This is a genomic window from Dokdonella koreensis DS-123 (assembly GCF_001632775.1).
GTDB lineage: Bacteria > Pseudomonadota > Gammaproteobacteria > Xanthomonadales > Rhodanobacteraceae > Dokdonella > Dokdonella koreensis.
In genome coordinates this window covers 288,358-403,700 of sequence record NZ_CP015249.1, presented here as the reverse complement: position 1 = coordinate 403,700, position 115,343 = coordinate 288,358, and the positions used below count along the sequence as shown (strand labels likewise).

Genomic DNA, 115,343 nt, shown 5'->3' with positions numbered 1-115,343 from the left:
GAAATGCGCGGTATCCGCGGCGACGTGCTCGCGCAGCCGCTCGGTCAGCCCGACCGTGAAGCCGAACTTGACCAGGTCGGCGCGCAGCTCGACCAGGCGGTCGGCCTCGGCATACGGCAGCGCCTTCCAGCGCAGCGCGTGGATCGCGGTGAACGCGGTCGCGTTGACGACGACGACGATGGCGACCAGCACGGCCACCATCAGCGCGAACCAGGGCGAGCGGAACGCGCGGCGCAGCGGCTGCAGGAAGGGGGATGGCATGGTCGGTATCCGGATCGGGACGTGAACGCTCCGCGGGCAGCAGGGAACGTGCCAGTCGGCGCGGGCTTCTACCGCATTGTATTGAAAGGCCTTTCCGGGTCCGCCCGCCGCAGTCCCAGCCGATTCGTCCAGATCCGGACAGCCCCGGCCCCGATTTCGTACACCGGACCGGATGCGGCGGCGTTGATCGCCCCCTGGGATAGCCCCGAAACCGGTCGTGGGCTCGTCCGGCGTCACCGCGCGCGGCCCATGTCCGAAATCCCTCCGCATTCGCGTATCCCCCTGTCAGAACCTCGACCCCGGGAGATGCCCACGCATGTCTTCTCCAGCCATGACCCTCGACCCCGGCCCGCACGGGCTTGCCGCGCCGCGCCGGAACCTGTTCTTCCCGACGATGGCGGTGCTGATGCTGGCGGCCGTCGTGGCCGGCTTCTGGGGCACGCTGTTCCGGCCGGCCGAACCGCTGCGACCCTACCTGGTCGTGCACGGCGCGATCGCCGTCGCCTGGTTCGCGCTGTTCACGGTGCAGACGCTGCTGGCGGCCGCGGGGCGCACGGACCTGCACCGCCGCCTCGGCGTGGCCGGCGTGTGCCTCGCCATCGCCGTGGTCGCCAGTTCGCTGTACACGATGGCGCAGCTGCCGGCGAACTGGCGCCTGCAGGGCATAGATGTCGAGGCGCGGCGCGGCCTGGTCGGGCTGGTGCTATGGGGCGACTTCGGCGCGCTGGTCGCGTTCGGCGTGCTGCTGTGCCGCGCCGTGCTCAGGCGCCGCCGGCTGGACGCGCACAAGCGGCTGATGCTGCTGGCGATGTTCTCGATCATGTCACCGGCGCTGATCCGGCTCGCGGCCCTGCCGCCGTTCGCCGGCTTCGACGGCGTCGTGCTGACCATGCTCGGCCTGCTGGCGCTCGGCCTGACCCTGGTCGCCTATGACCTCGCCACCCTGCGCCGTCTGCACCGCGAAACGCTGTGGGGCGTGCCGTTCTTCCTCGTGGTCCACCTCGCACCGGCCTTCGCCCTACCCGGCACCTCGCTCGACCGCTGGGTGATGGGCGTGATCGGGTAGCCGCCCGCGCGGCCGGCCCGGGCGCGCCCAGGGTGCCTCTGCCGTACTGGCCGCAGCGGTCGTATCGGCGCAGTACGTGCCGGAAGCGGGCCTGTCGCAGGCTCGGGCGATGCGCCGCGCGGCCCGGCCTTCTTGCCCGGCCGTGGACCGCATCGGCACGTCAAGGTGCTTCCACCTCGTAGCCGCGCGCGACGAGCTTGGCCAGCAGGCCGTCGGGCTTGAGCAGGTCGCCGATCGAGAGCGTCGCGAAGCTGGTCTCGTGGTCGCGCAGCGCGGCCTCGGCGGCGGCGAGCCAGGCCGCCTCGACGCGTTCGGGCAGGTCGTCGATGCCGCGCTCGCGCGCGAAACTGGTTTCGGCGATCGCCGCGAAGCAGGTACGCACCGGGCTGTCGTGCGGCAGCGTGCGCAAGGCGTCGACGTCGCCGACCGCCCAGGCGTTGGCGCGCGCGGTCATCGTCGCCAGGTCCGCCTCCAGCCGGTCGAGCACCTGGCGCAGGCACTCGACGTCGTCCAGTTCCTCGGCCTTGAACGCCTTGATCGCCGCGCGCGGCTCCTCGATCTTCACCTTGACGTGGGTGTCGACCTTGGTGATGCCGTGCTGCTTGATCGCCTTGGAAACGACCTTGCCGATCTGCCCCGACTCGGTCAGCCGCTGCTTGTCGAGCGCCTTGCGGTACAGCTCGCCGGCGGCGAACAGCGGGCGCCACTTCTCGACCTTGCGGCTGCGGCCGATGTACTTGGCCTTGAGGTCCTGCCAGCGCGCGTAGAGATCGGGCGGCAGCACCTGGTCGAGCGTCTTGTCGTCGGTGTTGTTGCGGACCTTGACCAGCGAGGGCAGCAGCGCGAGCCGGCCGAAGAAGCCGACGTCGGCGTCGAAGTCGACGCCCGGCGAAGCCAGCGCCACCTCGGACCCGGCGATCGTCGCCTCCACGTCGGCCGACAGCCAGGTCATGTCGCGCGGCAGCGGCGAAAGCGTGCCGAGGATCCACAGCACGTGGCTGCCGCGCGAGACGCGCCACAACCCGGGACCGGGCTGCGCACCGGTGACGACGATCGTCTCCAGGCTGGCGATGTCCGGCTCGGCCGCCGGTGGCGGCGCCACCGGTGTGGCCTCCGCTACCGCCACCGGCGCGGCGTCGGCCTGGGCAAGGGCCGGGCGCGACGGCAGACCCGAGGCGATGAGCACGGCGAGGACGACGATCAAGCGCATGCGGCGGATTCCTGGACGAGGATCGGGCGAAGGTATGCGCCGGCAGTCTCCCAGGTCCAGATGTCGGCCGTTGGCGGACCGCCTGAAGCGCGCGCCGGGAAAGCGCGCGTTCAGGTTCAAGGCACGTGGCGCCCTTCGCCGCGGGGCGGCGGGCGCCTCACTCGTCGCGCAGCGCCACCAGCGGGTCGACGCGCAGCGCGCGCCGCGTCGGCAGCACCGCGGCCAGCACCAGCACCAGCGCGAGCACGGCGACCACGGCCGCGTAGACGCGCGGATCGGTCTGCGCGCCGGGCATCATCACGCCGCCGAGCAGCTGCGCGAACCCGAGCGCCGCCGGCACGCCGATCAGCAGGCCGACCGCGACCTGGCCGCCGCCGCGCCGCAGCGTCATCGCCACGATCGTGCCGGCGCGCGCGCCGAGGGCACGGCGTACGCCGATCTCGCGCGTGCGCCGCGTCGTCTCGAACGCCAGCACCGCATAGACGCCGGCCGCGGTCAGCAGCAGCGCGAACAGCGCGAACGCGCCGAACAGGTTGGCCAGGATGTCCGGTCCCCACATCAGGGCCGCGCGCCAGGCGTCCATCGGGCGCAGCCAGTAGACCGGCAGGTTCGCGTCGACCGCGGTCACCGCCGTGCGCACCGCCTCGCCGAGCGCCTGCGCGTCGCCGTCGGCGCGCAGCGCGAAGCTGACGATGTTGCTCGGCGCCTGGGTCAGCGGCCGGAACACGTTGCCGTCGCTGCGATTGCCGGAGGAGGTCTCGCTGGTCTCGATGTAATCGGCCTGCACGCTGTCGGCGACCACGCCGACCACCTCGAGCCACGGCGACGCAGGGTCGCCCGGATTCATGCGCAAGCGCTCGCCGATCGCACTGCGGCCGGGCCAGGCGCGCTCGGCCAGGCGGGCGCTGACGACCGCGACGCCCGGCGAGGCGGCCGTGTCGCGCGCGTCGAACAGGCGGCCTTCGCGCAGCGCGATGCCGAAGGTCTCGAAGTAGCCGGTGGTCACGCCGGCCGCGAAGGCCTGCGGACGCTGGTTGTCCTCGGCGTAGGCGTCGCCGACGCGCTCGTAGCGGTCGCGGCCGTAGCCCATCAGCGGCAGCGTGGTGCCGAAACCGACCACGGTCACGCCGGGCAGCGCAGCCAGCCGCGGCTGCAACGCCTCGACCAGGCGCAGGCGCGCGGCCTCGTCGGGATAGTCCGCGTCGAACATCGCGATGCGTCCGGTCAGCACGCCGTCGGTCCGGATGCCCAGCGGCGTGCGCTGCGCTTCGAGCGCGCTGCGGATCGCCACGCCGGCGCAGACCAGCAGGATCACGCACAGCGCGACCTCGCCGACGACCAGCCAGCGGCCGGCACGGCCGCCGCCGATCGCGCCGGCACCGCCCTGGCGCAGGCAGGTCTGCACGTCGACGCGGCCGGCGCGCAGCGCCGGCGCCAGGCCGGCGAGCACGGTCGCGACCAGGGCGATGCCGGCGGTGAACACCAGGTCGCGCGGATCGACCTCGAAGGTGACCCAGTACGGCAGCTGCGAGCCGCTCGGCGAGGCGACCATCGCGTCGCTCATGAACCAGCTGGCGAAGTCGGCGCCGGCATAGCCGAGCGCGGTCGCGAGCAGCGCGATCACGAAGGTCTCGGCCAGCACCTGCACGATCAGGCGGCCGCGGCCGGCGCCCAGCGCGGCGCGCAGCGCCAGCTCGCGCGTGCGCGCGGCGAAGCGCGCGACCACCAGGCTGGCGACGTTGGCGCAGGCGATCAGCAGCACCAGCAGCACGGCGATGAACATCGTCTGCGTGGCGTCGAGGATCTGGCTCGGGATGAACTGCTCGGAGAAGCGGCGCACTTTCGCGCGGTCGCCGCGCAGCGGCTCGCCGCGCTCGGCGGTCAGCGCGGTCACGGCGCCGTCGAGGTCGGCCTGCGCCTGCGCGACGGAGACGCCGTCGGCGAGGCGACCGAAGGTCTGCAGGCGCGCGTACGATGCAGCGGCGGCGGTGCGGTCGGTGCCGATCGGCATCCAGATCCGCTCGGCCGACGGGAACGCGAAGCCCGGCGGCATCACCCCGATGATCCGCGTCGGCGTGCCGTTGACGCGCAAGCTGCGGCCGAGCACGCCGGGATCGCGGTCGTACTGCAGCTCCCAGACGCGATCGGAGATCAGCGCGACCGGCTCGGCACCGGCCGCGGCGTCCGCGGCGGCGAAATCGCGGCCGAGCGCCGGCCGCACGCCGAGCGTGGCCAGCGCGTCGGCACTGAGCCAGGCGCCGGACAGGCGCTCGGGCGGACCGTTCAGGCCGCCGATGTTGGCGGTGCCGACCCAATACGCCTCGAGCGAGGCCAGCGTCCGCTGCCGCTCGCGCAGGTCCAGCCAGTCCAGTGTCGGCAGCGCCAGGTTGCGCTGGGTGGCGCGGCTGTCGGTGTAGACGAAGCCGACCAGGCGATCGGCCTGCGCGAACGGCAGCGGCTTGATCGCCAACGCGTTGAGGCTGCCGAACATGAAGATCGACAGGCCGATGCCGGCCGCCAGCATCAGCACCGCGACGACGGCGTACACGGGGCTGCGCAGCAAGGTGCGCAGGGCGAATCGGATGTCACGGATCATGGCTGTCTTCCCCTTGGAGCCTGTCATGGACGTTGAGGTGAGCTGCGTTGTGCCGCCACGCAGTCCCGGTAAGGCGCCCGTCGCCGCCTTGGGTGGCGTGCAAGGCAAGGTGGGCAACGCGGTCGGACCAGCGCGACGGCACAACCCTTCGGGCAAGCCCCGGGCGCGGCGCCCGGCGGCGTTGCAGCCCTGGGCCAGACGGCCGGTCTACCGGGCGAGCCGCGCCTTGCCGGATCACCGCGCCAGGGGCCTTCGCACTCCGCTCAACGTCCATAGCACGCTCTCGCTCTAGTCGTGACGCAAGGCCACCATCGGATCGACGCGCAGGGCACGCCGGGCCGGCACCGCGACCGCCAGCGCCGCGGCCAGGCCCAGCACCAGCAGCACCGCCAGCACGACCAGCACGCCCCCGCCCTCGATGCTGTCGAGCGCGCCGGCCAGCACCCGCGCGAACGGAATGCCCAGGGCGAGGCCGAGCGCCAGGCCGATGCCCAGCTGCGTGCCGGTCAGCGTGGCGAGGTCGCGCAGCACGCTGCCTGCCGAGGCGCCGAGCGCGCGGCGCACGCCGATCTCGCGCGTGCGCTGGGCCACCGCGAAGGCCATGACGCCGTAGAGGCCGGCGCCGGCGAGGATCAGCGCGATCGCGCCGAACGCGCCGAACACCTGGGCCAGCAGGCGCTCGGTAAAGGTCTTCTCGCGGATCGTCTGCGCGTAGGTACGCACCCAGTAGGCCGGCGTGTCGGCGTCCACTGCGCGGATCAGGTCCGACAGCCGCGGCGCGAACGCGGCGGGATCGCCGTGCACGCGCACCGCCAGGCTGACGAAGCGCGCCGGCTGCTGGCGCAGCGGCACCAGCAGCGCCGGATGCACCGGCGTGCCGGGCTGGCTCATCGTCAGGCCCTCGACGACACCGATCACGGTCAGCAGCGGACTCGACGGCTCGCGCGGGTTCAGCCGGAACCGCTGGCCGAGCACCGGGCCACCCGCTGCCATGCGGTCGGCGAAGCGCGCATCGACCACCGCCACCGGGACGCCGTCGGCCGCGTCGCGCGTGTCGAAGAAACGCCCTTCGCGCAACCGCAGCCCGTAGGCCGCAAGGTAGCGATCGTCCGCTGCCGCGTACAGCGTGCGCGGCAGCGGTCCGTCGCCGGCCGTCTCGCGCTCGGGCAGGACCTCGCGCAGCTGGGTGCCGAGGGCCGGCAGGTTGGTGCCGGCGGTGGCGTCGATCACCGCCGGGTCGGCGCGCAGCCGCTCGACGATGCGCTCGATCACGCGCGTCTGCTCGGCGCCGGTCGGATGCGCGTCGGCGAACAGGCCCACGCGCGCGGTCAGGATGTTGGACGGATCGATGCCGAGTTCGGTGCGGTCGAGCGCCGCGATGCCGTAGGCCAGCGTGCCGACCGCGATCAGCAGCGCGCACGACAGCGCCACCTCGCCGATCACCAGCACCCGGCTGATCCGCGCGAAGCGTCCGCCGGCGATGCCGCGGGCGCCGTCGCGCAGGTCGCCGGCCAGCGCGGCCTCGCGCGCACGCAACGCCGGCAGCAAGCCGGCCGCCAGCGCCGTCAGCACCGCCACCGCGGCCGTCATGCCGATCACCTGCGGGTCGAACGTGAAATGGATCCACAGCGGCGGACCGTCCTCCGAGGCGGCGAACATGCGCTCGGTCCAGGCCGCCCCTAGGTGCGCCAGCGGAATCGCGATCGCCACCGCGGCCAGTGTCAGCAGCAGGCTCTGCGCGATCAGGTGCAGCATCAGGCGCCGGGAACTCGCGCCCAGCGCGACGCGGACGGCCAGCTCCTGGCGGCGGCCCAGCGTGCGCGTCAGCAGCAAGTTGGCGGCATTGGCGCAGGCGACCAGCAACACCAGCAGCACCGACGCCAGCATGATGCCGATCACCGTGCGGGTACCGGGGTTGACCGCCAGCCAGGCCAGCGGCTGCGCCGCGGCCGCCAGGTGCCGGAAGTGCGCCGGCTGCGCGCGCGCGGCATCGGCGAACCAGGCCGCGATCGCGGCGTCGAGCGCGGCCATCGACGCATCGGCCGTGCGGCGTACCACCACCCGGTATTCCTGATCGGTACCGGTGCCGGCACCGGCGAAGCGCGCCGGCACCCAGACCGTCTCGCGATCGGGGTAGCTGAAATCCTGCGGCATCACGCCGATCACCGTCGCCGGCAGCGTGTTGAGGCGCACCTGGCGGCCGACGATGCCCGGGTCGGCCCCGTAGCGTGCGACCCATACCGCGTGGGAGAGCATCACCACCGCCGCGCCGTCCTGCTCGTCGGTCAGGGCGAAGTCGCGGCCCAGCGCCGGTGCGACGCCGAGTACCTGGAACAGGTTGCCGGACACGAACGCGCCGGCGAACCGCTCGGGCCGCTCCAGGTCGCTCAGGTTCACGGTCGCCTGCATGAAACCGGCGACCTCGGCGGTTCCGGCCAGCTGCCGCCGCAGGTCCAGCAGGTCCTGGCTGCGCAGCGGCTCGAGCGATCCGCCGCTGTCGTTGCCGTCGTGCAGCCCGACGTGATGCAGCCGGTCGGCATGCGGGAACGGCAGCGGGCGCAGCACCAGGCTGCCGATCGCGATCAGCATGTAGATCACGCAGGCCAGGCCCGCCGCGAGGACGCCGACGGCCAGCGCCGAGAATCCCGGACGCAGCACGATGGCGCGCCAGGCCTGCTTCAGTTCCAGCACCAGCGTCCGCATGACCTGTCCTCGGTGGGGCTCGTCGGCCGGCCGGCCGCTACGGCAGGTGCTACGCAAATCCCGCGCCAACCGGCCGGACCCGCCGTGACGCGCTTCGCCGGGCCGGCCCCGTCCAGAAACGGACAAGACTGTCCGCTTGCACGGCACCGGCCGGACAGGCCGTCCCCGGTGATCGGCCGCCACGCCGGCGGATCCGCCTGCCGCGGTCGTCGACGGCAGGCCGACCCGCAGCCGGGCCGCCAGGCAACGCATTCACGGATCGGTCCGCGCCCGCAGCAGCGTCGCGTCGGCCAGGAACCGCATGAAGCACGCCGGGATCGCCGGCGCCGTTGGCGACGCACGGGCTGCACGTGCGGCAGGCACTGTCGGCCTGACGCTTCCGGTCTCCCGTCCGAACCGGCCGGACGCCGCTGACGACGTCCGGCGCGGATGCTCAATCGTGCCGCAACGCTTCCACCGGATCGGTATGCGCCGCGCGGCGCGCCGGCAGCCAGGCGGCCAGCGCGACGACGATCGCGAGCACGAGCGCCGCGCCGGCCAGCACGGTCGGATCGTGCGCGGTCAGCCCGTACAGGTTCGCGGCGGCGAGGCGGCCGCCGGCCAGTGCCGCGGCGAGGCCGAGCAGCCCACCGGCCACCGCCATGCGGCCGACCTGGCCCGCGACCAGGCCGCGCAGCCGCGCCGGCGTCGCGCCGAGCGCCAGGCGCAGGCCGATCTCGCGGCGGCGCTCGGCGACCAGGTAGGACAGCACGCCGTACAGCCCGCCCGCGGCGAGCAGGGTCGCCAGCAGCGCCAGCGCCGTCGCGAGCAGGCTGATGGTGCGGTCGGCAGCGACGTTGACGCGGGCCTGCTCGCGCAGCGTCGACAGGCTGCGCAGCGGCAGGTTGGCGTCGATCGCCGCCACCGCCGCGGCGATCGATGCCTGCTGCTCGGCCGGATCGAGCGTGGTGCGCACGTAGAAGCTCATCGAGCCGCTGGCCTCGCTCTGCGCGTCGGGCAGGTAGATCTGCGGCGGCGGCGGCGCCTTGACCTTGGCATAGGCGGCATCGGCGACCAGGCCGACGATCTCCAGGCGCTGGCCGTTCAGCCGCAGCGTGCGGCCGACCGTCGCCGCCGGATCCAGGCCGAACGCCTCGGCGAAGCGGCGGTTGACGATGGCCACGGGCGGCGCCTCGGCGCTGTCGGCCGGTGCAAAGCCGCGGCCGGCGAGCTGGGCGATGCCGAGCGTGTCGAAGTAGCCCGGGCCGACCTGGTTGTAGGTCGAGAAGCCGCCGCCGTCCTGCCCCTCGACGGCCGCGCCGCCGCCGCTGTAGCCGTTCGCGAGCAGGCGGTTCTGCGCACGCGCGACGCCGGTCACGCCCGGCAGCGCCGCCAGCGCGGCGTCGATGCGGTCGTACAGCGCGGCGTTGCGCGCGCGGTCGTAGCCGTTGAGTTCGGGCTCGACGGTGAAGGCGACCAGGGCATCGAGATTCATGCCCAGGTCGGCACGTGCGATGTTCGCCAAGCTCTGCACGAACAGGCCGGCCAGCACCAGCAGCGCCATCGAGAAGCCGATCTGCACGGTGACCAGCACCGCGCGCAGGCGGCCGGTGCCACGCCGGCCGACGCCGCCGGCATGGCCGGCCAGCGCACGGGCCGGTGCCGCCGTGGCGAGACGGCGCGCCGGGATCAGCGCAAAACCCAGCAGCGCGACCAGGGCGATCGCCAGCGCGGCGCCGGCGGTAGCGAAGTCGATGCCCGTCCCGGTCAGCGTCGCCGAGCGGTCCGCCAGCAGCAGCCGGCCGAGCAGATGCCGGCCGGCGAAGCCGATCGGCAGCGCCGCGGCGGCGCCGGCCAGCGCGATCACCAGCGGCTCGGCCAGCGCCTCGCCGAGCAGCTGGCGCCGGCTCGCGCCGAGCGCCGAGCGCACGCCCATCTCGCCGGTGCGGCCGCTGCCGCGCGCGAGCTGCAGGTTGGCCAGGTTCACGCAGGCGATCAGCAGCACCAGCAACGCCGCACCCTGCGCGAGCATCAGCGAGGCCCGCGAGCGATCGGGCTGCAGGCTCTGGCCGCGCGCGCCGGGCGCCAGCGCAAGATGACGCGCCACCGCCGTGCCGGTCAGCGCCGACACCGGCTCGTACGCTTCGATCGCGGCACGGTACGCGCCGTCGAGCTTCAGCGCGGCCTGCGCGGCGGTCATGCCCGGCGCCAGCCGCGCGAACACGTGCACCCAGTGGAGCTCGCGGTGCGCGTGGTCGGGAATCGAGACCGCGCCATCGGGCCCGCGCAGCGAGATCGGCAGGTAGACCTGGGGCGCGAGGCCGACCGTCGTGCCGTCGAAACCCGGTGGCGCGATGCCGACGATCTGCAGCACCTGGCCGTTGGCGACCAGGCTGCGGCCGATCACGTCCGGATCGGCACCGAGGCGATCGCGCCAGTAGGCGTGGCCGAGCACGGCCGCCTGCGCCTGGCCGTCGACCGCGTCGTCGCTGGCGCCGAGCAGGCGCCCGAGCGCGGGCGTGAGGCCGAGCACGTCGAAGTAGCGCCCCGACACCAGCAGCGCCTGCACGCGCTCGGTGTGGCCGGCGTAGGCGAGGTTGACCGGTTGCGGCCGGTGCGCGGCCAGCGTGGCGACGCCGTCCTGGGCACGCTCCAGGTCGCGGAACATCGGGTAGTTGAACAGCGCGGTCTCGTTACCGGCCAGGGTCGAGCTGACACGGATGTCGGTCTGCCCCGGCACGGTCAGGTTGACCAGGCGATCGGGCTCGGCGACCGCCAGCGGGGTCAGCAGCAGGCGCTCGACCAGCGAGAACACCGCCAGGTTCGCACCGATGCCGAGCGCCAGCGTCGCGATTGCGACGAACGCGAACAGCGGGCGCGCGGCCAGGCCGCGCACGGCGTGGCGCAGGCGATCCGGAACGAGGTGGAGCGGAACGGGAAGGCGCATGGGGCGGACTCCGGAAGGGACGAGGGTACGATCGCGGCGCAACCGGCACCGCGGCCGCTCATTCGGTACGCAACGCTTCCATCGGCGGCACGCGCGCGGCGCGCCAGGCCGGCAGGCCGACCGCGGTCAACGCGGCAATCACCATCGCCGCGATGCCGGCGGCGAGCACCGCCGGTGATACCGTCCCGGCAACGCCGACCGCCGAGAGATCGAGCAGGCGCAGCCCGCCGATCGCCAGCGCCAGGCCCGCGGCGACGCCGACGGCGCTCAGGCCCAGGCCGTCGCGCAGCACCTCGGCCGCCATGTCGCGTGGCCGCGCACCGATCGCCAGGCGCAGGCCGAACTCGCCGATCCGGCGGCGTTGGCGCAGCGCGGCCACCGCGTAGGTGCCGAGCACGGCCAGCAGCAGCGCGGCCGCGGCGAACGCGCCGACCGTGCGCGCGAAGAAGCGCGCGGGCGCCAGTTCCTCCTCGATCGGCACGGCCAGCGCGTAGTGGCGCGTGATCGCCTGGCGCGGGTCGAGCGCGGCGAGCGCCGCGGCCATCGCCGCCTCGGTGCCGGCTGCGCCGCCGCGCGTGAGAAACGCCATCGCCGGTCCCGGCTGCTGCGCGAACGGCACCAGGATCTCCGGCGCCGGCGCGCTGCGCAGGCCGTCGTTGCGGATGTCCTCGACGACGCCGACCACGCGCACGTCCACACGCGCACCGCGGATCGGCACACCGACCACCTGGCCGACCGCGGACGCCTCGCCGAACAGGCGCCGCGCCGCGGCGCGGCTGACCAGTGCGACCGGCTCGGTGCCGCGGCGGTCGCCGACGTCGAAATCGCGCCCGGCCACCAGCGGGATGTCGAGCAGGGCGCGGTAGCCGGGCGACACGCGGCGCAGGCCGGCCTGCACCGGCGCGTTGTCGGGCCGTGCGGCGACGGTGAGGTCGACGCTGGCGCTGCCGATACCCGAACGCGGCGGCGCGCTGGTCAGCGCCGCCGCCTCGACGCCCGGCAGCGCCGCCAGGCGTTCGAGCAGGCGCTCGGTGAACGGCACGAAGGCCTCGCTGCCGACGCGGAAGAACTGCATCACCGTCACCCCACGCGCGGCGAAGCCGGGATCGACCCGCTGCAAGCGCCACAGGCCGGCCGCCAGTGTCAGCGCGGCGACCAGGCTGGCGGTCGACAGTGCCATCGCCAGCACCGGCAGCGCGCGGCGCCGGCCGCCGCCACCGAGGACGCCCTTGGTGCCGCCGCGCATCGCCTCGGCCGGCGCGGCGGCGATGCGCAGCGCACCGGCCAGCGCCGCCAGCAGCGGCACCGACACGCCGAGCAGGACCGCGAACGCCGCCACGCCACGATCGATGACGATGCCGTCCACGCGCGGCACGCTTTCGGCAGCGAGGTCGCGCAGCACGTGCAGGCCGAGTGCCGCCAGACCCAGACCCAGCACGACGCCAGCGCCCGCCAGCAGCGCGAGCTCGACCAGCAACGCGCGGCCGAGCGACGCGCGCGAGGCACCCAGCGCCTGGCGCACCGCCTGTTCGCGCCGGCGGGCGGCCTGGCGGGCGTCGAGCAGGATCGCGACGTTGAGCGCGGCGATCAGCAGCACCAGCACCGCCAGCGCGAACGCGCCCCACAGCGCGCCGCGCGCATCGCCGACCAGTTCGTCGAGGAACGGCCGCGCGGCGGCCTGCCAGGCCTCGCCGGGATTACCGCCGCGCACCAGCGGATCGGCCATGCGCGCGGTCAGCGCGGCCTCGGCCTGTGCGAGCGAGACGCCCGGCGCGAGCCGGCCGACCACGAGCAGCATGCGCAGCGCGCGTTGCGGCGAGTCTGCCGGCAGCTGGGCGGTGGCCAGCGGCCGCCACAGACCGGTCTCGCCGGCGAAGGTCGCCAGCGCCGGCGGCATTACGCCGACCACTTCCAGCGGTGCCTCGTCGACCAGGTCCAGGCTGCGGCCGAGCACGTTCGGATCGCCGCCGAAGCCGTGTTGCCACTCGGCGTAGGAGAGCACCGCCACGGGACGATTCTCGCGGACGTCCTCGGCAGTCAGGCGCCGCCCCAGCAGCGGCTCGACGCCGAGTGCGGCGAAGTAGCCGTCGCTGACCATGTGCGTGGTGATCTCGCGCGCGTGCTCGCCGTCGAACAGCGTCACACCGCTCCACCAGTAGTAGCCGAGTGCGGCCAGGCCCGGCGTGCCGTCGGCGGCGCGCTCGGCCTCGGCCACGGTCAGCTGGGCGCCGGTGACGTGCTGCGCCGGCTGGCGCGCGCTGACGGTGATCAGGCGATCGCCGTCGGGGAACGGCAGGCCGCGCAGCAGCACACCGTCGAGCGTGGAGTACATCGCCACGCTGAGGCCGATGCCGAGCGCGAGCATCGCCAGCGACGTCAGCGTGAAACCCGGTGCCGCCGCCAGTTGGCGCAGCGCCTGACGTATCGATTCCATCCACCGCATCGTTCTCTCCCCGGGCTCGCGGCCCATTCGTCTAGCCGTCGCGCAGCGCTTCCATCGGCGGTACGCGCGCGGCACGCCGCATCGGTATCGCGCAGGCCGCCAGCGCGACTGTGACCAGCACCGCCGCCACCGTACCGAGCACGCGCGGGTCGGCCGCACCGACGCCGTAGAGCTGCGCGGCGATCAGCCGGCCGATCGCCAGCGCACCCACAAGGCCCAGCGCCAGGCCCGGCACGATCATGCGCAGGCCATCGCCCAGCACCAGCCGGTGGATGTCGGCGCGGCGCGCCCCCACCGCCTGACGCAGGCCGATCTCGCGCCGGCGCTGGCCGACGGTGTAGGCGATCACGCCGTACAGGCCGATCGCCGCCAGCAGCAGCGCCACACCGGCGAACACGCTCATCAGCGTCATGTTGAAGCGCCGCATCGCCAGCGTCGCGCCGGTCACCTGGTCCATCGTGCGGATGCTGTGCACCGGCACGTCCGGCGCCACCTCGCGCAGCGCGCGGCGCAGCGGCTCGGCGAAGGCAAGCGCATCGCCGTCCACCTTGATGGCGACGGCGAGATCGCCCACCGCCGCCTTGCTGATCGGGAAATAGACCTCGGTATTGGGCGGGGCGTCCAGGCCGGCCTGGTGCACGTCGGCCACCACGCCGACGATGCGCTTGGGCTGGTCGCCGAAGATCACCAGGCTCTCGTTGAGCGGATCGGCGCCGGCGAGGTAGCGCGTGGCGAAGGCGCGATTGACCAGCACCTCGGTCGGCAGCAGCGCCCGCGTGCCGTCGCTGGCGTCGAACGCACGGCCGGCCTCGACCGGGATGCCGAACGTGGTGAAGTAGTCGGAGCTGACGAAGCGGTACTCGGCCAGCGCCTGGTCGTCGAGCGTGCGGCCGGGGACCGAGAAGCGGCTGTTCCAGCCCCAGTCGCCGGAGGCCGGCAGGCGGTTGGCGATCGCGACCGACGCGACACCCGGCAGCTCGCGCAGGCGTGCCTCGATCGCGTCGAGGCGCGCCTTGAGCTGGCCGATCGCACGGGCCGCCCATTCGTCGTTGTCGTCGCCCGGCTGGCGCACCGGCAGCGTGATCGAGATCGACGCGGTCAGTACCTGCGGCGAACCGATGCCCGAATCGACCGCTTCGAGCTGGCGCAGGCTGTCGATCAGCAGGCCGGCACCGGCCAGCACGGCCATCGCCAGTGCGATCTCCGCGGACACCAGGATCCTGCGCCCGCGCAGTTGCGCGCGCGTGCCGGTCTGGCCGCGCGTCGCGCCCGCCAGTGCCTGCAGCGGGTCGGCGGCCGCGGCGCGCCAGGCCGGCGCCAGGCCGAACAGCAGCAGCGTGGCCAGCGCCACGGCGGCGATGCCGCCGATCACCCGCAGGTCGATCGCCGGCGTGTTGTACGGCGGCAGCAGGTCCGGGGCCAGCGCGGTCAGTGCCGCGATCGCCGGACCGGCCAGCAGCAGGCCGGCGGCGGCACCGATGGCGCCGATCACCAGCGATTCGGCCAGCACCTGCCTGACCAGGCGGCTGCGATCGGCGCCCAGCGCACTGCGCAGCGCCAGCTCCTGCGCGCGTGCCTGGCCGCGCGCCAGCATCAGGTTGGCCAGGTTGGCGCAGGCCACCAGCAGCACCAGCGCCGCGGCGACCAGCAGCATGCCGAGCGGCTGGCGCACGCCGCCGCTGACGAAGGCCTTCAATTCGGTGACGCCGGCGCTCAGGTTGGCGTGGTGGTCCGGATACGTCCTGGCCTGCCAGTCGGTGATGGGCGCCATGATCTCGCGCGCCTGCGCTGCCGAGACGCCCGGGCGCAGACGCGCCACCGTGCGCAGGAAGTTCATGCCGCGATGGAACGTGGTGTCGCCGGGAAGGAAGGTCGGGATCCAGACCTGCGCATCGGACGGATAGCGGAACGCCGCGCTGGTCACGCCGATCACGCGGAACGATTCGCCGTTGAGTTCGACATCGCGGCCGATCACTGCCGGGTCGGCGCCGAACTGGTTGCGCCAGAGCACGTCGCTGAGCACGACCACCCGCTCGCTGCGGTTCTCCTCCTCGTCGCCGAAGGCGCGCCCGAGCGCCAGCGGCTGCCCGAACACGTCCCAGAAGCCGGGCGTGACCCGGTAGACGTTCAGGCGCTGCGCCTCGCCGTCGTGCGTGAGGTTGCGGGTGTCGTCGCTGAAGGCGCCGATCGCGTCGAACGCCGCGCCGCTGCGGTCGCGCCATTCCTGGAACGCCTGCAGCGAGATCGTGCTGCGCTGCGCCGGCGGCTGTTCGCGGGTGACGCGCACGAGGCGCTCGGCATCGGCGAACGGCAGCGGCTTGAGCAGCACCGCGTCGTAGACCGTGAAGATCGCGCCGAGCGCACCGATGCCCAGCGTCAGCGTCAGCACCGCGGTCGCGAAGAAGCCCGGCCTGGCGCACAAGGTGCGCCAGGCCTGACGCAGGTCGCCCGGCAGGTTCATGGCGTCGGCCTCGACGGCAGGGGAAGGAGATCGGATCGGTCATTCATCGCGCAGGGCCTCCAGCGGCGAGACGCGCGCGGCGCGCAGCGACGGCACCGCGCAGGCGGCCAGGCCCACCACCGCGAGCAGCGCGAGCGTCGCCACCAGCACGAATGGATCGGCACCGCCGACGCCGTAGAGCTGCGCCGACAGCACGCGCCCGAGCGCGAGCGCGCCGGCGAGACCGAGCACCAGGCCCGGCACGATCATGCGCAGGCCGGCGCCGAGCGTGAGCCGGTGGATGTCGAGCGCGGTCGCACCGAGCGACTGGCGCACGCCGATCTCGCGGCGGCGCTGGCCGACCGTGTAGGCGATCACGCCGTACAGGCCGATCGAGGCGAGCAGCACGGCGACCGCCGCGAACGCGCTCATCAGGCTCATGTTGAAGCGGCGCAGGCGGGTCGTCTCGCGCGTCACCTCGTCCATCGTGCGCACCGCGAACAGCGGCGCCTCCGGTGCGACCTCGCGCAAGGCGCTGCGCAGCGCCGGGGCCAGCGCCAGCACGTCGCCGCTGCCCTTGATCGCAACGGTGATGTCGCCGACCGGCACGGTCGACGCCGGGAAGTAGATCTCCGCGTCGGCGACCTGGTCGGGTCCGCCCTGGCGCACGTCGGCGACGACGCCGACGATGGTCTTCCCGCTGCCGTCGAAGGTCGACACGGTCAGGCCCAGCGCATCGCCGCCGCCGAGGTAGCGGTCGACGAAGGTCTGGTTGACGATCGCCTCGATCGGGAACGCTGCCCGCGTGCCGTCGGCCGCGTCGAACACGCGGCCGGCACGCAGCGGAATGCCGAACGTCGAGAAGTAATCGGTGCTGACGAAGCGGAACTGGACCAGGCGGTTCTCCGGCAGCTCGCGGCCGGCGATGTCGAAGCCGCCGTTCCAGCCGATCTCGCCGGAAACCGGCAGCACATTGGTCAGCGCCACCGACTCCACGCCCGGCAGCGCGCGCAGCCGCGCGTCGATCGCGGTCAGGCGCGTGGATACCGCCGCCTTGGCCTTCGGGTACCAGGTCGCGAAATCCTCGCCGGGCTGCATCGACGGCACCGACAGCGACAGGCCGGCACCGAGGATCTGCGCGGCGTCGGCGATGCCGGTGTCGACCGCGTCGAGCCGGCGCAGCGAGTCGATCAGCAGGCCGGCGCCGGCCAGCAGGGTCGTCGCCAGCGCGATCTCGGCCGCGACCAGGGCGCCGCGCGCGCGCGTCTGCCGGCGCGTGCCGGTCTGGCTGCGCGTGGCGCCGGCCAGCGCCTGCAGCGGATCGGCCGCGGCCGAGCGCCAGGCCGGCACGAGGCCGAACAGCAGCAGGGTCGACAGCGCGATCACCGCGGTGACCACGACCACGCGCAGGTCGACCGCCGGCGTGTGGTAGGCCGGCACGATACCGGGCGCCAGCGCCAGCAGCGCACGCACCGCCGGCGGCGCCACCAGCAAGGCGGCCGCGGCACCGGCCGCGGCGATCAGCAGCGACTCGACCAGCACCTGGCTGAGCAGGCGGCCGCGCCCGGCGCCCAGCGCGCTGCGCAGGGCCAGTTCCTGCGCACGCGCCTGGCCGCGCGCCAGCATCAGGCTGGCCAGGTTCGCGCAGGCGATCAGCAGCACCAGGCCCGCCGCCACCAGCAGGACCGCCAGCGGCGTGCGCAGCCGCGAGCCGATCAGTTCACGCAGCGGCATGATCTGGGCGCGCAGGCCGGCGCTCGGCTCGGGGAAGGTCTCGGCCTGCCAGGACGTGATGCCGTCCATGACGTCGCGCGCCTGGTCGAGGCTGACACCGTCGGCCAGCCGTGCCACCGGCGCGTACGAATTGCTGCCGCGCTCGGCCTGGTCGGCCGGCAGGAACGCCGGCAGCCACAGCTGTGCGTCGGCCGGATAGCGGAAGCCGGGCTTGGCGACGCCGATCACGCGCCAGCGCTCGCCGTTGAGGTCCACGTCGCGGCCGATCACGTCGGGCGAGGCACCGAAGCGGTCGCGCCAGACCGCATCACCGAGCACGACGACGCGTTCGTTGGCGTTCTCCTCAGCCGTGCCGAACGCGCGGCCGAGCGCGATCGGCTGGCCGAACACGTCCCAGTAGCCGGGTGTGATGCGGTAGCCCGACAACCGCTCGGCATCCCCGCCGCCGGTCAGGTTGAGCGTCTGCGGCACGTAGGCGCCGAACGCCGCGAACGCCGACGAGCTGCGCTCGACCCATTCCCTCAGGATCGGCGGCGAGACCGGGCTGTAGGCCACCGGCGGCTGCGACCGCATGACGCGCACGATGCGGTCGGCGTCGGAGAACGGCAGCGGCTTGAGCAGCACGGCGTCATAGACCGTGAAGATCGCGGTCACCGCGCCGATGCCGAGCATCAGCGTCAGCACCGCCGCGGCGAAGAATGTCGGCTGCGCCCGCAGGGCGCGCCAGGCGATGCGCAGGTCGTCGATCAGGTTCATCGGGACGGGCTCCTCGAATGCATGGAATGAAATCGCGGCGTGCTCATGCCAGCGCCTCGCGCGGCAACACGCGGCAGGCGCGCCGCGCCGGCACCAGGCCGGCCAGCAGCAGTACCGCGAGCAGGCCGATGCCCACCGCGGCCAGGGTCAGCGGATCGGTCGCCGGCACGCCGTAGATCAGGCTGGCCACCACGCGCGAACCGGCCACTGCCGCGGCGATGCCGAGTGCGATGCCGAGCGCGGCGACCAGCAGCCCGCCGCGCAGCACCAGCCGCAGGATGCCGCCGCTCGATGCGCCCAGCGCCTGGCGCAGCGCGAACTCGGGCCGCCGCTGCGCGACCGCGAAGGCCATCAGGCCGTACAGGCCGGTACCGGCGAGCAGCAGCGCCACCACGCCGAAGCTGCCGAGCAGGACCAGGTTGAACCGCCGCTGCGCCATCGCCTGCACGCGCAGCTCGGCCAGCGGCTGCAGGCTGTGCGGCAGGTCCGGCGCGAGCCGGTCCACCGTCGCGCGCAGCGTCGGCAGCACCGCGGCCAGCGGCAGCGTCGTGCGCACGATCAGGCTGAACTCGCTCGCCGCCGCCGGGCGCTGCGCGACGTTGACGTAGACCGCGCCCATCGGCGCGCGCTCCAGGCGCCGCTCGTGGACGTCGCCGACCACGCCGACGATGGTGACCGGCGTCATGTCGCCGTCCATGTTGCCGACCTGGATGCGCTGGCCGATCGGATCGCGGCCGGGCCAGGTCTCCTTCGCGACCGTGGCACTGATCACCGCGACGTGCGCGCCGTCGGCACGGTCGCGCGCGTCGAACGCGCGGCCGGCGAGCACCGGGATGCCGGCCGCCTCGAAGTAGCCGGCACTCGCGACGCGGAATTCGCCATAGCCCAGCTGCGGCGGGACCGGCTGCGTGAAGCTGGTCATCGTGCCGTCCCAGAACGCGCCGTTGGCGCCGCCGCCGGTCAGCGGCAGCGTGTTGACGCCGCCGACCGTGGCGACGCCGGGCAGCTCGGCCAGCGCCTCGCCGAGCGAGGCGTAGCGCTGCGCCATGGCGCTCAGCTCGGCCGGGTCGCCGGTGGTCGGGTACGACAGGCGCACCGAGACCGCACCCTCCGGCGCGAAGCCCGGATCGACCGCCAGCAGCACGAGGAAGCTGCGCCCGAGCAGGCCGGCGCCGACCAGCAGCACCGTGGTCAGCGCGGTCTGCGCAACCAGCAGCGAAGTACGCGCACGCAGGTGGCCGCGACCGCCGGTGGTGCCGCGCCCGGCCTCGCGCAGCGCCGTCAGCGGCGCGCGCTCGCCGCCGACCAGCTGTGCGGCGGTCAGCAGGGCGGCGATCACCAGCGCACCGATCGCCGCGGCCGCCACGGTCGACGGCGCAATGCCGATCTCGGCCGCGCGCGGCAGCGTACGGCCGGCCAGGTGCACCAGCACGTCGATCGCCACCGCTGCCAGCACGAGTCCGGCGACAGCGGCCGCCGCGGCGACCAGGAAGGCTTCCAGGAAATGCTGGCGCGCGATGCGCCAGCGGCTGGCACCGAGCGCGCGCCGCACGGCGAACTCGCGCGCTCGCGAGGCACCGAGCGCCAGCAGCAGGTTGACCGCGTTGCTGATCGCGATCAGCAGCAGGAACAGCGTGCCGCCGGCGAGCACCAGCAGCGCGCTGCGCACCGGCGCGGCGATCGCCTCGCCGAGCGGCGTCAGCGAGAACGCGCGCAGGTTGACCTCGTCGCCGAACTGGCCGTGCAGGCGCGTCGCCAGTGCATTGGCGCTCAGCCGCGCCTCGGCCAGCGTGTCCGACGCGGCCAGCAGGCCGAGCGCACGCCAGTTGTGCGCCGTGCGCGAGTTGCCGAAGTCGCCCTTCGTCACCGGCAGCCACAGGCTGGCACCCTCCGGGAACGCGAACGCCTCGGGCATCACGCCGACCACCGTGTAGCGCGTGCCGTCCACCTCGACCACGCTGCCGAGGACGTCCTCGCGCGCGCCCAGGCGGCCGCGCCAGAACGCCTCGCTGACCACGGCCACCGGCTCGCGCTCGTCGGCGCCGAAGCTGCGGCCGCTGAGCGGCGTGGTGCCGAAGATCGCAAAGAAGCCGCCACCGGCGAACGCCGCGTTCGCGCGGACGGTCTCGCGGCCGGTCGCGACCGCGGCCGGGCCGGACTGGTAGAACGAGGTCGCCGCCAGCGACGGCACGCTCGCCACCAGGTCGTCGTAATTGGGCTTGGCCAGGTTCATCGGATGGCCGTCCTCGGCCAGTTCCGCGAGTTCGACGATGCGCTCGGCGTTCGGGTACGGCAGCGCGCGCAGCAGCACCGCATCGACGACCGCGAGGATCGCCAGCGCGGCACCGAGGCCGCAGGCGAGCGTCGCGGCTGCGAAGGCCATCGTGCCCGGGTGCGCACGCAGGCCGTGCAGCGCGTGGCGGAAGTCGTCGATCAGGGTCACGGCAGGTCTCCGGTGGAAAGGGCGTCGCCCATCAGATGCAGGTGGGCGGCACAACGTTGTGTGCGATCGGCGGCGGCGCGCGCAGCGCGGCGAAGGCTCGCGGCCTGTCGGGAAACGGCCGGCGCACGCGATCCCCGGACGGGTCGCTCGCCGGGCGACGGCGCACGCGGGCGATCCGCGGCGCCGATGGCGCGGCACGGCCGTGCACGTCGGCAATGGGCGGCAAAGCCGTTCTTCGGCAGCCGGCTAGTCATGGCGCAGCGCCTCCATCGGCGCGACGCGCGAGGCGCGCCAGGCCGGCACGCTGGCGGCGGCCAGCACCACCAGCGTCATCAACACGGTCGCGGCCAGGTAGACGCGCGGATCGCTGGCGCTCAGCCCGAACAGCAGCGACTCGGCCGCACGGCCCGCGCCGAGCGCGACGAGCAGGCCGATCGCACCGCCGAGCAGGCCCATGCGCCCGACCTGGGCCAGCACCATCGCACGCAGCCGCGCGGGCGCGGCGCCCAGTGCCTGGCGCAGGCCCAGTTCACGGGTGCGCTGGGCGATCGTGTAGGCGAGCAGGCCGTACAGGCCGGTCGCGGCGAGCAGGGTCGCCAGCAGCGCGAAGGCCGCCGAGAGATGACCGAGCAGGCGGTCCTCGGCGATGCTCTCCACGCGCTGCGCCTGCAGCGTCTGCAGACCGTCGACCGGCAGGTTCGGATCGACCCGCGCCACGGCCTGCTCGACCGGGCGCATCAGGGCTTCCGGCGCCAGCGACGTGCGCACATAGAAATGGGTCTCGCGCGCCACCGGGCGTTGCGCGATCGGCATGAACAGTTGCGGCGTGGCCTCGTCCTTGACGCCCGCGTACGCGGCCGTCTCGACCAGGCCGACGATGGCGACGTCCGGCACGCCGCCGCCGAGCGCGACGCGCTTGCCGACCGGCGCGTCGCCGAGCCCGAACCGCTCGGCGAAGCGCCGGTTGACGACCGCCACCTTGGCGGCAGCCGCGTCGTCGCCGGCCGTGAAGTCACGGCCGGCCAGCAAGGGAATGCCGAGTGTCGCGAAGAAGCCCGGCGAGACTTCGTTGCGCAGCACCTGGGTATCGGTGCCGGGTGCCGCCTGGAAACCTTCGACACTGACGTTGCCGCCGAGATTGTCATCGGACAGCAGACGCACCCGCGACTGGCTGGCCGAGGTCACGCCCGGCACACCCGCGAGGGTTTCCTCGATGCGTGCCAGCACCTGGCGCGAGCGTTCGGCGTCGTAGCCGTTGCGGGGTGGGGCGACCGTCAGCACCAGCACGCCCTCGGTGCGCAGGCCGAGGTCGACGTCGGCGAGATTCGACAGGCTCTGGCTGAACAGGCCGGCCAGTACCAGCAGCGCCATCGACAAGGCGATCTGCGCGACCGCGAGATGACCGCGAAGGCGCGTGGAAGCCCGTCCGGCGCCGGCCGGGCCGTGGCCGCGGATCGCCGCGATCGGCGCGGTCCGCGCGAGTTCCAGCGCCGGGAACAGGCCGAACAGCACGGTGGTGGCGGCGGCGGCGGCGAACGCGAAAACGACCGCCGCCGGTGCCAGCCCGGCCGCCTCGATCACGCCGATCTGTTCGGCGAACAGCCTCGCCAGCAACCCGAGCACCGCCAGCGCGACCGGCAGCGCGGCCAGTGCACCGGCCAGCGCGATCAGCGCGGCCTCGGCCAGCAGCTGGCACAACAGGCGGCCGCGGCTCGCCCCGATCGCCGCGCGCACGGCCATCTCGGCACCGCGCGCCGCGCCGCGCGCCAGCATCAGGTTGGCCAGGTTGACGCAGGCGATCAGCAGCACCAGTGCCGTCACGCCGAACAGCAGGCCGAGACCGAGCCGGGCCTGCTCCGGCACCAGGCTCTGGCCACGTGCACCGGGCTGCAGCGTCAGCCGCGACGCGCGGAAGCGCTCGAGTTCGGCGCCGCTCATCGACTGCAGCGGCGCTTCGACCTCTTCGACCAGCGCGTGGAACGGACCGTTGATGCGCTCCTGCGCCTGCTCGATCGAAAGCCCCGGCGCCATCCGCGCGAACAGATAGACCCAGTAGGCCTTGCGGCTCTCGTGCTCGGGCAGCGTGTTCGGCTCGCGCGACCAGCTCAGGGTGATCGGTACGAACACGTCCGGCCGGGTGCCGAGCGTGGTGCCGTCAAAGCCCGCCGAGGCCACGCCGACGATCGTCAGCGGTACGCCGTTGACGCGCAGGGTCTTGCCGAGCACGTCGGATTTGCCGCCGAGCCGGTTCTGCCAGTAGCCGTAGCCGAGCACGACCGACTCGGCGACGCCGGGCACCGCGTCGTCGCGCTCGTCGAGCAGACGGCCCAGGACCGGTTGCACGCCGAGCACGCCGAAGTAGCTGCCCGAGACCAGCAGGCCGCCGGCACTGGCGGTTTCACCGTCGAGCGCGAGATTGACGCCGATCTGACGATGCGCGGCGATCCGGCCGAAGCCTTCCTGACGCCGCTCCAGGTCGCGGAAGGTCGGATAGCTGAAGACCGCGTCGCCGGAACCGGCGTTGTTGCTGCTGGTCCAGCCGGAGCGCTCGCGCGCCCAGGACAGATTGACCAGCTGCTCGGGTGCCGGCACGCGCAACGGTTCGAGCAGCCACTGATGGGCCAGCGAGAAGATCGCCGTGTTGGCGCCGATGCCGAGTGCCAGCGTGGCGGTGGCGACCAGGGCGAACAGCGGCCGGCTCAGCAGGCTGCGCAGCGCCTGGCGCAGATCGTCGAACAGGGTCATGACAGGTCCTTGTGGGCGATCGCCCCGGCGGTTCGGTGCATGCGCACCGCAAGCATTTCGGTCAGGGCGCTGGGCTCAGTCACGGCGCAGCGCCTCCATCGGCGCGACGCGCGCGGCGCGCCGTGCCGGAATCAGGCAGGCGGCCAGCGCCACCAGCCCCAGCACCGCAACGACCGCGGCGAGGACGCCCGGATCGGCGCTGCCGACGCCGTAGAGCTGGGCCGCCAGCAGCCGCCCCAGCGCCAGGGCGCCGAGCACGCCGGCGACCACGCCCGGGACGATCATGCGCAGGCCCGTGCCCAGCACCAGGCGATGGATGTCGAGCGCGCGTGCGCCGACCGCCTGGCGCAGGCCGATCTCGCGGCGGCGCTGGCCGACCGATCCGGCGATCACGCCGTAGATGCCGATCGCCGCCAGCAGCAGCGCGACCGCGCTGAACGCGACCATCAGGCGCAGGTTGAACGCGCGCAGCGCCAGGCCCGCGGCGCCCATCTCGGCCAGCGTGCGCACGGCGAACACCGGCATCGCCGGATCGACCTCGGCCAGCGCGCGGCGCAGCGCCTGGGCCTGCGCCATCGGGTCTCCGCTCACCTTGAGCGCGAGCGAGAACTGGGTCTGGATCGCCTGCGCGTGGTGCATGTACACCTCCGGCACCGGCGCGTGCTCGTAGCCCATCGTGCGCGAATCGGCCACCACGCCGACGATGGTCTTGGGCCCGCCGAGGAAGGTGAGCTGGCGGCCGATCGGGTCGCCCTCGGGGAGGAAGCGCCGCGCGAACGCCTGGTTGACCATGACCGTGGCCGGGAACTCGCCCGGCCGCGCGTCGCTGCGGTCCAGGTTGCGGCCGGCGACCAGGCCGATGCGGAGCGTGCGCAGGAAACCGGGGTTGACGAAACGCCAGTTGGCGCCGGCCTCCGCCGACGGCCCGTCCCGGCCGACCACCTGCATGGCCGAGCTGACGTTGTCCATGCCCGACAGCGGCAGCGCGTCGCTCAATGCCACCGCCTCGACGCCGGGCATCGCCGCGACGCGGTCGATCACCGCGTCCAGGCGCGTGGCGAGCAGCGCGGAATGGCGCTTGTAGTTCTCGGTGAAGTCGCCGGCGAACGGATCGTGCGCGGTCGGCAGCACGAAGGTGGCGGTCAGCACGCCGTCGGCGACGACGCCGGTATCGGCGCGGCCGACCTGGCGCAGGCTTTCGATCAGCAGGCCTGCGCCGGCCAGCAGCACCAGCGCCAACGCGATCTCGCCGGCCACCAGCAGGCCGCGCAGGCGACTGCGCTCGCGTCCGCCGCTGCCGTCGCGGCCTTCCTCGTTGAGGGCGCCCACCGGCGCCACGCCGGCCGCGCGCAGTGCCGGCAGCAGCGAGAACGCCAGCATCGTCGTCACGGCCACCGCGACACTGGCCGCGACCACGCCGGCATCGACACCGATGGCGCTGTGGCTCGGCATCAGCTCCGGCGCGCCGGCCAGCAGCAGCGGCACCGCCGCCGCGGCGCCCAGCAGGCCGAGCACGCTGCCGGCTACGGCGATCAGCACCGTCTCGGCCAGCACCAGCCGCAGCAGGCGCGCCTTGCCGGCGCCGAGCGCCGCGCGCACCGCCAGCTCGCGGCGGCGGACGGCACCGCGGGCCAGCAGCAGGTTGGCCAGGTTCACGCAGGCAATCAGCAGCACCAGCGCCGCCGCCCCCAGCAGGACCAGCAGCGGCTGGCGCACGTCGCTGACCAGCACGCTCGACAAGGCGGTCAGCCGCGCGTCGAGGCCGTCGTAGCGCCCCACGTCGGCCGCGCGCAGGCGCGCGCCGACCACCTCCATCGCCGCACGTGCCTGCGCCAGCGTCACGCCCGGCGCCAGTCGCGCGATCACCGACAGGTAGCTGCTGTCGGCGTCGGCCGCCGAGGCCACCAGGTGCGTCGGCACGTAGACGTCCACCGTGCCGGGATACCGGAACGCCGAGGCGGTCACGCCGACCACGCGATGCGCCACGCCGTTGAGCAGGACCTCGCTGCCGACGATGTCGGCACGGCCGCCGAAGCGCTTCTGCCAGAAGCCGTGGCCGAGCACCACCACCGCCTCGCCGCTGGCCTCCTCGGCCTCGCCGAAGTAGCGGCCCACCTGCGGCGCCAGCGCCATCACGCGCCAGAAGTCCGGTGTCACCCGGTAGGCGACCAGCCGCTCGGCCGGTGCGTCACCGGCGCGAAAGTTGGCCGTCGCACCGGCGAACGCGCCGAACGCGGCGAAGGCCTCGTGCGTGCCGCTGCGCCAGGCGTCCAGCAGCGGCTGCGACACCGGCCCGCCGAAGGTCGGCTTCTCGCGGTTCTCGCGATGGATGCGCACGATCCGGTCCGCATCCGGGTACGGCAGCGGCTTGAGCAGGGTACCGCTGACCACGCTGTAGACGGCGCCGACACTGCCGATGCCGATACCGAGCGTCAGCACCGCGATCAGCACGAAGCCCGGCGTCGCGCGCAGGCTGCGCAGCGCCTGGCGAAGATCACGCATCACCGCGTCGAGCATCGCCCCACCCGCTCGAGCCCGCGCCGGGAACGATCGCCGTTCATCGCAATGCCGCGACCGGATCGGTGGCGGCCGCCCGCAGCGCGGGAATCAGCGCCGCCAGCACCGCCACGCCGAGCACGACCGCCGCGTTCAGCACGAAGGTCATCGGATCGAACGCGCTCACGCCGAACAGCAGGCTCTGCAGCACGCGCGCGCCGGCGAGCGCGGCGACCAGGCCGATGCCGGCACCGAGCACGGCGATGCGCAGGCCCTCGCCGACGATCAGGCCGACCACGCCGCGGCGGCGGCTGCCGACCGCCAGGCGCACCGCGATCTCGCGCGTGCGCTGGCCGATCGAATAGGCGATCACGCCGTAGACACCCAGGCCCGCCAGCAGCAGCGCCAGCGACGAGAAGCCGCCGAGCATCGAGCTGGTCAGGCGGCGCGGTGCCGCGGCATGGCCGACGACCGCTTCGAGCGTCGTGTAGTCGCCGCTGGCGAGCGTCGGATCGAACTCGCGCAGTGCCGCGCGCACGGCCGGCACCAGCGCGTCGGTCGCACCGCTGCTGCGCACCAGCAGCTCGACCGAGCCGTAGTCGGCGTTCTGGCGCAGGTCGAAGTACATCTCCGGCGTCGGCGCCTCCTCGATCGCGCGCGGCACGTCGCCGACGACGCCGATCACGGTGCCGTGGGCCTGGCCGTCCGGTGCGCCCATCAGGCGCTGGCCGAGCGGATCGCGGTCCGGCCAGAGCTGGCGCGCCATCGTCTCGCTGACGATGACCGCCTTCGGGGCGTCCGCGCCGTCGCGTGCGTCGAAGTAGCGGCCGGCGCGCAGCGGCACGCCGAGCGTCTCCAGGTAGCGGCGGTCGACCAGGCGCGGCGAGGCGATCGGATACGCGCCGCGCGCGTAGGTGACGCCCTCGGCCGCGGCGCCCCAGCTGCGGTTGCGGCCGAGCGGCAAGGTATCGGACAGGCCGGCCGCGGCGACGCCCGGCACGGCCAGCACGCGCTCGACCATGCGCTCGTAGTAGGCCACGCGTTCGGCGTCGTTCTCGAAGCTGCGCACCGCGTCGACGCGCCAGGCCACCGCCTGCTGCGGCCGGAAGCCGAGCTCGACGTTCATCACCGCGACGAAGCTGCGGATCAGCAGGCTGGCGCCGGTCAGCAGCAGGCAGGCCAGCGCGACCTGGGCGACGACCAGGCCGCGCCGCGTGCGCGCGGCGGCCGGCCCCATGTCGCCGGCACCGCCGCCGGCGCGCAGCGCCGTCTGCGTCTCGCCGCGCCACAACGCGAGCGCCGGCCAGAGGCCGCACAGCGCGCCGGCGAAGCAGGCCGCCGCGAACGCGAACGCGAGCGCCGGCAGATCGACGCGCGCGGTGTCCAGCAAGGGGATCGAGAACGTGCGCAGCCCGGACAGCGCATTCGTGACGAACGCCGCGACAACGACGCCGAGCAGTCCGCCGCCCAGTGCGAGCAGCAGGCTCTCGGTCAGCGCCTGGGCGATCAGGTGCAGCCGCCGCGCGCCGAGCGCGACGCGCACCGCGGTCTCCTTGCGACGTGCCTGGGCACGCGTCAGCAGCAGGTTCGACAGGTTCGCGCAGGCGATCAGCAACAGGCAGACCACCGCGCCGAACAGGATCAGGAACGCGGCGCGGAACGGACCGCGCACGTAGGCTTCCAGGCTCTTCACGTCCGCATCGAGGCGGCCGCGGTCGGGATGCTCGGCGCTGAGCCGTGCGTTGATCGTGTCCAGCTCGGTCTGCGCCGAGCTGGGCGTCGCGCCGGGGGCCAGGCGGCCGACCGCGAACAGCGTATTGCCCCAGCTCTGGGTTTCCTCGGTCAGCGGAAACGGCGTCAGCAGGTCGATGTCGCTGCCCGGCGCGAACACCGAGCCGAAGTCGAAGCTGGCCGGCAGCACGCCGATCACCGTGGTCGGCTTGCCGTTGATGCTGAGCGTGCGGCCGACCACGCCCGGGTCGGCGTCGTAGTGGCGGCGCCAGTAGCGGTCGCTCATCAGTGCGGTGGGCGTGTCCCAGGTGGCCTCGGCCTGGACGAAGTTGCGGCCCAGCTGCGGGCGCACGCCGAGGACGTCGAGGAAGTTCTGCGTGACCGGCACCGCACGCACGCGCTGCGGGCCGTCCGCTGCGGTCAGCGTGTACTGCTGGTAGTCGAAGAACGCGAAATAGCCGCCGACCGCCTCGAACGCCCGGCTTTCCCGCTGCCAGGCCAGCAGCGTCTCGACCTGCAGCGTCCGCGCCGACAAGCCCTTGTCGGCGCCGGCACCTTCGACGAAGGCCAGGCGATCGGGCGCCTGTACCGGCAGCGGCTTCAACAGCACCGCGTTGAGGATGCCGAACATCGCCGCGCAGGCGCCGATGCCGAGCGCGAGCGTGAGTACCGCCACCACGGTGAAGCCGGGCGTACGGGCCAGTTGGCGGATCGCGAAGCGCACCGTATTCATGACGATGGCGCCGCGATCAGGCCGCGCCGCCGCCGGTCGCGGCGGCAGCGGCCGCCGCGCGGGCCGGCCGCATCAGGCGCTGGTCTTCCTCGTGGCGCAGCCGGTGCATGGTCGCCTCGTCGACCACGCGGCCGTCGAACATGAAGATCTTGCGATCGGCAAAGTCGGCATAGCGCGGATCGTGCGTGACCATGCAGATCGTGGAGCCGGCCTTGTGCAGCTCGTCGAGCAGCTCCATGACCGCCTCGCCGTTCTTGGAATCGAGGTTACCGGTCGGCTCGTCGGCCAGCAGGATCGACGGCTGGCCCACCAGCGCACGCGCCACGGCGACACGCTGCTGCTGGCCGCCGGAAAGCTGCGCCGGGTAGTGCTTGACACGATGGGCCATGCCGACCCGCTCCAGCGCCGCGATCGCGCGCTCGCGGCGCTCGGCCTTGGACACGCCGTCGCGGTAGGTCAGCGGCAGCTCGACGTTCTCGAACACCGACAGGTCGCCGATCAGGTTGAACGCCTGGAACACGAAGCCGATCTCCTTGTTGCGGATCTGCGCGCGCTCGCTGGCGCCGATGTCGGCCACCTGGCGGTTGTTGAGCGTGTAGGTGCCTTCGCTCGGCGTGTCGAGCAGGCCCAGGATCGCCAGCAGGGTCGACTTGCCGCAGCCGGACGGGCCGGAAATCGACACGTACTCGCCGCGTCCGATGTCGAAGTGCACGCCCGACAGCGCATGCGTCTCGACTTCGTCGGTGAAGAAGACCTTCTTGATGCCTTCCAGGCGGATCAGCGGATCGTTGGTCATGGCTTGGCTCACGGGTTGTTGGCCGGCGCGAATCGCGGCGGGACTGCGGTGAAGGGAAGCGGATCGGGTTTCGCTTGAGGCAGAGGTTTCACTTGAGGCGGATACGGTCGTGCTGGTCGTAGGCGCTGGTGTCGGACAGTACGACACGGTCGCCCACCTCCAGCCCCTGCTGGACCTCGATCAGGTTGACCGAGGCCTTGCCCAGGCGCACCGGCACGCGGGCGGCGATGCCGCTGGCCGGATCGACGCGGAACAGGCGCACTTCCGAATCGGGCTGGCCGTAGGCCGGCCGGCCGACGTAGAGCACGTCGGGCAGCCGTTCGATCTCGATGGTGCCGTCCACCGACAGGTCCGGACGCGCGCCGGGCGGCAGGTCGCCGGTCAGCTCCACGTCCACCTGCACCGTGCCGTTCTGCACGGCCGGGTCCACGCGCAGTACCTTGCCCGGCACGATGCCGTTGCGGGTGTCCACGCGCACCGGCTGGTTCAGCACGATGTCCTTGGCCTGCGTCTCGGCGATGCGCAGCTCCGCCATCAGCTCGCCCGGCCGCGCCACGCGCGCCAGGTTGGCGCCGGCGGCGACCTGCTGGCCCTCCTCCACCGGCACCTGCTGCAGCACGCCGGCGATGCCGGCGCGCACCTGCAGTGCGTCGGCCTGGCGCTGGCGCAGGTCGCGCGTGGCGGCCAGCTGGTCCAGGCGGGCCTGGTCGGCGGCGATCTGCGCGCGCATGTTCTGGCTGAACTGCTCGATGCGCTCGTGCTCGATGCCCAGGCGCGTCTTGAGCTGCCCGGCCGACAGCGCACTGCGCTTGGACTGGATGCCGGGGATGATGCCCTTGCCGGTCAGCGTGGCCTCGGCCTCGGCCAGCAGGCGCGCCGATTCGTACTCGGCCTCCACCTGGGCCAGGCTCGCCTTCTGGTCGAGCAGGGTCGACTGCAGCGTCGCGCGGCGCACGGCCAGGTCCGCCTCGGCCGCGGTAACCGCCGACTTGGCGGCCAGCAGCTGGTCGTCCACCTCGGGGTTGTTGAGTTCGAGGATGACCGTGTCCGGCTCTACCGCCGCGCCCGGCTTGACCACGATGCGCTCCACGCGCGCCGAGGTCTCCGCGGCGATCCAGCGGATCTCCTTGGGTACCAGGGTGCCGGGGCCGCGCACTTCGCGCAGCAGCTCGCCGCGCTTGACGGTATCGACCAGGACGCTGGAGCGCTCGACCGAGGCGACGGCGGGACCGAGGCTGGCGATGCCGACACCGGCAGCGGTGACGAGCGCGGCGACGATGCCACCGATCAGCAACTGACGGCGGCGCTTCTTGAGTTTGAGTTCGGGGCGTGCGATGTCCATGCCCTCGCTACAGCAGGAGCCATGCCAGCCCTGAAAAACCGTCCAACTATTTGATTCTGCAAGGCACGTCCGGCCAGCGGACGCTCCGGGCCCGGACCGGTGTCCGTCAGCGGACGGTCGCAGGCCGAAACCGTTCAGTCCGCCGCCGCTCAGGCCAGCCAGGTCGCCAGGGCCGTCGCGGCCAGGCAGCCGGCGACGACGGCCAGCGGCGGCAGCCGGGCGAACGTCAGCAGCGCGAAACCGGCCAGCGCGATCGCCGCATCGACCGGCCCCGCGACCCCGGTGGTCCAGACCGGGTCGTACAGCGCGGCGGCGAGCAGCCCGACCACCGCCGCGTTGACGCCGGCCATCGCCGGCCCGGCATGGCGGCCCCGCACCAGGCGCGACCAAGCCGGCAGCACGGCCAGCAGCAGCGCGAAGCCCGGCAGGAAGATGCCGGCCAGGGCCGCCGCCGCGCCCGCCGCCGGCGCATCCGGCAGCGCCGCCGCGCCAAGAAACGCCGCCAGCGTGAACATCGGCCCCGGCACCGCCTGCGCCGCGCCGTAGCCGGCCAGGAACACCGGCGGCTCGATCCAGCCCGGATCGACCGTCGCCTGCTGCAGCAGCGGCAGCACCACGTGCCCGCCGCCGAACACCAGCGCGCCGGCCCGGTAGAACGCGGCGAAGAGGCCACCGATCGAGGCCGACGGCGACGCCGGCAGCAGCAGCGCCGCCGCCAGGCCGAGCAGGCAGGCGGCGAACAGCACGGCGCCGGTCCGCAGTCCGTAGCGGACCGGAAACGCCACCGCGGCCGGCGCCCGGACCTGCCGGCACAGCGCCAGGCCCAGCACCGCGCTGCCGCCGATGACCACGAGTTGCATCGACGGCACCGGCAGCCACAGCACCAGCGCGGCGGCCAGCGCCGCGATGGCGAGCCGCGGCGCATCCGGCGTGAGCTGGCGCGCCATGCCGAGCGTGCCGCTGGCGACCACGGCCACCGCGACCAGCTTGAGGCCGTGCACCAGCACCGCGCCGGCCGCTCCCAAGCGCGGCGCCAGCAGCGCCAGGACGAACATCAGCAGCGCCGAAGGCAGCGTGAAGCCGGCGAACGCCGCCACGGCGCCCTTCCAACCGGCGCGCAGCAGGCCGATCGCCAGCCCCAGCTGGCTGCTGGCCGGCCCCGGCAGGAACTGGCAGACCGCCAGCAGCTGCGCGAACGTGGCCTCGTCGAGCCAGCCGCGACGGCGGACGAAGGCCTCGCGGAAATAGCCGATGTGCGCGATCGGCCCGCCGAACGCGGTCAGGCCCAGCAGCAGGAACGCGACGAAGACCGCGCCGGCTTCGCCGGTCGGTGCGGTCCGCCGAGGCGGCGTGTGGATAGCCGGTTCCATACGATCGCCTGGGCGGGCCGTCCGCGCGCGGGGCCCGATCGTAGCAGCCGGATACGGCGGTGTAGCGGAGGCGCACCGGCTGGCCATGTCCGCCCGCCGCCGGATTTGCCGTATCCCCGGACAGGCACGCGCTTCGGCAACCCCGCCGCGTCGCCCGCCGCCCCGCTCGAGGTACCCGCCATGAACCGGTTCCCGCTGTCCGCCGCCCCTGTCCGCCCCGTTTCGCTGCCGGGGCGCATCGCGCTGCTGCTGGCCTTGCTGTTCGCCGCCGGACCCGCCACCGCCACGCTGCTCGCCGGCAGCGACACGCTGCTGGGCCACGCCTACACCATCTATGTCGAGCCCGCCCATCCCGGCTGGCGCTTCGCCTGCCAGACCCCCTGCCCGATTCCGCTGGCGACCCTGCAGGCCGCCGCCAACGGCTTCGTCGCGGCCAAGGCCCAACTGCGGGATCTCGCCGGCATCGAAACGCTGCAAGAGCTGCGCCCGGTCGACATCTTCTTCGAGAGCAACGCGGTGTGCCCGGTCCAGCCGGGTGCCGCCGGCTATGCCTCCACCTACCGGCCCTACGGCGACGCCGTGGGCCAGCCGATGCGCGCCTACGCCTGCCTGTTCCTCTGGGACAAGCAGCAGGCCGGCGAGATCGACTACTTCACGCCCGAAGCCGCCGGCCTGCCCAGCTCGCAGACGCTGATCGTCCATGAATACGCGCACAGCCTGTTCTTCCTGCGCCACCGCTATTCGTACGAGGACTTCGTGCGCTACTGGTCCTACGTCATCAGCGGCGAGGTGCCGCTGCCGCAGGGCGCCTGCAGCGAGTCGCTGGTGACCTACATGGCACCGATGATCCCGGCGCTGTGCCGGCAGTTCGGTGCCGGCGACGCCGATTTCCGCTTCGCGATGGAACGGATCGACACGCTCTACCAGCAGGGCCTGGGCTACCACGGCCGGGCGACCAGCGTGGCGCAGCTGCGCGAGGCCTTCGACACGCGCTTCGGCGCCGACACCCGATCGGTGTTCATGGACCTCGGCTACCGGCCGCAGGCCGTCGGCGGCAGCCATACGCCGCTGAGCACCGGCACCACGCCGCCGATGTACCTCTACGACATGCGGCTACCCGACGATGCGTTCTTCCTGATCGGTACGGGCTATGTCTACGCACCGCTCAAGCTCGAGCAGCCCACCTGCCTGCCGTCCGCCCCGTTCATCGAGTTCAGGCTGGCGTTCGACCTGGTGCAACCCGCCCATCGCGAGGACGCCCGCCTGCCGGCGCCGGTCTTCGGCGGTGCGCTGACGCTGTACTACTCGTTCGCCGGTCACCTGCCACCGCACGGCGTCAATCCCGCCAACTACCGTTTCTACCGCGCCACCGCCGGCTGCGGCCAGGCCGGCATCGGCTGGCAGGAGCACCCGGCCACGATCAACCTGGCCAACCAGTCCGTCACCGCCACGCTGATCCAGGGTGGAACCTATGCGCTGATGCAGCCGGACCGGATCCTGCGCAGCGGGTTCGAGTGAGCCGCAGGTCGCGTCGAGCGTCGCTTCCTCGATCCGACCAAACCCGGTGCGATGCACTTCATGGGTGGACTGGATAGCGCTTCTCAGAAGCGCCGCCAAAGCTCCTCCGATCGACGTTCCGTGTCCAAAAGAAACCGGCCTGTGCGCCGCAGCGGGCGAAACGGGGATGCGCCGCGTGCCATCACCGCGCGTGACGATGCATCGCGCCGCAGTGCTTTCCCGTCCGCCGTTTGTCGGTTAAGGTCGGTCCACGCTGCAGGGAAGCCCACAGGGGGTCACCCCGGCGTCATCGTCAAGGCATCGGATCGGCTCTCCGTTGAGACGTTCGGGCCGGCGCGCAACGCGCCGTGCCTCATCGCCGAGAGGAATCGGTCCGGCCTGCAAAGGAGTGTTGCATGTCCGTGCCGGACCGAGTGTTGCGTGGACTTCGTCCCTCCGGGGGACTGATCGTTGCGGTTTGGGGTCTGCTGGCACTGGCCGTGCCGGTCTTGGGCGTGGCGGCGCCGCCGGTCGGGCCGCCCGGCGCGGACGCGCCGTCAGCGGCGGTCTCCGAACGGGAATGCACCGGCGACGATGACGACGAGGAGACCTGCGTGCGTGGCGGCGCGTACGCGTCTCCGTTCCAGGAGTACGCCGACCGCCTGCGCAGCGCGCAGGAAGTCTCGCCGCTGACCTCGGAGTTGTTGGGCGACAGCGTCAACCTGCACGACGGCCAGACCAGCTTCACCAACGTGGACATCGACGTGCCCGGCAACGGCCTGCCGGTGCAACTGCGGCGGCGCTTGAGCATCACGCGCCTGGGCGTGGGCGAACAGATCTTCGGCGGCTTCGGCAACTGGGATGTCGATGTGCCCTACATCGTGGCCACGCTGCCGGCGTCCGACGGCTGGTCGGGCCGCTGCAGTACCCCCTTCAAGCCGGTCGTCACGGGGGATATCCGGCTGGAGGACTTCTGGTCGGGCGTGTCGGTGCACGTGCCCGGCGGCATCGACAGCGAGCTGTACTACCTGCCGGGCAGCGGTTCGACGCTCCATCCGACCGACGGGACGACCTACCGCTGGACCACCAGCGACCACAGCGTCTTCCATTGCAGTGTCGGGACCAGCGGCGAGACGTTCCACATGATCACGCCGGAGGGCACGAAGTACACCTTCGACACCCTGGTCAGTCGGACCATAACCACGCTCCGGATCCCGTGGATCACGACGTACGGGTTCACCAACCAGACCCGCCAGCGGCGCTACCTGCTGGCCTCGAAGGTGGAGGACCGCTACGGCAACCGGGTGGAATACAGCTACAACGGCAGCGGCTATCCGACCCTTATCCGCTCCTATCCGGTCGGAGAAACGACGATCCCCGATCGCCAGATCGCGCTGACCTACACCGACAACCGCGTCACCAGCGCCACGGCGCACGGCCGCACGTGGACCTACGAGTACACGTCCGGCTTGCGGTACGTCTACCTGCCGACCGACGTGGACATTCCCACCGGCCTGCGGCCGCGCTGGAGTTACGAGTACGTCGGCGACCGGGTGATCCAGCCTCAGATCTGGGACGGCAGCACCACCAATTGCACGGGTCCGCCGAATGACACCGGTTACTACGAGGTGAAGATCGACCATCCGGGCGGTGCCCATGGGGACTTTGTATTCGACTACCACCGGCTGGCGCGGACGGGGGTCGATGTGGGCTTGGGCTGCCTCAACCCCGGCGGGCCCGTTCCCAGGTTCAAGCTGCTGATTCCGTACTTCGCGGACAACTTTGCGCTGCAGACCAAGACGCTCAGCGGCGCCGGGTTATTGCCGCTGACCTGGCAGTATTTCTATGACGCGGGCACCCCGACCGTGGGCTGGCCGGGCATGTGCAACAGCACCACGGCGCCCTGCAGTGCACAGCCCGCCGAGCGCTGGGTGCAGGTGACCGAACCGGACGCGACGAAGAAGCGGTACCGCTTCGGGATCAAGTACAAGGAGAACTTCGGCCGGTTGCTGGGGACCGAGACCCATGCGGCCGGCACCACCGGTACCTTGCTCGCCAGCACGGACACGGTTTACTACACCGGGACGGCCAGCCCGTTTCCGAACCGCTACGGCTTTCCCAGCGGCACCAACGAGGACATCCAGCAGTTGATCCGGCCGGTGACGTCGCGCTCGGAGACGCGCCAGGGGGTGACGTTCACGGCGTCCACGCCGGTGGGCCAGTTCGACCGCTTCGCGCGGCCGCTGCAGGTGACCCGCGCAAGCGGCCTGGGCTACACGCGGACGGAAACGATCACCTACGTTGACAAGACGAGCACGGCCGGTGGCGCGGCCAACGTGTGGATCCTGGGCCGCATCGGCACGAAGACGATCAGCGGGTTCGGGGCGGCTGCCGAGTCGTACACCTACCATGCCGCGACGCTGGACCGGAATACCGAGACGCGCTTCGGCACGCCGCAGCGCACGCTGGGCTGGCACGCGGACGGCATGCTGCACTGGGTGCAGGACGGCGCCAGCCAGCAGACGACGCTGACGAACTATTACCGCGGCGTGCCGCGCACGATCACCTACGCCGACGGAACCTATCAGGAAGCCACCCTCAACGCCTTCGGGCAGATCACCTCCGTCAGGAATGAGGCCGGCTACACGACCAGCTACAGCTACACCAACGACGGGCGTCTGTCGGGCATCAGCTATCCAGCCGGCGACACGGTGGCCTGGACGCCGACCACGGTCGCCTTCGTGCCGACCACCGACAGCAGCCTGGGCGTGAGCGGCACGCACTGGCGGCAGACGGTCACGACCGGCACCGGTCGCAAGACGGTCGATCTGGACGCGCTGTGGCGACCGGTGACGACATTGGAAGAAGACACCAGCAATGGCCTGACCCGGCGCTACGTGGCGCGCGGCTTCGACCATGCCGGGCGGGAGACCTTCGCGTCCTACCCGAGCGCGGGCCTGAGCACGACGGGCACCTGGACGACCTACGACGCGCTGGGGCGGCCGACGCTGATCCAGGCCAACAGCGAGCTGGGGAATCTCAATACCCAGATTGCGTACCTGTCCGGCTTCGAGAAGCAGGTGACCAACCCGCGCAATTTCGTCACGACGACGCGGTACCAGGTGTTCGACCAGCCCAGCGAAGAGGCGCCGTACCAGATCGACGATGTCTTCGGCACCACGACGATTCACCGCAACGTGCTGGGCGCACCGACCTCGATGGTTCGCACCGGCAGCTACACCTACCCGGGCACCAGCACCCCGATCGGCCTGAGCCGCACGACCAGCTACGTCTATGACACGGCCCAGCGGCTGTGCAAGACGGTGGAGCCCGAGTCGGGCGCAACGATCGTGGCCTATGACCTGGCCGACAATGTCCAGTGGCTGGCGACCGGCCAGACGCTGACCGGGACGACGACGTGCAACAACACCAGTCCCGGTACGTTGCCGGGGGTGGCGAACCTGACCTACGACGCCCGCAACCGGCTCAAGGACACGCTCTACAGCGGCGCGTCGACGCCGAACATCTTCCGCACCTACACGCCCGACGGCCTGCTGAACACCGTGGTCTCGGACGGCTCGACGCGCGCCTACACCTATACCCGGCGGCGGCTGCCGCTCACCGAGACGCTGACGCTGACGGGCCTGGCGGCCGGCAGCTGGACGATCACGCACGGCTGGCACGCCCGCGGCCAGGCGGCGAGCCTGACCTACCCGGACGGTCTGAGGGTGGAGTACGCGCCGAACGGGCTGGGCCAGCCGACCCAGGCGGTGGGCATGCCCGGCAGCATCAATTACGCCACCAACGCCACCTACCACCCGAACGGGGAGATCGCCGGCTTCACCTACGGCAACGGGGTGACGTACAGCATGACGCCCAACGCACGCGGCCTGCCGCAGGCCGTCAGCCACGGCACCTACGTGCAGGACAGCTATGCCTGGGACCCGAACGGCAACGTGGCCTCGATCACCGACACGCGCACCTCGGTGATCCAGCCGCGCACGCGCAGCATGACCTACGACGCGCGTGACAGGGTAGAGACGACGACCTACGCCTACAACGGCCGCACGTTCACTTACGGCTACGACCTGCTGGACAACCTGCGCACGACTCGCGAGACGCCGGGCGGCCGCAACCACCGGCACGAGTACGCGGCCGACGGCCGCCTGACCCGGCTCGTCGACCCGGCGGCGCCCTCGACCGCCGTCATCGGCTATACCTACGACGCCCGCGGCAACGCGACCAGCCGCACCAGTGCGACCGGCTTCGTGCCGAACACCACGGCGATCGTCGTGGACGATGCCAACCGGATACGGTCGGCGACGGTCGGTGCCGACACCGAGACCTACACCTACGATGGCCTGGGCCGGCGCACGCGCTCCACGACGAGCTTTGGCACGTTGATGCACTTCTACAGCCAGGACGGCACATTGCTGCTGTGGGAGAACCCAGCGAGTGTGGCCAAGAGCCAGCAGTACAACATCTACCTGGGCACCAAGCGGATCGCGAGACGGCACTCGACCGGCCCGGTGTACGTGCATACCGACCACCTCGGCAGCCTGCTGGCGGAGACCAGCGTGACGCCGGTGACGCTGGTGAGCAGCAGTCCGCACTGGGAGCCGTACGGTGCCCCGGCGGGCGGTGCGTTCTGGGGCGGGCTGCAGTTCGCGGGTCACTACCAGGACGGGACAACCCGGCTGACCTATATGCAGCAGCGCTACTATGACCCCTACGCGGGGCGGTTCCTGGCGGTCGATCCGGTCGCGACCAGCCCGGGAAGCTTCAATCGGTATTGGTACGCAAACAACAATCCGTACAAGTACGTTGATCCAGATGGGCGATGGACGTGCTCCGCCAGTGGAAAACAGTGCGAGAATTTTGAGGCGGGCTTAGGTGCGGTTAAACAAGCATCTGAAAGCTCTAGGCTAAGTAACATTGAGAGAAAAACATTGGCAGCCGTTGTCTCTGCGTTTGGTGAAAAAGGTGATGATAGTGTCCGTATAAGCTTCGAGGATACCGCGGGCAGAGATGGGGGGAGCGCTCAATATTTGACGGATGGTGAGTCGGGAAAAGCGTATACACAAATAAGAATAAGCAAGAATAACATTAGTGGCGGCGGAGATTACGCGGTGAGGCTGGGTGGTGCTATCGCTCACGAGGGCCAGCATGCGGCAGATAATATTGGACGAGGAAGGTCAATTAATTCCAGAGCGGAGCGCATGCAGACGGAGATAAATTCCTATATAAGCGAAGCGTTATTTAATAAAGGAATAAATTATATAGGAAGTGGCCGACTCTGGACGCCTATTCATGGCATTAAAGAGCGAGGAATTCTGGACGCTGCTAATGACTCTGTAAACAGTTCATGCGCGCCAGTTCCTCAGTCTGCGTCATGCAATTAGCAGTACGAGAGGGTTAGTAGATGATTTACTTGATTAGCCATACGTTCCGCCTCTTTCTCATTGCAGCTATGGCAATGATGAGCCTCTTTGCTTCGTCTAATGCAAAAGCGGAGTCGCTTGATGGTGCAAAAGTTATCGATCCTGCCAGTTTTGAGTTCGATGTAATTTATTTTAGAGGTGGGGCGCCAAAGCCGAGAGTTGGGCTGATGGACTCCGTGACCAACGAAGATTATGTTCGCGACTCACTGAAAGGTGTTGCTGATTTTCTAAATAGTCATAAGGATTTGAGAGTCGGGGTGGTTGGATTTTCCGACAAAGAAGAATGTTCCGGAATTGAATGCAATGAGATTTCTGAGCGCCGCGCACTGCTCGTTTACAAATGGCTAAAATCAAATGGTGTGAACGAGGATCAGTTATATGCGCACATGGGGCGCGGGATTGGAGATCCTGTCGATCTAAGCCATACGGAACTACAGAGGCAAAGCAATCGCAGGGCGGAAATTCGTGTCGTTGACGTAAAAATACCGGGAAGAACTGGTCGGTGGTATGAATAATTTGCACGAAGAACCCAACTAGCCATTTTTGTAGTGTTCATCCTCTCCGGCCTCGCACCCCGGGAGGGATACGTCGCCTTCTCGTTTGGTGAGGGCATGCCCCCTCCGGGCTACCTATAGTTTGCTTAGCGCGGGCTCAGTTGGATTCGTGTTCGTAGTTTCTAGTCTTGGAACTTAAGAATTCGTTCAAATCGATGCTTCGCGGTTCGGCATAAATTGATGGTGCTAGAGTTCATGTTCAAGTTCGTCGTGTTCGCAATGATGGTTACTGCGATGGGATCAGCGTTTGCCGCCAGCCCTCAGCGAGTCGCCTTCACATCCATCGGCAAGGCTCGCGTTGGTATGAGTGAGCAGGCACTTGTTCGCGCGCTTGGCGCTCCGCTGACGCATGTCGCTCCGGAAGCAGAAGAGGAAGGCTGCTACTACGCGGCGGGTCGCGGCCTCCCCGAGGGCGTGATCCTAATGATGCTCAATGAGAGTTTGGCACGCATTGATGTATATGAGATTGGCGTGACTACTATTTCTGGCGCAGGTGTCGGAACGTCCGAGTCTGAGCTAAAGCGCCTATACGGCAGCAAACTCGTCCAAGAATCGCACGCGTATACTGGTCCCGAAGGACACTACTTGACCCTTCGGTCGCCCGACGGCCGCTACGGCATCCGCTTTGAAACCGATGGACGATTGGTCACAAAGTTCTATGCAGGGACGGAAGAGTCCATTCGCTACATAGAAGGTTGCCTATGAGGGTTGAATTAACACTCCAAGTGCAATTCTTTGGAATACAATAAATTAGTTAAAATAGGTGCGGAATAGTTGGCGGGTAACGGAAGCATGCTCACCATGCGCCCGCGGTTCGCCCGGAGCGGCCTTGCCTCAGTTAAGTGTGGTCGAGCAGATTTCAGTCAGGAATGATGCAAGGTCCTCGCTCGCCTCTGGAATGTTCGCGGCAAGGGCTGTGCGGATGAGTTCGTCGAGAGCCATCGCAGTCGGTTCCAGATCGGTCGTCGCAAGGTGGCCGTAAATGTCCACCGTTGTTCTGATGCTGCGATGCCCGAGCATGCGCGACACGACAACCAAGGGTGCGCGCCCGGAGCATGTGCGTTGCGATCGTGTGACGCACCACGTGAGGCGTAACGTCCGTCACGCCCGTATCTGCGGCGGCCTGCGCCAGTTGCTGACGCGTGGTACTGGTGCTGATTCCCAGCACGCGTGTCGGCGGCTGTGCCGGCTGCCGTCCAGCACGTTTTGGCTCAGGCGGTCGGTCTCGATACGCGCGCAGGAAACTGACCATCTCGGCCATGATCGGCGCCACGGCACGGTGTTTCTTGCGCGCCGCGAGCGGACTCAGGCTGCGCAGATCGATGATCCAATTGTGTCGACGGCGACCTACACCTACAACGGCAGTACGTTCACTTACGACTACGACCTGCAAAACAACCTGCGCACGACCCACAAGACACCCGACGGGCGCAACCACCGGCACGAGTACGCGGCCGACGGCCGCCCGACGCGGATCATCGATCCGGCCGCGCCCTCGACCGCCGTCATCGGCTACACCTACGACGCCCTCGGCAGTGCAACTAGCCGCACCAGCGCGACCGGCTTCCTGCCTAACACGACGGCGATCGTCGTGGACGAGGCCCACCGGGTGCGATCGGCGGTGGTCGGTGCCGATACCGAGAGCTTCACCTACAACGGTCTCGGCCAGCGCACGCGCACCACGACGAGCTCTGGCACGTCGATGCACTTCTACAGCCAGGCCGGCCGGTTGCTGCTGTGGAAGAACCCGGCGAGCGTGGCTGACAACCGTCAGCGCACTGTCTAACTAGACATCACCGGTCCTGCGGCGCTCGAGCGCTGCAACGCAACTCTTCTCAAACCGAGAAGCCGTCCGATGCCCCTCAGAACTCCAGATCCAGCGCCGCGCAGAGGTAGTCGATCATCGGCGCGATGCGGCGGAAGGTATCGACCAGGGTCGGCAGCAGTTCGTCCGAGCAGGCCACCGCCTGCGTGAAGCCGGTGCCGGCGGCGAAGTTCTTGCGCTTGAGGTCCTCGATCAGCTCGTGCGCCGGGTCGTAGCCGCGCGGCGGCCGCGTCAGGTTCTCGCCCCAGAACGTGAAGCGCTCGGCGAACGCGCGCGAGCGCGTGGCCTTCTTCCAGGCGGCGGGATTGTCGGCCAGGAACTCGCGGATCTTCTTGAGCGTCGGCGGCTCCGGATGCCAGATGCCGCCGCCGGCGAAGCAATCGCTCGGCTGGATGTGCAGGTAGAACGACGGCGCGGGCACCTGGCGCGCGCGCTCGTGCGCCAGGCGCGCGCCGGACCAGGTCTTGTACGGCGTCTTGTCGTTGGCGAAGCGCGTGTCGCGGTGGATGCGGAACAGCGACCCGCCCTGCTTGCGCGGATCGGCAACGAAGTGCGGGCTGATCCTGGCCAGCGGCGCCTGCAGGTCACCGACCAGCCGCAGGAACGGCTCGCGCACGTCGGCTTCGTAGCGCGCCTTGTGCTCGGCGAACCAGGCGCGATCGTTGTGGGCGGCCAGGTCGCGGAAGAAGCGGAACGTGGCGGGCGAGAAGTAACGGGACATGGCGCGGTGCGACGGTTGGAGGCGGCTGCGCATCATACCCGCCGGTACCCACTACGACGCCGGACATGACCCCGCATCCCGCCACCTTGCTGAGCCTCCTGATTGCCGCGGCCGATCCGGTCTCGTGTCCGCCGCTGCCCGAGCTCGGCACCCTGGTCTGCCGCGAAGGCGTCGCCGGCATCATCTACGGCCGTGATACCGAGGAGGTTCGGCGCCTGGCCGAGGACGAGCAGGCCGCGGCTGCCGCCTATCGGACGCACTTCGGCCGGCCCCCGCCGCGCGGCGCCCTGGTGTCGGCCGGTTCGGCAACGCCGGTCGGTGAGGCGGTTCGCGGACGCCTGCGGGCGGCGGGCCTTACCTGGGTCCTGCCCTGGATCGACGCCGCCGACCGGCAGCGCGCGCTGGAACCGAAGATCCGTGCCCAGGTCGAGCGGCAGCTGGCCGGCGCGCCGGCGGCGGCGATCGACGCGGCGGTGGCACGGGCGCTCGCCGCCGCGGGCAGTGCGGGTCCCGACGGCGACACCACGCTGCGCTCGGCGGTGCGGCACGAGCTGGGCCACCTGTGGCTGATCGAGGATCACTGGCCGCGGCGACCCGACGCAGCGGCGCCGACCACCGCGCACTACGGCGGTCCGGCGCCGGACTGGCTCGACGAGACCGCCGCCGTATTGATGGAGGACGCGGCGATGGCCGACGGGCGACGCACGCGCTTCGCGCAGATCCGCCGGGGCGAGGCGTCCGACGAGACGCCGATTCCGCTCGCACGCTTCGTGACCATGGACCATCCGCTGGCCGCGCGTGTGCGCGCCGAGCGGCCGGCCGGCACGGGCTCGACGGTGACCGTGGTCTCCGGCGAAGCGGCCCGGCGCCTTGCCGGTGGCGCCAGCGCGTTCTATGCGCAGGCGCGCGTGTTCGCCGACTTCCTGATCGCCGCCAGCGGCCGGCCCGACGTGTTCGCCGCGATCGCCGCCGCCACGGCCGGCGGCGAGGATCTCGGCGCGTGGCTGGCCCGCGAAGGCGACCACTACGGCCTGCCTTCGACGCTCGACGCCCTCGACCGCGCCTGGCAGGCCTGGCTCGACACGCCCGCGGCCGCACCGCCACGCAGTTGACAGCCGCGGCCACCGCCGCGCATATGTCGCCGCATGGCAGAGTCCCTCTACCGATTCGGCGCGTTCCACCTCGACATGGCCACGCGCGTGCTGTGGCACGGCACGACGCCGGTCGCGCTGCCGCCCAAGGCGCTGGACTGCATCGGCTACCTGGTCGAGCAGCGCCAGCGCGCGGTCGGCCGTGACGAGCTGATCGCGGCGGTCTGGGGCAAGGCCGATCTCAGCGACAACGCGCTGGCCCAGGCCATCCTGCAGGCGCGCCGGGCGCTGCGCGACGGCACCACCGGCGAGGCGATCCGCACCGTGCCGCGCTTCGGCTACCACTGGTCGCTGCCGGTCAGCGTGGAGTCCGCCGCCATGCCGGCGGCGGACACTGCGCCCCCACCGGCCGCCGCATCGCCGGCCGATGCCATACCGACCCTTCCGGTGACGGCCGCGCCGCCTGCCGGGCCCCGTCGCCGCGCCGGCCTCCGGCTCGGCCTGGCCGCCGCCGCGGCCGTGCTGCTGGCGATCCTCGGCTGGACGCTGGGCCGCGTCGCCCCGCCGCCGCCCGCGCCACCGCCGGCCGTCGCCGGCCCAGCCAGCGACGTGCTGGTACTGCCGGCGCGGGTACAGGCCGGCAGCGAGCACGGCTGGATGCGCCTGGGCGTCATGGACCTGGTGGCCGGCCGCCTGCGTGCGGCCGGGCAGGCGGTGGTGCCCAGCGACAACGTGGTGGCGCTGGCACAGCGGCTGGACGGCGACCCGGCCGAGCCCGCCGCGCTGGCCGAACTGCTGCGCCTGACCGGCGCCGCCCGCGCCGTGTCCGTGGCCGCCGAGACCGGCGCCAACGGCTGGGTGGTGGCCCTGGTCACCGCCGACGGCCGGCAACCGCCGGTGTCCGCCGTCGGCCAGGCGCCCGACGTGCTCGACGCCGCACGCCAGGCCGCCGACCAGTTCGCGCGCGCCAGCGGCTTCCAGCCGCCGCCGACCGCGGCGGACGATGCCGAGAAGGCCTTCGCCGCCTTGATCCAGCAGGTGGAGGCCGAGCTGCTGGCCGGCCGCCTGGATGCCGCGCGCCAGCGCCTGGCCACCGCCAGCGCCGACCAGCGCCAGCGGCCCGAGGTCCGCCACCAGATGGCGCAGATCGACTTCCTGCAAGGCCGCCTGGACGCTGCCCAGGCCGCCTGGGACACCCTGCTCGGCGACGTGCCGGCCACCGACACGCCGGTGCTGCGCGCGAAGATCCACAACGGCCTCAGCAACCTCGCCTACGTGCGCGGCGACAACCTGGCCGTGATCGCACAGGCACAGGCCGCCGTGCGGGCGCTGGATGGTGCCAATGCGCCATTCGAGCTGGGCCGCGCGCTGATCGGCCTGGCCAGCGGCCATGGCGGCCTGCGCCGCTACGACGAGGCACTGGCCGACTACGCCCAGGCGCGCGTCGCCTTCACCGCCGCCGGCGACCGCCTGGCCCTGGCCCGCGTGGATGCCTACCAGGGCTTGCTCGACATCAGCCGCGGCCGGCCCGCCGACGCCCTGCCCGTGCTGGCCGGCGCGGCCGAGCGCCTGCAGGCCTTCCATGCGCTGATCGAGGAGCTGCACACCCGCGTCGGCCTGGTCTATGCCCACCTGGCCCTGCTGCAACCGGCGCAGGCACTGGCCCAGAACGCGCGGCTGGCCGAGCTGGGCGAACGCGTCGGCGACCCGCGCCGCCGTCACTACGCCGACCTGGCCCGCGCCCGCGGCCTGGCCGCCACCGGCCACCTGGCCGAGGCGCAGGCGATCGTCGACGCACTCGAAGCCACCGCCGCCGCCGAGCCGGCCCTGCTGCTGGAGCAGACGCGCAGCTGGCTGCCGCTGGTCGCCGGCCAGCTCGCCCTGGTCCGCGACGATGCCGCCGACGCCGTGATCCAGGCCCGCGGCGCCCTGGCCGTGACCGACGAGGACGACCCCATCGAACGCGCCGCCGCCTTCCTGCTGAACTGGCGCGCGCTGCGCCAGGCCGGCCTCGATGCCGAAGCCGCCCAGGTGGCGCAGGCCGCCGCCACCTGGGGACGGCAGCGCGACCACGCCGCCGCCCGCATCCGCCTGGCGCTGATCGAGGCCGACGGCGCCGTGGCCGCCGGCGACGACGCAACCGCCGAGGCCGCCTTCGAGCGCGCGCTGGCCACCGCCGACGCCTACCGCGTACCGGCCGACCTGCTGCTGGCGGCCAATGCCTATGCCCGCCACCTGATCGCGCGCGGCGACCACGCCCGCGCCAGCATCGTCGCCGGCCGTGTCGCCGCCTGGGCCCCCACCGATTTCGATGCCGCCCTGCTGCAGGTGGCGCTGTACCGCGCGATCGGCCAGCCCGGCGCCTGGCTGGCCGCGCTCGAATCCACCCGCACCCTGGCCGGCGAACGCCGCATCCCGCCGGCCCTGCTCGCTCCCCCGCCGGCCACCGACACGCCGGTGCCCGAGCCGCCCGCCGTCGCGCGCGGCGACGGCCTGCAGATGGAAGCGGCCGCTGCGCGTCGTCACCTGGCGACCGCTGGCCGCTGATCGCGCTGCAGCGCAGCACGCACACGCCGTTCCGTAGCCACACACCGTCCCCGCACCGTTGCCGACCGCCCACCACCGGCGAATCATCGCGTCCAAACGGTTTGCTCACGCAACCGGCATGCCCGCGGCCGTCTGGACGTCCATAGTCGGCGGCGATCCGCGGCTTTGGCGTCGCGGCACCGCGACGATCGAGGAGATCCGAAGATGACACTGATGAAGCGTTGGGCCGCAACCGGCCTTGCAGGCGCCTGCGCCTGGCTGGCCGCCACGGGCAGCGTGGGTGCCCAGGGCGCCTTCGTGGCGACCGACCCGATGATCACCCCGCGCGCCCATCAAGGCTCGGTGGTGCTGCCCGACGGCCGCGTGTTCCAGTACGGCGGCATCTCCTCCCCCGGCGACATCCTGGCCAGCACCGAGATCTACGACCCCGCCACCGGCACGTTCACCGCCGGCGCCGACGCCAACGACGGCCGCATGCGCCCGACCACCATCAGCCTCGCCGACGGACGCGTGCTGGTCACCGGCGGCCGCGGCGGCACCGACGGCGGGACCATCTTCGACACCGTCGAGATCTACGATCCGGTCACCGGCACGTTCTCCGACGGCGGCACCGTGCTGACGCCGCGCTATGTCGGCATCGTGGCCCGGCTGGACGACGGCAAGATCCTGATGACCGGCGGCTTCAACTTCACCGACGGCACACTGGGCAACTCCGAGATCTACGACCCCGCCACCCAGACCTCCGTCGCCACCGGCAGCCTGGTCCATCCGCGCGACACCTACGGCCATGCGCTGAAGCTGCCGGACGGCCGCGTGATGATCGTCGGCGGCTACAACGACGACGGCCCGCTGGCCACCGTCGAGATCTACGACCCGGCCACCGGCCTGTTCTCGCTGACCGGCGACCTGCCCGACGCCCGCGGCGACCACTGCGCCGTGCTGCTGGCCGACGGCCGCGTGCTGGTGTTCGGCGGTTTCGGCAGCGACTGGAACTACGCCACGCAAGCCCATGTGTGGGACTCGGCCACCGGTACGTTCCATGCCGCCGGCACACTCAACCGCCCGCGCGCCAACGCCATGGGCACCCTGCTCGCCGACGGCCGCGTGCTGGTCACCGGCGGCAGCATCACCGGCGGCGAGCTGCTTTACGAGGCCACCTCCGAGATCTGGGATCCGGCCACCGAGACCTTCACCGAAGCTGGCCAGATGATGGTCGCCCGCTCCGGCGGCCGCGCCGAACGGCTGGCCGACGGCCGTGTCCTGTTCATGGGCGGCTGGTTCGGCGACGGCCAGGAACCCACCGGCGAGGCCGAGCTGTTCGTACCGGCCAGTGAGACGATCTTTGCGGATGGGTTCGAGGACTAGCGTCCGGCGCAAGCCAACGCGGAACCGGAACGGCTGGAGGAAACTCCAGCCGTTTTTGTTTGGCGAGCTTCGCTTCCGCGAAAGAACCCGCTGCATACACGCGGGTGAACGCTGGTATTCCCACGCCTTCGGCACGGTTCTAGACTGCGCTCGATACGGCCGGATGGCCGGTCGATAGAGCGAGCCGTGACAAGACGCATGCGTTGGGTGGTGGCAGGCCTGCTGGTCGCCACAAGCATCGGTACGGCCCGGGGTGATAGCTGGTCGTCGCCAACGGCCAAAACCACCGCATCCGCGGACAGCACCTGGCGCCTCACGGTCCAGCCTCGCGAGCCTGTCGCCCAACTCAAGGAAGCGAGTGCGCCGGCCGTGAGCGGTCAAACCGCCACGCCGCGCAGTGCCATCGGACGTATGGAACACCTGGAAAACGGGCAGTGGCAGACCGTGTGGAGCGCACCACTGACCAATCCCGAGGCCCCCGTGGACGTCCTCGTTTCCAATGACGGTCACGTGGCAACGCTCGACAACTGGGGCAACTACGGCTGGGGCGACAACGTCGTCACGCTCTACGGTACGCAAGGCCAGCTGGTGCGTGCGTTCGGGCTGTCCGATTTTCTGCCCGTGGCGTATGTCCACGCCCTGCCACGCAGCGTCGGCTCCATCAGATGGCGAGGTGAAGCCTGGATCGACGAACGCGACATGCACCTCGTCGTCGCGGTTCTGGTACCTACCGCCGACAGGAACTCTCCGGGAATCAATGGCGCCCCTGACTACGTCGATGTTCGCTTCGACCTGGTGACGGGCCGGCAACTCCCGCCCACCGGCCCCGTCTGGGCCGAAGCCTTGTTACGCGCCGAGGCCATACACCAGGCCCTTGAGAAGGAAGAAGCCATCGAGCTTGCGGCCTTCGTCGCGCCACTGGAAGCCCCTGTAGGTAACGACCACATGGCTTGGCTTCGCTATCTGGCGAGGGCCTATGTCCGTCTGGAATCGGATGGGTGGAGCACCACGATCGCCATCGAGCTGCCTGACAGCAGCGACTTCGAGGCTACCGTGGACGAGCTTCGCGGCGCACTGGAACGGTCAGCCCAAGACGCTTCAGCGCTGTCGATCGTGATCGGCTCTCCTTCGCAGGATGTTCTCCTGGACGTGCTCTCGCGCGAAGCAGGGCGGCTGCCGCTTGCCGCCCTGGACGGCCGGTCGGTCCACGTCGCCACGACACGCAGGAACGAGGCCGCCGTCCGCACGGCACTTGCCCATACCGGCGCCCGCCTGACCATCATCGACGTCGACACGCCGATCCCGCAGCAGCCCGAACGCATTGAACGAGCACGCAAAGACTCGGAGAAGATCAAGGAAGGCCGGGGGCTGGTCGAAGCCGTGATGCCGGGCAAAGCGGCGGGATACGAATAGGGCCGAGGTTCGCAGCCGCTTCTCACCACCCACCCGGACAACTGCCACCCGATCGTGAGATTGGATGGCCTCGAATGAGGCGCTGCAAGCCCAATACGACTTCCGAGTATGGCAATGTCGGCTTCCGACCGCGGATTCATATGATCGATGCAACACACAGATAGCTGCGTAGGCAGCAGGGGTGTTGCAGATGAAGCGCAGGAAGAGGATCTATTACACCGACACCCAGAAGGCGATGATGTGGGATCGCTGGCAGCAGGGCGAGCCCCTGCACCAGATCGCGTCCCTGTTTGACCGGCACCACAGCTCAGTGCGGAACATCCTGGCCGAGCATGGCGGCATTCGTCCTCCGACAAGGCGAAGGTCCCCGAGGGTGCTGAGCCTGGCCGAGCGCGAGGAGATCTCCCGCGGCCTGGCGGCGGGACGATCGATCCGCATGATCGCCGCGTTGCTCGGGCGTGCGCCATCCACGATCAGCCGCGAGATCGGTCGCAACGAAGGCTCTGAAGGCTATCGAGCCAGCCAGGCCGACCGGGCCGCTTGGGACCGGGCACGACGCCCCAAGCCCTGTAAGCTGTTGCTGCATCGAGCCTTGGCTGCTCTCGTGGCAGGGAAGATCCAGCGGCAGTGGTCACCCGAGCAGGTGGCAGGCTGGCTCAAGCGTACCTATCCAGATGATGCGAGCCGTCAGGTGTCCCACGAGACCATCTATCGCACGCTCTACATCCAATCGCGCGGGGCTCTGAAACAGAAGTTGTTCGCCCATCTGAGGCGCACGCGGGCGATGCGTCGCTCGCGACACCATACCCAGAAGACAGAGAGCCACGGCCGGATTACCGACACCGTCTCAATCAGCGAACGGCCGGCCAATGCCGAAGATCGGGCCGTGCCGGGACACTGGGAAGGCGACCTGCTGTTCGGCGACCGGAACAGTCAGATCGCCACGCTGGTGGAGCGACAGACACGCTATCTGATGCTGGTGAAAGTGGCAGGCAAGGACACCGAGACCGTGGTCAATGCACTGATCAAGAACGCACGTCGCCTGCCAAAGCAGCTGTACCGATCACTGACCTGGGATCGGGGCAAGGAGATGGCGGCGCACCGTCGCTTCACCATGGCCACGGACATCCAAGTCTATTTCTGCGACCCGCACCATCCTTGGCAACGCGGCACCAACGAGAACACCAACGGCCTACTACGGCAGTACTTCCCCAAAGGGATCAATCTGACCGACGTCTCGCAGGCGAAGCTGGATGCCGTGGCACGCCAGCTCAACGAACGGCCACGCAAGACTCTTGACTACGAAACGCCAGCAGAGCGGTATCGGCAAACCGTTGCGTTGATCGGTTGAATCCAAGACCCAAAGCGGACATCCGCGGGGGCTCTGCCCCTGCTGGGTCCGGTTATATATCGGCTTGTTAGCCGGGCCGAGCCGCTCTAAGATCGAGCCATATCAAGGGGATGGCCCACCATGCGGCGCGCTGTGGATAAGTCGTATAACCGGACCCAGGGATCCGGCTATTAGGTAGTTAGGGCTCACATGAGCGATCACGTGCGTAGGTGGGAAGAGCTTCTCAATCCAGACATCACTCGCGAGCGGCTTATCTCCGCATCGCTGTACATTGCCGCCTACGAGATACTCAAGCAATCCATCTGCGACCGAATTCATGACTTCTACTGCTTCGGATTTGGAGTGGCAGGCGACCTCATCGATCCGAAGTATCAGTCCGAGGTCTTAGCCCGTAATCGTAGCCGTCTCTATGCCTCGCTGAGCTGGCTGCAAGAGAGCGCCGTTCTTGACGCTTCGGACATCGAAGCCTTCGAACAAGTCAAAACAGCTCGGAATGCACTGGCTCACAACCTTCAGGGGCTTGTGCTGGGCGAGCTACCACCGAGCCACGTGGCTCTCTTTCCTGAGCTGGTAAGGCTGATCCGAAAGATTGAGACATGGTGGGTGGTCAATGTAGAAATACCCACCAATCCGGACTATGACGGCCAAGAGATTCTGGAAGAGCACGTAGTGCCAGGCCCTGTAATCATGCTACAGATCATGCAAGAGGTGGCGTCTGGTAATTCGGAATACCTTGCTCGGTATCAAGGGGCGTTGGGTGAGCCCTAACAATTCATTCAAGCCGAACCCGCTTCGTGGATCGGCTTAATTCCGGCGTTAGCGAGCAAGGAGAAATCATCGTGAATCAGGAAGATCGGAAGTCCGAGTGTGAAGGCGTGGATGGTGAAGATCGCTTCTGTCCGGAATGCCGAACACAGTTAGGCCCTGAAGATTGCGAGGAGCGAAGGCCACCTCGCGGCATGCCATCCTGCCTCTGGCTCTGCACTTGCCCCAACTGCGGGCATCAGTGCTGCTGCGAGAGGGAAGCACCTACACCCCTTCCGGCACCACCTTCCGGACCTCGTGGCCCACGGCCGCGTTGACCTGCGCGGTGTGCGCTAACAATTCATTCAAGCCGACGCCGCTTCGCGGCGCGGCTTAACTCCGGCGTTAGCCATCAGGGGCGGGTCTTGGCGCAGGCTGATAAAGAGTTGAGCAGATGATCGAATCGACCTACTGGCGTCAGGAGTTGCGGGGAGAAATAGTCTGGCTAAAGAAGCATCGTATGTACCGTAGATGGTCAGAGAAGCAACTTGTGCTGTACGAGCGCCGGCTAATGCTGGTTGCGTTCCAAGTGCGCTCGCTGCTTGAAAGACCGAAAGTGAACGATCGCGCTCGGAATGTTCGAATGCCGGTGATCCGGTACAAGAAGATCGGGAACAGGCCTTTCACTTTCGTAGGTTCTGGGTTCCCCGAAGACCGATTCGACATGTCTAATCCGGAGTCGTCGGAGCTTGGCGTCCTCGATGTTTGCAACCAGCTTATCCACTACTATTGGATGCAAACTTGGTCTGAGGGCACTACGTTCAAGGGCATGCTCGTCTTCTCGGATTTCATGCGTCACAAGTGGGCATACGAGTTCGCCATCCAAGACCTGATAGCGCTCTTCAGTGTCTTCGCCGATGACTCTTCGGCGGTGCGTGAGCTGAGGTTCCAGTGGAACGAGAAGAAACATGATTACGTGGCGGCCTATGCTCGTTGAGCAGATGGCTAACAATTAATTCAAGCCGACGCCCCTTCGCGGCGCGGCTTAGCGTCACAGGGGAGGTTAAATGCCGAGGACACAAGGTGCCGGCAACATTCAGCCATTCGATTCAAGAACCGAGGTCGCAACAACCTCGGCACAAGATGTTCGCCATCTAGCGCGCCAATCCGACCTCTCGCCACTTCTTCAGTTCGAAGCCCTTCTGCGGAACCAGCAGAATTTCCTTCGCTGGATCGATACCAGGCATACCGAACTGACTACAGCAAAGAGGCAAATTGACCCGAATGGACGAGGACCTAAGGACAGTGTCTACCGGAAGTATCGGTGGTACACGGAGCAACAGTCCCTCCTAGAGGCAATCAACGGATTCGAAGTGTTCTATAAAAGCTCGGCGATCGCCTTGGCAAGGTCACTTCGGAGATATGTGGCGCCGCAGAAGGTGAAGGGTAGCGTTGACGCGAAAGTTTTGTGGCTTGCGCAAGGCTCGACATCGTTTGTGTCTCTGATCTTCGAACACCAGCTGTTTCACAGCTTGGACGCAGTCGATGACGCAACCAGCATGATGATAGGAGCCAAGCGCTACACTCCTAGCAATCTTAACGGCCCACTTGCTGGCCGAGTGCGTGCCATACAATGCGTATTTCAGATGCGTCACACGCTTTCCCATAATCAGGGTCGCGTCACTCAAAGTGACAGCGCAAAGTTCGCGGCGCTAGGCTTCACTGCTGAGCACGGAGAAGTTCTAGACCCAGGCAAAGATCATCTTGGTGAGGTGGTGCGTGATCTCCTAAAGCTCGAGGCGCAAGAGTTCACTGCATGGCTACTAGCTAAGACAGCAGCTTTTCTCTCCTCTCCGGGGCAGCGCCATCCGTTAACACAAAAGGCGAAGGATCGGATAGAAAAGCTTCTTGGCACACATCCAGATCTAGATGCGTTGGCGTGGCAGTGACGCATAACAACTCATTCAAGCCGACGCCGCTTCTCAGCGCAGCTTAACTCAAGCGTGATGCCCTATGGACCCAGTGTCAGCTGCCACAGCATTCGCAACCATTGTCAGCCTCTTGGCCGACTTCGTAGCTCATCGTGGCGCGAATGAATCAAAGTCATTCGACTCCTTCATGAGCTGGCTGTCCGAGCAGCGTCACGATGAGATTAGATCACTTCTTGAGCTCAACACGACCACTACAATCGGCATAAAAGCGTTGCTCGGAGAGAGTCAGGCTGAGATTCTTGAGCGCCTCCGATCTTTAGACAAGTCGATGGCCAGCTTTGCTGCCGGATTCGACTCATATCGGGCAATTGCCGAGGCCGCACATCCAGCATCTACTCTTTCAGCTCAGGCGATCTCCTTGCTCGAGCAGTTCTACGATTCTGGCGCGAGTAAGGTACTGGAAAGTCACAGCCTTGCTGGGACGTCACTCTATGCGGTGGATGGTCCAGGAAACGTAGCCCTTCGAGTGGACGATCCGCGCTTCTTGGAAGATGACCTCACCACATTGGTGGATCTGGGTTTGCTCGACCTCAGCTACAACAGCAAGGGAGGGCGCTTGTTCTCGTTGAAGCGGGCTGCCGCGCGGTTTGTGGAGAGCAGGCGTCGGGCATAAGAATTCTTTCAAGCCGACGCCGCTTCGGGGCGCGGCTTGACTCAGGCGTTGCAGCCTGACCGCTTCTGGCCGAAACCAGCCCTTCATAGCGGTTCGCCACAACCAGCTCAGAACTTCGCCACAAAGAAACAAACGGGATTGACAACCCCTCCCATCACGCGCAAAGTCGTTCCCGGAGTCTAGAACCTCCTTCACACAGCGGCACCCACCTCCGACAATCCGGTGGGTTTTTTGTGCCCTCAGAATCTTGAGCGCACGTCTCGGTGCATTTCCTGCGCCGGGAGGGCGGCCAATACAACACCCCGCAAGGGGAAATACGCCCACCGTCTGTGTGCGGTTCTAGCCTCCCGGCACTCCGGCGCGCGTGCGCCGGCGTGTTGCGTGTTCCGCCGGATGCGGAAATCTCCGCTGTCCTCGCGGATTCCTTCACACACCAAGGAACGAGGTGAACGCCATGAAGCACATGACCATCGCACCGCCGATCGGCGGCATCGTGCGGTTTTCCAAGAACGTCACGGCCAACCAGAAGCCGATGTGGCTGGGCAACTGGCCGCGGGAGATCTACCGCGAAGCGCCGCCGCGCACGGACCTGACGCCGGACATCCAGAGCGAGGACGGCATCTTGATGAAGGGCTACTCCCCGCTGTTCTGCCATCCGCCGGCGATGTCGGTGGCGGAGATGGAAGCGTGGGAGAAGGACCTGGTCGATCCGCGCAGCGAGCAGTCGCGCCGGCGGCGCTGGGCGATGGCGGCCTTGCTGGAATCGGAGGATGCACTGCGCGCGGCGGTGCAGTACCCGGACGGCAAGAAGATGCTGGAGGACTGGATGGACGTGGCCAGCGAACACCAACTGGTCATGGTGGAGGCGTGCGGCCTGGCCTATCGCGCGCACCAGCGCTTGCAGGCGCTGTACGACGAGGTGTTCCTGGCACCGGTGTTCAAGCGCAAGTACAAGCCGGAGCCGAAGTTCGACGCCAACAACCGGCCGATCCCGGAGCCGGAACCGGAAAAGAAGCCGCGGCGGCGCAAGGCGAAGGTGTAAGGCGCCCACCCAAGGACCGGGGGCGCACCGCTGCGGTGCGCCCTTGCCCGACGCCGGCAAAGGTCGGCCCGGAGGACGCCCCGGCGTCCCAAGGAGAATCCCGTGAACGATGAGGACGAATCGGCACCGGCGAGCCACTATCGCCTGCCGGAGGAGGCCTACGTGGCGCTGCGTGCCGTGCGCGATCAGTTGCTGGAGCGGCTGGCGGCGCCGCGCTCGCCGAGCGACGACCGGCCCGATACGGTGCTGCCGCTGACGCCGGCCATGCTGGTGCAATGCTTCGGCCCGATGGCGCGACAGGTGGGCGCGTGCCTGGATGCGGCGCAGTGGACGCGGCGCAGGTAGCCGTAGGCTCACCGCGCGCCGTGCGTGCTGGTGGCGATGGTCCCGATAGCGCCCGAGGCTGCCGCATGGCCTGACGATGGCCGGGAGCGGACCGCGTTCGGGCAGGTTCATGACGGCACCGTTCTCGCACCTCGGCAGCGCCCGATCGATCTTGTGGCCGGTCGCGTTTCGCCGCACGCTCCCGGCCCTGTCGCCCGGCCACGCCTGGCCTGGCTTGGGTGCCAGGCGCGCGAGAAGCCATTCCAGAAACCAGGTCCTGGGCGCTCGTCACGGGCCCGCCGTCACTGTCCGTTCGATCAAGAGAGGATCGACCATGCTCCGAATCGGATCGCTTCCGGTATGTGTCCTGGTGGCGTTGAGCCTCGTCGTCGGCAGCGGGACGGCACGGAAGGCTGAAGCCGCCCCGCCGCAAGCGCCCGCCACGGCCGAGCCGCAAAAGCCCAACACCTGGAGGGCCGACGTGTGGCAGCCACCGGCCGGATTGAAGCAGGTCCCGATCTGGCCCGGCGAGGCGCCCGACATGACGGGCGTTCCCCAGCCCGGCGAGCGGGTGGAGATTGCGGAAACGCCGGATGCGCTGGAGGGGCATACGTCCGAGGCGGCCTGGGACGTCAGCACGCCGACGATGACGGTGTTCCCACCCAAGGGCGAGAACACCGGTGTCGCGATGATCGTGTTTCCGGGGGGCGGGTTCAGGGCCGTGGTCGTCACCAAGCAGGGCACCGAGATCTGCAACTGGATCACGTCCAGGGGCATGACGTGCATCCTGTCGAAATACCGCGTTCCCAAGAGCAATCACCACTACGACAAGGCCTGCGATTGCGCGGTCACGCCGAAGGTGCCCCGCGCGCTGCAGGATGCGCAGCGCACCATCAGGCAGGTCCGCGCACAGGCGCAGGCGCTGCATGTGGATCCGCACAAGATCGGCGTGATCGGCTTCTCGGCGGGCGGGTACCTCGTGGCGCAGACCAGCACGATCTTCGAGGCCGCCTATGCGCCGGTCGATGCGATCGATCGCGTCAGCAGCCGCCCGGATTTTGCCATCGCGCTCTACCCGGGCCACCTGTGTCGCGGCGGGAAGACGCTCGATCCCGGCATCCGCGTCACCAAGAAGACGCCGCCGACGTTCCTGCTGCAGGCCTGGGACGATCCGGTCGACCCGATCTGCAACAGCACGCTCTATGCGCGGGCGCTCGATGCCGCGGGCGTCCCGTCGGAAGTCCATCTCTTCGCCAAGGGCGGGCACGCCTTCGCGCTCCGGATAACGGAGCGCCCGCTTGCGATCTGGCCTTCGCTGGTCGAGAACTGGCTGGGGGAGATCGGGGTCTTGCCGCCCCGGACTCCGGGACGCATGCCGTAAGCTACGGCGCCCATTCGTCGTGATCCGTCAGCCGACGCGAGAGCCGTCATCGTGTACCGGCCATCCCATCCGCTGGACGCCGCGCAGTTCGCTACCCGATGCCCTCATGAAGATCGCCGTCGTCCCCTACGATCCCCGCTGGCCGGCCCTGTTCGAGGCGGAGCGCGCGGCGCTGCGTGATGCGCTGGGCGATGTCGCGGGCACGATCCACCACATCGGAAGCACGTCCGTGCCGGGCCTGGCGGCGAAACCGATCATCGACATCCTGCTGGAAGTGGATGCGCTCGACGCGCTGGACCGCAAGGCGCCGGCGTTCGAGGCGCTGGGCTACGAGGTGATGGGCGAGTTCGGCATCCCCGGCCGGCGCTACTTCCGCAAGGGCGGGTCCAACCGCACCCATCACATCCACGCATTCCGGCGCGGCGACGCGAACGTCCTGCGGCACCTGGCCTTCCGGGATTACCTGGCTCACTTCCCCGAGGTTCGGCGCGAATACGGCGCGCTCAAGGCGCGCCTGGCATCGCAGTTTCCGGCCGATATCGGCGGCTACGGCGACGGCAAGGCGCCTTTCATCGCGCAGCACGAGGCGCTGGCACTGACGTGGATGGCGGGTTAGGCGGCAGGCCCGCCATGGAACAATTTTCTACAGCGGATTTGATGAAACAAACTCGTGTCCCGGAATCGTCTACTAAGACATGATCATCAAATCCAAAAGGGTTTTGCATTGTCTCGCCACCTGCCTGTGCCTGTCGGGGCTCTTCGCCAACCCATCGTCGGCACAGATAACTAATTCAGACCTTTCCGTTAGCGCCTCGATATCACCGTGTTATTTTTCTCAAGACAGACGGAACACGATCACGTTGACGGTACGCAATCTTGGTCCGGACACGATCGACACCGGAACGGACTACTCTGTAAGCGTCTATGGGGAAAGCTATTTCATAAATCAGAGCCCGGCAGCGTATTCAGTGATTCCGCCCATCCATGGGTGCGCAATCGAAAGATTCATCACCGAGCCGCTTCCCGGCAATGGAATTGCGCTCTTTTATGCCTACTATTTTGATTCGCTAGCACCCGGGGAATCGCGGTCTTGTACGTACGACATCGAATATGCCTCGACGACCCAAGCGCCCTTGCGCCTGAGTTGGGATGTGTACGCCTGGTATAGCTGGAGCAACAATGACCCCAATCCGGCGAACAACGTATTTACATATACGTTGACGGAGGCCGCTCAGCCGGTGCCCCCTGTTCCTGCTCTTTCATCGAAGGCCTTGCTCATCATGGCACTGGGACTCGTCGTCTTGGCTTGCTTGACGCGACGCGCATGCCGGTAGAGCCGTACCGGACATACGAAATCGCCTCTGACTCTTGAAGAACGCCCTTATGGTGACGGTGGGCGCCCTTCATCGCGCATCACGAGGCGCTCGCGCTGGCATGGAACACGACACGGCGGCCGGCGGAATCGCCGTGACGTTCGCCATACTCACGCGGCCGCACGGCGCCCGGCCGGACGAGGCCTAGTCGCGATCGCGCGGGCCCTGGCCGAACAGCTGCTTGCGTTCGTCTTCCGTCAGCGGCTGCCCGGCGGCCGGATTGATCTTCTGCGCGAGTGCATAGGCGCGCTGGGTGGCCGGCCGTGCGGCAATGGCCGCGTGCCAGCGCCGCACGTGCGCGTAGGGTTCCAGATCCAGCGCCGCCGGCGTGTACGGGTTGATCCAGGGGTAGGTGGCCATGTCGGCGATGCCGTAGTCGCTGCCGGCAAGGAAGGCACGGTCGGCCAGGCGCTGGTCGAGCACGCCGAGCAGGCGCTGGACCTCCTTGGTGTAGCGGTCGAGCGCATACGGAATCTTCTCCGGCGCATACACATGGAAATGGCCGTACTGGCCGGTCATCGGCCCGAGGCCGGCCATCTGCCAGAACAGCCACTCCAGCGCCTCGACGCGCCCGCGCGCGTCGGCGGGCAGGAAGTGGCCGGTCTTCTCGGCCAGGTACAGCAGGATGGCGCCGGACTCGAACACGCTGATCGGGTCACCGCCACCCGCGGGGTCGCGATCGACGATCGCCGGAATCTTGTTGTTGGGCGAGATCGCCAGGAACTCGGGCTTGAACTGATCGCCCTTGCCGATGTTCACCGGGTGGACGGTGTACGGCAGCGGCTGGCCCAGGTCGACCAGTTCTTCCAGGAAGAGCGTGATCTTGTGGCCGTTGGGGGTGGTCCAGTAGTACAGGTCGATCATGGTGGGCGTCTCGATGGGATGGGTCGTAGCGCAGAGAATCCGTGGATCAGGGTCATGGGGCGAGAATGCAAGCCCCGAAACGGCGTCGGCACCGGACGTTCAACCTGACGAATGGACCGATGCGACGGGACACCGCAGTCGCTACCAGCCTTTAACAAGGCTCGGTCCGCCGGCCCATACTAAAGGCTGCCTTGCATAAGGACCGGAGATCGACGCCATAGTAAACACAGCGCTTACTTCAAGTGGGATGCATCGCTTTCGTGCATCAAGGTCGCTGCGTGACCCGGCGGCCAGCTCGGCAGGTCGAAAGCCGTGATGCACCAGACGATCAAGCCACCCGAGGCGTCCTTCCCGGACGTGCTCGACCGCGATGGCGTCTGCCTGATTCCGGCGATCTGCTCCGACGCGCACTGCGACGACCTGCTGGCCGCGCTCGGGCAGGGGGCGGACGGGGCCGGCTCCCGATGCCTGCTCGAGCATCCCGCCGTGCGGTCGATGGCCGATCATCTGCGTACGCATCCGCAGCTGCGCCCACTGATGCCGACCGGGGCGGTGGCCGTCCAGTGCAGCGTGTTCGCCAAGAGCCCCGCGATCAACTGGTCGGTTGCGCCGCACCAGGACCTCAGCATTCCGGTCGCCGAGCGTGTGGATGACGCGGCCTGCTCCGGCTGGTCGTCGAAGGAAGGGATGGTCTTCACCCAGCCGCCGGCATCCGTCCTCGCCTCGCTGCTCGCGGTCCGGCTGCAGCTCGATCCGGATGCAGCGGCCACCGGCCCGCTGCAGGTGCTGCGCGGCTCGCATCGCTGGGGACGCCTTCCGCTGTCCGCGATCGGGTCCTTGTGGGCGCATGCCGAACCCATGGCCTGTGTCGTGCCGCGCGGTGGGGTGGTCGCCCTCCGTCCGTTGACGGTCCATGCGTCTTCAAAGGCCACCCGCGGCGGGCTGCGGCGTGTGCTGCATTTTCTGTTCGGCCCGCCGCATCTGCCGCTGGGATTGCGCTGGGCGAGGACGCACGCACCGGTCGCGTGAGCGTCGCTGCCTCGGCATTCCATACGGGCTGGAACGATACGGACCGGCACGGGTCCGAACCCGCGGCGCCGGTCGGCCGGCATGATCCGTACTGCAAGCCGCCGGCGCATCCCTCTCTTCACAACGCAGATGACCCATGCCCATGTTTTTCACAACCCTTGCCGTCTGCGCCGTTCTGGTCACCGTGCGGTTGCTGGCCGTCCATCGCGGCTGGGTGGTGGGCCGGCTCATCAGCGTCTGGCTGCTGTTCTTCTACGCGCTGCTCGTCACCTTCGGCACCGTCGCGCTTCCGCGCCTCGCGGTGATCGGCGCGCGGGAGAACGCCCTGGCGGGGGATTTCCTGGACGGGGTCCGGGTGGGCAGCATGGCGCTGGCGCCGGTCAGCGCTTCGATCGGCGTGTGTTTCCTGGCGTTCTTCCTCATTGCCCTCTTTCCGGGCCGCAGACGCTGAAGACCCGCGGCCTGGCCTGGGCCGGCGCACGATGGCGAACCGCCAGGCGGTGCCGGCGGCAACCGTCCTGCCCGGGGCCGTTCCGGCAGGCACCTTCACCAGGCCGTCCGCACGGGGGGCCGGCTGGCTTCCCCTCCTGCGAGTGGCGACAATACGCTTCTTTTTCATGCCCCCAGGATCTCGCCCATGAGCGACACCTCGCCCAGCCCGGTTTCGGTCAAACCCGTCTCGCTCAGCCGCTTCCTGATCGAGGAACAGCGCAGCAAGGGCCAGATCAATGCGGACCTGCGCCTGCTGATCGAGGTGGTCGCGCGGGCCTGCAAGCGCATCTCGATCGCGGTGGGCAAGGGTGCGCTCGGCGGCGTGCTGGGCTCGGCCGGCACCGAGAACGTGCAGGGCGAGACGCAGAAGAAGCTGGACGTGCTGTCCAACGAGATCCTGCTGGAAGCCAACGAATGGGGCGGCCACCTGGCGGCGCTGGCATCGGAGGAGATGGACGATCCGCATCCGATCCCCAACCGCTATCCCAAGGGCGAGTACCTGCTGGTGTTCGATCCGCTGGACGGCTCGTCCAACATCGACGTCAACATCTCCGTCGGCACGATCTTCTCGGTGCTGCGCTGCCCGGAGGGCGTGACCGAACCGGACGAGCAGGCGTTCCTACAACGGGGCACGCGCCAGGTGGCCGCGGGCTATGCGGTGTACGGATCGAGCACGGTGCTGGTGCTGACGCTGGGCGACGGCGTGCACGCGTTCACGCTGGACCGCGAGCAGGGCGGCTTCGTGCTGACGCAGTCGAACCTGACGATCCCGGAGGACACCGGCGAGTTCGCGATCAACATGTCCAACATCCGCCACTGGGAGCCACCGATGCGCCGCTACATCGACGAACTGCTGGCCGGCAAGACCGGCCCGCGCGGGCGCGACTTCAACATGCGCTGGGTCGCCTCGATGGTGGCGGACGTGCACCGCATCCTGACCCGCGGCGGCATTTTCATCTACCCGCGCGACCTCAAGGACCCGTCCAAGCCGGGCAAGCTGCGCCTGATGTACGAGGCCAACCCGATGGCCTTCGTCGTCGAGCAGGCCGGCGGCGCGGCCACCACCGGCCGCGCGCGCATCCTGGACGTCAAGCCGGAAAAGCTGCACCAGCGCGTGCCGGTGTTCCTGGGCTCGCGCAACGAGGTGGAGCGGGCCACGCGCTACCACACCGAGGCTGACGCAAGCTGAGCGCGCTCCCGATCGCGCTGCACGCCGCTCACCCGAGTCTCTCAATCCCCGGCCGTTCGCTGCCGGTTGCGTCGGTGATCGTGCCGGATCATGACCGGATGCCGGTTCTGCGGTCGGCGACCTAGATTCGTACCGTACCGAGTTCGCCGGTTGCAGGTACGGCGCAGCCCCTGGCGAACATGGCTGCGAACGGGCCGGCGCCGCCCCGCCTTCGGTGCGGCCGGCTTGGCGATGCCGCAGCCGACGACACGGCCTGACCGGACTCGCAGCGTGCCTGAAGCGTCACACCGAAAGCGGCAGGAGCGCCGACCAGATATGGGCCATCCCAGCTCCCGGGAGCGGTCCCGCACGCCGCGACGGCACCGCGATGACCGCAAGAGCCGGTGCTCCAGAAACAAGGCCGGATAGGCATTCCCCTCGATCGCCGGCAATGAACGGCCGCCATTCACGCCAACGGCCGATGCAATACCGCATTTTGTGCGCGAAACATTATTCGTGCTTTTGGCCGCAACTTGAATATCACGCGTTCGGTGAATTCCTGCACAGAAACGCACTTGGTTGTAAGCTAGCCCGGCCGATGCTTCTCTGAAAGGGTTCTTCGTACGGCATTCGGCAAGGGAGCCCGATCACCCGCGTGAACGCGGGAATATGCCATGCGCGTTCGCGGTGGTCCGGCGAGATTCGTTGTCATAGCGGGTCGTCGGGAGGGGGGAAACCATCATGCTATCCAATTGCCGCGTAACGTCGGTGACGGCGTTGCTTTGCCTGCTCGCGGGCTGTGCCATCAAAGAACCGGCCATCCGCCACGGCGGTGCCCAGTCAAACGCCGTCATTCTGGCCGGCAGCCCGCAGGTCTTTTCTCGCGAAAGCCTCATCAACCAGAGGCGCGCAGACATGGCATGGGTCGAGAAACTTCAAAAGGAAGCATCGGAGCCGGAATTCCACCGACAATTCGGTGCCGATATCGCACGGCAAGTGGAAGCAATCACCGCCATCAGCGCATCGCTGAGCGCCAACTACGACCAAGGCGCCGCGCGCAGCAACAGTCGCGAGGATGAGCTGGCTCGCCTGCGGCACGAGATGGCGGTACTCGAACTGCGACAAAGTATCGCCGCATTGGGCGATGCCAAGTCCAACAGCATTCAAGCCGCGGCGCCAAAGGCCGCGGGCGTAGCTGCCGACGTCGGTGAGGCCGAAACGACGGGCGAGGCCGCCGCGGACGAGCCCGCATCCGGCATCGCGGATACCGATGCAAATGCCAGGGCCGAGGCACTGCTCAAGCTGCTCGACACCCGGCTCGCCGAGCTGCGCGCCGGCACGGACAGTCCGCTGGCGGCGGTAGGCTCAGGCCCGCGCGAACGTCTGCGCGACCTTTTGGCCTATCGCGAAGATCTCAACGCGCTCTACAACGAGCTTCAGCTTGACGACCTGCACGACGCCGATGGGCGTGCACTCTACAAGCTGCGTATCCCGGTGACGATCGTTCCGGGCGCCACCAATGATCGTTACGCCGCCCTCAGCTACCAGATCCACGCGCCCGTTCACGAATCCCAGGACTACGAAGATCTTTACCTGCGCTGGCTGGGACACCTCACCTATCGCATGAACCAGGGCCAGGACAGCCGCGACACCTCGCAGATGTCCAATCGGGAACTGCAATTCTTCGGGGTATCGAGCCGCCTGTTCTACCCAGTGACCTTCTACGTGTCTCCGCAGGCCGATTCGCTCAACCGGACACGCAGCTCACTGGTCGACCCTTGCCTGGGCGCGGCTTCGTGGGTGGAAGCGGCCGCCGTGGCCGCAGATTGCATTCCGTTCACGGCAGCGCTTCCTTACGAGGTGGGCATCGAACTCACCAGCCTGTTCCCGCATCTCGAACATCTGATCATTCCACTGCTGGACGAGAAATTGGCGTCGGATGCAAAGGCCTGCACGGACAGCCTGCATTCCAACACCATCAACAAATCCAGAGCCCTCTGCTTGTGGGACGCGAGTCTCCCGAGTCGGATTCGCAAGAAAATGAAGCCCGAGCTGCAGGCGCTTCCCTACATCAATCAGTCGGTCCTGACGCGCTCCATCAGCTACCTGGCCAACGACGCGGATCATTGCCGTAAAGCATCCAATGAACACGACAAAGAGGAATGCCTGGCTGGTGACCTTTACAAGGACTACATGGAAGTCAGATGCAAAGATGTCGATGAAGCGCAACACGATCCATGCGCGACGTACATCAGGGACAATCGACGGACTGTCGGATCGACCAAGCGGGTTGGGGGTTCCAATGCCAACAAAACGTCCGGACAACCCGGCGGCACGATAACCCCCGCTCCAATCCCTGACGCAGACACCCCCCGCACGTCCGAGCAGACGGCCGCTCTTGCGTTCATGACGCTCAGCCTCAAGACCCAGGACCTTGCGCTGCTCAAGGACTCCTATCTGGCATCAACTCCATCCGAGCGACAGACCATTCAAGCGGCCGTAGCCGGCCGCAAGAGATTGGTCGAACCCCTCTCCACGACGTCCGAACTGACCTCCCTTCAATCGCAAGCGACCGGCGGGCTCAATGCGATGCTGCTGCTGGCACGCAACACGTTGACTGACGCGCAGCTCGCCGCTTTGATCGACAGCGCTGCCTTTGCGGAGATACGGCTTTCGTCGAAAGCGACACTGCCCTACACGGCGTCGATCCTGCAGGGACTCTCACAACGCGAGGAAATCGCCACCGTTGCTCGCAACGGGGCGGAAAACGTGGTGCTGAGCCTGTTGCAGCTCACTAAGGCGTTCCCCGGCGATGCGGGGCAGCTGCCGGCACCCGTGTCGGCCTGCGGGGACGAATCGCTGACCCGGTTCCGCCGGATGCTCGAGAAGACCGGCAACAGCACGCCGTACGTCTACTCGGTGGCACCCAATGAGTTGGCGCAGCGCGTGTCGATCAGTTCCTCAGCCGCCGAGGCGATCACCCTGGCCGCTGCCTTGAGCGCGGCCAAGCCGCTCAGCGGTCTCGACGCCCAGGCAGCAGCCTCGTTCGGTCGACAGATGACGAGCCGTGCCCAGGCCATGGAGCGCCTGCCGCTGGTCGTGGGTTACGCGCAGGCAGGGCACGAAAGCCGCCCGCCCCCGTCCGCCACGTCGTGCGAAGACACCCGCGCCAAGACGCCGGCCCAGTCGCCGGGCTTCGGCTGGATCTTCGGCCCGCGGCAACGCGTCGTGGCCGGCACGGTGCGCGACATCGTGAAATTCGATTTTCCGCCAGCGAGCTTCGACGTCACGGTGGACCTGGCGCTGCCAGGCTGGTGGAAACGCGTCGAGCTACGCCAGCAGGCAGCCTGGATCGGTGACATCGGCGACAGGAACGCACTGCTGGATACCCCAGCTAACGGCGTGCCGGTGGTGAACGTCGAACTGCCTGCCGCGCGCGGCAACCTCGATGCGCTGACACGCGTCCTAGCGCGCAGCTATGGCGGCGCGCCACCGACGGCGCGCATCGTCGCGGTGGTGCCGCAGAAGATCAACCTGTGTCCCGAGAAGATCGGCATTGCTATCCGTGGACCGGATCTGTGGCGCGGTGCCCAGGTCAGTATCGCCGGCATGCCAGCCGCATCCGCCGACATCAGCGTGCTGCCGGATATGGACGGCCTGCAGGTGAGCTTCGCCACCGGGCCGCTGCGCTCGGCCTTGGCCGGTCTTACGCAGACCCAGGTTTCGGTGTTCACCCAGAACGGCGTCGACAGCTATCCGCTGGACATCGAGCGAACGGTGGTCGGCGCACACTGCGCGCCGCAGAGCGACCCCAGGGCGTTGGCCCGAATCGTCCCCACCGAGGTCCATCGCTGCGCGGGCCAGACCGATTTCTCGATTGAGTTTCCGATCGCACGCAGCGAAAAGGAAACCCGGGTCTACGTTGGCGGCAGCAAGGTGAACTCGCTGGTCTGCACGCGCAAGGCGACCACGCAAGGACACTGCTTCAATTTCACGTTCTCCAGCCGGCTCGATGTCGCCCTGCTGCGGGGCCGCGACAGCTTCCCGATCTACGTGGCCGGCGATGGCGCACCGGTGTCGTTCCAGGTCAATCGGGTCGGATCGGGCGATAGATGCGGTGATGGCGCCAGCAAGCCATCCGCAACGGCGGCCGATACGAAGGCCGCCACGCCGACCAAGGTCGACAAGGTCTCGGCGACGGGCGAGGACGGCGCGTTGCGCGCCTGCCTCAAGGATGTGGACATCACGCTCCAGGGCAGCGGGCTGGATGCCATCACCTCGGTCGAGCTGATGGGCGTGAAGGGCACGGCCGCCATGGCCAGTGCCGCGGGCGATCTGCGCGTCTTCCATTTCAGCGGTTTGCCGCGACTGGGGGATACCGAAGGACCGAAGCCGACCAGCCAGCCCTTGGGGGTGGTGCTGAAGGACGGCAAGCCGTTGCCGGGCATCAGCATCCCCTGGGTCGCCTGCGGCAAGGACTAGAGGGCCGACTTGAGATCCGCGCGGCGTGCATGCACGCCGCGGATCTCGTCGATTCGGCTGTGGTCGCGCGCTCACCAGCCACAGCGAGGGGCAGCCGTCGGCTGCTACGATGGCATTTTCGGTGGAACCCCCATGGCTGACGACTTCATCGAGGTCTACGAGAACGCGATCGACGCGGTCACCTGCCAGGCGCTGGTCCGGCGTTTCGAGGCCAGCGGCAAGGCGGTGCGCGGTGCGACGGGCGGCGGCGTCGATACCCAGCTCAAGGACAGCTGGGACATCTGCATCGACGACTACCCCGATTGGCAGGACGCGCTCAACGTGCTCAACACGGCGATGCTGCGCTGCCTGATGGCGTACCTGCGCAAGTACCCGTACACGGCGCTGGCACCATTGTCGCTGCGCATGCCCGACGGGGCCGGCTGCCTGCGCATGCTGGGCGCGGACGACCTGCGTGCGATGCCGGACACGCTGCTGCAGCAGCTGGCGGTGAAGGTGTTCCGGCCCGGCACGATCAACATCCAGAAGTACCTGGCCGACCAGGGCGGCTATCCGTACTGGCACTGCGAGCTGTACCCGAAGGTGGGCGACCCGGGCGGCGAGACGCTGCACCGGACGGTGCTGTGGACGGTCTACCTCAACGACGGCTTCGCCGAGGGCGAGACGGAGTTCTTCCACCAGCAGCGCAAGGTGGCCCCGCGTACCGGCTCGCTGCTGATCGCGCCGGCCAGCTACACGCATACGCACCGCGGCAACCGCCCCAAGGGCGGCGACAAGTACATCGCCACCTCGTGGGTGCTGTTCCAGCGGGCGGAGGTGCTGTTCGGCGCGCCGGCGCCGAATCCGCCGGCCGCGCGCTGAGGCCGGCGCGGCGTCAGTCGCCGGCGACGGCGTCCAGTTCCTCGCGCACGGCGCGCAGCAGCGCCGGTACCGACACGGGCTTGTCGACGAAGCGGATGCGCTCCACCGGCGGCAGGCCGTCGCGGTCGACCGGCCGGTCGGGGCGTACCAGCAGGATCATCGGCCCGGAAAAGCCGCGCTCGAGCAGGGCCGCCATCGTGCGCACGCCGGTCATCTGGTTGAGGTCGGCATCCATGACCAGCAGTTGGGGAATGCCGGTGGCGTCGATCTTCTGCAGCGCCTCGGTGCCGCTCTGCGCGGTGGTGGCCGAGTAGCCGTTCAAGTCCAGGCAGTCGAACAGCATCGTCAGCTTGCCGGCCTTCTCGGCGACGACCAGGATGCGCTCGCCGCGCCCGCGCGGCAGCGCGGCGTTTTCCGGCGCGCCCTCGACGGTGGCCAGCGGCAGGTAGAGCGTGAACGTGGTGCCCGTGCCGACCTCGCTGGCCACGCGCAGGTAGCCGCGATGGTTGGTGACGATGCGCTTGCACGACAGCAGGCCCAGGCCGGTGCCGTCGCTCTTGGTCGTGAAGAACGGCCGGAACAGGCTGCGGCGCACGTCCTCGGACATGCCCATGCCGGTATCCCGCACCTCCAGCCGGAGATAGGCGCCGGGAACCGGCGACTCGTCCTCGCCGAAGAAGTCGCCCTCCAGCTGCGCGGCGACGGCCGAGAGCGTCAGCGTGCCGCCGTCGGGCATCGCCTGCAGCGCGTTCAGACACAGGTTCAACAGGCATTGCTGGAGCTCGGTCTGGTTGCCTTCGAGCAGCAGTTCCTCGTCGGGCTTCTCGAACACCAGCGTCACGTTGCGCGGCACGCTGCCACGCAGCAGCATCGCCAGCGCGTCGAACAGCGCGGCCAGCCGCACGCGCTCGATCTCCACGCGGGCGCCGCGCGCGAACGACAGCATCGAGGCGACCATTTCCAGGCCGCGGCGCGCGCAGTCGCCCACCAGCTCGCCGTGCTTGCGCAGCTCGGCGTCGTCGCTGGCGGCGATCATCGGGGCCGTCAGCAGCAGCGGCTGCAGGATGTTGCGCAGGTCGTGGCTGAGGCCGCCGGCGAGCATCGCCAGGCTCTCGAAGCGCTGCGCGCGCAGCAGCTCCGACTCGGCGCGGTCGCGCGCAACGGCGTCGTCGGCCTCGCGCAGCGCGCGGCGCACGGCCGAAGCCATGCGTGCCAGCCGGCCCTTGAGGATGTAGTCGGTGGCGCCGCTGCGCAGCGCCTCGATCGCGGCGTCCTCGCCGATCGTGCCGGAGACGAAGATGAACGGCGTCCGCGGTGCTTCGTCCCGCAGGATCTGCAGCGCGCGATAGCCGCTGAAGCCGGGCATCGACAGGTCCGACAGCACGATGTCGGGCGCGAACACCGAAAGGTTTTCTCGAAAACGCGGCTCGTCGTCGACGACGCGCGCCTCGAACACCAGGCCGTCGGCGCGCAGTTCGTCGAGGATCAGCTCGGCGTCGAGCGGGTCGTCCTCGACGACCAGGAGGCGCAGCGCGGGCGTCGACTCGGTCATGCGGCGCTCAATGCGTGTCGGGCGATTCGTTGAGGACGGCCCAGAACTGGCCGAGTGTCTGCACGGCGGCGAAGAACTGGCGCACGTCCACCGGCTTGACCACGTAGGCGTTGACGCCCAGGTTCCAGCTGTGGACCAGGTCGCTCTCCTCGCGCGAGGAGGACAGGATCACCACCGGCACGCGCCGGAAACGCGCGTCGTCGCGCATGCGCTTGAGCACTTCCAGGCCGTCCAGGCGCGGCATCTTGATGTCGAGCAGGACGACGGCCGGGTTGCCGGCCGGGCGGCCTTCGTAGGCGCCGCGCGCATGCAGGTAGTCCAGCGCCTCGACGCCGTCCTCGACGTGCACGACCGGGTTGGCCAGCTTCGCTTCGCGCAAGGCGTCCATCGCCATCTCGGCATCGGCGGTGCTGTCTTCTGCCAGCAGGATGGTGCGGATCTCTCGATTCATCGGACGCTCTCTGGAAGGGGCACCGAACCGTTCGGCGCAGGTAGCGAGAAGTAGAACGTGGCGCCCTGGTCGGGCGCGGCCCGGACCCAGACCCGGCCGCCGTGGCGGCCGAGGATGCGCCGCACGTTGGCCAGGCCGATGCCGGTGCCCGGGAAGTCCGACGCCTTGTGCAGGCGCTGGAACACGCCGAACAGCTTGCCGGCATAGGCCATGTCGAAGCCGGTGCCGTTGTCGCGCACGTAGAAGACCCGGCCGTCCTCGGCCGTGTCCTCCATGCCGACCTCGATCAGCGCGCGCTCGCGCCGCGCCGTGTACTTGACCGCGTTGCCGAGCAGGTTCTGCCACACCTGGCGCAGCATGCCCTCGTCGCCGATGACGACCGGCAGCCCGCCGATGCGCCACTCGATGATGCGGTCGCCGGCCTCGGCCATCAACATCCCGCGCATCTCCTCGGCCAGCGCCTGCATGTCCACCGGCTGCATGCGCAGGGCGTTGCGGCCCAGGCGCGAGTACAGCAGCAGGTCCTCGATCAGCGAGGACATGCGCCGCGCCGACTCGACGATGACCTCCAGGTAGTGGCGCGCGGTCGGATCGCTCGCCTCGCCCAGGTGGCGCTCGAGCTTGTCGGCGAAGCCGGCGATGTGGCGCAGCGGCGCGCGCAGGTCGTGCGAGACCGAATAACTGAACGCCTCCAGCTCGCGGTTGACCTCCGAGACCTGCTCCACCTGCCCGGCCAGCTCGCGGTTGAGGTCGCGGATCTGGCCTTCGGCGCGCTTGCTGGCGGTGACGTCGTTGACGGTCAGGAGGATCGCCGACTCCTGCTCGGACAGCAGGATGCGGCGCGCATTGACGAAGACGATGCGCTCGATGTCCTCGCCGGTGCGCTGCGTGAGCTCGTAGTCCCACAGCTCGCGGTCGCGCACCGCCACGTCGATCAGGCGCTGGTGCAGGGCCGCGTCGGACCAGGCGCTTTGGCCGACCTGGTCCAGTGCCACGCCGACCGGTTCCTCGCCGTCCACGCCGTAGACCTCGCGGAAGGCCTTGTTCATCGACAGCACGCGCAGGCCGTTGTCGAGCAGCAGGATCGGCTCGCGGATGTTCTGCAGGATGGTGCGCGAGCGCGCCACTGCCTGGCGGGCACGCGACTCGGCGTTCAGCCGGTGGCGCACCTGGCGCTCGGAGGCGTAGATGACCGAGCCGATCAGCAGCAGCTGCACGGCCAGCATGCCGAGCGTGGCCCAGCCGGCCCGGCGCTGGTTGTCCTGCCATTCCGCGCTGCGCTCGGTGTACAGGTCGTCCTCGGCGGCGAGCACCTCGCCGGCGGAACTGCGGAACGGGAACAGCTCGCCGGCCTGGCGCAGCGTGGTGCCGGCGGCGGTGCGATCGCCCTGGTCGAGCTGCCGCATTGCCTCGTCGATCAGCCGGGCCCGGCCCTCGATCAGGGTCTCCAGGTTGCCGACCCGGTTCTGCTGGGCGGGATTGTCGCGCGTGGCCTCGGCCAGCCGATCGAGCAGCGGCACCAGCCGCAGGCGGCGCCCGGCATACTGGGCGGCCACGTCACCGTTGGACAGGTCCGCGTAGCGCGTGGTGGCGACGGCCTCAAGCTCGCCCACCGCCGAGACCAGCTCGTGGACGGTTTCCTTGATGTCGGCGCTGTGGAGCACCCAAGCGGAAGATTCGGCCGTGGTCTGCGCGCTGCGCTGCAGGATGAGGTACGGCAGGATCAGGCTGGCCGCCACGGCGACTGCGAGCAGCACCACCCGCAGCGGGAATTCGGCGTTTGTGGTCAGCCGCGACCAGCGCATGCAGGCTCCTGTGGAAAAATGAACAAGACCGCCTGCGATCGCCCCGGCCGGCGGGTCCGGCGAGCATAGCACCGTGCCCGGATGCGCAGGTGCAGGCCCGGCCCCAGCGATCGGGCATCGAAACGGGCTGGCATGCGTGTCGGAACGGCTTGCTAGAATCGCGCGCTTTCGCCCCTCCCGAGCCCAGCCCCGATGCCCGACGCACACCACTCGATGCGCCCCCTTCCGCGCCTGATCTTCTTCTCGCGCTGGCTGCAGCTGCCGCTGTACCTCGGCCTGATCGTCGCCCAGGGCGTCTATGTCGTCCTGTTCGTCAAGGAGCTGTGGCACCTGATCCTCGGCGCCGCCAGCCTCGGCGAGCAGGAAATCATGCTGATCGTGCTGGGCCTGATCGACGTGGTGATGATCTCCAACCTGCTGGTCATGGTGATCGTCGGCGGCTACGAGACCTTCGTCTCGCGGCTGCGGCTGGAAGGCCACCCGGACCAGCCCGAATGGCTGAGCCACGTCAACGCGTCGGTGCTCAAGGTCAAGCTGGCGATGGCGATCATCGGCATCTCCTCGATCCACCTGCTCAAGACCTTCATCGCCGCCGGCACGCTGGAAGGCCTGCCGTTCTGCACGCCGGAGATGCTGGCCGCGATCAAGGACGCGACGTCGGCGGTCACCAGCCGCAGCTGCAGCTCGCTGACGCCGACCGGCGTGCTCTGGCAGACCATCATCCACTGCGTATTCATCCTGTCGGCGATCGGCATCGCCTATACCGACAAGCTGATGCAGGGTGCCAAGCCGGCCAACGGCAAGCACCACTGACCGCTTCAGCCGTGCGGCCGCCGCCTCACAGGTGCGGCGGCCACCGGCGCGGGGGCGGCCGCCAGTTGGCCAGCGCCTCGCGGGTGCGCTGGCGGCCGACCTCGATCAAGTCGGCCGCGCGGTCGAACGCATAGAACGCCGCCGCGCTGCGCGGGATCGAGATCAGCAAGTCCGGCGGCTGGGCCGCCAGCTTCAGGCGGCTGATGGTGCCCTGCACGGTCTCCAGCGAGCGCGCGAACAGCTCGACCATGCCCAGCTCGCGCTCGCGCGGCGCCGCCGGCGCGCCGCGTTCGAGCAGGCCGCCGAACAGGCTGCCGAAACGCGCGGCCAGGCCGCTGGCCGGGGACGGCGCAGGCGCGGGCGGCTCGATCGGCAGGTCGTCCGGCGCATCGACGTCCACGGCGATCGTGAAATCGGTCAGGTCGCGCAGCGTCGCCGAGACCGGCAGCGGGTTGAGCAAGCCGCCGTCGACCAGCAGCCGGCCCTGGTAGCGGTGGGGCCGGAAGATCGTCGGGATCGCGATCGAGGCGCGGATGGCGTCGAACAGCGAACCGCGGGAGAACCAGACCTCGCGCTGGGTGTCCAGGTCCACCGCCACGGCGGTGTAGCCGATCGGCAGGTCCTCGATCGCGGCATCGCCGATCAGCTCGCTGAGCACGCCGATGATGCGATCGCCCTTGATGAAGCCGCCGCCGCGCATCGTCCAGTCGAGCAGGCGCAGCATGCCGATGCGCTGCAGCGGGATGACGAAGTCGCGGTAGACCGGCAGCTTGCCGGCCGCGTGGATGCCGCCGACCAGGGCGCCCATCGAGCTGCCGGCGATCGAGGCGATGGTGAAGCCCTGGGCGGTCAGTTCCTCGATCGCGCCGATGTGCGCATAGCCGCGCGCGCCGCCGGAGCCGAGGACCAGCGAGATCACGCGGCCCGTGCCTGCGGCGCCGCTGGCGGCCTCCAGCGGGTTCATCCGCCGGCCAGGTAGGCGCCCAGCGAGAGCTGCAGGAGGATCTTCATCTCCTCGCGCAGGGACACCGGCGCGACGACCTCGGCATCGGGGCCGTACTTGAGCACGTCCATCAGCAGCTCGCGCGAGTTGGAGTACGGCAGCTTGAGTTCGTAGCGGCCGTCGGACAGCCACTGGCCCTGCTGCTGCGAATGCCAGTGCTCGTCGGCCACCCAGCGCGCCGCGTGCGGCGAGAAGCGCAGCGTGGCCCAGGCCTTGGGCGGCCCGGAGAAGATGCCGTAGCTGGACGCCAGGTGCGCGTCCAGTTCCTCGGCCGGCCGGTCGATCGCCGCCTCGGCCTGGACCACCGGGTCGCGGATGCGGTCGAGCGCGAAGCTGCGCAGGCCGTCGCGGCCGTGGTCCCAGGCGTCCAGGTACCAGTTGTCGCGGTAGTGCGCCAGGCGCTGCGGCGAGACGCTGCGGTCGGTCAGCGTATCGGTGGAGCGGGCGCGGTAGCGGAAGTTCAGGCGCTGGCGGTTGAGCAGGCTGCCAGCCAGGACGCGGAACACGCCCTGGTCGAGCCGGCGCGCACCGCTGGCGATCACGCGGATGCGCTCGATCGGCAGCGTGCGGCCGCTGTGCTGGTCCGACAGCAGCCGCTCGATGCGCGCGCGGAACGGCGCCAGCGCGCCGGCCAGCACGCCCGGATCCGAACGCCCCAGCAGCTCGTTCAAGGCCAGCAGGGCGGCCAGCTCCTCGCTGGTCAGCCACAGGCCCGGCAGCTCGAAGCGCTCGCCCTCGTCGTCGGCGTAGCGGATTGCGGCCTGGTCCGAATCGCTCTCGATCGGCGCGCCGAGCGCATCGCGCAGGAACGCCACGTCGCGGTAGAGCGTGGCGCGCGAGCAGGCCAGCTCGTCCTTCAGCCGCGCCATCGGCACCGGATAGCGCGCCGATTTCAGGATGCGATGCAGGGTCAGGATGCGTTCGTAGCGATCCATGGCGAAAGACGGCAGCCGGAAGGCCGGCAAGTGTGTCACAACGGCACGGCGGCATTCGCGACCGTGGCGCGCATCCCCGGTGACGGCCTGGCCGCCGGGGATGCGCGAGAAGAAGAGGAGTCAGCCGGTAAGCCGGGTTCTGTCGTGGACAGCCATTCCTCTGGGCCTTGCGTCGCCGCAAGGCTCAAGCGACCAACCCGGGGGCAACGCGAGCCGCGCCATAGCCCCCCTATTCGGTCTTGCTCCGGGTGGGGTTTGCCGTGCCCTGCGGCGTTGGCCCCGCAGGCGGTGCGCTCTTACCGCACCGTTTCACCATCACCACGCACATCCGCTTTCACCACGGCAGATGCCGGGAGCACTTGAGCGCCAGCGCTTGCGCGCCGACGCTAGTGTCACGACCCTTCCAGCACGAGGCTGGACCGTGGCGGGCGCGGATGCCGTTCGGCTGTCTATTCTCTGTTGCACTTTCCGTCGGCTCGCGCCGCCCAGGCGTTACCTGGCACCCTGCTCTGTGGAGCCCGGACTTTCCTCGGCACGCAAGCGTGACGCGACTGTCTGGCTGACTCCGCCGGCGAGTCTACCGAGTTAGGCAATCCTTGCCTAACTCGGTGCGATCGCCCCCCTGCAGCTGCGGCTCGAATCCGCGGCCGAACACCCGGGTGGCGCCGCTCCGGGAGTCGAACATGCCGATACCGGCACCACCGGCGGAATCGCCCGCCGGCCGATTGCGTTCCTCGTTTCGTCGCACACGGCGCGCGCTGTGCGCGAGGAGGGCGCGGCCACCGTCATGGCGTCGTTCGGGGAACGCATCCGCGTCGGGCGCCGAAACCGGCAAGCCCGGAGCGGCAGGTGCGCGCGGCAGCCAGGCAGCACTTGACTACAAATGTAGTCATCGCTACCGTGACGACACGTGTAGTCAAGGTGCACCCATGTCACGCAAATCGATCGGCGACCAGGAACTGGCGCTGCTGGACCATATCGCCGCGCACGGCGATGCCTCGGTCGGCGAGGTCGCCGCCGACTTCGGCGAGCCGCGCGGGCTGGCCCGCTCCACCGTCCTGACGATGATGGAGCGCCTGCGCGCCAAGGGCTTCCTCACGCGGCGCCCGGCCGGCGGCGTCTACCGCTATGCCGCCACCGCCGGGCAGGACGAGGTGGTGCGCGGGGCGGTCGGCCAGTTCGTCGAGAAGACGCTGCAGGGATCGGTCTCCCCGTTCGTCGCCTGGCTGTCCGAGCGCAGCGAGGTCAGCGATGCCGAACTGGCCGAGCTGGAAGCCCTGGTCGCCACGCTACAGTCGCGACGGAAGGAGCGCTGACGATGCTCGCCTTCGTCGAATCGACCCTGCTGCCGGCGCTGGCCGCGACAGTGGTGCAGTCGCTGCCGCTGTGCGCGCTGGTGCTGGCGGCCTGCCGCTGGCTGCCCGGCCTGCCGGCGACGGCACGCTGCACGCTGTGGTGGCTGGTGTCGCTGCAGCTGCTGGCCGGCCTGGTCTGGCAGGCGCCGCTGGAACTGCCGCTGTTGCCGGCCGCCGCATCGGTCCCGATTGCCGCGACGGCATCGCTGGCCGAGTCTCCGGCCTTCGTCGCCGCGGCCGGACCCGGCGCCGCGGTGCCGGCCGCGACCGGCGCGCCGGGCCTGCTGACCTGGCTGGGCCTGGCCTGGCTCGGCGGCGTCGGCCTGCGGCTGGCGCAGGGCGCGCGTGCGCTGGCACTGACGCGGCGGCGACTGCGGCACGCACGGGCCTGCTACTGGCCGGACGCCGTCGCGCAGCTGGGACACCTGTCCGACGCGCTCGCGATCCGGCATCCGCCGGCCTTGCGCGTCTCGTCCGAGATCCGCTCGCCGCAGCTGCTCGGCCTGTGGCGGCCGACGGTCCTGCTGCCGGCGGAGGCCGCCGACTGGAGCGCGCAGGACCTGCGCCTGGCACTGCACCATGAGCTGGCGCACCTGCGGCGGCGCGACCTCGCCTGGGGCTGGATACCGGCCCTGGCCGAGTGCGCGTTCTTCTTCCATCCGCTGGCCCGCCTGGCCGCGCGCGAGTACGCCCTGGCCCGTGAGGCGGCCTGCGATGCCGCCGTACTGGCCGGCGCCCACGAGCACGCGCAGGCCTATGGCCGCCTGCTGGTGCGCCTGGGCACCAGTCCACGTCCCTGCGCCGGCCTCACCGGCGCGTCCCCCACGTTCACCGCGCTCAAACGGAGGCTCCTCATGCTGCAAGCCCGCACCACATCCGCACCCGCGGCGATGACCGCACTGACCGTCGCCCTGGTCGTGCTCGGCACCCTGCCGTACCGCCTGGTCGCTGCACCGGTCGTCGCATCCACACGATCGATCTCCAGCACCACGATCGCCGGCAGCGACGTGCGCACGACCTCCAGTACCACGATCACCGGCAGCGACGTGCGCATCGACAACGTGCTGCTGTTCGACGAGGACCGCGCGCAGATGAGCGGCAGCACCGACGACCTGTCCGCGGCGCGCGCATTGCACGACGGCAAGCCGCTGTGGTGGGCGCGCAAGGACGGCACGGCCTACGTCGTGCGCGACGCGGCCACGCTCAAGCGCGTGCGCACCGCCTACCGCACGCTGCAGGTGATCGGCCGGGAACAAGGGACGATCGGCGCGCGCCAGGGCGAGATCGGCGCCAAGCAGGGCGAGATCGGGATCCGCATGAGCGAGGTCGGCATCGCCCAAGGCCGGCTCGCGGCGGCGCGCGAGGACAGCCGCAGCGAGCGCCGGGCAGCGCTGGACGTCCAGCAGAACGAACTGACGCAGGAGATGAACGAACTGTCGGCGCGCATGGAGGCCCTCTCGCAGGAACAGGAGAAGCTCAGCCGCCGCATGACGGCCGCCAGCGCCCGGATGCAGCAGGACCTGATTGCGCTGCTCGACCAGGCGATCGCGCGCGGCGTCGCAGCTCCGGTGAACTGATCGGCGATTCTCGCTGCGGTGCCTGACAGGCGGCGCCGCGCCTGAACGCACAACACCCGATCCAGACACGGCAGGCGCGACCGGCCGGCACCCCGCGGGCGCCGGCCGGACCCTCAGGTCGCGATCACGGCCAGTACCAGCAGCGCCGCGGCCAGCGCCGCATAGGCGATCAAGGTCAGCGCCAGCAGGCCGGCGCCGCAGTCGCGGCAGGCCCGAAAGCCCGCCGGCGAGCCCCCGAACCCGGCCAGCGGCCAGGCCAGCAAGGCGAGCAACCGGTGCCGGGTGGCCGGTCGCCGGTGGCAGTAGCGGCAGGAAAGGGCCATGCGCCCCTGCTCTCACGACAGCGCATCGATCCGGGATGCGCTCCTGGCGAGGGCACAGGCGCCGGTCGATCAGGGCGCGCCCTCGCTTTCATGCGACGGCGATCGCTGCCAGGCTAGGCCGGCCATTGGGGTCGGATGGACCGTCCTGCGTATACGGGACCGACCGATACGGGAGGGTCACGCATATGTCGATCCGAATTGGCTGCCTGCTGCTGGCCGCTTCCATGGCACCGGCCGGTGCCCAGACGACCTGGGAACCGGTCTGGTCGACGACGTGGGCGGCCGACGACGCCGCATCGACGCACGCCAGCGTACTGCGCCGCGCCGATGACGGAACGCTCTTCGTCGGCGTCGAGACGGCGCGGGCCGGCCAGCAACGCGCCGGCGTCCTGCGACTGGACGCCGACGGCACGATCGGCTGGGCGGACGAGCGTCCCGGCCCGGGCTCGGCGGAGGACGTGCTGCCGATGGCCGACGGGCGCGTCGCCCTGGCCGGCGGCACCGCGATCCCGTTCGTGCGCACCGTCGATTCCGGTAGCGGTGCCCCGGACTGGGATACCAGCGCGCCGGGCGCGATGCTGGTCGTGCTGCGCTCCTTTGCGACCCGCCAGATCGCGCAGACACCAAGCGGCGACCTGCTCGTGCGTGCAGAGAACGACGATGCGTTCGTCGTACTGCGCTTCGGTGCGCAGGGGCAGTTGCTGCCGCCGTGGCGCTGGACCTCCGGCCTCGGCGCGGTCTGGGCCAATTCGATCGTCGCGCTGCCCGATGGCGGCGCGATCGTCGCCGGCCGCACCTACGCCATCGGCGGGGGGTTCCGCACCGTCCGCTTCGCCGCCGACGGCAGCCTCGTCTACGCGGACGCCGAGTTCGGCGAACTCGGCAATCCGCTCGGTGCGGCCTGGATCGCGACGACGCCGGACGGCGCCACGCTGGTCGTCGCCTCGCCGGAAACCCGCTTCGGCATGCCGGGCGCGATGGCCTGGAAGATCGCGGCGGACGGCACGCGCCTGTGGACGCGCACGCTGTCGGACCAGGCGAGCGGGTCGACGACGTTCTCCAACGGCCCGGCTGCGCTCGGCCCCGAGGGGGATCTGCGGATCGCGACGGCAGGCACCACGCCGAAGGTGCTGCGCCTGATCCGGGTGGACGGCGCCACCGGCGCCACACGCTGGGACAGCGCCGCCTCCATGCCCGGATTTGCCGACAGGCTGGCGGTCGCACCGAACGGCCGCAGCCTGCTGGGCGGCTCTGCGCACGTTCCCGGCGGCGGCGGCCGCACCTATGCGACCCTGGCCGAGTTCGATGCGGACGGCCTGCTGTGCCGCGAACGAACCGTGCCGGACCTGTACGGCTTCACCTCCATCGTCGGGGCCGTCGACGGATGGACGGTGCTGGGTATCGGAGACGACGGCGTCACGGTGCAGCGTTACGCCGCGGACGGCGCCTGCGGCGACGGGCTGTTCACGGACGGCTTCGAGAACTGAGCGCGCCCCGGCTTCGCGCCGGCCCGGCCGTCCGCGCCGGCGCTATCCGCCCGTTCTGGTGACCGCGGTGCCGGATCGGCACAACCGGCGCGCTCGAAGCGCACGTGCGTTGGGGTCGAGCGGGCCGTGTTGCGTATATCTGTGCGTATATCTGATCCACCGACGAGGGAGAACACCGCATGTCGATTCGCGCGCAGGCGCTATGGCTGGCGCTTCTGACGGCACCCGTCGGCGCGCAGACGGCCTGGGAACCGGCCTGGACCACCACCTGGCAGGCCACGGACGCGTTCGCGACGTACCCGGGCGTGCTGCGCCGCGCCGACGACGGCACCCTGTTCGTCGGCATCCAGGCGGCACGCGCCAGCGGCGCCCGCGCCGGCGTGCTTCGACTGGAAGCCGACGGCGGGTTCGGCTGGTTCCACGAGCGCCCCGATCGTCCCGCCACGCCCGACGACGTCGTGCTGCTGGCCGATGACCGCGTCGCGCTGGTCGGCGGGTTCACCGCGCCGTTCGTGCGCACGCTCGACGCCACCGACGGCAGTCTGGTCTGGGAAACCGAAGCGACCGGCGCCGTGCTGTGGGTCGAACCGAGCTACTACCAGACCCGGCAGCTCGCGCAGGCGCCGGGCGGCGACCTGCTGATGCGTGCCGACAACGGTGCCGATTTCGTCGTGCCGCGCTTCACCGCAGACGGCCAGCCACGGCCGGCCTGGCACTGGAGTACCGGCCTGAACGTGGCCACGGCCGACACGATCGCCGCCCTGCCCGACGGTGGCGCGATCGTCGCCGGGCGCGCGGACTTCATCGGTGGCGGCTACCGTACCGTGCGTTTCGCCGCGGACGGCAGCCTCGTCTACGCCGATGCCGAGCTCGGCGAACTCGGCAACCCGCTCGGCGCAGCCTGGCTGGCGACGACACCGGACGGCGCCGCCCTGGTCGTCGCCTCCCCGGAAACCCGCTTCGGCGTACCGGGCGCGATGGCCTGGAAGATCGCCCCGGACGGCACCCGGCTGTGGACGCGCACGCTGTCGGACCAGTCGCAGACGGCGACGACGTTCACGAGCTGGGCGACCGCGCTCGGCCCCGACGGCGGCTTGCACGTCGCAGTGGTGGGCATGCCCCAGGTCCTGCGTCTCGTGCGCGTCGACGCGTCCACCGGCACCACGCGCAGCGACGTGGCCTCGGCGGTGCCCGGGCTGCCGATGGCTCAGGCGGTGGCGCCGAACGGACGCAGCCTGCTGGTCGGCTACGCGCACATCCAGGGCGGCGGTGGCCGCACCCACGCGACGATGGCCGAGTTCGACGCAGACGGCGCGCTGTGCCGCCAGCGCAGCGCGCTGCCGAACCTCGGCAGTCTCGGTGCCGTGGTCGGTGCCGCCGAGGGATGGACCGTGGTGGGAACCAGCGACGCCGGCAGCGTGGTGGTGCAGCGCTACGATGCGGATGGCGCCTGCGGCGAGACGCTGTTCGCCGACGATTTCGAGCCGCGCTGAATCCGGCGAGCGTCCATCGTCGAACGTCGCGAGCGAGGGCGACCGATCCAGCCGGCTCGACGCCGCCCTCGCTCGTCGAGCCGCCCCCCCGGCCGCGTCCTTCCTCGAAAACGCCGCGGGCGGTCGATGGACCGGATCGCGCGATCGCGAAGCAGCGGCCCGAGCGCCTCCTTGCGCGTCGGCGAAGCGCCCGGACGCCGCGCTCGAGCAATCGTCAGAGCTGGACGATCGGCTTGAAGCCACCCCAGAACATGCGCTTGCCGTCGAACGGGACGTTCTTCATGTCCAAGCCGGCCAGGCGCGGGTCGGCCATCACCTTCTTGTTGATGCGGTCGCGCTGCGCGCGCGAGGCATAGACGATCCACGAGAACACGACGACCTCGTCCGGCTTGAGCTTGACGCTCTGCGGGAACGAGGTGACCTTGCCCGGCTTCACGTCGTCGGCGACGCATTCGACATAGGCCAGCGCGCCGTGCTCCTTCCAGATCTTGCCGGCCTTGCGCGCCAGCGCGCGGTAGGCCGCCAGCTTGTCCTTCGGCACCGGCAGCACGAAACCATCGACATAGCTCATGACAGACCCTCTTCGTGACGAACGGGAAGCTGATCATACGCGCGGCCGCGTGAGGCCAGCCTGGCTGGACGCCGCCGGCCGCGGATCGTCCTCGTCCCGCCCACGTGCCCTTCCCGCATCCCGCACCCGGCCGGCCCGGCACAGGAGGCCGGCCACACGCGAAGCACGGCCGCCTGCAGGCTGCGCGCACCGGCCACGCCGTCGGATCATCACGCTCGGGTACACTCCGGCCCCGCCTCACTGCCGCGAGTGTCCCTTGGACGAATCAACCGAAACCGGAGGCGCCGACCTCGCCCTGCTCGACGCCACCGAAGCCCGCATCCTGGGCTGCCTGATCGAGAAGGCCGCGATCACCCCGGAGGTCTACCCGCTCACACTCAACGCGCTGGTCGCCGCGAGCAACCAGAAGACCAGCCGCGAACCGGTCCTGCAGCTCGAACCCGGCGCCGTCGCGCACACGCTGCGCCGCCTCGAGGACCGCGAGCTGGTCCGCGTCGCCCCCTCCTCGCAGCGCGTCTCGCGCTACGAGCACCGCTTCGACGCGATCTACAACATCACCGGCCGCCAGCGCGCGGTGCTGTGCCTGCTGCTGCTGCGCGGCCCGCAGACGCTCAACGAGCTGCTGATGCGCAGCGAGCGCCTGGCCGAGTTCCCCGGCATCGACGACGTGCGCGACACGCTCGACCGCCTCGCACAGCGCACCCCGGCACTGGTCGTGAACATCGGCCGCGCGCCGGGCCAGCGCGAGGACCGCTACATGCACCTGCTGTGCGGGCCGGTCGACGCCGACGCCTATGCGACGACGGCAACCGCCGACGCCACCGGCAGCGCGCGCGGCGGGCTGGCCGAGCGCGTGGCGCAGCTGGAGACCGAGGTGGACACGCTGCGCGGGGAGCTGGCGGCGCTGCGCGAGCGGCTGGAGGCGGCGGGGGTTTGATCCTCGGTTTGCGTGGCGTGCCGGCTTGGGGTTTGCTTTTCGCGGGCCGCTGCTGATGGTTCGCATCGCGACACGTTAGCCGTCGGCCAAGCATCTCTGAACTGGCGTGTTCGGGCGGACGTCCTGCTTTGTTCGCTTGACGCGTCCTCGCTTGCCATCGGAGAGGTCGTGCTTCGTCGGTGGGCGGCGTCCGTGTTTTTCCGCTCGCCTCCGGGCGTGTGGGGGCCTTCGTTGTTCCGTTGAAGCGCTCTCGCTTGCCGTTCGGAACGGTTGCACTTCGTTGGTGGACGGCATCCCTGCCTTTTTCCGCTCGCCTCCGGGCGAGCGGGTCACTTTCTCTTGCGTGCCCAAGAGAAAGTAACCAAAGAGAAGGGCACCCGACGTACGCGCCCGCCGCACAGTGCCTGTGCGACGGGTTCGCGGGCCGGCTACGGGGTTGGCCGACAGGCCATCCCTGGCCTGACGGCCAACGGGCCGGCATCGTGCCGGCCCCCCCTGCGGGCTTTTCCTCCGCCAGCCCGCCGCTGCCGACGGGACTTGGAGAAGCACGTGCATCCCGCACGCAGAGCAGAAACCAGTAGCAACGCCAAGACAGCTGCCGACACATGGAGCTTGCGCAAACCGCGGCTTCTTTTCTTGAGCGCGCAGGACGCGCGCCCTCGGGGCTCCTGTGCCGCGGCGAAGGTGCGCAGGAAAGGCCCGCAGGGTGGGCCGCAGGACGTGGCCCAGTCCGCTGTCGGCGCACGAAGCGCCGTCAGCGGACCCCCGGAGCGCCTTCGGGCCGTCGGAGGGCAGGATGCCCGGAGACCGCGGCACCGGGGTGCCCTTTCTCTTGGTTACTTCTCTTGACTCCGCGCATCTGCGCTCCGCCCTTCGGGCCGGCTTCGCCGTTCGCGCCGCTCCTGCGGCGCAGTGGGCACGCAAGAGAAAGTGACCCGCTCGCCCGGGAGGCGAGCGGAAGAAGGCAGGGATGCCGTCCACCCAAGCGCACAGCGCGTCGGAAACATCCGGGCCAGATCACAGGTCGCAACACGAACCGCCAGCATCAAAAGCGGTCGCCACGCATTCCACGGTCACTCGCAATCACACCGCGTGAAACATCAACGCCGCACCAAAAAAAGCGCGACAGCACCAATGTCCATCCGCACAAAACACGATTGTTAAAAAACGCTTGCACAACGGAAACCAGCGGCGTATCGTCCGCGCCCCTCGCCCCAGTGGCCATTCACGCAAACTCGCCGAAACCGATGAACGTCCCGCCGAATTTCGCCAAGCCTTCCCTGCATTCGCGCACCGTGCGCGGCGCGGAAGCGTGCGCGTACGGTGCCGACTGTCGGCGGCCGCTCGCCACCTGCCCGATCGACTGATCCCGCCCTACGCGGAGATCGGTCGCCCCGATCTCCGAGGAACGCGAACGCCCTCGGACTGAAAATCCGGGGGTTTTTTGTTTCCGGCGTTCGCATCGGAGAAGAAATCCAGCGTCCAGGCGCGTGCGCGAGCACGGCCGCTTGCGGCGCGACGCATTGGCGCGTGCGAACAGGCGCCAATACGAAGCGATCGTCGATCGATGTCCTGCGGTACGGGTTCCCATGCCCGTCCGGTGCGCGCGGCGCTGCCGTGGCGTATGCCCGAATCGACCGGGATCGTTTCGCACGACGTTAGCTCAATCGGGAGAGCAGCGAGTACACCTCGCGGGTTGCCGGTTCGATTCCGGCACGTCCTTTGGATCGCTCAGTGGTCGAGCATCGGTCTGTTAAACCGACGACGCGGGTTCGACTCCCGCTCCAAAACTGCCGACGTGTAAACGTCATCACCGGGACTTTCGGGTCCCTCCACCGGAAACGCCCCGTGCGGCGTTCCGCCGGGCGGCGCGAAAGCGCCGCGCAACGGAACGTCCGCAGCGGATCGGCTGCCGGGCCTGTGCCCGCGCACCGTACGTGAGGCCGCCACCGTATCGCCGCAGGATGCGTCGATAGGCGCGGCCCTCATCCACGGTGTGCACGCACGGTGCTCCGCGACCGCGATGCCAGGGGCGTTTCCATCCCTTTCGATCGCTGCGCGCCTTCTTGCCGGCGCGCTGCGCTTCATACGCGTCGCGCCCCTGCGCGGCGACACCGCCCGCGCAGACCGGTCCGGCGCGGCGGTGCGACGAAACGGACCGGACCACCAGAGCCAAACAGGAGAAAACAGCCATGTTCTGGACCCAGCAGGTCGTGATCGGTGACGGCGAGCGCGGCCTGGTGTTTCGCAACCGTCGGTTCGAGCGCGTGCTCGATCCGGGCGTCTACCGCTTCTTCGGTGCGCGCAAGCGCGTCGAGGTCGCCGTGCACGCCATTGCCCAGCCCGAATACAGCGGACGCGACACCGATGCACTGGTGGCGTGCCTCGGTGCCGGCCTCGGCGCCCACTTCGTGCTCGCCGATCTCGGCGCAGACGAGGTCGGCCTCGTCTACAAGAACGGCAAGCTCGAGGACGTGCTCGCGCCGGGCACGCGCCGGCTGTACTGGCGGGGTCTGGTGCCGGTGGCGGTGGAGCGCGTGACGCTCGCCGACGGCCTGGCGGTGCGCGCGGACATCGTCGGCCGGCTGCGCCAGCTCGGCCTGCTGGCCAAGGTGGCCGTGGCGGTGGACGTGCCGACCGAATCGATCGGCCTGCTGTTCGTCGACGGCACGCTGGTCGGGACGCTGGCGCCGGGCGCGCACGCGTTCTGGAACTTCCGCAAGAACGTCGCCGCGGAAGTGGTCGAGCTGCGCGTGCAGGCGATCGAGGTCGCCGGCCAGGAGCTGCTGACCCGCGACAAGGTCAGCCTGCGCGTGAACCTGGCCGCCAGCATGCGCGTGACCGATGCGGTCGCCGCGCGCACGAAGGTCGCCAAGTTCGGCGAGCAGGTCTACCGCGAGCTGCAGTTCGGGCTGCGCCGTGCGGTCTCGTCCAAGACGCTGGACGAGCTGCTCGGCGACAAGGCCTCGCTCGATGCCGACATCTTCGGCTACGTGCGCGGCAAGGTGGCACCGTTCGGCGTCGAGGTGCTCGGTGTCGGCGTCAAGGACCTGATCCTGCCGGGTGAAATGAAGGACATCCTCAACAGCGTCGTGCAGGCGGAGAAGGCGGCCCAGGCCAACGTGATCCGCCGTCGCGAGGAAGCGAACGCCACCCGTTCGCTGCTCAACACGGCACGGCTGATCGAGGAAAGCCCGGTGCTGATGCGCCTGAAGGAGCTGGAGGCGCTGGAGAAGGTGACCGAGAAGGTCGATACGCTCACCGTGTTCGGCGGCCTGGACGGCCTGCTCAAGCAGCTGGTGACGATCAAGTAGCAACCCTGCGCGGCGGACGGATCCGCCGCGCAGCCTCGGGACAACGAAGAACAAGAAGAGCGTAGAAGAACACCATGCGTACCCAATCCCGTTACGAACTGCTGCACGCCGAAGGCAGCGCCACGCCGATCAAGGCCTGGGTGCGCGGCGTGCCGGTGGAGGACACGGCGCAGCGCCAGCTGCGCAACATCGCCGCGATCCCGTTCGTCGGGCCGTGGGTGGCCGTGATGCCGGATGTGCACCTGGGCATCGGCGCGACCGTCGGCTCGGTGATCCCGACCCGCGGCGCCATCATCCCGGCCGCGGTCGGCGTCGACATCGGCTGCGGCATGGCCGCCGTGCGCACGACGCTGCGCGCATCCGACCTGCCCGACAACCTGGCATCGCTGCGCGCCGACATCGAGCGCGACGTGCCGGTGGGCAACGGCCGCGACGGCGAGCACCGGCGCCTGCCCGACAGCATCGCCACGCGCGTCGCCGGGTCGAACCTGGCCGGCCGGCTGGAGGCGATCAAGGCCAAGCACCGGCGCATCCGCACCGACAAGCTCGACCGCCAGATCGGCACGCTCGGCGGCGGCAACCACTTCATCGAGATCTGCCTGGACGAAGCCGGCGCGGTCTGGGTGATGCTGCACTCGGGCTCGCGCGGCACCGGCAACCTGATCGGCACCTACTTCATCGAACGCGCCCGCGAGGAACTGGCGCGGCGCGTGCTCGGCTTCCACCTGCCGGACAAGGACCTGGCCTTCTTCCTGGAAGGCGAGCCGCTGTTCGACGACTACGTCGAAGCCGTCTCCTGGGCGCAGGACTACGCCCGCGAGAACCGCGAGGCGATGATGACGCGGGTGCTGGCGCAGATGCGCCGCCGGCTGCCGGCGTTCCAGATGGATGCGCGCGCGGTCAACTGCCACCACAACTACGTGCAGAAGGAAGTGCACGGCGGCCAGGAACTGCTGGTGACGCGCAAGGGCGCGGTCAGCGCCCGCGCGGGCGAGCTCGGCATCATCCCCGGCAGCATGGGCACGCGCAGCTACATCGTGCGCGGCAAGGGCAACGCCGAGAGCTTCCACAGCTGCAGCCACGGCGCCGGCCGCGTGATGAGCCGGACCGCCGCGCGCCAGCAGATCACGCTGGCGCAGCACCGCGAGGCGACCGCGCACGTGGAATGCCGCAAGGACAAGGCCGTGATCGACGAGTCGCCGGCGGCCTACAAGCCGATCGACGCGGTGATCGCCGCGCAGGACGACCTGATCGAGGTCGTGCACACGCTGCGCCAGGTGGTGTGCATCAAGGGTTGAGCCGCCGCGCGGCGGGAAACCTCCGGCAAGCGGCGGCGGGCCATCCGGTTCCGCCGCCGCGAGCGCCGATGCGGCTTCAGGCCACGCCGCCGCGCGCGAACGCGGCGCGGCCTTCGGCGTCGAGCGCGGCGAAGTCCGCGTCCGTCAGCGTGATGTCCACGGCCGCGACGTTCTCTTCCAGGTGCGCCACCTTGCCGGTGCCCGGAATCGGCAGCATCACCGGGCTGCGCTTCAGGATCCACGCCAGCGCGACCTGGCTCGGCGTGGCGCCGTGCGCGCGCGCCAGGCGGTCCAGCAGCGAACCGGGGCGCGCCAGGTCGCCCGCCGCCAGCGGGAACCACGGGATGAAGCCGATGCCCTGCGCCTGGCAATGGTCGAGCACGGCCTCGCTGGTGCGGTCGACCAGGTTGTAGCGGTTCTGCACGGTCGCCACCGGGAACACCTTCGCGGCCGCGGTGATTTCCTCGACCGAGACTTCGCTCAGGCCCGCATGGCGGATCACACCGGTATCGATCAGCTCCTTGACCGCGCCGAACTGCTCGTCGCGCGGCACCTGCGGATCGATGCGGTGCAGCTGCCACAGGTCGATGCGCTCTACGCCGAGCAGCCGCCGGCTCTTGTGCGCCTGCTGGATCAGGTACTCGGGCCGGCCGAGCGGGATCCAGCGGTCCGGGCCGGTGCGCGCCAGGCCGCCCTTGGTCGCGACGACCAGGTTGCCATACGGATGCAGCGCCTCGCGGATCAGCGGTTCGGACACGTCCGGGCCGTAGGAATCGGCGGTGTCGATGAAATCGATGCCCAGCTCCGGCACGCGGCGCAGCGTGGCGAGCGCCTCGGCGCGGTCGGCCGGGTCGCCCCAGATGCCGCGGCCGGTGACGCGCATCGCGCCGAAGCCGAGGCGGTTGACGGCCAGGTCGCCGCCGATCGTGAAGCGGCCCGAACGGGCAGCGGATGTCGTGCTCATGGCGTTTCTCCGGATCAGAGCGCTGAACGTGGGCCGGCCACCGGCGAATTCAAGCCGGCGCCGACACATGTACGATGACGCCAGCCCGGGCCAGAGTCGGGCCGGCGATCGCAGCGGTAGGCGCTAAGCTGATCGGCGACCACCGCGGAGCCCGCCGATGAGACTGCCTGTCAGGACCGATTTCCCGCTAGGCGAGATCCGCCGCTACCTCGAACCCGGGCCGATCGTGCTGGTCAGCTCCGCGTGGAAGGGCCGGGCCAACATCATGACGATGGGCTGGCATCTGATGCTCGGCTTCGAGCCGGCCCTGTTCGGCTGCTACATCTGGGAAGCCAACCACAGCTTCGAGCTGATCCGGCGTAGCCGCCAGTGCGTGATCAATCTGCCGACCGCGGCCATGGTCGACACCGTCGTCGACATCGGCAACTGCAGCGGCGCCGAGGTCGACAAGTTCGCGCGCTTCGGCCTCACCACCGCGAAGGCGACCCACGTCGACGTGCCGTTGATCGCCGACTGCCACGCCAGTTTCGAATGCCGCCTCGCCGACGGCAGCCAGATCCGTCGCCACGGCCTGTTCATCTGGGAAGTCGTCAAGGCGCACGTCGCAGCACGCCCACGCGTACCCGAGACACTGCACTATCGCGGCGACGGCGAATTCCTGGTCGGCCGGCGCACGATCAGCCGGCGCGGACGCTTCAAGCCGGAGATGCTGTAGCGGCACGCGGCGACGCAAAAAAAAGCCGCCTCGCGGCGGCTTGCTCCAAGGCTAGGTTGCTTGTCATCGCCTGCCTAGCCTGCCCCCGGGGGACGCACCTTGACCGGAGGACTTTAGCCCGGCGAACCGGGGACTCCCGTAGTCTATGGGCGCGCCAACATATTTTCAATATCTTCTAGCCGGAGCAGGTCAGTGCTCAAACCCAATCCTTCGATGACACCAGCCCTTACTCGTCGAAGTTCGTCCAACGAAACCTGCATTTTCTGGTACTGGCGTCGTCCATTCCAACGATAGTGATAGCCATCGAGTCGATCGAAACTCACGACATTTAGCATGTCGCATTTCACCCAAAGGTCCGGTTTGCTTCCTTTCGGATAAGGATCGCGTTCCAGCCTCACATGCCAAGGTCTTACGAACTCCGGCACCGTCGCACTGATCGGCACAACCGTGGTCAAGCGCGGCCGCTGCACGGATTTGGGAACGACGACCACCGACAGTCGCTTCTTGACCATTTCAGGCTCCATGCCCTTGTAGTCGCACCATAGGACTTCGCCCAAGGCGGGGTGATAGTGAATCGGCATGAGCTCCATGTTAGCTGCGTCAGGGTGCTAATCGTATTCAAGCGTCGTACCTGGCTGTCTCATCCGGTGAGACGCGCGCCTGCGATAAGCCGCGGTTCCCGCCCCGGAGGTCTCCCGCATGCTCCCCGAACGCGCCGTGCGCACCGCGCAAGCCGCCGACCTCGCGGTCCGCTCCGCCACCGCCCTCGCCGAACGGCTGCGCACGCGCTACGGCGACCGCATCACCGGCGCGTTCACACGGCCGGCGCGGCCGGCCCGGTACGCCGCGTTCCCGGACGGCCTCTCCGAGCCCGTGCGCCGGGCGCTGGCTGCGCGTGGCATCGAGCGCCTCTACAGCCACCAGCGCGAAAGCTGGGACGCGCTCGAACGCGGCGAGCACGTCGTCGTCGTGACGCCCACCGCCTCGGGCAAGTCGCTGTGCTACCACCTGCCGGTGCTGGAGACCGTGCGCCGCCGCGAAGGCAAGGCGCTGTACCTGTTCCCGACCAAGGCGCTGGCGCAGGACCAGGTGGCCGAGCTGCTGGAGCTCAACCGCGCCGGTGATCTGGGGGCGCGCGCGTTCACGTTCGACGGCGACACGCCGGGCGACGCGCGCCAGGCGATCCGCCTGCACGGCGACATCGTGGTCAGCAATCCGGACATGCTGCACCAGGCGATCCTGCCGCACCACACCAAGTGGGCGCAGTTCTTCGAGTCGCTCCGCTACGTCGTGATCGACGAGGTGCACACCTACCGCGGCGTGTTCGGCTCGCATGTCGCCAACGTGCTGCGGCGGCTCAAGCGGATCTGCGCGTTCTACGGCGTCGCGCCGCGCTTCATCGCGTGCTCGGCGACGATCGGCAACCCGCAGGCGCACGCCGAGGCGCTGCTGGGCGCGCCGGTCCATGCGATCACCGAGAGCGGCGCGGCCTGCGGCGAGCGCCACGTGCTGCTGTGGAACCCGCCGGTGGTCAATCCGGACCTCGGCATCCGCGCCTCGGCGCGCTCGCAGTCCACGCGGCTGGCGCGCCACGCGATCCGCGCGCGGCTCAAGACGATCGTGTTCGCCTCCTCGCGGCTGATGGTCGAGGTGCTGACCAAGTACCTCAAGGACGTGTTCGACCACGACCCGCGCAAGCCCGAGCGCATCCGCGCCTACCGCGGGGGCTACCTGCCGACCGAGCGCCGCGCCACCGAGCGCGCGCTGCGCGCCGGCACGATCGACGGCGTGGTCAGCACCTCGGCGCTGGAACTGGGCGTGGACATCGGCGCGCTCGACATCGCGATCCTCAACGGCTACCCGGGTTCGATCGCGGCCACCTGGCAGCGGCTGGGCCGGGCCGGACGCCGCCAGCAGCCCGCGCTCGGCATCCTGGTCGCGTCGAGCCAGGCACTGGACCAGTACGTCATCGGCCACCCGGAATTCTTCGAGCAGGCGCCGCCGGAGACCGCGCGCATCGCGCCGGACCAGTTGCTGATCCTGCTCGACCACATCCGCTGCGCGGCCTTCGAGCTGCCGTTCGCGGCCGGCGAGCGCTTCGGCGGCGAAACCGCCGACCCGTTCCTGGAGGTGCTGGCCGAGTCCGGCGTGCTGCACCGCGAGCAGGACCGCTACGACTGGATCGCCGACAGCTACCCGGCGCAGGCGGTGAGCCTGCGCGCGGTCGCCGACGGCAACTTCGTGGTCGTCGACCGCACCGACGGGCGCCAGGCGATCATCGCCGAGGTCGACTACACGGCCGCGGCCATGACGCTGTACGAAGGCGCGATCTACCTCGTGCAGTCGCTGCCGTACCAGGTCGAGCGGCTCGACTGGGACGGCCGCAAGGCCTATGTCCGGCGTACCGAGGCCGACTACTACACCGATGCGATCGACCACACCCGCCTCAAGGTGCTCGACCGCTTCGACGGCACGCGCGCGGGCGCCGGCACCTGCCACCACGGCGAGGTCCACGTGGTCCGCCACGTCGCCGGCTACAAGAAGATCCGCTTCTACTCGCACGAGAACATCGGCTACGGCCCGGTCAACCTGCCCGACCAGGAGCTGCAGACCACCGCGGTCTGGTGGCAGCTGGCGCAGGCCACGCTCGAAGCGGCCCTGCCCGCGCGGCAGGACGCGCTGGAAGGTTTCCTCGGTGCCGCCTATGCGCTGCACACGGTGGCCTCGCTGCGCGTGATGGCCGAGGCGCGCGACCTGCGCCAGGCGGTCGGCGCCGGCGATGCGGCCTGGTTCGCCGGGCGTGACGGCGGCGGCCGCGCACAGCTGCGTACGGCCGCCGACGCACCGCCCGATCCGGCCGCCGCGTTCAACCCCACGGTCTACCTCTACGACAGCCATCCCGGCGGCATCGGCCTCAGCGAGCCGCTGTTCGGGCAGGCCGCGGCGATCGTCGCCGATGCCCGGGCGCTGGTGGATGCCTGCGGCTGCACTGCCGGCTGCCCGGCCTGCGTCGGCCCGGTACTGCCCGGCCCGCCCGGGCGCGCCACGCCGCGCGCGCTGGCGGGCACCGTGCTGCGGCTGCTGGCACCGTGAGCGCGCTGGCCGACCGCCTGCGCGCGCTCGCCAGCCAGTCCGGCGCACGCCTGCCGGTCGGCACCAGCACCCCGACGACGGCGCGCCTGCGCACCCTGCTGGCCGGCCGCGACCGCCGCAGCCGCAGCGCACTGCCGCCACCGGCCGGCCGGACACTGGCCGCCGGCGTGCAGGAAGTCGAGCACGCCTGGGCCTGGCCGGCCGCCGCGACCGTGCAGCTGCCGTGGGGCGCGGACGGCGAGGTCGCACGCGAGCGCCTGGTCTGGTTCGACACCGAGACCACCGGCCTCGCCGGCGGCGTCGGCACCCGCGCCTTCATGATCGGGGCGGCGCGCTGGCAGGACGGCCGGCTGCGGCTGCGCCAGCTCTACCTGACCGCGCTGGCCGGCGAGGCGGCGATGCTGGCGGCCTTCGCCGACTGGCTGCCGCCGGCGGCGATCTACGTCTCCTACAACGGCCGTTCCTACGATGCGCCGCTGCTCAAGGGACGCTTTCGCCTCAACCACCTGCCGTGCCCGTTCGCGGAGCGTGGCCACTGCGACCTGCTCTACCCCACGCGGCGTCGCTACCGCGGCACCTGGGAGAACTGCCGGCTGGCGACGATCGAGCGTCGCGCGCTCGGCATCGTCCGCGAGGACGACCTGCCCAGCGCCGAGGCACCGGCCGCGTGGCTGGCCTATCTGCGCGGGCACAGCGCCACCGGCCTGGGCCGCGTGCTCGACCACAACGCCCAGGACATCCACAGCCTGGCCGTATTGCTGGACCATCTGGCCGCGCCGGCGGCGCCGGCCTGAGCGGGACCGCCCTCCGGGCCGGCACGACCGTTCATCGCGCCCGCGGCGCTGCCTGCAAGGCCGGTCCCGGCCGCGTCACCGTGGCAGGCGCTTCACTCGGCCGAAGCCTGGGCGGCCATGCGTGACGCACTGCGCGCCTGTGTCGATCCGGCTGCCGCACCGCGGCCTCCTCCGGCCGATGCCGCCGATCCGCTGCCGCGCCTGGCCGGCCTGGCCGCCCATGCACGCGAGCGGACAGCCGCCCCCAGCGCCATCGCCAAACACGTCGGCGCAATGACCGGCCGCCTCGACGCGCGCCAGCGCCCGCATTCCTGCCGGCACTGGACGCCGCCTTCGCGATGCCGCGGCCGGCACCGCCGGGCGGCCGCTGGTCGAGCGGACATCGGCCTGGCCCGTGCCCGGGACGTGCGCCAGGCCGCAGGGGGCCTGTGATCGGGTCGACACCGCGCCGGTCGATCGAGACACGATCGCCCACGGGGCGGCCTGCTAGACTGCCCCGGACCCGTTCCTGCGACTTCCGAGCCCTGATGGCCGAGCCCGGCGAACACGATGTCACCCGGTTGATCGCGGCCTGGCGCGGTGGAGATGCCGCCGCACGCGAACTCCTGATGCAGCGCGTCTACGCCAACGTGCGTGCGATCGCCGCGCAATCGCTGCGGCGCATGCCGGCCGCCACGCTGAGCGCCACCGACATCGCCCATGAAGCGTTGATCCGCCTGCTCGGTGCCGACGCGGAATGGGAGAACCGCCGCCATTTCTTCCACGTCGCGGCCCAGGCCACGCGGCAGGTGCTGGTCGATGCCGCACGGCGGCGCCAGGCCGACAAGCGCGGCGGCGACGCCGAGCGCATCGACCTGGACGCCGCGCACGACGTCGCGCAGCCCGAGGGCGATGCCGAGCTGATGCGCATCGACGCGGCCCTGCGCGCGCTGGCCACCACCGACCCGCGCCGCGCGCAGATCGTCGAACTGGTCTACTTCGGCGGCCTGAGCCGCACCGAGGTGGCCGCCGCGCTGGACGTCTCCGAAGGTACGGTGGACCGCGACCTGCGCCTGGCCCGCGCCTGGCTGCGCACGGCGCTCGAATCGTGACCGCCTCGCCGCTGGACCGCTACGCCGATCACTTCGAGCGGCTGCGCAGCCTGCCGCCGGACGCGCGTGCCGCGGCACTGGACGCGCTGTCGCTCGATGCCGGCGAGCGCGAACAGCTCGCGCGGCTGCTGGCCGCCGATGCGGACGAGGACCCGCTCGAGGCGGCGATCGCCGCCAGCGCAGCGCGCCTGCACCGCGGCGAGGAACGGCGCCTCGGCGCCTGGCGGCTGCTGCGCGAGATCGGCGCCGGCGGCATGGGAACCGTGTTCCTGGCCGAACGCGACGACGGCAGCTTCGTCCAGCAGGTCGCGATCAAGCTGCTGCGCGGCTTTCCGACCCAGGACGGCATGCGGCGGCTGCGCCAGGAGCGGCGCATCCTGGCCACGCTCGACCATCCGCACATCGCGCGCCTGCTCGACGGCGGCGAAAGCGACGACGGCCAACCGTGGCTGGCGATCGAGTACGTGGACGGCGTGGGCCTGCTCGAGCACGTCCGCACCACCGGCGCCACCGGCGACCAGCGCCTGGCCCTGTTCCGCGCGATGCTCGACGCGGTCGAGCACGCGCACCAGCGCCTGGTGATCCATCGCGACCTCAAGCCCGCCAACGTGCTGGTGACCCAGCAGGGCGTGGTCAAGCTGCTGGACTTCGGCATCGCGCGGCTGGTCGAGACCGACGACTCGGCGCGGCGCGAGACCTCCACGCGGGTCTTCAGCCAGGGCTACGCCAGCCCCGAGCAGCGCGCCGGCGCGCCGATCACCACCGCCAGCGACATCTACAGCCTAGGCGTGCTGCTGCGCGAGATGCTGACCGGCCAGCGCGACGACCGCGGCGAAGGCGAGCCGTCGGTACCGCCGCTGGCGCTCGACGTCGAGCTGGCCGGCGTCATCGCCAAGGCCTGCGCCGAGCGGCCGCAGGACCGTTACGCCGGAGCCGGCGCACTGCGCGAGGACATCGACCGCTACCGCGAAGGCCGGCCGGTGCTCGCCGCGGCGCTGACGCGCCGCCGCCGGCTGGCCAAGTTCGTCGCGCGCCACCAGCTCGCCGTTGCGCTGGCGCTGGCGGCGCTGGTCACGCTGGCCGGATTCGTCGTCGGCCTCGAGCGCGAGCGCCAGCACGCACGCGCCGCGCAGGCCGAGGCGCAGGTCGCGCTGGCCGCGTCCGAACGCGATGCGGCGACTGCGCGTGCATCGCTGGAGTTCCTGACCGCGGCGTTCACGGCCGCCTCGCCGGACCAGGCCATGAGCCGGCAGGTCAGCGTGCGCGACCTGCTCGACGCGGCGCGTGCCCAGCTGGACAGCCACAGTGCCGGCCATGCGGAACTGCGCCAGGCGATGCAGCGCCTGCTGGCCAGCCTCTACAACGCACTCGGCGAAGTCCCGATCGCGCTCGACCTGATGCAGCGCGGCGTGGCCGGCGTGGAGCCACGCGACGGCGCCGAGGCACTGCGCCTGGCCCACGACTACGACGAGCTGGCCAGCCTGCTCGGGCAGCGCTTCGACGGTGCCGGCGCGCTCGCCGCCGCCGAGCAAGGTGCGGCCTGGCGCACGCGCTACGCGCCGGACGATCCACTCGAACGCATGCGCAGCCTGCAGACGCTGGCGATGGCGCACCACCGCAACGGGGACAACGACCGCGCGGTCTCGCTGCTGCGCGAGGCGATGGCGCTGGCCAAGGCGCGCGACGTGCACGACGGCGATGCCCTGATCCAGACCACGGCGACGCTGGCCTCGCTGCTCGGTGCACGCAGCGAGTGCGAGGAGGCGCTCGACGTCATCGCCGAAGGCTGGCAGCAGGGCGCCGGGCGCGCCACCGATTCGCCCGACCGCGTGCTGCTGATGCGCGCGGAGGCCTCGGCGCTGAGCGCCTGTGGCCGCCTCGACGAGGCCGAAGGCCGGCTGCGCGAGGCGATGGTCGTGCAGGAGCGCGTGGTCGGGCCCGGCGGCGCGCGCATGATGCTGCTCGCCAACGACCTCGCTCTCGTGCTGAACGACCTGGGCCGCTACCAGGAAGCCGTGCAGATGCTCGCGCGCTCCGAGGTACTGACCGCCGAAGCCGACCTGGGGCCCGCCGATGCGGCGATCAGTCTCGGCAACCGCGGCGGCCTGCTCGAGAACGCCGGCGACTATCCCGGTGCGCTGGCCGCGTTCGCCGCCGCGCGCGAGCGCCTCGATGCCGGCGGTGTCGAGGCCGATGCCGACGTCAGGCGCCGCATCGAGCGCTCCGAGGCGCGCACGATCGGCATCGCCGGCCGCCACGCCGAGGCGCGCCGGCGCCTGGAGGGCCTGCGCGAGCGCGCGGCGCGGCTGGACGGCCTCGAGTCGGCCGAGTACGCGCTGCTGACGCTGCAGCTGGCGATGCTCGCCACGCGCACGCGTGCCACCGACGAGGGCATGGCCTGGCTCGACGAAGCGCGGCAGCGTTTCGCGGCACTGGTACCGCCGACACATCCGGTGTTCGCGCATCTGAATCGCGCGAGTGCGGCGTTCGCGATCCAGCGCGGCGACTACGCGCAGGCCGATCGCGATCTCGATGCGGCGATCACGGCGTTCTCGGGTGGCCAGACACTGCCGATCGACGTGGCGGTCGCCCGCGCCGAGCTGGCCAATCTGCGCATGCGGCAAGGCCGGCCCGACCAGGCACGATCGCTGCTGGTGCAGGCGCTGCCGGTGCTGCGCGCGAACGTGCTGCCCGAGGCGGTCAACCGCGTGCCGGCCGAGCGCCTGGCGCGGCAGCTCGGCGGCCTCTGAGGCACGCGGCAGCTCGCAGCCACAGGTGCACCTCCGTGCTGCCACGGCAGCCGCGGCGCGCTGGCGCCGCCGCCGCGGCTCCCACCGGCTCCGGCCGATACCGGGCGCGCGAATGCGCACCCGCCGGCCACGAGCGGCCGGTCTTCAGTCGACTTCCAGGTCGTCGCCGAAGATGCGGTCGCCGATGAAGCGGCCGGACAGGAAGGCCAGGCCGTTGGTACCGGCCCACATGTTGCCGGCGACCACCACGCGACCGCTGCCATCGACGCTCATGCCGTAGATGATGCTGTCCTCGCGCACGCCGGTGTACGGCGAAATCAACCGGTACCCGCGGAAATCGGCCACCGCGCCGCCGTTGGCACGGACTGCGCCGAACAGCGCATCGCCGCGCAGGGCGCCGCCGCCGAACGGGTACCACTGGCGCTGGCCGGCGACGACGAGGTAGTCGCCGGCGACGCGGATGCCGCCTGGAGCGATGTCGTCGCCGTTGTTGAGTATGCAGATCGGCGTGGTGCCGCTGCCGCCGTTGTGGCCGCCGATCACGACCTTGCCGCCGTTGCCGAACGTGGAGACGACACCGCCGGCATCGGCCAGCTTGACGATGCCGATGCCGCCGTCGCAGCGCTGCGATACGTTGCCGGCAAGGAAGATTTCGTCGTAGGCGTCGGTCAGGCCACCCTGGCGGCGCGCGGCGACGCCGGTCGCCAGGTCGGTGCCGCTGCCTTCGACGTCGATCGGGACGCGACGGATACCACCGATGCCGAAGCTCTCGACGAGATCGCCGGAGCGGTTCACGCGCATCACCGCGAAATCCCAATCCTCGCCCGAGTAGAGGATCGACCCGCCGATGTAGATTCGCTGCGGATCGATCGCCAGGAAGCTGCTGCCGGTGGTCGCCACGCCGGCGACCCGCATCGAGCACGGCGCGCTCGACCCGCCACACAGGCCGTCGGGAATGTCGATCGGCCGCAGGCCGACGGCCGGATCGCGCACCAGGCTGGCGGCCGAGGTCCACGACGCGCGCGAGAACACCGGCTGGGTCCGGCCGCCGGCGGTCTGCTCGCCGATGACGATGACGTAGGTCGTCACCGTGGTGGTGCCGACGACCTGGTAGAACGCCAGCCCACCACCGCGTTCGTTGGCGGTGGTGCCCATGCCCACGTACCGGGTGACCAGGTTGCCGTCCAGATCGAACACGACGACGTCGACATCGGTATCGGTCGCCGAATAGGCGCGCGTGGCCAGCACGTAGATGCGGTCGTCGAAGACCCGCAGGTCGTCGATCCTGGCATAGCGGTTGCCGCTGGGATTGGCGTGGATGACGTAGATCTGCCCGCTGGCCGGCCAGTTGACGCCGGTGCCACCGGCGTTCTGCCGGTTGAGGACGATGGTGTAGGCGCCGCCGGTGGTGACCAGGCCGGCGGTCACCACATCGCCGTTCTCGAGCGTCGCCGAGCGCATCGCAACGGCGTCACCGCCGATCAGCCCGCCGCGGATCACGTCGAGGCCACCGGTGCCGTACGGGCCGCCGAACGTGGCATCCGGCGCGAACGGGTAGGTTGCGTAGGCAGTCGGCAAGGCCGGCGCCTCGCGGCCGTCGGGAATCTCCGGCAGCGCGAACGGGTCGCCGCCGGGGCCGGCGATGGCCGGCAACGCGAACGCCAGCCACAACGCGGCGAGGCCACGGACACGCCGGCCCGGCCGGATGAAGGCGCCTGGGACGACACGAGGGGGCACGGCCTGGGCCATGTCATCGATTCCTTTGTGAAAAAGCGGTCGACGTCGATCCCGGGAAGACCGTTTCCCGGGATCCATCGGCTGGGAATACGAGAAACCTGCCGCGCATCGGACAGCGCCCGCCACGCAAACCCGCCGTCCGGCCCTCCCCGTGATGTCCCGATCGGCAGCGCGATTGCGTACTCCTCCTCCCAGGCATCCCCTGATCCGAGGAAGACCGATGAGAACGCTGCTTTGCACCGGCCTGCTGTGCGCCGGACTGACCCTGGCCCCCTGTGCGCTCGCCACCAAGCCGGACCTGCCCGTCGGCACCGACCACCCGCTGGTCCCGTTCGGCGGCGTACCCAGCGACCTGACCCTGGACCCGGGCTTCACCGGCGACGGCTCGCAGGTGGTCGACTTCAACGACGCCTTCAGCAACACCGACACCCCGGATCGCGTGTTCAAGGCCAGCGATGGCGGCTACTGGCTGGCCGGCATCCACGGCACCGGCATCAACGAGCCGCCACGGGTCGCCATCGCCAAGCTGCGCGCCGACGGCACGCTCGATACCAGCTACCGCGGCACCGGCAAGCACACCGCGCCCTCGGGCATGGACATGGTCTACGACGTCGCCAAGGGCATCGGCGACACGCTGTACTTCGCCGGCAGCTACACCCACCCGGTGGCCGGCGACATCGACTTCGGCATCCTGTGCCTCGACGCCGACGGCGACCGCTGCGAAGGCTTCGGCGCCAACGGCTTTCAGTCCGTGCCGTTCGACCTGGGCACGGGAACCGAGCACGTCAACGACGTCCCGGCGCGGATCATTTCCGCCTACAGCGCCCTGTACGTGGCCGGCAGCTGCGGCTCCGGCTCGGGCAGCAACTACAACGACGCGATCTGCATCACCAAGCTCAGCGCGACCAGCGGCACGATCGACAGCGGCTTCGCCACCAACGGGCGCTATCACCGCAACTTCGACATGGGCGGCAATCTGCGCGACACGATCACCGACATCGTCGCCTACTCGCCGTCCCCCGGGGCGGTGCGGCTGGCCATCACCGGCGACGTCAAGCGCGGCGGCCCCACCGACATCGACGGCTTCGTGGCGACCGTGGACGGCATCAGCGGCCAGGCCGTCCCGTTCGGGCCGGGACACGTCTTCATCTCGGTGGACCTGGGCACCAGCAAGGAGGACCACATGACCCGCCTGCTGCGTCGCGCCAATGGGGGTTTCGTCGTCGCGGGCTACGCGATCGACGACACGCAGACGCCGGTCCAGGCCCAGATGGTGCTGGTGGCGTACCGCGCCGACGGCTCGCCGGACACCGGCTTCGGCCCCGGCGGAATGGTGCACCGGCTGGTCATGAGCGGCACCAACAAGCCGTTCGGCCTGGTCGAGCGGCCCGGCAACCGCGACCTGGTGGTCGGCCTCAACATGCGTGCCGACCTGTTCGGCGACAGCCACCCGATCGTGGGTCTGCTGCAGGTCGGTGCCAACGGCGGGCCACAGCACGCGGCCGCCGTGCTCGACTTCCCCGGCAGCAGTGCACCCGTCGAGAGCATCGGCAACGACCTGATCCACACCGACGGGGCGATCGTCTCGGCCGGCAGCCGCAAATGGAGTGGCCTGGACCTGGACATGACGATCAGCCGCCACATCGCCACCGACAGCCTGTTCGCCGACCGTTTCGGGGGTCCCGCCGGCGACTGAGCCGGCCCGGGCCGGGGCCCGTGCGGCCCCTGTCCAGCGGCCGCGGCGCATGCGACGCTGTCCAAACCCTGCCGACGAGCCTGTCATGGACATCGAGCGCAAGCGCCGCCTGTTCACCCTGGTCCGCCAGGCACTCGATGCCGACACCGAGGAACGCGAGGCGCTGATCGCGGCCGCCAGCGCCGGCGATCCGGCCTTCGACGCGGAAGCGCGCGCGCTGCTCGGCGAGCGTGCCGCCGGCGTGCTCGACCGCCGCGCGGCCGACGTCGCCGCGCGGCTGGCCGACACCGGCGACGGCGCGTTGCCGGCCGGCACCGCCGTCGGCGCCTGGCGCATCGTGCGCGTGCTCGGCAGCGGCGGCATGGGCACCGTCCACCTGGCCGAGCGCGACGGCGACGGCTACATCCAGCAGGGCGCGCTGAAGCTGATCCGTCGCGGCATGGATTCCGATGCACTGCTGGCGCGCTTCCGCCGCGAGCGGCAGATCCTTTCGCGGCTGGACCATCCGAACATCGCGCGCCTGCTCGACGGCGGCGTCGCCGCCGACGGCCGGCCGTTCCTGGTCATGGAGTACGTCAACGGCGAATCGCTGGCGGCCTGGAGCGCGCGCACCGGCGCGGACCCGGCCGCGCACGTCGCGCTGTTCCTGGCGATCTGCACCGCCGTCGCCCATGCGCATCGCCAGCTGATCGTCCATCGCGACATCAAGCCCGGCAACGTCCTGGTCGACGCCGACGGCCATCCCAAGCTGCTCGACTTCGGCATCGCCAAGGTGCTGGAGGACACCGCCGACCCCGCGCACACCGCCACCGGCGGGCGTTTCCTGTCCACCGCCTATGCCGCGCCGGAGCAGGCCGCCGGCGCGCTGGTGACGACCGCCGCCGACGTCTACCAGCTCGGCGTGCTGCTGTTCGAGCTGCTGAGCGGCCAGCGCCACAGCGCGTTCGACACGGCGGCGCGCCCGGCCCTGCGCCTGGCCCTGGCGCGCGAGACGGCCGGTACCGCCGGCCCGCCGGGCGTACCGGCGCGCGTGCTGCGTGGCGATCTGGGCATCATCGTCGCACGCGCCGCCGATCCGGACCCGGCACGGCGCTATGCCGGCGTCGAGGCGCTGGCGGACGACCTGCGGCGCTGGCGCGACGGCCAGCCGATCCTGGCCCGGGCCGACAGCGCGGCCTATCGCACGCGGCGCTTCATCGGCCGCCATCGCACCACCGTCGCGCTCGGCGTGCTGGCGGTCGCGGGCCTGCTCGGCGGCACCGCGCTGGCCCTGTGGCAGGCCCATCGCGCCGAGGACGAGGCACGCCTGGCGCGCGCCGCGCAGGCGTTCCTCACCGATGTCTTCGACGCATCCGCGCCGGACAGCGCCGCCGGCGAACGCATCACCGCGCGCGAGCTGCTCGATCGCGGCGCCGAGAAGATCCACACCGAGCTCACCGACCAGCCGCGCCTGCGCGCCGAGATGCTGCTGACGCTGGGCCGGCTCTACCGCCAGCTCGGCCAGTACCCGCAGGCCGCCGCACTGCTGGCCCAGGTGCGCGACGGCGACACCGCGGCCGCGCAGCCGGCCTACCGGCCCGCCCTGCTGGAACTGGCCGTGGTCGAACGCGAACGCGCACACCTGGAGGACGCCGCCGGGCTGCTCGACACCGTGCTGGCCGGGCCGGTGGAGCCGGCCCTGCGCGCGCGGGCACTCACCGAGCGCGCCCTGCTGCACGAAAAGCGCGGCGCCTTCGCGGCCGGCCTGGACGACGTGCGCGCGGCGCTCGCGATCGATGCCGGGCGCGGCCCCGAAGGGCGCGTGGATCGCGCCCGCGATCGCCAGGCCGAGGCGCTGCTGCTGACCCGGCTCGGCCGTTTCGACGAGGCCAGCGCCGCGTTCGAAGAAGCGATCGCGACCGCCGTCGGTGCGCTCGGCGAGGACGACACGCGCGTCGCGCAGATCCGCAACGACTACGCCGTGCTGATGCTCAGCCGGTCGCTGCCGGTCGAAGGCGAGGCCGAGGCCCGCAAGGCGCTGGACGCCCGCCGGCGCCGGCTCGGCGACCGCCATCCGGCCGTCGCCGAATCGCTGCAGGTGCTCGGCGGTGCGCTGCGCCAGCAGAACAAGCTCGACCTGGCGCGCCGCGCGTTCGAAGAAGCAGTGGCCCTCCAGACCGCCGCCTTGGGCGAGAACCACGGTGACCTCGCCAACACGCTCAACTCACTGGCGATCGTCGCCGGTTCGCAGTTCCGCTTCGCCGAGGCCGAGACCCACCTGCGCCGGTCGCTGGCGATCCAGCAGGCGATCGGCCAACAGGGCACGTCGTCGGTCGCGACCACCGCCGCCAACCTCGCGGCGGTCCTGATACGCCGGGGCAACTACGAGGAAGCCGCCACCCTGCTCGACGACGCTCTCGCGGTGCACCGCGCGGCGCTGGGCGAGGGCCATCCGGCCATCGCCAACGACGAGAACATACTGGCGCAGCTCGCCTCGCGTCGCGGCGACGCCGCCGCCGCCGAGCGGCACGCCCGCCAGGCCGTGGCGATCGCCGATGCAGCCATGCGGCCCGGCCGCGAAACCGCCGCCATCCGCCAGACGCTGGCGCAGGTGCTGCTGCACGGCGGCCAGCCAGCGGCGGCGCTCGCCGCCGCACAGGCCTCGCTGGCCCTGTTCACGCAGGTCGGCGCGGCCGGCGAGCCACGCGCCCTGCAGTCCCTCGCGATCCAGGCCGATGCGCTGGCGGCGCTCGGGCGCGGCGACGAGGCGCGGCCGCTGGCCGAGCAGGTGATGGCCGGCCGGCGCGACGAGCATCCCAGTCGCCAGGTGGCCAGCTTCGCGGTGCTGGCCCGCGTCGCCCGCGCCCAAGGCCGGCGCGACGAAGCCGCCGCGTTCCGGCGCCAGGGCGCCGCGCTGCTGGCGACGATCGAGGCACCCGATCCGGACCTGGCAGTGGACCTGGCCCGCGATTGACGGCGCCGGGCCGCAGCGGCGATGCTCGGCCCACCGAGGTACGCGATCTTGCCGATGGACGAAGGCTGCACCGACCTGCTGCTCGCTGCCGGCCGCGGCGACGCCGACGCCTCGGGCCGGCTGTTCGCGCGGCTCTACGAGGAGCTGCGCCGCTGCGCGCACCACCAGCTGCGCGGCATGGCCACCCCGCAGATCTCCACCACCGTCCTGGTCCACGAGACCTATCTCAAGCTGATCCACGCCGAACGCCTGGACGCCAGCAGCCGCGGCCATTTCATGGCACTGGCAGCCCGCGCGATGCGCCAGGTGCTGGTCGACGACGCACGCCGCATCGGCGCCGAGAAACGCGGCGGCCAGGCCGTGCTGGTCACGCTCGACGAGCACCTGCCGGACGCCGCCGGCGAAGCGCTGGAGGTGCTGGCGCTGGATCGTGCGCTCACCACGCTGGAAGCGATCGACGCCCGCGCCGCCCGCGTCGTCCACCTGCACTTCTTCGCCGGCCTCAGCTTCCCGGCGATCGCCGCGATCGAGAACCTCAACGAGCGCACGATCAAGCGCGACTGGCAGGCCGCGCGCAGCCTGCTGGCCGCCGAGATGGAGGGCGGCTCGGCATCGGACCCACCGGCCACCGGACAGCCCCGCGCCGTTCGGTAGCCACCCGCGAGGCGGGTGGTGTTCGCGGTTTGCCGCTCGAGCGATCCATGCGACCTGTCGGTCGAACGCGGCGGTACGAACGATCTGCCATCGGTTGGCCAGGGGCCAACGACCCGGATTGGCGGTCCTCACCCCGGCACGCGCCTAGCAGCCCGGTTGCGCGCTCGCGCGACGGATGCTCACGGCGACGGCAGATACTTGTCCCAAAGCCGGTTACGAAACCGGTTGTACGGATCGACAGCGCGCTTGATGCGGGCGAAGTCATCCGCTTCCGGATAGGCACGACGGAACTGCTGCGGCGTCGCGTGGAGGCGGTAGGGCAGGTAGTAGCGGCCACCGAGGGACAACGCGGCATCGACCAGCTGCCGCGTCCAGTCGGCCGCGCGTTCGTCGGTGGATGTGAAGGAGCGTTGCTTGTAGTACAGGACGAACGAGAACACCTCGGTCGCCGCCCATTTCAGCAGCGACACGGCGTCGGCGGGTGAATGGCGGATCGATACGTTCAGCGCATTGACCTCGTGCCGCTGGAGGACACCGGCCAGTTGCGTGGCGAAGCGTGCGAAACCCGCCACCGGAATGAAGTACTCCTGCAACAGGTAGGTGGAGAATATCCGCGTGCGCGGCTCCAGCGAGGTTGCATCCAGGCTGGCTTCGCGATTGCGAAGGACGACCGCCTTCTCCTGCAGGATGCGATCGGTCTGGAAGCGCTCGCGCAGGCGCCCGCCCACCGGAAGCTCGGAAGCCACCCAGATGAGGTTCTGGTCCCGACCATAGTCCAGGTGGCGCGGCACCAGCCGCTCCCGATCGGTCAGCGGCGCATCGCTTCGCATCCAACTGACGGCCAGCGGCCGATTGAAGTCCGGCGGCATCAGGTCCGCGTTGTGCAGTACGGCGTCGGGGTTGCCCAGTATCGACTCGCGAAAGAAGTCCGGATACGCCTCCAGTGGTATCCAGCGCGCCTGCCGTTCGATGACCGCATTGTCGGCCAGGTCCAGCTCCACCTCGCTGATGACGCCGAGACCGCCGTAACCGCCGATGCACGCCGCGAACAGCTCCGGCTGGTGGTTCCGGTCCAGCTCGTGCACCTCACCATCGGCGGTCACCACCTGCAAGGCACGAATCGAATGCGCCAACGGGCCGGCACCGACATAGCGTCCATGGCAGTTGACCGAGACCGAGCCACCGATCGAGAAATTGCTGTAGCTCTGCATGATCTTCACGGACAGATCGCGCGTATCGATGATGTCCTGGAGATCACGCCAGCACATGCCGGCCTGGACCCGCACCGTACGCGCTGCTACATCCAGCCGGACCAGCCGGTTCATCGCACGCATGTCCAGATGCAGCGAGCCCTCCGCCGCGATCTGGCCGCCCATGCTGTAGCGCGCGCCACCGACCGAAACCGGCGTGCGCGAAGCGCGCAGAAGCTGTTGCAGTTCTGGGGTACTGGCCGGACTGGCGATACCCGCGACGGGGATCCGATCGATCTGGACCACGTCGCTGACGTAGGTGACATCGTCCTCTCGCCCGCAGCCGATCACTGCCGCGGAGCCGCCCAGCGCCAGGGCTCGCAGCAGTTGCCGACGATGAGGATCGTGGCTATTCGGCATTGGCTCCGGCCTTCCTGCAGCGCAGCCGCCAGCGATGTTGCTTCAGAAGGGCCTCCTTCCGTAGCCTCCGCACGCGACGGTTGGCAACAGCCGTCGAGCCTCCGTGAAAGATGTCGTCCGGGGACGCGCACAGCGTATGGCCGAACCGCCGCGACTCAGGCTACTTAGTCTCAACTTCCAAGCGCAACACCCCGGAACGGATAGGGTGTCGCCATGGCAAGACAGTATCAGCATCTGAGTGCAGAGGAACGCGCAGTGATCCAGTATGAAGTTGCGACGGAACGGCAATGACCTTTCTTTTTTCATTCGACCATCACCTCCAAAAGATCAGTTCAGCGCCGTCCAACTAGCCTCGGGCCCAGTACCAAACAGTCATTTCCTCTGGGTCAAATACAACGCTGGCATCCAGCCTAGTTCCAGCGTGAGGCATTCCAGCACAGCGATACCTGCGAATCTCGTTCCGCAGCTGCCCAGCCCCATTCTCCGTGAGCATCTCTGGCCACCACGCTGCCACCCGTCTTACTCGCCTGTAGGATGGCCATGGCAGATCATTTGACGCAGCGCATTTCTGGATAAAATAATCAAACCCGGCGTTATTCAGAGTGAATCTCACCCATAGCTCGTTTGTATCGATGTTATGTGTTTCTACGATTTCACGCGCGCCCAATGGAAAATTTTCAGGCAACCAACCACGCGTCATTGCTCCGCCGCTCACGGCCTCATTAAAGTCAAGGTACCTGCTAGTAGATGTGTCGCAGCCGCCAAGCATGACCGCGGCGATGAGGCACATAGAAGGCCACGTTCGTTTTCGTTGTGTGTGCGTCGTGGTTAGATACGACTTATAGGTGCTGATCCCCACTGAAGCTACGTCGCTCACTCCAGCAACCATTTTCACATCCGTTCCACCGCCCGCTACGCCGAGCGCACCGCGCTGAGACCGCTTCTGTACGGGTGGTCGGTCCCGCGCTTTTTTCTATGGTTCTTCCAGCTCCAACACACCTAAATCAAAGCTTCTAGGATACGAACTTCGGCTGCTGATTAGGACTTCTGCCGACTTGAATCTAGCCCCCCGCCACATTGCGCGATAAAATAGTACGGCTCCGGCTCTGGGCCAGCCACGATCATTATCGTTGTAGAAAATCTTGTCGGGACATCCCGTGCCGCCCCAGATTTTCCACTCCTGATGGAAACAATCTCAAGTCGACAAGGTTGATTTACTCTATCTATTGCACTAGGTTCAGGCACCACTCCAGACACGCGAACAATCATGTCGCCGCCAAAGCTTGCGCACCCAGCAATAAGCACCATCACGGTAAGAAATATTTTTCCTATTAGCTGCATCTATCCATCTCCTCAAGGCATTTCTTGAAAGCAGCAAGATTATCTTCTGAGAATGCTTTTGCAGCATCCTCAAAACGATTCCCGTCCGCCCAGGAGCCACTACGTGACACCTCCCTCAGATATCCTCTGCGCGTTAGCTGCCCTGTATTCCACTGCCTTAGAACGTGATAATACTCATGCAGAACCAAACCTTGATCTGCAAAGAACTCTGATACTGAAAGAGTAGGAGGAAGCCTTATCGAGTTTCTTCGCGTAGTGACGAAATCATTCGTTACGAACATTTTGTTTCTGACGTTCACGCTAGAAACAGATTCTCCGAATATTTTGCTCAAGCAATCTGCCATTGCGCCCGACGCCGGAGCCAGCCCAAGCGGATCAGTGAACATCACCGGATTCCCGCCAACATAAGCGTAGGTATTCATCCCTCCACTCAGCCCAATCGGATCCGACTGCAAGTACCGCCCCGTAAACGCATCGTAGTCCCGAAAGCCGTTGTGCCACAGCCCGGTCTCGTTGTCGTAGAGCTGGCCCGGGAAGCCGAGATTGAGACCGCCGATGCCGTCGGTCGTAACCACCCGGTCGAACGCGTAGTTGCTCGCCTGCCAGACGACGGATCGACTTGCGTTGGTCACTGTCTGCGGCCGGCCCAGGTGGTCGGCGTCGATGGCATAGAGGCTGGTGCCGCGCTGCAGCGCGATCGGCTCGCCATAGAGCCGGATCATCCAGCTCCAGACGTTGTGCTGCGATTCGTATTCCAGCACCAGGTTGCCGTCCGGCTGGTAGGCGTACAGCGCGAGGTTGCTCCCGGCACCCTGCTTGGACACCCGCTGGCCCAGGCCGTTGACGCGGTAGGTCGTCGTCAGGCCCGCGCGCGTGGCGGTCCGCAGCCGGTCGAACGGGTCGTATCCGAACACCGCGCCACCCAGGCCGGAGTAGCTGTTGATGTGTCCGTTACCGGTGTAGGTGTAGCTGCGCGTCGTACCACCACTGAGTCCGGTCAGGCGGTTGCTGCTGGACGAAGTCGTGTAGTTCGTGGTCGAGCCACCCCGCGTCAGGTAGGTGCGGTTGCCGACCGCGTCGTAGTTCATGTCCTGGGTGTCGGCCGTCGAGCTCGCCGTCCGCAGCCGATCCAGGTCGTCGTACGTGAAGCCCTGCGACAGGGCCGGCAGTTGCATATTGGTGATCGTCTGGATCAGGTCACGGCGTGTCCACTGGTAGCTCAGGTCCAGCGCCGTCACTCCCGCTCCGGCCGAGCGCGTGGACACGCGGCGTCCATCCAGGTCGTATGCGCGCGTGTTGACCAGCCCGTTGCCGCGCGTGAACGCCACCACCGGCCCGTAAGGGTCGTACTTGATGCTGCTGGCGACCGTCTGCGGCGTGGCGCTGTCGTAGAACGTCACGCCCGACACCTTGCCGAGGGTGTAGTCGTACACCAGCTTGGGATAGGGCGCATTGCCGTTCATCTGGGTCAGATTGCCGGAACCGTCGTAGGTGTACTCCATGTAGGAAGTCGCCGTCGAATACGGAGCACCCAACGTGTAGATGCTGTCAACACTGGCGACCCAGCCGTACGGCGTATAGGTCATCGTGCGCGAGCCGCTAGGATCGGCCAGTCCGCACAGCCGGCCGATGCCGCTGGTGCAGCTGTCGTACGTGAAGGTCTGCGTTTGCCCACCGGCCGTTGCGGTCCGCACGCGATCGAGGTTGTCGTGCGTGTAGGTGATGGCGCCGTCGGGTTTGGTCATTGACGTCATGCGCCCGCCGATGTCGTAGCTGTAGGTCGTGATCCCGGTGTCCGGGCTCGACAGCCGCCACAACTGACCGAAGCCGTCGTACTGGTAGGTGGTGCTGTTCCCGTTCGGGTCCTTGACCAGCACGATGCGGTCGGCCTTGTCGTAGCCGAATTCGGTCGACTGGTTGTGCGCGTCGGTCACCTTCTCCACGCGGTTGAGCGGATCGTAGAAGATCCGGGTCTGCCGCAGGACCGTCCCCGTGCAGGAACCACCGCTGACTTCCTTGATCTTCGTGACGTTGCCGGCGGCATCGTACTCGTAGCACGCGTGCTGGTTGCCGTTGCCGCGCCGGGCACGGGGCCGGTTGAGTTCGTCGTAGTCGGTGAACGCGCTGCGGAACTCGACCGAAGCCGTCGGCTCCTCGACACCGCTGACGCCCAGGCTACGCAGGTACGAGGCGATCGCACCGGGATCGCCGTGGACCTCCACCGTTTCGCCGTCGGGCGTGACTGCCGCGGTCGGCAGCACGCAGATGCCCGAGTTGCACGGCTCGGGCGGATCGCCGCTGCCGGTATAGCGGGTGACCCGCTGGCTGACCACGCCACCGGCCGGGTTGTAGCCCAGGCCGATGACCGCCTTGGTCCCGCTGGCCTCGGCCTCCCAGACGCTGTAGAGCCGGTTGTCCGCGCCATACCGAAGCTCGGTCACGCGGCCGTCCGGCCGGGTGATCCGCCCGGCCAGGCCGCGCGTGTTGTAGTCGTAGCTCGTCGTCTGAGCAACGCTGTTGTGGTAGGTCGTGACGGTCTTCTGTCGCCCGCGTGCCTCGTGCGCGATGTCGATCCGTTCATTGGTGTTGGGGCCGATGATCCGCTCCGCATAGCCCAGGCCGGTGTGGTTCTGGTAGCTGGTGGTGTGACCCAGCGGATTGCTGATACTGGTCAGGTCGCCCAGCGTGGAATAGGTGACGGTATGGACATCGACCGCACCCGTTCGCGGACCGTCGATCGTCATCGAGGCCAGCAGGCCGTTGCCGTGGTAGGTGTACCCATAGGTGTCGGTGCGCGACTGCCCCGCAACCCCGTAGCCGGTCAAGTTCATGACGGTGACAGTAGCCAGGCGGTGACTGAAGGCTTGATAGGCCAGCGTCGTCGCACTGTCGCCTACCACGGTGATGCCGGTCAGCCGGTTGTTGCCCGCATCCCAGGTGTAGTCGGTCACGCGCGCGTAGGACGTGCCGGCGGCCTCGGTGCGCTTGAGCAGCTGGCCGGTCGCGTTGTAGTCGTAGTCGGTCGCATTGCCGTTCTCGTCGTAGACGAGATTCGGATAGCCGTTGCTGTCGTACGTGGCCGACCGGAACGTCGCGCCGCACCAGGCCGAGGGGGCTCCGCTCACGCTTTCGAGCTTGCCGTCGACGAAGACGTAGGTCGTCTCCTTGCGCGGATTGCCGAGCGGCCCCCGCTCGAGCACGGTCATCGTGCCGGTGGTGACCGCAGCAGCCAGCGGGTAGTCCATCTCCGGCGGCACCGGCGGGGGGCCTGAGCCGCCGAACGAGTCCATGACCGGCGTGCACTCCCCGTTGGTGAGGCAGTACGGCTGGCCGTTCGGTGGAACCGGGAGCGTCGGCCGCTCATCGGCCGACACGCTGCGCGCACCAGTGACGGTATAGGTGAAGTGGTAGTGGTCCACCGGCCCGATGTGTTCGGAGGTGATCGCACGGCCCTGGCTGTCGTACGTGAACGTCGAATAGCGCACGCCGTCGATCGACTTGCCGGTCAGCGCTCCCGGAAAGCTGGTGTTCTCGTAGTGGTAGGTGTGCGTGGTGATCGGCTGGCCTGGCCGGGTCGCGGTCTGAAGACGCCAATTGCCGATGTAGGTGTAGGTATAGAGATTCCCATCCGGTGCACGCACCGTGGTGGGGAGGCCGTTGGTCATCGTGAACTCGACGTAGCGGCCGGAGCTGTGCGTGACGCGGTGGAGGACATTGCCGGTCTGGTAGGTGAAGGTCCAGCGGATGCCTTGCGGGTTCTTGATCTCCAGGATGCGTCCGAAACTGGAGTACTTCTCGACCGTGTTGTCCTCGGTGTAGTGCGTGTAGGTCCCATCGGGGTTCTTCTGGATGAAGGCCGTCCAGTCCGGCTTGGCCTCCGTCCAGCGATTGGTGCCGTTGGGGACGAACTTGATGCGGCGGCCATCGGGCCGATAGGCCCAGGCATAGTTCACCGGCCCAATGACCGGCCCACCGCCGCCGGTCGACAACGTCGTGAAGCTCAGGCTGTAGTCGAAGTTGCTGAGCCAATGACCGCCGAACAGGCCGCCGCGGGAGGAATAGTGGTTGTAGCGGCGCTCCAGGTACAGGCCCATCTCGCCGCTGCTGAGGAAATCGATCTCGCGCTCGACCTTGTTGCCGGTCGCAAGCACGATCGGATTGCCACGCGCGCAATCGATTTCGTCGTCCGCCGCGTTGTTGTTGACGTCGCCCGGGTTCGGCCAGCGCAGCTCGCGCGGGTAGCGCGGCACATAGCCGCCTGACCCCATCCACGGCGGCCGACTGCCGCCCCAGGGCGTACCGCGCACTACGATCGTCTCCAACGTCTCGGGCGGCGGCGGGTCGGTCGGGCTGGCCGCCCAGGCCGGCGCAACCGACCCCAGCAGCAGGGCCCACAACACGCGACGCAGGCACAACGAACGAAGAAATCCGGCGATATGCGGGACTGGGGCGGACACGGTCATGCAAAGCTCCTTTGCAGGCCCGGACCGCATCCTCGACGAGAAACAGGCCGGGTATGTGCACGGCCTTCCCAACGGACTTCCGATCCGATGCCTCAACGACAACGTCGGGGCTTCCCCCTGTGGGTCTCCCTGCGACGTGACCGGACATTAACCGATGCGCCGGGTTCTGCAAAGACCGACACAGTTACAGAAAGTCTCGCGCCTGCGGATCGCATCCGCGAGAGTGTCATCGCTTGCGCTGCATGCTTCGGGCCGAGGCAGACGCGGCCCATCGCGGACGGTCCGACCCCATGTCTGGCAACCTTCTGTGAGGATCTGGACGCTGGACTGCTAATCCACCGAGCCTCGTCGCCTTCCCTGCGGCGACCGAGCCCCGATTCTGTTGGCCTAGAATGAGCGTCCGTACCGGCACGGCGCCGGGCTTCCTGGCGCGGACACGCGAAACGACGATGCAGGCGACCGAGAGAATCCGGACGATGCTGGCGCTTGCGCTGGGGCTGGCCAGTTCCGCATCCGCCGCAGCCGGACGCATCGGCGAGACCGCCTGGGGCCGCCTGGCGCTCTACTACGATGCCGCCGGCGCGCCGCGCGTGGAGCACACGCCGCAGCCGCTGCTGCTGCCGTTCGTCACGCAGGTTCTACCGGCCAATCCGTACGGGAGCGATGCACTCGCCTTCGGCGTCCCCGATGCGCCGCAGCCGGCCGGCGTGCGCGGCCAGGCGATCAGCTTCCTGTTCTACGCGCAGGACTACTTCGGCCAGAACCCGGCCGCGCACATCGCCGTCCTGCTGAAGGGACGCTGGGCGTTCGACGACCCGGCCACCGCGGCGCGCGAAGGCGAGCTGTCCGGTCGCGGCATCGTGATCGGCGACGTGTCGGCGCGACCGGACGGTTGCCCGACCGCGCGCACGGCCCAGGTGGAGAGTTTCTGGAAGACCGGCAATGCGCTGTTCCCCGCCACCTGCTCGACGCCGCTGCGCGACAACGCCTGGTATCGCGTGCTGATCCTGGCCAGCAATGCGCGCGGCATCACCTACCAGATCAGCGATCCGGACGGTGCCACCGTCTACGCCAACCATGCGATGCACGATCCGGGTGCGCACATCGACGAGGCGCTCGGCGGCTGGGCGATCCTGCAGGTGTTCGAAAGCGTGCGCGCACCGACCTGGCGGCTGTGGTTCGACGACGTCAGGACCTGGTGGTACTGACGACCGGCCGGCATGACAGGCCGCGCCGGCGCCGGTAGCATGCGGCGCATGGCCGTCCTCGTCCTCCGCATTCCGGTCCGCCATCGGCGTCCTGCCGCGGCTGCCGCACTGCTGGCCACCGTCCTGGCGGCGGCCGGCGCGGCCGATGCCGCCGAGAAGCTGATCGCCAGCGTGCCCGGCACGGATTTCACGGTCGGCGGCACCGCGGTCGTGCAGGCGGTGCCGTTCGCCGTCGCCGGGCCGGTCAGCGGCGTCGGCTTCACGGCACGCTGGTCGGCCGCAGTGGCCGACGAAGAGAACGGCCTGGCGCCGTGGTCGCTCGATCTCGCCGCCACGATCACCGCACCGGACGGCAGCAGCACGCTGACCTGGCCCCGCTTCGGCGGCGACCGGACCTATGCCGACTATCCGCTGCAGGACTTCATCGGCGGCTTCGCGGACGTCGGCGGCAGTGGCACGTTCCAATGGCGCTTCACCTCGGTCGGCCCGCCCTGGGTGGCGGCCTTGAGCGACGTGGAGTACCACCTCACCACGCGCGTGGACGACGTGACCGCGACCTACACCGGCTCGGTCGCGGCCGGGCCGACCTGGAGCCGGCCGTACTACATCGCCGGGGTCTCGGGCCTGGGGCCGATGGTCTACCAGGCGATGCCGTTCCAGGTCGCGGTGTCCGGCGGCTATGCCTTCACCAGCGTGGTGGCGAGCGGTAACCATTTCCTGGCGCTCTACCAGGGTGGCTTCGACCCGGCCCAGCCGCTGGTCAACCTGCTCGACTACGAGGCCGGCAACGGCTCCTCGCCGAACGGACCGCCCGCCGGCACCGCGCGCATCAGCGCGCTGCTGTTCGAAGGGCGCAGCTACTACCTAGTCGCCTCGCAATGGAGCGCCGGCACGCCCGGTCAGAGCTACACGACCACGGTCGTCGGCCCGGGGGCCCTGGTCGTCGAGGGTTTGGACCGGCTGTTCGCCGACGGCTTCGAGACACCCTGATCGGGGCACCGCGCCGCATGGCGCCGGCTGGCGCGGCCGGCTAGCATTGCCGGTTCCATGATCGCCTCTCCCGACCACGACCCGATCCCGCTGCTCGAAGCACGCGGCCTGGCGTTCGCCCGCAACGAGGAGGCGATCTTCGGCCCGCTGGGCTTCCGGCTGTACGCGGGCGACGTGGTGCTGATCGAGGGCGACAACGGGGCCGGCAAGACCACCCTGTTGCGCGTCCTGTCGGGCCTGCTCGAAGCCGAGGGCGAGATCCTGCTCGACGGCGAGCCGCTGACGCTGGCGCGGCTGGCGCGCCAGGTCGCCGTGCTGGGCCACCAGCCCGGCCTCAAGACCGACTTGACGCCGCTGGAGAACCTGCGCTTCGCGATCGGCGTCTCCGGCCTGCGCCCGGGCGTCTCGCCGCGCATGGCGCTGGGCAGCGTCGGCCTGGAAGGCTACGAGGACGTGCCGGCGCGGCAGCTGTCTGCCGGCCAGAAGAAGCGCGTCGCGCTGGCGCGGCTGCTGCTGGTGCCGGCCGCGCTGTGGCTGCTCGACGAGCCCTACGCCAACCTCGACCGCGGCGGCATCGACCTGGTCAACCGCCTGCTCGACACCCACGCGCGCCGCGGCGGCGCTGCGCTGGTGACCTCGCACGGCGCCTATGCGTTCACCTCCGGCACGCCGCGCCGGCTGCCGATCCGGCCGCTCGCCGCATGAAGCCCGGGACGACCGCCGCCGCCTGCGCCGCCCTGGTCCGGCGCGACCTGCTGCTCGCCTGGCGCCGCCGCGGCGACGTGCTCAACCCGGTGCTGTTCGCGCTGATGGTGGTGGCGCTGTTCCCGCTGGCGCTCGGCCCGGAACCGGAGCGGCTGGCGGCGATCGCCGCGGGCGTGATCCTGGTCGCCGTGCTGCTGGCCGGCCTGATGGCGCTCGACACGCTGTTCCGCAGCGACTACGAGGACGGCGCGCTCGAGCAGCTGGTGCTGTCGCCGCATCCGCTGTCGCTGCTGCTGGCCTGCAAGATCGCCACGCACTGGCTGACCTCGGCGCTGCCGCTGCTCGTGGTCAGCCCGCTGCTGGCCGAGTTCCTGCACCTGCCGGCGCCGGTGCTGCCGGTGCTGCTGGCGGCGCTGGCGCTGGCGACGCCGCTCTTCAGCCTGATCGGCGCGGTCTGCGTCGCGCTGACGGTCGGCATGCGCCGCTCTGGTATGCTGCTGGCCCTGCTGGTGCTGCCGCTGTACGTGCCGGTGCTGATCTTCGCCGCGGGTGCCTGCAACGCGGCGCAGACCGGGCTGCCGTTCGCCGCCCCGCTGCTGTGGCTGGGCGCGGCCCTGGCGATGGCCCTGGTGCTGGCGCCGCTGGCCTGCGCGGCGGCCCTGCGGATTTCGTTGAGCTAGGTCGCCCGCCTCCCGATGAATGCACTGACGCTCTGGTTCCACAAACTCGGCTCGCCGCCGATCTTCGACCGCATCGCCGGGCGCCTGCAGCCGTGGTGCTATGCGCTGGCGCTGATCCTCGGTGCGGTGGCGCTGTACGGCGGCCTGGCGATGGCGCCGGCCGACTACCAGCAGGGCGATGCGTTCCGGATCATCTACATCCACGTGCCGAGCGCGTGGATGAGCCTGTTCATCTACTTCGTCATGGCGATCAACGCCTTCATCGCGCTGGTCTGGCGGATCAAGCTCAGCGAGACGCTGGCGATGGCCTGCGCGCCGGTCGGCGCGGCGTTCACGCTGATCTGCCTGGTCACCGGCTCGCTCTGGGGCAAGCCGATGTGGGGCACGTGGTGGACCTGGGACGCGCGCCTGACCTCGGAGCTGGTGCTGCTGTTCCTGTACCTGGGCGTGATCGGCCTGCACGCCGCGATCGAGGATCGCCGCAAGGCCGCGCGCGCGGCAGGCTTCCTCGCGCTGATCGGCATCGTCAACGTGCCGATCGTGCATTTCTCGGTCACCTGGTGGAACACGCTGCACCAGGGATCGACGGTGAAGATGTTCGGCAAGTCCTCGATCAGCGGCGACATGCTCTGGCCGCTGCTGCTGATGGCCCTGGCGACCAAGCTGTGGTTCCTCGGCAGCCTGCTGGCGCGCTCGCGCGTGGCGCTGCTGGAACTCGAAGGCGGCAAGGACTGGGTCCGTGCCGCGGCACTGAAGGAAGAAGGAGGCCGCGATGGCTGATTTCATCTCCATGGGCGGCTATGGCTTCTACGTCTGGCTGTCCTACGCGGTCTTCGTGGTGGTCCTGGCGATCGACTACGCCGCGCCGCGGCTGCGCCGCCGCCGCGTGCTGAAGGATCTCGCCGCGATGCTGCGCCGGCAGCAGCGCCGCAGCGGAGCCGCGCCATGACGCCCACCCGCAAGCGCCGCCTGATCGCCGTGGGCCTGCTGCTGCTCGCGGTCGGCGTCGCCACGACGCTGACCGTCTTCGCGCTGCAGTCCAACATGAACTACCTCTTCACGCCGGCCCAGGTGCTGGCCGGCGAGGCCGCCCGTCACGAGACCTTCCGCCTCGGTGGCATGGTCAAGAAGGATTCGATCCGCCGTGCGACCGATTCGCTGCGGGTGGACTTCGTGGTGCTCGACGGCGACGCGGAACTGCCGGTGGAGTACACCGGCATCCTGCCGGACCTGTTCCGCGAGAACCAGGCGGTGATCGCCACCGGCCAGCTCAGCGACGGCCGCTTCGTCGCGCGCCAGGTGCTGGCCAAGCACGACGAGGGCTACATGCCCAAGGAACTGGCCGACGCGATGGGCAAGGCCCACGTCAAGCACAACGTCCCGGCCGATACCGCCAAGTAGCGCGGAACGCCGCCGGCGCGGCGGCGGCTCAGTCGTACCGTGGCAGCCCGAGCCTTCCGGCCAGCCAGTGATCGAGGCTGACACGGCCGGGGCCGGCCAGCAGCAGCCAGATGAACACCAGGATGTAGAGCACCTCGTCGAGTTCGACGAACTGGTCGAGCGTGCCGACGTCCACGATCACGACCAGCGCCACCGCCACGACCATGTTGACGATCAGCGGGATGCACGCCCACCGCGTGCAGAGGCCGAGCATCAGCAGCGCGCCGCCCAGGAGCTCCGTCCATGCCGAAAGCGCCGCGCTGGCTGCGGGAAACGGAATGCCCCAGCCGACGAAGCGCTCGGTGAAGGCGTCCAGGTTCTGCAGCTTGGCCCAGCCGGTCTCGAGCCAGAAGTAGCCGAACACGAGCCGGACCAGCAGGGGCCCCAGCCACCGGAGCGATGCGGCGACATCGAGCAGGCGACGGCACAGGGCGATCACGGCGGCCATGGATTCCTCCGGGCGGACGGCGCACGAGAGGGTCCAGCCTAGGCAGCCCGTCGCGTCGGCGCCATGTCCGCGCGTCCGCCGTTTGCGGCCCGGCGTCCATCGGCACCGCTGTCCTTCCGGCGGCTGAATCGCCGGACGCCCGGACATATCCGGCGGATGCCTGGCCGCAGTCCCTGCCGCACCGCTGCGGACAATGGCCGGTGCCGCCGGTGTCACCCCCTGGACACCACCCCGGCAGCGGCCCGCGGCATCGTCGCGGGCCGCCTCCCCTCCGCCGCACAGGATCCACGCCATGAACAAGCTCACCGGTATCGCCCTGGCCACCGCCGTCGCCGGCCTCTTCGCCGGCACCGTCGCCAGCCCGGCATTCGCCGCCGAGGGCGCCGACGCCAAGGTCAAATGCGAGAACTCCTCCGCCTGCAAGGGCCACGGCGCCTGCAAGAGCGCCAAGAACGCCTGCAAGGGCCAGAACGCCTGCAAGGGCGAAGGCTTCACGATGCAGAAGTCCGAGGCTGCCTGCAAAGCCGCCCAGGACGCGGCCAAGAAAGCGCCCTGACGGCACGCGCGGCGGCCGCCGGGTTCCGGTGGCCGCTGCGGAGCCGCACCGATGACCGCGACGTCGCTGCGCTATCCCGGCCTCGGCCACGGCCTGGGCCTGCGCGTGGACCACTACGAGGCGATCCTGGCCGAGCCGGCGCCGATCGACTGGCTGGAGATCGTCACCGAGAACTACCTCGTGCCCGGCGGCCGGCCGCTCGACTACCTCGAGCGCTTCCGCGCGCGCTATCCGCTGGTGATGCACGGCGTCTCGCTGTCGATCGGCGGTACCGATCCGCTGGATCGCGCCTACCTGCGCGACCTGCGCGACCTGGCCGACCGCGTGCAGCCGGCCTGGATCTCCGACCACCTGTGCTGGACCGCGGTGGACGGCATCCAGCTGCACGACCTGCTGCCGCTGCCGTACACCGAGGAGGCCGTCGCGCACGTCGCGGCGCGCGTGGGCCAGGTGCAGGACGTCCTCGGGCGGCGCCTGGTGCTCGAGAACGTCTCCAGCTACGTCGGCTATCACGCCTCGCAGATGCCCGAGTGGGAATTCCTCGCCGCCGTCGCCGAGGCCGCCGACTGCCTGATCCTGCT

80 protein-coding genes, 1 tRNA gene and 1 other RNA gene (2 of these 82 only partly in view) are annotated in these 115,343 nt (G+C 69.7%); 50 read left to right on the top strand and 32 right to left on the bottom strand.

Annotated features, from left to right (window positions below; genetic code table 11):
- Positions 1-261: the beginning of an ABC transporter permease gene (locus tag I596_RS01520; protein WP_067643174.1), read on the bottom strand. The gene continues 2,142 nt to the left of window position 1, outside the view; only the first 261 of its 2,403 coding nucleotides appear in the window; the start codon lies at positions 259-261; its stop codon lies beyond the left edge, outside the window.
- Positions 262-577: 316 nt separating this feature from the next.
- Here I596_RS01520 and I596_RS01515 point away from each other — a divergent pair, with 316 nt between their 5' ends.
- Entirely contained in the window at positions 578-1,327 is a 750-nt protein-coding gene (locus I596_RS01515) for a hypothetical protein (protein ID WP_150131961.1), read from the top strand.
- A 160-nt stretch (positions 1,328-1,487) separates the two neighbouring features.
- On the opposite strand, the gene I596_RS01510 is transcribed toward I596_RS01515, so the two are convergent.
- The 14 genes from I596_RS01510 to chrA form a co-directional block, all read right to left on the bottom strand.
- Positions 1,488-2,537 (bottom strand): TraB/GumN family protein, encoded by a 1,050-nt coding sequence (locus tag I596_RS01510; protein WP_083965288.1) that lies wholly within the window; start codon positions 2,535-2,537, stop codon positions 1,488-1,490.
- A 157-nt stretch (positions 2,538-2,694) separates the two neighbouring features.
- Positions 2,695-5,133 (bottom strand): ADOP family duplicated permease, encoded by a 2,439-nt coding sequence (locus I596_RS01505; RefSeq protein WP_067643168.1) that lies wholly within the window; start codon positions 5,131-5,133, stop codon positions 2,695-2,697.
- A gap of 288 nt (positions 5,134-5,421) precedes the next feature.
- Positions 5,422-7,836, bottom strand: coding sequence for an ADOP family duplicated permease (locus I596_RS01500; protein ID WP_067643165.1), 2,415 nt, complete (start codon positions 7,834-7,836; stop codon positions 5,422-5,424).
- Between the two features lie 433 nt (positions 7,837-8,269).
- Positions 8,270-10,762, bottom strand: a complete 2,493-nt coding sequence (locus I596_RS01495) for an ADOP family duplicated permease (protein ID WP_067643162.1) — start codon at positions 10,760-10,762, stop codon at positions 8,270-8,272.
- 58 nt (positions 10,763-10,820) lie between these two features.
- Positions 10,821-13,196 carry an ABC transporter permease gene (locus tag I596_RS01490; protein ID WP_067643159.1) on the bottom strand — a complete coding sequence of 792 codons (2,376 nt, stop codon included), beginning with the start codon at positions 13,194-13,196 and terminating at the stop codon, positions 10,821-10,823.
- Positions 13,197-13,236: 40 nt separating this feature from the next.
- Positions 13,237-15,666 (bottom strand): ABC transporter permease, encoded by a 2,430-nt coding sequence (locus I596_RS01485; RefSeq protein WP_067643156.1) that lies wholly within the window; start codon positions 15,664-15,666, stop codon positions 13,237-13,239.
- A gap of 39 nt (positions 15,667-15,705) precedes the next feature.
- A complete protein-coding gene (locus I596_RS01480; protein WP_067643153.1) occupies positions 15,706-18,135 on the bottom strand; it encodes an ABC transporter permease in 2,430 nt (809 codons plus the stop codon).
- A gap of 43 nt (positions 18,136-18,178) precedes the next feature.
- Positions 18,179-20,578: an ADOP family duplicated permease gene (locus I596_RS01475; RefSeq protein ID WP_067643150.1), complete on the bottom strand. Its 2,400-nt coding sequence runs from the start codon at positions 20,576-20,578 to the stop codon at positions 18,179-18,181.
- Positions 20,579-20,824: 246 nt separating this feature from the next.
- On the bottom strand, positions 20,825-23,323 hold the full coding sequence (locus I596_RS01470; RefSeq protein WP_067643147.1) for an ABC transporter permease: 2,499 nt from the start codon (positions 23,321-23,323) through the stop codon (positions 20,825-20,827).
- 75 nt (positions 23,324-23,398) lie between these two features.
- Positions 23,399-25,825 (bottom strand): ABC transporter permease, encoded by a 2,427-nt coding sequence (locus tag I596_RS01465; RefSeq protein WP_190278960.1) that lies wholly within the window; start codon positions 25,823-25,825, stop codon positions 23,399-23,401.
- A gap of 55 nt (positions 25,826-25,880) precedes the next feature.
- Complete coding sequence (locus tag I596_RS01460; protein WP_083965283.1) at positions 25,881-28,283, bottom strand: ABC transporter permease; 2,403 nt, start codon at positions 28,281-28,283, stop codon at positions 25,881-25,883.
- 16 nt (positions 28,284-28,299) lie between these two features.
- The gene (locus tag I596_RS01455) at positions 28,300-29,079 is read right to left on the bottom strand and encodes an ABC transporter ATP-binding protein (RefSeq protein WP_067643137.1); all 780 of its coding nucleotides are present in this window, start codon (positions 29,077-29,079) and stop codon (positions 28,300-28,302) included.
- Positions 29,080-29,167: 88 nt separating this feature from the next.
- Positions 29,168-30,421 carry an efflux RND transporter periplasmic adaptor subunit gene (locus I596_RS01450; protein WP_067643134.1) on the bottom strand — a complete coding sequence of 418 codons (1,254 nt, stop codon included), beginning with the start codon at positions 30,419-30,421 and terminating at the stop codon, positions 29,168-29,170.
- A gap of 149 nt (positions 30,422-30,570) precedes the next feature.
- A complete protein-coding gene (gene chrA, locus I596_RS01445; RefSeq protein WP_067643131.1) occupies positions 30,571-31,791 on the bottom strand; it encodes a chromate efflux transporter in 1,221 nt (406 codons plus the stop codon).
- A 180-nt stretch (positions 31,792-31,971) separates the two neighbouring features.
- On the opposite strand from chrA, the gene I596_RS01440 reads away from it, so the two are divergent.
- From I596_RS01440 to I596_RS17940, 5 genes are all read left to right on the top strand, one after another.
- Positions 31,972-33,309: a hypothetical protein gene (locus I596_RS01440; protein WP_067643128.1), complete on the top strand. Its 1,338-nt coding sequence runs from the start codon at positions 31,972-31,974 to the stop codon at positions 33,307-33,309.
- Between the two features lie 395 nt (positions 33,310-33,704).
- A complete protein-coding gene (locus I596_RS01435; protein WP_083965282.1) occupies positions 33,705-38,690 on the top strand; it encodes an RHS repeat domain-containing protein in 4,986 nt (1,661 codons plus the stop codon).
- Between the two features lie 20 nt (positions 38,691-38,710).
- Entirely contained in the window at positions 38,711-39,244 is a 534-nt protein-coding gene (locus I596_RS17945) for an OmpA family protein (protein WP_083965281.1), read from the top strand.
- 234 nt (positions 39,245-39,478) lie between these two features.
- Positions 39,479-39,988 carry a hypothetical protein gene (locus I596_RS18340; RefSeq protein ID WP_150131960.1) on the top strand — a complete coding sequence of 170 codons (510 nt, stop codon included), beginning with the start codon at positions 39,479-39,481 and terminating at the stop codon, positions 39,986-39,988.
- 277 nt (positions 39,989-40,265) lie between these two features.
- Complete coding sequence (locus tag I596_RS17940; protein ID WP_083965280.1) at positions 40,266-41,069, top strand: hypothetical protein; 804 nt, start codon at positions 40,266-40,268, stop codon at positions 41,067-41,069.
- 76 nt (positions 41,070-41,145) lie between these two features.
- Here the strand turns inward: I596_RS17940 and I596_RS01425 are convergent, their stop codons facing one another.
- Complete coding sequence (locus I596_RS01425) at positions 41,146-41,829, bottom strand: DUF2461 domain-containing protein (protein ID WP_067651265.1); 684 nt, start codon at positions 41,827-41,829, stop codon at positions 41,146-41,148.
- A 65-nt stretch (positions 41,830-41,894) separates the two neighbouring features.
- On the opposite strand from I596_RS01425, the gene I596_RS01420 reads away from it, so the two are divergent.
- The 13 genes from I596_RS01420 (at position 41,895) to I596_RS01370 (ending at position 56,307) form a co-directional block, all read left to right on the top strand.
- Entirely contained in the window at positions 41,895-42,941 is a 1,047-nt protein-coding gene (locus I596_RS01420; RefSeq protein ID WP_067643116.1) for a hypothetical protein, read from the top strand.
- A gap of 33 nt (positions 42,942-42,974) precedes the next feature.
- A complete protein-coding gene (locus I596_RS01415) occupies positions 42,975-45,467 on the top strand; it encodes a winged helix-turn-helix domain-containing protein (RefSeq protein ID WP_083965279.1) in 2,493 nt (830 codons plus the stop codon).
- Positions 45,468-45,680: 213 nt separating this feature from the next.
- Positions 45,681-46,832 carry a Kelch repeat-containing protein gene (locus tag I596_RS01410; RefSeq protein WP_190278959.1) on the top strand — a complete coding sequence of 384 codons (1,152 nt, stop codon included), beginning with the start codon at positions 45,681-45,683 and terminating at the stop codon, positions 46,830-46,832.
- Between the two features lie 198 nt (positions 46,833-47,030).
- Positions 47,031-48,245 (top strand): hypothetical protein, encoded by a 1,215-nt coding sequence (locus I596_RS01405; RefSeq protein WP_150131958.1) that lies wholly within the window; start codon positions 47,031-47,033, stop codon positions 48,243-48,245.
- A 190-nt stretch (positions 48,246-48,435) separates the two neighbouring features.
- Complete coding sequence (locus I596_RS01400; RefSeq protein WP_067651262.1) at positions 48,436-49,596, top strand: IS30 family transposase; 1,161 nt, start codon at positions 48,436-48,438, stop codon at positions 49,594-49,596.
- A gap of 189 nt (positions 49,597-49,785) precedes the next feature.
- Entirely contained in the window at positions 49,786-50,364 is a 579-nt protein-coding gene (locus I596_RS17935) for a hypothetical protein (protein WP_083965278.1), read from the top strand.
- 430 nt (positions 50,365-50,794) lie between these two features.
- A complete protein-coding gene (locus I596_RS18890; RefSeq protein ID WP_223303893.1) occupies positions 50,795-51,337 on the top strand; it encodes a hypothetical protein in 543 nt (180 codons plus the stop codon).
- A gap of 376 nt (positions 51,338-51,713) precedes the next feature.
- The gene (locus I596_RS18660) at positions 51,714-52,289 is read left to right on the top strand and encodes a hypothetical protein (RefSeq protein WP_190278958.1); all 576 of its coding nucleotides are present in this window, start codon (positions 51,714-51,716) and stop codon (positions 52,287-52,289) included.
- Positions 52,290-52,458: 169 nt separating this feature from the next.
- Positions 52,459-52,944, top strand: a complete 486-nt coding sequence (locus tag I596_RS01390) for a hypothetical protein (RefSeq protein ID WP_067643103.1) — start codon at positions 52,459-52,461, stop codon at positions 52,942-52,944.
- Between the two features lie 454 nt (positions 52,945-53,398).
- Complete coding sequence (locus I596_RS01385; RefSeq protein WP_067643099.1) at positions 53,399-53,986, top strand: hypothetical protein; 588 nt, start codon at positions 53,399-53,401, stop codon at positions 53,984-53,986.
- Positions 53,987-54,088: 102 nt separating this feature from the next.
- Positions 54,089-54,331, top strand: coding sequence for an XAC0095 family protein (locus I596_RS01380; protein WP_067643096.1), 243 nt, complete (start codon positions 54,089-54,091; stop codon positions 54,329-54,331).
- Between the two features lie 313 nt (positions 54,332-54,644).
- On the top strand, positions 54,645-55,691 hold the full coding sequence (locus I596_RS01375; RefSeq protein WP_150131957.1) for an alpha/beta hydrolase: 1,047 nt from the start codon (positions 54,645-54,647) through the stop codon (positions 55,689-55,691).
- Between the two features lie 106 nt (positions 55,692-55,797).
- A complete protein-coding gene (locus tag I596_RS01370; RefSeq protein WP_067643093.1) occupies positions 55,798-56,307 on the top strand; it encodes a GrpB family protein in 510 nt (169 codons plus the stop codon).
- A gap of 901 nt (positions 56,308-57,208) precedes the next feature.
- On the opposite strand, the gene I596_RS01365 is transcribed toward I596_RS01370, so the two are convergent.
- Complete coding sequence (locus tag I596_RS01365; RefSeq protein ID WP_067643089.1) at positions 57,209-57,928, bottom strand: glutathione binding-like protein; 720 nt, start codon at positions 57,926-57,928, stop codon at positions 57,209-57,211.
- Positions 57,929-58,243: 315 nt separating this feature from the next.
- Here I596_RS01365 and I596_RS01360 point away from each other — a divergent pair, with 315 nt between their 5' ends.
- The 5 genes from I596_RS01360 to I596_RS01340 all read left to right on the top strand — a co-directional run bounded on the left by I596_RS01360 (position 58,244) and on the right by I596_RS01340 (position 65,960).
- A complete protein-coding gene (locus I596_RS01360) occupies positions 58,244-58,957 on the top strand; it encodes a phytanoyl-CoA dioxygenase family protein (RefSeq protein WP_067643086.1) in 714 nt (237 codons plus the stop codon).
- A 142-nt stretch (positions 58,958-59,099) separates the two neighbouring features.
- Entirely contained in the window at positions 59,100-59,408 is a 309-nt protein-coding gene (locus I596_RS01355) for a hypothetical protein (protein WP_067643083.1), read from the top strand.
- Between the two features lie 186 nt (positions 59,409-59,594).
- Entirely contained in the window at positions 59,595-60,638 is a 1,044-nt protein-coding gene (locus I596_RS01350) for a class 1 fructose-bisphosphatase (RefSeq protein WP_067643080.1), read from the top strand.
- A 720-nt stretch (positions 60,639-61,358) separates the two neighbouring features.
- The gene (locus I596_RS01345; protein WP_150131955.1) at positions 61,359-65,099 is read left to right on the top strand and encodes a hypothetical protein; all 3,741 of its coding nucleotides are present in this window, start codon (positions 61,359-61,361) and stop codon (positions 65,097-65,099) included.
- A 132-nt stretch (positions 65,100-65,231) separates the two neighbouring features.
- Positions 65,232-65,960 (top strand): 2OG-Fe(II) oxygenase, encoded by a 729-nt coding sequence (locus I596_RS01340; protein ID WP_067643073.1) that lies wholly within the window; start codon positions 65,232-65,234, stop codon positions 65,958-65,960.
- Positions 65,961-65,973: 13 nt separating this feature from the next.
- Here I596_RS01340 and I596_RS01335 read toward each other — a convergent pair whose 3' ends face one another.
- The 3 genes from I596_RS01335 to I596_RS01325 are packed head-to-tail and all read right to left on the bottom strand — an operon-like array spanning position 65,974 to position 69,768.
- Positions 65,974-67,512, bottom strand: coding sequence for a hybrid sensor histidine kinase/response regulator (locus I596_RS01335; RefSeq protein WP_067643070.1), 1,539 nt, complete (start codon positions 67,510-67,512; stop codon positions 65,974-65,976).
- 7 nt (positions 67,513-67,519) lie between these two features.
- Positions 67,520-67,963: a response regulator gene (locus I596_RS01330; protein ID WP_067643067.1), complete on the bottom strand. Its 444-nt coding sequence runs from the start codon at positions 67,961-67,963 to the stop codon at positions 67,520-67,522.
- Positions 67,960-69,768 carry a sensor histidine kinase gene (locus I596_RS01325; RefSeq protein ID WP_067643064.1) on the bottom strand — a complete coding sequence of 603 codons (1,809 nt, stop codon included), beginning with the start codon at positions 69,766-69,768 and terminating at the stop codon, positions 67,960-67,962. Before I596_RS01325 ends, I596_RS01330 begins: the two co-directional genes overlap by 4 nt.
- A 213-nt stretch (positions 69,769-69,981) precedes the next feature.
- Between I596_RS01325 and I596_RS01320 the strand changes: the two genes are divergently transcribed.
- On the top strand, positions 69,982-70,581 hold the full coding sequence (locus tag I596_RS01320; protein ID WP_223303892.1) for a TIGR00645 family protein: 600 nt from the start codon (positions 69,982-69,984) through the stop codon (positions 70,579-70,581).
- A 25-nt stretch (positions 70,582-70,606) separates the two neighbouring features.
- Here I596_RS01320 and I596_RS01315 read toward each other — a convergent pair whose 3' ends face one another.
- The 3 genes from I596_RS01315 to rnpB all read right to left on the bottom strand — a co-directional run bounded on the left by I596_RS01315 (position 70,607) and on the right by rnpB (position 73,086).
- Positions 70,607-71,545 (bottom strand): patatin-like phospholipase family protein, encoded by a 939-nt coding sequence (locus I596_RS01315; RefSeq protein WP_067643059.1) that lies wholly within the window; start codon positions 71,543-71,545, stop codon positions 70,607-70,609.
- Positions 71,542-72,519: a helix-turn-helix transcriptional regulator gene (locus I596_RS01310; RefSeq protein ID WP_067643056.1), complete on the bottom strand. Its 978-nt coding sequence runs from the start codon at positions 72,517-72,519 to the stop codon at positions 71,542-71,544. The genes I596_RS01315 and I596_RS01310 overlap by 4 nt, the downstream gene beginning before the upstream one ends.
- Before the next feature lie 112 nt (positions 72,520-72,631).
- An RNA gene (gene rnpB, locus I596_RS01305) (RNase P RNA component class A) lies at positions 72,632-73,086 on the bottom strand.
- 362 nt (positions 73,087-73,448) lie between these two features.
- Here rnpB and I596_RS01300 point away from each other — a divergent pair.
- Entirely contained in the window at positions 73,449-73,835 is a 387-nt protein-coding gene (locus I596_RS01300) for a BlaI/MecI/CopY family transcriptional regulator (RefSeq protein WP_067643053.1), read from the top strand.
- Between the two features lie 2 nt (positions 73,836-73,837).
- Positions 73,838-75,451, top strand: a complete 1,614-nt coding sequence (locus I596_RS01295) for a M56 family metallopeptidase (RefSeq protein ID WP_067643050.1) — start codon at positions 73,838-73,840, stop codon at positions 75,449-75,451.
- Between the two features lie 113 nt (positions 75,452-75,564).
- Here I596_RS01295 and I596_RS01290 read toward each other — a convergent pair whose 3' ends face one another.
- The gene (locus I596_RS01290; protein ID WP_067643047.1) at positions 75,565-75,774 is read right to left on the bottom strand and encodes a hypothetical protein; all 210 of its coding nucleotides are present in this window, start codon (positions 75,772-75,774) and stop codon (positions 75,565-75,567) included.
- Positions 75,775-75,959: 185 nt separating this feature from the next.
- On the opposite strand from I596_RS01290, the gene I596_RS01285 reads away from it, so the two are divergent.
- Positions 75,960-77,261 carry a hypothetical protein gene (locus tag I596_RS01285; RefSeq protein ID WP_150131954.1) on the top strand — a complete coding sequence of 434 codons (1,302 nt, stop codon included), beginning with the start codon at positions 75,960-75,962 and terminating at the stop codon, positions 77,259-77,261.
- 179 nt (positions 77,262-77,440) lie between these two features.
- Positions 77,441-78,754, top strand: a complete 1,314-nt coding sequence (locus I596_RS01280; protein ID WP_067643042.1) for a hypothetical protein — start codon at positions 77,441-77,443, stop codon at positions 78,752-78,754.
- A 214-nt stretch (positions 78,755-78,968) separates the two neighbouring features.
- Here the strand turns inward: I596_RS01280 and I596_RS01275 are convergent, their stop codons facing one another.
- Positions 78,969-79,325 (bottom strand): DUF1428 domain-containing protein, encoded by a 357-nt coding sequence (locus tag I596_RS01275; protein WP_067643039.1) that lies wholly within the window; start codon positions 79,323-79,325, stop codon positions 78,969-78,971.
- Between the two features lie 256 nt (positions 79,326-79,581).
- Between I596_RS01275 and I596_RS01270 the strand changes: the two genes are divergently transcribed.
- The 4 genes from I596_RS01270 to I596_RS01250 all read left to right on the top strand — a co-directional run bounded on the left by I596_RS01270 (position 79,582) and on the right by I596_RS01250 (position 84,874).
- Entirely contained in the window at positions 79,582-80,262 is a 681-nt protein-coding gene (locus I596_RS01270) for a YceH family protein (protein WP_067643037.1), read from the top strand.
- Between the two features lie 1,720 nt (positions 80,263-81,982).
- Positions 81,983-82,053, top strand: a tRNA-Asn gene (locus I596_RS01260).
- 401 nt (positions 82,054-82,454) lie between these two features.
- On the top strand, positions 82,455-83,576 hold the full coding sequence (locus I596_RS01255) for a slipin family protein (RefSeq protein ID WP_067643035.1): 1,122 nt from the start codon (positions 82,455-82,457) through the stop codon (positions 83,574-83,576).
- A gap of 74 nt (positions 83,577-83,650) precedes the next feature.
- Positions 83,651-84,874 (top strand): RtcB family protein, encoded by a 1,224-nt coding sequence (locus I596_RS01250; protein ID WP_067643032.1) that lies wholly within the window; start codon positions 83,651-83,653, stop codon positions 84,872-84,874.
- Between the two features lie 76 nt (positions 84,875-84,950).
- On the opposite strand, the gene I596_RS01245 is transcribed toward I596_RS01250, so the two are convergent.
- A complete protein-coding gene (locus tag I596_RS01245; protein ID WP_067643029.1) occupies positions 84,951-85,838 on the bottom strand; it encodes an aldo/keto reductase in 888 nt (295 codons plus the stop codon).
- Between the two features lie 157 nt (positions 85,839-85,995).
- Between I596_RS01245 and I596_RS01240 the strand changes: the two genes are divergently transcribed.
- Positions 85,996-86,553 (top strand): flavin reductase family protein, encoded by a 558-nt coding sequence (locus tag I596_RS01240; RefSeq protein WP_067643026.1) that lies wholly within the window; start codon positions 85,996-85,998, stop codon positions 86,551-86,553.
- Positions 86,554-86,696: 143 nt separating this feature from the next.
- Here the strand turns inward: I596_RS01240 and I596_RS17925 are convergent, their stop codons facing one another.
- Positions 86,697-87,143 carry a type II toxin-antitoxin system PemK/MazF family toxin gene (locus I596_RS17925; RefSeq protein WP_083965276.1) on the bottom strand — a complete coding sequence of 149 codons (447 nt, stop codon included), beginning with the start codon at positions 87,141-87,143 and terminating at the stop codon, positions 86,697-86,699.
- A 109-nt stretch (positions 87,144-87,252) separates the two neighbouring features.
- Here I596_RS17925 and I596_RS01235 point away from each other — a divergent pair, with 109 nt between their 5' ends.
- From I596_RS01235 to I596_RS01220, 4 genes are all read left to right on the top strand, one after another.
- A complete protein-coding gene (locus I596_RS01235; protein ID WP_083965275.1) occupies positions 87,253-89,646 on the top strand; it encodes a DEAD/DEAH box helicase in 2,394 nt (797 codons plus the stop codon).
- Positions 89,643-90,440 (top strand): ribonuclease H-like domain-containing protein, encoded by a 798-nt coding sequence (locus I596_RS01230; RefSeq protein WP_083965274.1) that lies wholly within the window; start codon positions 89,643-89,645, stop codon positions 90,438-90,440. The genes I596_RS01235 and I596_RS01230 overlap by 4 nt, the downstream gene beginning before the upstream one ends.
- 527 nt (positions 90,441-90,967) lie before the next feature.
- Positions 90,968-91,531, top strand: coding sequence for an ECF-type sigma factor (locus tag I596_RS01225; RefSeq protein WP_067643022.1), 564 nt, complete (start codon positions 90,968-90,970; stop codon positions 91,529-91,531).
- Entirely contained in the window at positions 91,528-94,281 is a 2,754-nt protein-coding gene (locus I596_RS01220) for a serine/threonine-protein kinase (RefSeq protein WP_067643019.1), read from the top strand. Before I596_RS01225 ends, I596_RS01220 begins: the two co-directional genes overlap by 4 nt.
- Positions 94,282-94,425: 144 nt before the next feature.
- Here the strand turns inward: I596_RS01220 and I596_RS01215 are convergent, their stop codons facing one another.
- Positions 94,426-96,030: a hypothetical protein gene (locus I596_RS01215; protein ID WP_150131953.1), complete on the bottom strand. Its 1,605-nt coding sequence runs from the start codon at positions 96,028-96,030 to the stop codon at positions 94,426-94,428.
- Between the two features lie 208 nt (positions 96,031-96,238).
- Between I596_RS01215 and I596_RS01210 the strand changes: the two genes are divergently transcribed.
- The 3 genes from I596_RS01210 (at position 96,239) to I596_RS01200 (ending at position 101,321) form a co-directional block, all read left to right on the top strand.
- Positions 96,239-97,714: an NHL repeat-containing protein gene (locus tag I596_RS01210; RefSeq protein ID WP_067643013.1), complete on the top strand. Its 1,476-nt coding sequence runs from the start codon at positions 96,239-96,241 to the stop codon at positions 97,712-97,714.
- A gap of 85 nt (positions 97,715-97,799) precedes the next feature.
- A complete protein-coding gene (locus tag I596_RS01205; protein ID WP_067643010.1) occupies positions 97,800-100,667 on the top strand; it encodes a serine/threonine-protein kinase in 2,868 nt (955 codons plus the stop codon).
- Positions 100,668-100,721: 54 nt separating this feature from the next.
- Positions 100,722-101,321, top strand: a complete 600-nt coding sequence (locus I596_RS01200) for an ECF-type sigma factor (RefSeq protein WP_067643007.1) — start codon at positions 100,722-100,724, stop codon at positions 101,319-101,321.
- A gap of 179 nt (positions 101,322-101,500) precedes the next feature.
- On the opposite strand, the gene I596_RS01195 is transcribed toward I596_RS01200, so the two are convergent.
- The 3 genes from I596_RS01195 to I596_RS01190 form a co-directional block, all read right to left on the bottom strand.
- On the bottom strand, positions 101,501-102,931 hold the full coding sequence (locus tag I596_RS01195; protein WP_083965270.1) for an FAD-binding oxidoreductase: 1,431 nt from the start codon (positions 102,929-102,931) through the stop codon (positions 101,501-101,503).
- A 346-nt stretch (positions 102,932-103,277) separates the two neighbouring features.
- Entirely contained in the window at positions 103,278-103,700 is a 423-nt protein-coding gene (locus I596_RS19340; RefSeq protein WP_484481961.1) for a YbbD-related protein, read from the bottom strand.
- A 562-nt stretch (positions 103,701-104,262) separates the two neighbouring features.
- The gene (locus I596_RS01190) at positions 104,263-108,735 is read right to left on the bottom strand and encodes an RHS repeat-associated core domain-containing protein (RefSeq protein WP_190278956.1); all 4,473 of its coding nucleotides are present in this window, start codon (positions 108,733-108,735) and stop codon (positions 104,263-104,265) included.
- A gap of 392 nt (positions 108,736-109,127) precedes the next feature.
- On the opposite strand from I596_RS01190, the gene I596_RS01185 reads away from it, so the two are divergent.
- Genes I596_RS01185 through ccmE form a run of 7 tightly spaced genes read left to right on the top strand, consistent with a single transcriptional unit; the run spans position 109,128 to position 113,719 of the window.
- On the top strand, positions 109,128-109,943 hold the full coding sequence (locus I596_RS01185) for a hypothetical protein (RefSeq protein ID WP_067643001.1): 816 nt from the start codon (positions 109,128-109,130) through the stop codon (positions 109,941-109,943).
- Between the two features lie 48 nt (positions 109,944-109,991).
- A complete protein-coding gene (locus I596_RS01180) occupies positions 109,992-110,933 on the top strand; it encodes a hypothetical protein (protein WP_067642997.1) in 942 nt (313 codons plus the stop codon).
- Between the two features lie 60 nt (positions 110,934-110,993).
- Complete coding sequence (ccmA, locus tag I596_RS01175; protein ID WP_425478819.1) at positions 110,994-111,638, top strand: heme ABC exporter ATP-binding protein CcmA; 645 nt, start codon at positions 110,994-110,996, stop codon at positions 111,636-111,638.
- Positions 111,635-112,318 (top strand): heme exporter protein CcmB, encoded by a 684-nt coding sequence (ccmB, locus tag I596_RS01170; RefSeq protein WP_067642991.1) that lies wholly within the window; start codon positions 111,635-111,637, stop codon positions 112,316-112,318. Before ccmA ends, ccmB begins: the two co-directional genes overlap by 4 nt.
- 15 nt (positions 112,319-112,333) lie before the next feature.
- The gene (locus I596_RS01165; RefSeq protein WP_067642988.1) at positions 112,334-113,098 is read left to right on the top strand and encodes a heme ABC transporter permease; all 765 of its coding nucleotides are present in this window, start codon (positions 112,334-112,336) and stop codon (positions 113,096-113,098) included.
- A complete protein-coding gene (gene ccmD / locus I596_RS01160) occupies positions 113,091-113,267 on the top strand; it encodes a heme exporter protein CcmD (protein WP_067642985.1) in 177 nt (58 codons plus the stop codon). Before I596_RS01165 ends, ccmD begins: the two co-directional genes overlap by 8 nt.
- A complete protein-coding gene (gene ccmE, locus I596_RS01155) occupies positions 113,264-113,719 on the top strand; it encodes a cytochrome c maturation protein CcmE (protein ID WP_067642983.1) in 456 nt (151 codons plus the stop codon). The genes ccmD and ccmE overlap by 4 nt, the downstream gene beginning before the upstream one ends.
- 28 nt (positions 113,720-113,747) lie before the next feature.
- On the opposite strand, the gene I596_RS01150 is transcribed toward ccmE, so the two are convergent.
- Positions 113,748-114,206, bottom strand: a complete 459-nt coding sequence (locus tag I596_RS01150; RefSeq protein WP_067642980.1) for a DoxX family protein — start codon at positions 114,204-114,206, stop codon at positions 113,748-113,750.
- Between the two features lie 292 nt (positions 114,207-114,498).
- Here I596_RS01150 and bufA2 point away from each other — a divergent pair, with 292 nt between their 5' ends.
- The gene (gene bufA2, locus I596_RS01145; protein WP_067642976.1) at positions 114,499-114,762 is read left to right on the top strand and encodes a BufA2 family periplasmic bufferin-type metallophore; all 264 of its coding nucleotides are present in this window, start codon (positions 114,499-114,501) and stop codon (positions 114,760-114,762) included.
- 51 nt (positions 114,763-114,813) lie between these two features.
- Positions 114,814-115,343, top strand: the 5' portion of a protein-coding gene (gene bufB / locus I596_RS01140; RefSeq protein ID WP_067642973.1) for an MNIO family bufferin maturase. It continues 319 nt past the right edge of the window; the window shows 530 of its 849 coding nt (coding positions 1-530); it begins with the start codon at positions 114,814-114,816; its stop codon lies beyond the right edge, outside the window.

What these genes read in the sequence shown, in the direction of transcription:
- I596_RS01485 (WP_067643156.1), bottom strand. Translation starts at nt 15,666, where the DNA reads ATGAACCTGCCGGGCGACCTGCGTCAGGCCTGGCGCACCTTGTGCGCC.
- I596_RS01210 (WP_067643013.1), top strand. Translation starts at nt 96,239, where the DNA reads ATGAGAACGCTGCTTTGCACCGGCCTGCTGTGCGCCGGACTGACCCTG.
- I596_RS01185 (WP_067643001.1), top strand. Translation starts at nt 109,128, where the DNA reads ATGAGCGTCCGTACCGGCACGGCGCCGGGCTTCCTGGCGCGGACACGC.
- I596_RS01405 (WP_150131958.1), top strand. Translation starts at nt 47,031, where the DNA reads ATGCGTTGGGTGGTGGCAGGCCTGCTGGTCGCCACAAGCATCGGTACG.
- I596_RS01480 (WP_067643153.1), bottom strand. Translation starts at nt 18,135, where the DNA reads ATGAACCTGATCGACGACCTGCGCATCGCCTGGCGCGCCCTGCGGGCG.
- I596_RS01240 (WP_067643026.1), top strand. Translation starts at nt 85,996, where the DNA reads ATGAGACTGCCTGTCAGGACCGATTTCCCGCTAGGCGAGATCCGCCGC.
- I596_RS01300 (WP_067643053.1), top strand. Translation starts at nt 73,449, where the DNA reads ATGTCACGCAAATCGATCGGCGACCAGGAACTGGCGCTGCTGGACCAT.
- I596_RS17940 (WP_083965280.1), top strand. Translation starts at nt 40,266, where the DNA reads ATGTCCACCGTTGTTCTGATGCTGCGATGCCCGAGCATGCGCGACACG.
- I596_RS18340 (WP_150131960.1), top strand. Translation starts at nt 39,479, where the DNA reads ATGTTCAAGTTCGTCGTGTTCGCAATGATGGTTACTGCGATGGGATCA.
- I596_RS01435 (WP_083965282.1), top strand. Translation starts at nt 33,705, where the DNA reads ATGTCCGTGCCGGACCGAGTGTTGCGTGGACTTCGTCCCTCCGGGGGA.
- I596_RS01510 (WP_083965288.1), bottom strand. Translation starts at nt 2,537, where the DNA reads ATGCGCTTGATCGTCGTCCTCGCCGTGCTCATCGCCTCGGGTCTGCCG.
- I596_RS01400 (WP_067651262.1), top strand. Translation starts at nt 48,436, where the DNA reads ATGAAGCGCAGGAAGAGGATCTATTACACCGACACCCAGAAGGCGATG.
- I596_RS01165 (WP_067642988.1), top strand. Translation starts at nt 112,334, where the DNA reads ATGAATGCACTGACGCTCTGGTTCCACAAACTCGGCTCGCCGCCGATC.
- I596_RS01460 (WP_083965283.1), bottom strand. Translation starts at nt 28,283, where the DNA reads ATGAATACGGTGCGCTTCGCGATCCGCCAACTGGCCCGTACGCCCGGC.
- I596_RS01285 (WP_150131954.1), top strand. Translation starts at nt 75,960, where the DNA reads ATGTCGATCCGAATTGGCTGCCTGCTGCTGGCCGCTTCCATGGCACCG.
- I596_RS01415 (WP_083965279.1), top strand. Translation starts at nt 42,975, where the DNA reads ATGGCAGAGTCCCTCTACCGATTCGGCGCGTTCCACCTCGACATGGCC.
- I596_RS01325 (WP_067643064.1), bottom strand. Translation starts at nt 69,768, where the DNA reads ATGCGCTGGTCGCGGCTGACCACAAACGCCGAATTCCCGCTGCGGGTG.
- I596_RS01190 (WP_190278956.1), bottom strand. Translation starts at nt 108,735, where the DNA reads ATGACCGTGTCCGCCCCAGTCCCGCATATCGCCGGATTTCTTCGTTCG.
- I596_RS01290 (WP_067643047.1), bottom strand. Translation starts at nt 75,774, where the DNA reads ATGGCCCTTTCCTGCCGCTACTGCCACCGGCGACCGGCCACCCGGCAC.
- I596_RS01490 (WP_067643159.1), bottom strand. Translation starts at nt 13,196, where the DNA reads ATGGAATCGATACGTCAGGCGCTGCGCCAACTGGCGGCGGCACCGGGT.
- I596_RS01295 (WP_067643050.1), top strand. Translation starts at nt 73,838, where the DNA reads ATGCTCGCCTTCGTCGAATCGACCCTGCTGCCGGCGCTGGCCGCGACA.
- I596_RS01330 (WP_067643067.1), bottom strand. Translation starts at nt 67,963, where the DNA reads ATGAATCGAGAGATCCGCACCATCCTGCTGGCAGAAGACAGCACCGCC.
- I596_RS01365 (WP_067643089.1), bottom strand. Translation starts at nt 57,928, where the DNA reads ATGATCGACCTGTACTACTGGACCACCCCCAACGGCCACAAGATCACG.
- I596_RS01500 (WP_067643165.1), bottom strand. Translation starts at nt 7,836, where the DNA reads ATGCGGACGCTGGTGCTGGAACTGAAGCAGGCCTGGCGCGCCATCGTG.
- chrA (WP_067643131.1), bottom strand. Translation starts at nt 31,791, where the DNA reads ATGGAACCGGCTATCCACACGCCGCCTCGGCGGACCGCACCGACCGGC.
- I596_RS01200 (WP_067643007.1), top strand. Translation starts at nt 100,722, where the DNA reads ATGGACGAAGGCTGCACCGACCTGCTGCTCGCTGCCGGCCGCGGCGAC.
- ccmE (WP_067642983.1), top strand. Translation starts at nt 113,264, where the DNA reads ATGACGCCCACCCGCAAGCGCCGCCTGATCGCCGTGGGCCTGCTGCTG.
- I596_RS01340 (WP_067643073.1), top strand. Translation starts at nt 65,232, where the DNA reads ATGGCTGACGACTTCATCGAGGTCTACGAGAACGCGATCGACGCGGTC.
- I596_RS01515 (WP_150131961.1), top strand. Translation starts at nt 578, where the DNA reads ATGTCTTCTCCAGCCATGACCCTCGACCCCGGCCCGCACGGGCTTGCC.
- I596_RS01280 (WP_067643042.1), top strand. Translation starts at nt 77,441, where the DNA reads ATGTCGATTCGCGCGCAGGCGCTATGGCTGGCGCTTCTGACGGCACCC.
- I596_RS01425 (WP_067651265.1), bottom strand. Translation starts at nt 41,829, where the DNA reads ATGTCCCGTTACTTCTCGCCCGCCACGTTCCGCTTCTTCCGCGACCTG.
- I596_RS01315 (WP_067643059.1), bottom strand. Translation starts at nt 71,545, where the DNA reads ATGAACCCGCTGGAGGCCGCCAGCGGCGCCGCAGGCACGGGCCGCGTG.
- I596_RS01320 (WP_223303892.1), top strand. Translation starts at nt 69,982, where the DNA reads ATGCGCCCCCTTCCGCGCCTGATCTTCTTCTCGCGCTGGCTGCAGCTG.
- ccmB (WP_067642991.1), top strand. Translation starts at nt 111,635, where the DNA reads ATGAAGCCCGGGACGACCGCCGCCGCCTGCGCCGCCCTGGTCCGGCGC.
- I596_RS01465 (WP_190278960.1), bottom strand. Translation starts at nt 25,825, where the DNA reads ATGCGTGATCTTCGCCAGGCGCTGCGCAGCCTGCGCGCGACGCCGGGC.
- bufA2 (WP_067642976.1), top strand. Translation starts at nt 114,499, where the DNA reads ATGAACAAGCTCACCGGTATCGCCCTGGCCACCGCCGTCGCCGGCCTC.
- I596_RS01495 (WP_067643162.1), bottom strand. Translation starts at nt 10,762, where the DNA reads ATGCGCCTTCCCGTTCCGCTCCACCTCGTTCCGGATCGCCTGCGCCAC.
- I596_RS01225 (WP_067643022.1), top strand. Translation starts at nt 90,968, where the DNA reads ATGGCCGAGCCCGGCGAACACGATGTCACCCGGTTGATCGCGGCCTGG.
- I596_RS01385 (WP_067643099.1), top strand. Translation starts at nt 53,399, where the DNA reads ATGAAGCACATGACCATCGCACCGCCGATCGGCGGCATCGTGCGGTTT.
- I596_RS01235 (WP_083965275.1), top strand. Translation starts at nt 87,253, where the DNA reads ATGCTCCCCGAACGCGCCGTGCGCACCGCGCAAGCCGCCGACCTCGCG.
- I596_RS01250 (WP_067643032.1), top strand. Translation starts at nt 83,651, where the DNA reads ATGCGTACCCAATCCCGTTACGAACTGCTGCACGCCGAAGGCAGCGCC.
- I596_RS01345 (WP_150131955.1), top strand. Translation starts at nt 61,359, where the DNA reads ATGCTATCCAATTGCCGCGTAACGTCGGTGACGGCGTTGCTTTGCCTG.
- ccmD (WP_067642985.1), top strand. Translation starts at nt 113,091, where the DNA reads ATGGCTGATTTCATCTCCATGGGCGGCTATGGCTTCTACGTCTGGCTG.
- I596_RS01205 (WP_067643010.1), top strand. Translation starts at nt 97,800, where the DNA reads ATGGACATCGAGCGCAAGCGCCGCCTGTTCACCCTGGTCCGCCAGGCA.
- I596_RS01310 (WP_067643056.1), bottom strand. Translation starts at nt 72,519, where the DNA reads ATGGATCGCTACGAACGCATCCTGACCCTGCATCGCATCCTGAAATCG.
- I596_RS17935 (WP_083965278.1), top strand. Translation starts at nt 49,786, where the DNA reads ATGAGCGATCACGTGCGTAGGTGGGAAGAGCTTCTCAATCCAGACATC.
- I596_RS01150 (WP_067642980.1), bottom strand. Translation starts at nt 114,206, where the DNA reads ATGGCCGCCGTGATCGCCCTGTGCCGTCGCCTGCTCGATGTCGCCGCA.
- I596_RS01410 (WP_190278959.1), top strand. Translation starts at nt 45,681, where the DNA reads ATGAAGCGTTGGGCCGCAACCGGCCTTGCAGGCGCCTGCGCCTGGCTG.
- I596_RS01450 (WP_067643134.1), bottom strand. Translation starts at nt 30,421, where the DNA reads ATGGACATCGCACGCCCCGAACTCAAACTCAAGAAGCGCCGCCGTCAG.
- I596_RS19340 (WP_484481961.1), bottom strand. Translation starts at nt 103,700, where the DNA reads ATGCTTGGCGGCTGCGACACATCTACTAGCAGGTACCTTGACTTTAAT.
- I596_RS17945 (WP_083965281.1), top strand. Translation starts at nt 38,711, where the DNA reads ATGATTTACTTGATTAGCCATACGTTCCGCCTCTTTCTCATTGCAGCT.
- I596_RS01390 (WP_067643103.1), top strand. Translation starts at nt 52,459, where the DNA reads ATGAGCTGGCTGTCCGAGCAGCGTCACGATGAGATTAGATCACTTCTT.
- I596_RS01375 (WP_150131957.1), top strand. Translation starts at nt 54,645, where the DNA reads ATGCTCCGAATCGGATCGCTTCCGGTATGTGTCCTGGTGGCGTTGAGC.
- I596_RS18890 (WP_223303893.1), top strand. Translation starts at nt 50,795, where the DNA reads ATGATCGAATCGACCTACTGGCGTCAGGAGTTGCGGGGAGAAATAGTC.
- I596_RS01195 (WP_083965270.1), bottom strand. Translation starts at nt 102,931, where the DNA reads ATGCCGAATAGCCACGATCCTCATCGTCGGCAACTGCTGCGAGCCCTG.
- I596_RS01420 (WP_067643116.1), top strand. Translation starts at nt 41,895, where the DNA reads ATGACCCCGCATCCCGCCACCTTGCTGAGCCTCCTGATTGCCGCGGCC.
- I596_RS01440 (WP_067643128.1), top strand. Translation starts at nt 31,972, where the DNA reads ATGAACCGGTTCCCGCTGTCCGCCGCCCCTGTCCGCCCCGTTTCGCTG.
- I596_RS01275 (WP_067643039.1), bottom strand. Translation starts at nt 79,325, where the DNA reads ATGAGCTATGTCGATGGTTTCGTGCTGCCGGTGCCGAAGGACAAGCTG.
- I596_RS01355 (WP_067643083.1), top strand. Translation starts at nt 59,100, where the DNA reads ATGTTTTTCACAACCCTTGCCGTCTGCGCCGTTCTGGTCACCGTGCGG.
- I596_RS01335 (WP_067643070.1), bottom strand. Translation starts at nt 67,512, where the DNA reads ATGACCGAGTCGACGCCCGCGCTGCGCCTCCTGGTCGTCGAGGACGAC.
- I596_RS01470 (WP_067643147.1), bottom strand. Translation starts at nt 23,323, where the DNA reads ATGACCCTGTTCGACGATCTGCGCCAGGCGCTGCGCAGCCTGCTGAGC.
- I596_RS01350 (WP_067643080.1), top strand. Translation starts at nt 59,595, where the DNA reads ATGAGCGACACCTCGCCCAGCCCGGTTTCGGTCAAACCCGTCTCGCTC.
- I596_RS01505 (WP_067643168.1), bottom strand. Translation starts at nt 5,133, where the DNA reads ATGATCCGTGACATCCGATTCGCCCTGCGCACCTTGCTGCGCAGCCCC.
- I596_RS01360 (WP_067643086.1), top strand. Translation starts at nt 58,244, where the DNA reads ATGCACCAGACGATCAAGCCACCCGAGGCGTCCTTCCCGGACGTGCTC.
- I596_RS01245 (WP_067643029.1), bottom strand. Translation starts at nt 85,838, where the DNA reads ATGAGCACGACATCCGCTGCCCGTTCGGGCCGCTTCACGATCGGCGGC.
- I596_RS01455 (WP_067643137.1), bottom strand. Translation starts at nt 29,079, where the DNA reads ATGACCAACGATCCGCTGATCCGCCTGGAAGGCATCAAGAAGGTCTTC.
- I596_RS01215 (WP_150131953.1), bottom strand. Translation starts at nt 96,030, where the DNA reads ATGGCCCAGGCCGTGCCCCCTCGTGTCGTCCCAGGCGCCTTCATCCGG.
- I596_RS01370 (WP_067643093.1), top strand. Translation starts at nt 55,798, where the DNA reads ATGAAGATCGCCGTCGTCCCCTACGATCCCCGCTGGCCGGCCCTGTTC.
- I596_RS01180 (WP_067642997.1), top strand. Translation starts at nt 109,992, where the DNA reads ATGGCCGTCCTCGTCCTCCGCATTCCGGTCCGCCATCGGCGTCCTGCC.
- I596_RS01255 (WP_067643035.1), top strand. Translation starts at nt 82,455, where the DNA reads ATGTTCTGGACCCAGCAGGTCGTGATCGGTGACGGCGAGCGCGGCCTG.
- I596_RS17925 (WP_083965276.1), bottom strand. Translation starts at nt 87,143, where the DNA reads ATGGAGCTCATGCCGATTCACTATCACCCCGCCTTGGGCGAAGTCCTA.